This window comes from Novosphingobium sp. (assembly GCF_031417815.1).
Classification (GTDB): Bacteria; Pseudomonadota; Alphaproteobacteria; order Sphingomonadales; family Sphingomonadaceae; genus Novosphingobium.
This window is the reverse complement of record NZ_JANOWI010000035.1, coordinates 1-100,942: the sequence shown is the minus strand read 5'-3', so window position 1 is coordinate 100,942 and position 100,942 is coordinate 1. Positions and strand designations below refer to the sequence as shown.

At 63.4% G+C, this 100,942-nt stretch carries 93 protein-coding genes and 2 tRNA genes; 32 read left to right on the top strand and 63 right to left on the bottom strand.

Features of this window, described 5'->3' with window-relative positions:
* On the bottom strand, positions 1-987 hold a 987-nt coding region (gene gltA, locus RMN99_RS08750), incomplete at its 3' end, for a citrate synthase (RefSeq protein ID WP_309622921.1).
* Between the two features lie 210 nt (positions 988-1,197).
* Here gltA and RMN99_RS08745 point away from each other — a divergent pair.
* Positions 1,198-3,468, top strand: coding sequence for a ComEC/Rec2 family competence protein (locus tag RMN99_RS08745; RefSeq protein WP_309622920.1), 2,271 nt, complete (start codon positions 1,198-1,200; stop codon positions 3,466-3,468).
* Here the strand turns inward: RMN99_RS08745 and lexA are convergent.
* The 11 genes from lexA to RMN99_RS08690 all read right to left on the bottom strand — a co-directional run bounded on the left by lexA (position 3,462) and on the right by RMN99_RS08690 (position 14,684).
* Complete coding sequence (gene lexA, locus RMN99_RS08740; protein WP_309622919.1) at positions 3,462-4,145, bottom strand: transcriptional repressor LexA; 684 nt, start codon at positions 4,143-4,145, stop codon at positions 3,462-3,464. The two genes, RMN99_RS08745 and lexA, sit on opposite strands and share 7 nt — an antisense overlap.
* Positions 4,146-4,241: 96 nt before the next feature.
* Entirely contained in the window at positions 4,242-5,444 is a 1,203-nt protein-coding gene (locus RMN99_RS08735) for a molybdopterin molybdotransferase MoeA (RefSeq protein WP_309622918.1), read from the bottom strand.
* A complete protein-coding gene (moaC, locus tag RMN99_RS08730) occupies positions 5,444-5,917 on the bottom strand; it encodes a cyclic pyranopterin monophosphate synthase MoaC (RefSeq protein WP_309622917.1) in 474 nt (157 codons plus the stop codon). The genes RMN99_RS08735 and moaC overlap by 1 nt, the downstream gene beginning before the upstream one ends.
* Complete coding sequence (trpC, locus tag RMN99_RS08725; RefSeq protein ID WP_309622916.1) at positions 5,910-6,698, bottom strand: indole-3-glycerol phosphate synthase TrpC; 789 nt, start codon at positions 6,696-6,698, stop codon at positions 5,910-5,912. The genes moaC and trpC overlap by 8 nt, the downstream gene beginning before the upstream one ends.
* Complete coding sequence (trpD, locus tag RMN99_RS08720; RefSeq protein WP_405029532.1) at positions 6,695-7,654, bottom strand: anthranilate phosphoribosyltransferase; 960 nt, start codon at positions 7,652-7,654, stop codon at positions 6,695-6,697. The genes trpC and trpD overlap by 4 nt, the downstream gene beginning before the upstream one ends.
* A gap of 2 nt (positions 7,655-7,656) precedes the next feature.
* Entirely contained in the window at positions 7,657-8,253 is a 597-nt protein-coding gene (locus tag RMN99_RS08715) for an aminodeoxychorismate/anthranilate synthase component II (protein ID WP_309622914.1), read from the bottom strand.
* Between the two features lie 63 nt (positions 8,254-8,316).
* Positions 8,317-9,276 (bottom strand): prolyl aminopeptidase, encoded by a 960-nt coding sequence (gene pip, locus RMN99_RS08710; protein ID WP_309622913.1) that lies wholly within the window; start codon positions 9,274-9,276, stop codon positions 8,317-8,319.
* The gene (locus RMN99_RS08705; protein WP_309622912.1) at positions 9,273-10,343 is read right to left on the bottom strand and encodes an alpha/beta fold hydrolase; all 1,071 of its coding nucleotides are present in this window, start codon (positions 10,341-10,343) and stop codon (positions 9,273-9,275) included. The genes pip and RMN99_RS08705 overlap by 4 nt, the downstream gene beginning before the upstream one ends.
* A 5-nt stretch (positions 10,344-10,348) precedes the next feature.
* A complete protein-coding gene (locus tag RMN99_RS08700; RefSeq protein ID WP_309622911.1) occupies positions 10,349-11,197 on the bottom strand; it encodes an SDR family oxidoreductase in 849 nt (282 codons plus the stop codon).
* Positions 11,198-11,218: 21 nt separating this feature from the next.
* Positions 11,219-12,736 carry an anthranilate synthase component I gene (trpE, locus tag RMN99_RS08695; protein ID WP_309622926.1) on the bottom strand — a complete coding sequence of 506 codons (1,518 nt, stop codon included), beginning with the start codon at positions 12,734-12,736 and terminating at the stop codon, positions 11,219-11,221.
* A 10-nt stretch (positions 12,737-12,746) separates the two neighbouring features.
* The gene (locus tag RMN99_RS08690; protein ID WP_309622910.1) at positions 12,747-14,684 is read right to left on the bottom strand and encodes a peptidyl-prolyl cis-trans isomerase; all 1,938 of its coding nucleotides are present in this window, start codon (positions 14,682-14,684) and stop codon (positions 12,747-12,749) included.
* A 219-nt stretch (positions 14,685-14,903) separates the two neighbouring features.
* Here RMN99_RS08690 and tpiA point away from each other — a divergent pair, with 219 nt between their 5' ends.
* The 3 genes from tpiA (at position 14,904) to RMN99_RS08675 (ending at position 17,867) form a co-directional block, all read left to right on the top strand.
* Positions 14,904-15,662, top strand: coding sequence for a triose-phosphate isomerase (gene tpiA / locus RMN99_RS08685; protein WP_309622909.1), 759 nt, complete (start codon positions 14,904-14,906; stop codon positions 15,660-15,662).
* 75 nt (positions 15,663-15,737) lie between these two features.
* On the top strand, positions 15,738-16,121 hold the full coding sequence (secG, locus tag RMN99_RS08680) for a preprotein translocase subunit SecG (protein ID WP_309622908.1): 384 nt from the start codon (positions 15,738-15,740) through the stop codon (positions 16,119-16,121).
* 114 nt (positions 16,122-16,235) lie between these two features.
* Entirely contained in the window at positions 16,236-17,867 is a 1,632-nt protein-coding gene (locus tag RMN99_RS08675; RefSeq protein WP_309622907.1) for a CTP synthase, read from the top strand.
* 239 nt (positions 17,868-18,106) lie between these two features.
* Here the strand turns inward: RMN99_RS08675 and RMN99_RS08670 are convergent, their stop codons facing one another.
* Positions 18,107-18,580 carry an Hsp20 family protein gene (locus RMN99_RS08670; RefSeq protein ID WP_309622906.1) on the bottom strand — a complete coding sequence of 158 codons (474 nt, stop codon included), beginning with the start codon at positions 18,578-18,580 and terminating at the stop codon, positions 18,107-18,109.
* 138 nt (positions 18,581-18,718) lie between these two features.
* Between RMN99_RS08670 and grxC the strand changes: the two genes are divergently transcribed.
* The 4 genes from grxC to RMN99_RS08650 all read left to right on the top strand — a co-directional run bounded on the left by grxC (position 18,719) and on the right by RMN99_RS08650 (position 20,382).
* Positions 18,719-18,982, top strand: coding sequence for a glutaredoxin 3 (gene grxC / locus RMN99_RS08665; RefSeq protein WP_409035245.1), 264 nt, complete (start codon positions 18,719-18,721; stop codon positions 18,980-18,982).
* 5 nt (positions 18,983-18,987) lie between these two features.
* Positions 18,988-19,812: a carbon-nitrogen hydrolase family protein gene (locus RMN99_RS08660; RefSeq protein WP_309622904.1), complete on the top strand. Its 825-nt coding sequence runs from the start codon at positions 18,988-18,990 to the stop codon at positions 19,810-19,812.
* Complete coding sequence (locus RMN99_RS08655; RefSeq protein ID WP_309622903.1) at positions 19,809-20,267, top strand: DUF1178 family protein; 459 nt, start codon at positions 19,809-19,811, stop codon at positions 20,265-20,267. Before RMN99_RS08660 ends, RMN99_RS08655 begins: the two co-directional genes overlap by 4 nt.
* Positions 20,268-20,305: 38 nt before the next feature.
* A tRNA-Arg gene (locus RMN99_RS08650) sits at positions 20,306-20,382 on the top strand.
* Here the strand turns inward: RMN99_RS08650 and RMN99_RS08645 are convergent.
* Positions 20,383-21,084: a hypothetical protein gene (locus RMN99_RS08645; RefSeq protein ID WP_309622902.1), complete on the bottom strand. Its 702-nt coding sequence runs from the start codon at positions 21,082-21,084 to the stop codon at positions 20,383-20,385.
* Positions 21,081-21,572: an RNA polymerase sigma factor gene (locus RMN99_RS08640; RefSeq protein WP_309622925.1), complete on the bottom strand. Its 492-nt coding sequence runs from the start codon at positions 21,570-21,572 to the stop codon at positions 21,081-21,083. Before RMN99_RS08640 ends, RMN99_RS08645 begins: the two co-directional genes overlap by 4 nt.
* Positions 21,573-21,656: 84 nt before the next feature.
* On the opposite strand from RMN99_RS08640, the gene RMN99_RS08635 reads away from it, so the two are divergent.
* The 3 genes from RMN99_RS08635 to RMN99_RS08625 all read left to right on the top strand — a co-directional run bounded on the left by RMN99_RS08635 (position 21,657) and on the right by RMN99_RS08625 (position 24,303).
* Positions 21,657-22,880: a S8 family serine peptidase gene (locus tag RMN99_RS08635; RefSeq protein WP_309622901.1), complete on the top strand. Its 1,224-nt coding sequence runs from the start codon at positions 21,657-21,659 to the stop codon at positions 22,878-22,880.
* Positions 22,881-22,985: 105 nt separating this feature from the next.
* The gene (locus RMN99_RS08630) at positions 22,986-23,843 is read left to right on the top strand and encodes a PRC-barrel domain-containing protein (protein WP_309622900.1); all 858 of its coding nucleotides are present in this window, start codon (positions 22,986-22,988) and stop codon (positions 23,841-23,843) included.
* 151 nt (positions 23,844-23,994) lie between these two features.
* Positions 23,995-24,303: a septum formation initiator gene (locus RMN99_RS08625; RefSeq protein WP_309622899.1), complete on the top strand. Its 309-nt coding sequence runs from the start codon at positions 23,995-23,997 to the stop codon at positions 24,301-24,303.
* 16 nt (positions 24,304-24,319) lie between these two features.
* On the opposite strand, the gene RMN99_RS08620 is transcribed toward RMN99_RS08625, so the two are convergent.
* The 11 genes from RMN99_RS08620 to dnaG all read right to left on the bottom strand — a co-directional run bounded on the left by RMN99_RS08620 (position 24,320) and on the right by dnaG (position 34,895).
* Positions 24,320-24,994 (bottom strand): nitroreductase, encoded by a 675-nt coding sequence (locus RMN99_RS08620; protein WP_309622898.1) that lies wholly within the window; start codon positions 24,992-24,994, stop codon positions 24,320-24,322.
* Between the two features lie 70 nt (positions 24,995-25,064).
* Entirely contained in the window at positions 25,065-25,235 is a 171-nt protein-coding gene (locus RMN99_RS08615) for a hypothetical protein (RefSeq protein ID WP_309622897.1), read from the bottom strand.
* A 168-nt stretch (positions 25,236-25,403) separates the two neighbouring features.
* The gene (rpsD, locus tag RMN99_RS08610) at positions 25,404-26,018 is read right to left on the bottom strand and encodes a 30S ribosomal protein S4 (RefSeq protein ID WP_309622896.1); all 615 of its coding nucleotides are present in this window, start codon (positions 26,016-26,018) and stop codon (positions 25,404-25,406) included.
* A 193-nt stretch (positions 26,019-26,211) separates the two neighbouring features.
* Entirely contained in the window at positions 26,212-27,249 is a 1,038-nt protein-coding gene (locus RMN99_RS08605; protein ID WP_309622895.1) for a TrmJ/YjtD family RNA methyltransferase, read from the bottom strand.
* 7 nt (positions 27,250-27,256) lie between these two features.
* Complete coding sequence (nrdR, locus tag RMN99_RS08600) at positions 27,257-27,718, bottom strand: transcriptional regulator NrdR (RefSeq protein ID WP_309622894.1); 462 nt, start codon at positions 27,716-27,718, stop codon at positions 27,257-27,259.
* Positions 27,719-27,919 (bottom strand): hypothetical protein, encoded by a 201-nt coding sequence (locus RMN99_RS08595; protein ID WP_309622893.1) that lies wholly within the window; start codon positions 27,917-27,919, stop codon positions 27,719-27,721.
* A gap of 1 nt (position 27,920) precedes the next feature.
* Positions 27,921-29,231 carry a serine hydroxymethyltransferase gene (gene glyA, locus RMN99_RS08590; RefSeq protein ID WP_309622892.1) on the bottom strand — a complete coding sequence of 437 codons (1,311 nt, stop codon included), beginning with the start codon at positions 29,229-29,231 and terminating at the stop codon, positions 27,921-27,923.
* A gap of 13 nt (positions 29,232-29,244) precedes the next feature.
* Complete coding sequence (gene rpiB / locus RMN99_RS08585; RefSeq protein ID WP_309622891.1) at positions 29,245-29,682, bottom strand: ribose 5-phosphate isomerase B; 438 nt, start codon at positions 29,680-29,682, stop codon at positions 29,245-29,247.
* A 111-nt stretch (positions 29,683-29,793) separates the two neighbouring features.
* On the bottom strand, positions 29,794-30,453 hold the full coding sequence (locus tag RMN99_RS08580; RefSeq protein WP_309622890.1) for a transposase: 660 nt from the start codon (positions 30,451-30,453) through the stop codon (positions 29,794-29,796).
* A gap of 549 nt (positions 30,454-31,002) precedes the next feature.
* The gene (gene rpoD / locus RMN99_RS08575; protein WP_405029594.1) at positions 31,003-33,027 is read right to left on the bottom strand and encodes an RNA polymerase sigma factor RpoD; all 2,025 of its coding nucleotides are present in this window, start codon (positions 33,025-33,027) and stop codon (positions 31,003-31,005) included.
* Positions 33,027-34,895: a DNA primase gene (gene dnaG / locus RMN99_RS08570; RefSeq protein WP_309622888.1), complete on the bottom strand. Its 1,869-nt coding sequence runs from the start codon at positions 34,893-34,895 to the stop codon at positions 33,027-33,029. Before dnaG ends, rpoD begins: the two co-directional genes overlap by 1 nt.
* 236 nt (positions 34,896-35,131) lie before the next feature.
* On the opposite strand from dnaG, the gene RMN99_RS08565 reads away from it, so the two are divergent.
* Positions 35,132-35,485, top strand: coding sequence for a hypothetical protein (locus tag RMN99_RS08565; protein ID WP_309622887.1), 354 nt, complete (start codon positions 35,132-35,134; stop codon positions 35,483-35,485).
* Between the two features lie 73 nt (positions 35,486-35,558).
* On the opposite strand, the gene RMN99_RS08560 is transcribed toward RMN99_RS08565, so the two are convergent.
* Positions 35,559-36,011 (bottom strand): GatB/YqeY domain-containing protein, encoded by a 453-nt coding sequence (locus tag RMN99_RS08560; RefSeq protein WP_309622886.1) that lies wholly within the window; start codon positions 36,009-36,011, stop codon positions 35,559-35,561.
* Between the two features lie 156 nt (positions 36,012-36,167).
* Here RMN99_RS08560 and carA point away from each other — a divergent pair, with 156 nt between their 5' ends.
* The 5 genes from carA to RMN99_RS08535 all read left to right on the top strand — a co-directional run bounded on the left by carA (position 36,168) and on the right by RMN99_RS08535 (position 42,667).
* On the top strand, positions 36,168-37,334 hold the full coding sequence (gene carA / locus RMN99_RS08555) for a glutamine-hydrolyzing carbamoyl-phosphate synthase small subunit (RefSeq protein ID WP_309622885.1): 1,167 nt from the start codon (positions 36,168-36,170) through the stop codon (positions 37,332-37,334).
* Entirely contained in the window at positions 37,331-38,086 is a 756-nt protein-coding gene (locus tag RMN99_RS08550) for a hypothetical protein (protein WP_309622884.1), read from the top strand. The genes carA and RMN99_RS08550 overlap by 4 nt, the downstream gene beginning before the upstream one ends.
* 5 nt (positions 38,087-38,091) lie before the next feature.
* Positions 38,092-41,421 (top strand): carbamoyl-phosphate synthase large subunit, encoded by a 3,330-nt coding sequence (gene carB, locus RMN99_RS08545; RefSeq protein WP_309622883.1) that lies wholly within the window; start codon positions 38,092-38,094, stop codon positions 41,419-41,421.
* A gap of 107 nt (positions 41,422-41,528) precedes the next feature.
* A complete protein-coding gene (gene greA, locus RMN99_RS08540; RefSeq protein WP_309622882.1) occupies positions 41,529-42,005 on the top strand; it encodes a transcription elongation factor GreA in 477 nt (158 codons plus the stop codon).
* Positions 42,005-42,667: a lysoplasmalogenase family protein gene (locus tag RMN99_RS08535; RefSeq protein WP_309622881.1), complete on the top strand. Its 663-nt coding sequence runs from the start codon at positions 42,005-42,007 to the stop codon at positions 42,665-42,667. Before greA ends, RMN99_RS08535 begins: the two co-directional genes overlap by 1 nt.
* Here the strand turns inward: RMN99_RS08535 and RMN99_RS08530 are convergent.
* Both RMN99_RS08530 and gyrA read right to left on the bottom strand, forming a co-directional pair.
* A complete protein-coding gene (locus tag RMN99_RS08530; protein WP_309622880.1) occupies positions 42,642-43,487 on the bottom strand; it encodes a TauD/TfdA family dioxygenase in 846 nt (281 codons plus the stop codon). The two genes, RMN99_RS08535 and RMN99_RS08530, sit on opposite strands and share 26 nt — an antisense overlap.
* On the bottom strand, positions 43,487-46,189 hold the full coding sequence (gyrA, locus tag RMN99_RS08525) for a DNA gyrase subunit A (protein WP_309622924.1): 2,703 nt from the start codon (positions 46,187-46,189) through the stop codon (positions 43,487-43,489). The genes RMN99_RS08530 and gyrA overlap by 1 nt, the downstream gene beginning before the upstream one ends.
* Before the next feature lie 339 nt (positions 46,190-46,528).
* Between gyrA and RMN99_RS08520 the strand changes: the two genes are divergently transcribed.
* The gene (locus tag RMN99_RS08520) at positions 46,529-47,944 is read left to right on the top strand and encodes a hypothetical protein (RefSeq protein ID WP_309622879.1); all 1,416 of its coding nucleotides are present in this window, start codon (positions 46,529-46,531) and stop codon (positions 47,942-47,944) included.
* 60 nt (positions 47,945-48,004) lie between these two features.
* Here RMN99_RS08520 and RMN99_RS08515 read toward each other — a convergent pair whose 3' ends face one another.
* Positions 48,005-48,658 (bottom strand): carbonic anhydrase, encoded by a 654-nt coding sequence (locus RMN99_RS08515; RefSeq protein ID WP_309622878.1) that lies wholly within the window; start codon positions 48,656-48,658, stop codon positions 48,005-48,007.
* 65 nt (positions 48,659-48,723) lie between these two features.
* Between RMN99_RS08515 and lipA the strand changes: the two genes are divergently transcribed.
* Both lipA and RMN99_RS08505 read left to right on the top strand, forming a co-directional pair.
* Positions 48,724-49,656 carry a lipoyl synthase gene (gene lipA / locus RMN99_RS08510; RefSeq protein ID WP_309622877.1) on the top strand — a complete coding sequence of 311 codons (933 nt, stop codon included), beginning with the start codon at positions 48,724-48,726 and terminating at the stop codon, positions 49,654-49,656.
* The gene (locus RMN99_RS08505; protein ID WP_309622876.1) at positions 49,656-50,117 is read left to right on the top strand and encodes a type II toxin-antitoxin system RatA family toxin; all 462 of its coding nucleotides are present in this window, start codon (positions 49,656-49,658) and stop codon (positions 50,115-50,117) included. The genes lipA and RMN99_RS08505 overlap by 1 nt, the downstream gene beginning before the upstream one ends.
* Here RMN99_RS08505 and RMN99_RS08500 read toward each other — a convergent pair.
* The 3 genes from RMN99_RS08500 to RMN99_RS08490 form a co-directional block, all read right to left on the bottom strand.
* Complete coding sequence (locus tag RMN99_RS08500; RefSeq protein WP_309622875.1) at positions 50,078-50,572, bottom strand: CinA family protein; 495 nt, start codon at positions 50,570-50,572, stop codon at positions 50,078-50,080. The two genes, RMN99_RS08505 and RMN99_RS08500, sit on opposite strands and share 40 nt — an antisense overlap.
* Before the next feature lie 14 nt (positions 50,573-50,586).
* Entirely contained in the window at positions 50,587-51,108 is a 522-nt protein-coding gene (locus RMN99_RS08495) for a hypothetical protein (protein ID WP_309622874.1), read from the bottom strand.
* 77 nt (positions 51,109-51,185) lie between these two features.
* Entirely contained in the window at positions 51,186-52,337 is a 1,152-nt protein-coding gene (locus RMN99_RS08490; RefSeq protein WP_309622873.1) for a bifunctional 2-C-methyl-D-erythritol 4-phosphate cytidylyltransferase/2-C-methyl-D-erythritol 2,4-cyclodiphosphate synthase, read from the bottom strand.
* Between the two features lie 71 nt (positions 52,338-52,408).
* Here RMN99_RS08490 and dusB point away from each other — a divergent pair, with 71 nt between their 5' ends.
* The 7 genes from dusB to hflX all read left to right on the top strand — a co-directional run bounded on the left by dusB (position 52,409) and on the right by hflX (position 61,648).
* Positions 52,409-53,425, top strand: a complete 1,017-nt coding sequence (gene dusB / locus RMN99_RS08485) for a tRNA dihydrouridine synthase DusB (protein ID WP_309622872.1) — start codon at positions 52,409-52,411, stop codon at positions 53,423-53,425.
* Complete coding sequence (locus RMN99_RS08480; protein ID WP_309622871.1) at positions 53,422-54,510, top strand: ATP-binding protein; 1,089 nt, start codon at positions 53,422-53,424, stop codon at positions 54,508-54,510. Before dusB ends, RMN99_RS08480 begins: the two co-directional genes overlap by 4 nt.
* Positions 54,507-55,913, top strand: a complete 1,407-nt coding sequence (locus RMN99_RS08475; protein ID WP_309622870.1) for a sigma-54 dependent transcriptional regulator — start codon at positions 54,507-54,509, stop codon at positions 55,911-55,913. The genes RMN99_RS08480 and RMN99_RS08475 overlap by 4 nt, the downstream gene beginning before the upstream one ends.
* 122 nt (positions 55,914-56,035) lie before the next feature.
* Positions 56,036-58,192, top strand: coding sequence for an ATP-binding protein (locus tag RMN99_RS08470; protein WP_405029550.1), 2,157 nt, complete (start codon positions 56,036-56,038; stop codon positions 58,190-58,192).
* 21 nt (positions 58,193-58,213) lie between these two features.
* Positions 58,214-59,617 (top strand): sigma-54 dependent transcriptional regulator, encoded by a 1,404-nt coding sequence (locus RMN99_RS08465; RefSeq protein WP_309622868.1) that lies wholly within the window; start codon positions 58,214-58,216, stop codon positions 59,615-59,617.
* Positions 59,618-59,759: 142 nt separating this feature from the next.
* Positions 59,760-60,320 carry an RNA chaperone Hfq gene (hfq, locus tag RMN99_RS08460; RefSeq protein ID WP_309622867.1) on the top strand — a complete coding sequence of 187 codons (561 nt, stop codon included), beginning with the start codon at positions 59,760-59,762 and terminating at the stop codon, positions 60,318-60,320.
* 53 nt (positions 60,321-60,373) lie between these two features.
* Entirely contained in the window at positions 60,374-61,648 is a 1,275-nt protein-coding gene (gene hflX / locus RMN99_RS08455) for a GTPase HflX (RefSeq protein ID WP_309622866.1), read from the top strand.
* On the opposite strand, the gene mazG is transcribed toward hflX, so the two are convergent.
* From mazG to RMN99_RS08405, 10 genes are read right to left on the bottom strand one after another with little or no spacing between them, the layout of a single operon-like run.
* A complete protein-coding gene (mazG, locus tag RMN99_RS08450; RefSeq protein WP_309622865.1) occupies positions 61,625-62,419 on the bottom strand; it encodes a nucleoside triphosphate pyrophosphohydrolase in 795 nt (264 codons plus the stop codon). The two genes, hflX and mazG, sit on opposite strands and share 24 nt — an antisense overlap.
* 53 nt (positions 62,420-62,472) lie before the next feature.
* Positions 62,473-62,658 (bottom strand): hypothetical protein, encoded by a 186-nt coding sequence (locus RMN99_RS08445; protein WP_309622864.1) that lies wholly within the window; start codon positions 62,656-62,658, stop codon positions 62,473-62,475.
* Positions 62,655-63,422: an MBL fold metallo-hydrolase gene (locus tag RMN99_RS08440; RefSeq protein ID WP_309622863.1), complete on the bottom strand. Its 768-nt coding sequence runs from the start codon at positions 63,420-63,422 to the stop codon at positions 62,655-62,657. Before RMN99_RS08440 ends, RMN99_RS08445 begins: the two co-directional genes overlap by 4 nt.
* Positions 63,419-64,195 carry a TatD family hydrolase gene (locus RMN99_RS08435; protein ID WP_309622862.1) on the bottom strand — a complete coding sequence of 259 codons (777 nt, stop codon included), beginning with the start codon at positions 64,193-64,195 and terminating at the stop codon, positions 63,419-63,421. Before RMN99_RS08435 ends, RMN99_RS08440 begins: the two co-directional genes overlap by 4 nt.
* Positions 64,195-65,772: a methionine--tRNA ligase gene (gene metG / locus RMN99_RS08430; RefSeq protein WP_309622861.1), complete on the bottom strand. Its 1,578-nt coding sequence runs from the start codon at positions 65,770-65,772 to the stop codon at positions 64,195-64,197. Before metG ends, RMN99_RS08435 begins: the two co-directional genes overlap by 1 nt.
* A 28-nt stretch (positions 65,773-65,800) precedes the next feature.
* Positions 65,801-66,760, bottom strand: coding sequence for an AAA family ATPase (locus RMN99_RS08425; RefSeq protein ID WP_309622860.1), 960 nt, complete (start codon positions 66,758-66,760; stop codon positions 65,801-65,803).
* Positions 66,757-67,383, bottom strand: a complete 627-nt coding sequence (gene tmk / locus RMN99_RS08420) for a dTMP kinase (RefSeq protein WP_309622859.1) — start codon at positions 67,381-67,383, stop codon at positions 66,757-66,759. The genes RMN99_RS08425 and tmk overlap by 4 nt, the downstream gene beginning before the upstream one ends.
* Positions 67,380-68,552: a D-alanyl-D-alanine carboxypeptidase family protein gene (locus RMN99_RS08415; protein ID WP_309622858.1), complete on the bottom strand. Its 1,173-nt coding sequence runs from the start codon at positions 68,550-68,552 to the stop codon at positions 67,380-67,382. The genes tmk and RMN99_RS08415 overlap by 4 nt, the downstream gene beginning before the upstream one ends.
* Before the next feature lie 39 nt (positions 68,553-68,591).
* Positions 68,592-69,548, bottom strand: a complete 957-nt coding sequence (locus RMN99_RS08410; RefSeq protein ID WP_309622857.1) for an SPOR domain-containing protein — start codon at positions 69,546-69,548, stop codon at positions 68,592-68,594.
* Positions 69,532-70,596 (bottom strand): lytic transglycosylase domain-containing protein, encoded by a 1,065-nt coding sequence (locus RMN99_RS08405; protein WP_409035244.1) that lies wholly within the window; start codon positions 70,594-70,596, stop codon positions 69,532-69,534. The genes RMN99_RS08410 and RMN99_RS08405 overlap by 17 nt, the downstream gene beginning before the upstream one ends.
* A 74-nt stretch (positions 70,597-70,670) precedes the next feature.
* Here RMN99_RS08405 and RMN99_RS08400 point away from each other — a divergent pair.
* Positions 70,671-70,760, top strand: a tRNA-Ser gene (locus tag RMN99_RS08400).
* 12 nt (positions 70,761-70,772) lie between these two features.
* Here the strand turns inward: RMN99_RS08400 and RMN99_RS08395 are convergent.
* The 10 genes from RMN99_RS08395 to RMN99_RS08350 all read right to left on the bottom strand — a co-directional run bounded on the left by RMN99_RS08395 (position 70,773) and on the right by RMN99_RS08350 (position 85,268).
* Positions 70,773-71,165 carry a surface-adhesin E family protein gene (locus tag RMN99_RS08395; RefSeq protein ID WP_309622856.1) on the bottom strand — a complete coding sequence of 131 codons (393 nt, stop codon included), beginning with the start codon at positions 71,163-71,165 and terminating at the stop codon, positions 70,773-70,775.
* Between the two features lie 16 nt (positions 71,166-71,181).
* Entirely contained in the window at positions 71,182-71,709 is a 528-nt protein-coding gene (locus RMN99_RS08390) for a hypothetical protein (RefSeq protein ID WP_309622855.1), read from the bottom strand.
* Between the two features lie 60 nt (positions 71,710-71,769).
* On the bottom strand, positions 71,770-76,881 hold the full coding sequence (locus RMN99_RS08385) for an isopeptide-forming domain-containing fimbrial protein (RefSeq protein WP_309622854.1): 5,112 nt from the start codon (positions 76,879-76,881) through the stop codon (positions 71,770-71,772).
* A 63-nt stretch (positions 76,882-76,944) separates the two neighbouring features.
* Positions 76,945-78,000 carry a hypothetical protein gene (locus RMN99_RS08380; protein WP_309622853.1) on the bottom strand — a complete coding sequence of 352 codons (1,056 nt, stop codon included), beginning with the start codon at positions 77,998-78,000 and terminating at the stop codon, positions 76,945-76,947.
* Between the two features lie 71 nt (positions 78,001-78,071).
* The gene (locus RMN99_RS08375; protein ID WP_309622852.1) at positions 78,072-78,545 is read right to left on the bottom strand and encodes a hypothetical protein; all 474 of its coding nucleotides are present in this window, start codon (positions 78,543-78,545) and stop codon (positions 78,072-78,074) included.
* Between the two features lie 11 nt (positions 78,546-78,556).
* Positions 78,557-79,543: a hypothetical protein gene (locus tag RMN99_RS08370; protein ID WP_309622851.1), complete on the bottom strand. Its 987-nt coding sequence runs from the start codon at positions 79,541-79,543 to the stop codon at positions 78,557-78,559.
* Positions 79,544-79,722: 179 nt separating this feature from the next.
* Positions 79,723-81,705 (bottom strand): proprotein convertase P-domain-containing protein, encoded by a 1,983-nt coding sequence (locus tag RMN99_RS08365; protein ID WP_309622850.1) that lies wholly within the window; start codon positions 81,703-81,705, stop codon positions 79,723-79,725.
* 74 nt (positions 81,706-81,779) lie between these two features.
* Positions 81,780-83,189, bottom strand: a complete 1,410-nt coding sequence (lpdA, locus tag RMN99_RS08360; RefSeq protein WP_309622849.1) for a dihydrolipoyl dehydrogenase — start codon at positions 83,187-83,189, stop codon at positions 81,780-81,782.
* Between the two features lie 61 nt (positions 83,190-83,250).
* Positions 83,251-83,886 carry an autotransporter outer membrane beta-barrel domain-containing protein gene (locus RMN99_RS08355; protein ID WP_309622848.1) on the bottom strand — a complete coding sequence of 212 codons (636 nt, stop codon included), beginning with the start codon at positions 83,884-83,886 and terminating at the stop codon, positions 83,251-83,253.
* 149 nt (positions 83,887-84,035) lie between these two features.
* Complete coding sequence (locus RMN99_RS08350; protein WP_309622847.1) at positions 84,036-85,268, bottom strand: pyruvate dehydrogenase complex dihydrolipoamide acetyltransferase; 1,233 nt, start codon at positions 85,266-85,268, stop codon at positions 84,036-84,038.
* 130 nt (positions 85,269-85,398) lie between these two features.
* Between RMN99_RS08350 and RMN99_RS08345 the strand changes: the two genes are divergently transcribed.
* Positions 85,399-85,851: a universal stress protein gene (locus RMN99_RS08345; RefSeq protein WP_309622846.1), complete on the top strand. Its 453-nt coding sequence runs from the start codon at positions 85,399-85,401 to the stop codon at positions 85,849-85,851.
* Here RMN99_RS08345 and RMN99_RS08340 read toward each other — a convergent pair.
* Positions 85,848-88,106 (bottom strand): VacB/RNase II family 3'-5' exoribonuclease, encoded by a 2,259-nt coding sequence (locus tag RMN99_RS08340; protein ID WP_309622845.1) that lies wholly within the window; start codon positions 88,104-88,106, stop codon positions 85,848-85,850. The genes RMN99_RS08345 and RMN99_RS08340 overlap by 4 nt on opposite strands.
* Position 88,107: 1 nt before the next feature.
* Entirely contained in the window at positions 88,108-89,640 is a 1,533-nt protein-coding gene (locus RMN99_RS08335) for an aminoacyl--tRNA ligase-related protein (protein ID WP_309622844.1), read from the bottom strand.
* Between the two features lie 89 nt (positions 89,641-89,729).
* Between RMN99_RS08335 and RMN99_RS08330 the strand changes: the two genes are divergently transcribed.
* Together RMN99_RS08330 and RMN99_RS08325 are read left to right on the top strand one after the other, a co-directional pair.
* On the top strand, positions 89,730-90,467 hold the full coding sequence (locus tag RMN99_RS08330) for a hypothetical protein (RefSeq protein ID WP_309622843.1): 738 nt from the start codon (positions 89,730-89,732) through the stop codon (positions 90,465-90,467).
* Entirely contained in the window at positions 90,464-91,039 is a 576-nt protein-coding gene (locus RMN99_RS08325) for a hypothetical protein (RefSeq protein WP_309622842.1), read from the top strand. Before RMN99_RS08330 ends, RMN99_RS08325 begins: the two co-directional genes overlap by 4 nt.
* A gap of 16 nt (positions 91,040-91,055) precedes the next feature.
* On the opposite strand, the gene phaR is transcribed toward RMN99_RS08325, so the two are convergent.
* The 6 genes from phaR to radA form a co-directional block, all read right to left on the bottom strand.
* Entirely contained in the window at positions 91,056-91,604 is a 549-nt protein-coding gene (phaR, locus tag RMN99_RS08320; RefSeq protein WP_309622841.1) for a polyhydroxyalkanoate synthesis repressor PhaR, read from the bottom strand.
* 99 nt (positions 91,605-91,703) lie between these two features.
* On the bottom strand, positions 91,704-92,747 hold the full coding sequence (gene alr / locus RMN99_RS08315; RefSeq protein ID WP_409035243.1) for an alanine racemase: 1,044 nt from the start codon (positions 92,745-92,747) through the stop codon (positions 91,704-91,706).
* Positions 92,737-94,119: an MFS transporter gene (locus tag RMN99_RS08310; RefSeq protein ID WP_309622839.1), complete on the bottom strand. Its 1,383-nt coding sequence runs from the start codon at positions 94,117-94,119 to the stop codon at positions 92,737-92,739. Before RMN99_RS08310 ends, alr begins: the two co-directional genes overlap by 11 nt.
* Positions 94,120-94,155: 36 nt before the next feature.
* A complete protein-coding gene (locus RMN99_RS08305) occupies positions 94,156-94,578 on the bottom strand; it encodes an iron-sulfur cluster assembly scaffold protein (RefSeq protein WP_309622838.1) in 423 nt (140 codons plus the stop codon).
* Entirely contained in the window at positions 94,575-95,138 is a 564-nt protein-coding gene (locus tag RMN99_RS08300) for a CvpA family protein (RefSeq protein WP_309622837.1), read from the bottom strand. The genes RMN99_RS08305 and RMN99_RS08300 overlap by 4 nt, the downstream gene beginning before the upstream one ends.
* 14 nt (positions 95,139-95,152) lie before the next feature.
* The gene (radA, locus tag RMN99_RS08295) at positions 95,153-96,517 is read right to left on the bottom strand and encodes a DNA repair protein RadA (protein WP_309622836.1); all 1,365 of its coding nucleotides are present in this window, start codon (positions 96,515-96,517) and stop codon (positions 95,153-95,155) included.
* Positions 96,518-96,626: 109 nt separating this feature from the next.
* On the opposite strand from radA, the gene RMN99_RS08290 reads away from it, so the two are divergent.
* Complete coding sequence (locus RMN99_RS08290; protein ID WP_309622922.1) at positions 96,627-98,945, top strand: patatin-like protein; 2,319 nt, start codon at positions 96,627-96,629, stop codon at positions 98,943-98,945.
* Between the two features lie 136 nt (positions 98,946-99,081).
* Here the strand turns inward: RMN99_RS08290 and dnaJ are convergent, their stop codons facing one another.
* Positions 99,082-100,200 carry a molecular chaperone DnaJ gene (dnaJ, locus tag RMN99_RS08285; protein WP_309622835.1) on the bottom strand — a complete coding sequence of 373 codons (1,119 nt, stop codon included), beginning with the start codon at positions 100,198-100,200 and terminating at the stop codon, positions 99,082-99,084.
* Positions 100,201-100,270: 70 nt separating this feature from the next.
* Positions 100,271-100,942: Hsp70 family protein (locus RMN99_RS08280; RefSeq protein ID WP_309622834.1), on the bottom strand; the 672-nt coding region annotated here is incomplete at its 5' end.

The window sequence follows — 100,942 nt, the reverse complement described above, 5'->3', positions numbered from 1 at the left end:
CAATTCGCCAAGCACCTCGTCGCAGGTCAGGCGCATCACCTTCGCCCGTGGGTCGAAGTTCTTGTAGACCCGATGGCCGAAGCCCATCAGCCGGAACGGGTCGTCCTTGTCCTTGGCGCGGGCGATATATTCGGGGATGCGCTTGGTGCTCCCGATTTCGCGCAGCATGTTGAGCGCGGCTTCGTTGGCCCCGCCGTGCGCCGGGCCCCACAGGCAGGCGATCCCGGCGGCGATGCAGGCAAACGGATTTGCGCCCGAGGATCCAGCCAGCCGGACGGTGCTGGTCGAAGCGTTCTGCTCGTGATCGGCATGGACGATGAAGATCTGGTCGAGCGCCTTTTCGACGATCGGGTTCACTTCGTAGGGTTCAGCCGGAACACCAAACGTCATGCGCAGGAAATTGCCGGTGTAGGACAGGCTGTTGTCTGGATAGACGAACGGCTGGCCGACGGAATACTTGTAGGCCATCGCGGCGATCGTCGGCATCTTGGCGATCAGCCGGTGCGAGCTGATCTTGCGGTGCTCGGGGTCAGAGATATCGGTCGAATCGTGATAGAACGCCGAAAGCGCGCCAACCACGCCGCACATGATCGCCATCGGGTGGGCATCGCGGCGGAAACCGCGATAGAACGTGGCGAGTTGTTCGTGCAGCATGGTGTGGCGGGTGATGGTGGTTTCGAACCGCGCCAGCTCGGCCTTGCTCGGCAGTTCGCCGTTGAGCAGCAGGTAGCTGACTTCCATGAAACTGGAATTTTCGGCGAGCTGGCCGATCGGATAACCGCGGTGCAGCAATACGCCTTCATCGCCATCGATATAGGTCAGCGCGCTTTCGCAACTGGCGGTGCTGGTAAAACCGGGATCGAAGGTGAACATCCCCGTCTGCGCGTAAAGCTTGCGGATATCGATCACGTCGGGTCCGACGCTGCCGGAAACCACAGGATAGCTGAAATCGCCTCCGTCAGCGCTCAGTTTTGCTTCTTTGACCACTTTCGTCCACTCCTAGGCCTGTCCGCCGTGTGTGCTGCCGGGTTAGCTGAAGGCCCTAGCACAGTCGCGCCTCCAGCCGGTTAGAGCCCGGCTAGGGGCTTGCGCTTGGCCTGACAATACCCTTGGCGCGACATGTTGGCCCGGGTCGGAGCGGGACGGGCCTGGTGCGGCGCTTGCCAAGCGCTGTGGCATCCTGTCTGTTGCTCCCCCATGGCCAGCGACGAACCGCCTCTGGTGCCACTCGGCAACGCTTCGCCTGTTGGCGCTGCACTGCAGCAAAAGCATTGGCGCATGCCGCAGGACTTGTCCAGCGCCCATGTGCGGATGGCCGCGCGGGCTGAGCGCTTCCTTGGCACAGCCGCCTTCGACCAGGGGCCTTGGGCCGTTGTCGGACTGGCTGCGGGGATCGCCGCATGGTTTGCCGGAGACAGCACGTGGCAATGGCTTTCGGCCATTGCTCTGGGGCTTGGCCTTGCGCTTGCAGCCGTCGCCATCCTGTCTGCCGATGGCCGATTCCCTCTGCTGCGCCGGGCGGTCGTGGTGATGGCGCTGGCGCTGGTCGCCGGATGCGTGTTGGTCTGGATCAAGTCCGCGCTGTTCGGAACGCGGCCGATTGCGCGGCCGATGGTTGTCCAGCTCGATGCCCGAATCCTCGCGCGCGAGGAGCGGCCGGCCGAGCAAAAGGTCCGGCTTGTGGTTGCAACGCGCGAGCCGGAAAGCGGCCGGGCGATTGCCGTGCGGGTCGGGCTAGACAGCGCTGCCGACCGCGCCGAGCTTGCCGAAGGGGCTTTGGTGCGGCTGCGCGCGCGGCTGGTTCCGCCGGCCCCGCCGATGCTGCCGGGCGGCTATGACTTTGCCCGCAGCGCGTGGTTTTCGGGACTGGCGGCGACCGGTTCCGTGCTGGGGCCGATCAAAGTGCTCGAAAGCGGCAAGAACGACAGTCCGATCAGGCGCGCCCAGCGCGCGTTATCACAGCATGTGCGCAAGAATGTCGGCGGATCGCCGGGCGCGCTGGCGTCGGCCTTTGCCAGCGGCGATCGCGGCGCAATTGCCCCGGCTGACGAGGATGCGATGCGCGATTCCGGGCTGACGCACCTGCTTTCGATCAGCGGGCTGCATGTCAGCGCGGTGATCGCGGCGGCTTATGTAATTGCGCTCAGGCTGCTGGGCTTGCTCCCGTGGCTGGCGCTGCGCATGCGCCTGCCGATCGTGGCGGCCGGGATCGGGGCCGGGACCGGGATCGGCTATACCCTGCTGACCGGCGCGCAGGTGCCGACGATCCGTTCGTGCATTGGCGCGGTGCTGGTCATGCTTGCCCTGGTGCTGGGCCGCGAACCTCTGTCGATGCGGCTGGTTGCGGTGGCGGCAGCGGTGGTGCTGCTGGTCTGGCCAGAAGCGTTGGTCGGACCCAGCTTTCAGATGAGCTTTGCCGCGGTGATCGCGATTGTCGCCTTGCACGGCACAAGGGCGATGCGCGCCTTCTTCGCCCCGCGTGAGGAACCGATCTGGCAGCGCTGGCTGCGGCAGGTGGCCGGGCTGCTGCTGACCGGGGTGGTGATCGAGCTGGCCCTCATGCCGATCGGTCTGTTCCACTTTCACCGCGCCGGGGTCTATGGCGCGCTGGCCAATGTCGTGGCGATCCCGCTTACCACGCTGGCCTCGATGCCGCTGATCGCGCTGGCGCTGCTGTTCGATGCGGTGGGTGCGGGTGCGCCGTTCTGGTGGCTCGCGGGCAAGTCGCTCGAACTGTTGCTCGCCCTGGCACATTGGACGGCAGGGATGCCGGGCGCGGTGACGATGATGCCGGCGATGGGCAAAGGGGCATTTGCCTTGTTCGCCGCGGGCGGTCTGTGGTTGGCGCTGTGGCGCGGGCGGGTGCGACTGTGGGGGCTGGCCCCGGCTTTGCTCGGCGTGCTGCTGCTATCGCGGGTGGCCCCGCCGGACCTGCTGATTTCGGGCGACGGGCGTCATATCGGCATAACCGGCGAGAGCGCGGGTGAGCTGCTGGTGCTGCGCCAGACCCGCAGCGACTACACCCGCGACAACCTGCTCGAGCAAGCGGGGATGAAGGGCGAGACGCGGCTGCTGGATGACTGGCCGGGCGCGCGCTGCAGCGATGATTTCTGCGCGATCATACTGCGCCGGGGCGGGCGCGATTGGCAGCTGCTGCTGGCCCGCGGCACTGCATTCGCTCAGGAACGGGCGCTGGCAGCAGCCTGCGAGCGCGCTGATATCGTGGTCGCCGCGCGCTACCTTCCCCACTCGTGCCAGCCGCGCTGGCTCAAGGCCGACCGGCGCATGCTCGACCAGAGCGGCGGACTGTCAATCGATCTTGCCCGGCTTAAAATACGCAGCGTTGCCGATGAGGAGGGACGGCACGGCTGGTGGAACCCGCCGCAACCGCGGCCGCGCAGGCCGCAGGCCGAGCCCAGCGGCAGCACCGGGGCTGACGATGCATCGGCCGCCATGCTGCCTCAGTGATAGCGGCGCAAAAGCCCGGCAAGCTTGCCCTGGACCACCACTTCGCGCGGATCGTAGATCTGCGGTTCGTAAGCGGCGTTGGCGGGATCGAGCCGCACCCGGCCGTTCTCGCGGCGCAGATATTTCAGCGTCGCTTCCTCGCCCCGGACCAGCGCGACGACGATTTCCCCGTCGCGCGCCGAATCGGTGCGGCGGATCAGGGCGTAGTCGCCATCGAGAATGCCGGCTTCGATCATCGAATCGCCCGATACTTCGAGCGCGTAATGCTCACCTGCACCCAGCAATGCAGCGGGAACCGGCAGCATCGACGCGGTTTCCATCGCTTCGATCGGAACGCCCGCGGCAATCCGGCCGTGGAGCGGAATTTCGATCACGTCGTTGGCGGGCGCGGCACGTGCCGGTTCGGGCCGCTTCAGTTCGACTACCGTACCGGTAGCGCGCAACGGCGCCTTGCTTGATACGTCCTCAGGCTGTTTGAGCACTTCGAGCGCGCGGGCGCGGTTGGGCAGGCGGCGGATGAAGCCGCGTTCTTCCAGCGCAGAGATCAGGCGGTGGACGCCCGATTTGCTTTTCAGGTCGAGCGCTTCCTTCATTTCCTCAAACGAGGGGGAAACGCCGGTCTCTTCCAGCTTGGCCTGGATATAGCGGATCAGTTCGTGCTGCTTGCGGGTCAGCATGCGCGCCTCACTCCTGGTGGAACGGGCGAGGAGCGGAATGTTCCTGCGCCGTTCAGTGAACGAATGCGGAACAAGTAAGCAACAAATTCGCCGCCGTCAAGCAATACCGCCATTTTCGAGCAGATAGATCGGCACTGGCGTTCCAGCAGGCGCAGCCGGGGCCTCGGCCGGGCGGTCAATCAATACGGTGCTGGCCGCCAGCGTTCCCAGCGCGCCGCTGTCCTGATTGCGCCGTGCGGTGACCTGGCGGCCATCCCACACGGCCCGCACAAATTCGCGCCGCGGTCCGCCCGGGGGCAGATCTTCACCGGCAATCGCTTCGACCGAACGCGGCAACGGAGCAACTGCGCCTGACAGTGCCCGCAGCAGGGGCAGCACAAACAGGAAGGCGGTGACGTGGCTCGACACTGGATTGCCCGGCAGTCCGACCACAATCTGCTCGCCGCGCGTCGCCACGATGATCGGTTTGCCGGGTTTGACCGCGACTTTCCAGAAGTCGATTTCGGCGCCCCATGCTGCCAGGGCAGGGCGAATCAGGTCATGATCGCCAACCGAGGCCCCGCCGCTGGTTACCACCACATCGGCATGTTCGCATTGTGACAGGACTGCGGCCAGCGCCTCCATCCGGTCGGCTACCGGGCCAATGCGCAGCACCGAGCAGGGCAGGGCCTGGCGCACCAGCGCCTCCAGCATGACGCCGTTGCTGGCCGGGATCTGGTGCACGGCGCAGTTACCCGGATCGCTGGAAAGCTCGTCACCGCTGTCGATGATTACCACCCGCGGCGCTCGCCGCACGGCAACATGGCTGTGCCCTGCGCCCAGCACCAGCGCCATCTGCGCCGGACCAAGCCGGGTTCCGTGGCCAAGCAACTGCGCGCCTTCGGCAAAGTCCATGCCCTTGCAGCGGATATGCTTGCCCAGCGGATCGGGCGGGGTGCCGGTGAGCGAGAGCGTTGCGCCCTCGCGCGCCGCATCTTCCTGCATCAGGACCATGTCCGCGCCGGCCGGCAACAATGCTCCGGTGGCGATCCGCACCGCTTCGCCGGCGTTGCAGGTTCCCGCGAAAGGATGGCCGCAAGCGCTTTCGCCGATCACCCGCCATGGGCCGGGCAGGTCCGCCGCGCGCATGGCATAACCATCCATGGCTGAAAGATCGGCCGGGGGCTGGGTGCGCCGCGCCCGCAGCGGCTCGGCCAGATAGCGCCCCAGCGCATCGGCGATGGCCACCCGTTCGATCGGGAGCGGCCTGGCAAGTGCGAGCAGGCGGGCCTGGGCTTCGTCGAGGGACAAAAGCGCCATCAGCTCGCTGCCTTCCAATCGCCCGATTTGCCCCCGCGCTTTTCGATCAGGCGCAGGCCTTCGATCACCATGCCCTTGTCGACCGCCTTGGCCATGTCGTAAATTGTCAGGAGCGCAACCGAAGCGGCTGTCATCGCTTCCATTTCTACCCCGGTGCGCCCGGTAAGTGCGGCGCTGGCGGTGACCCGCACCACCTGGTCCTCGATTGCAAAATCGACGGTCACCGACGTCAGTGCCAGCGGATGGCACAGCGGGATCAGATCGGCGGTTTTCTTGGCGGCCATGATCCCGGCGATCCGGGCGGCAGCGAGCACATCGCCTTTGGGCACCGAGCCATCGCGGATCGCGGCGAGCGCCGCCGGGTTCATCCGGATGAGCCCTTCGGCCACGGCCACGCGGCTTGTCTCGGCCTTGCCGCCCACATCGACCATCCGCGCCTTGCCGTGCTCATCAAGGTGGCTGAGTTCAGCCATCCAGCAGTTCCCGCGTAGCACCAGCAACATCGCTGTGCCGCATCAGGCTTTCGCCGACCAGGAATGTGCGGATCCCGCTGGCTTCGAGCCGGACCAGGTCGGCATGGCTGCTCAACCCGCTTTCGCTGACCAGCAGCGTGCCTTCAGGGGCGAGCGCGGCGAGACGTTCGCTGGTCGCGAGATCGGTGACGAAGCGCTTGAGATCGCGGTTGTTGATTCCGATCAAGCGCGATTTCAATGTACTTGCGCGCGCTATCTCAGATTCGTTGTGAACTTCAACCAGCACATCCATGCCGCGCTCCAGTGCCACAGCTTCGATCTCGGCCATTTGCGCGTCTTCCAGCGCGGCGACGATGATCAGGATCGCGTCAGCGCCGATCGCCCGGGCCTCGGCGACTTGCCACGGATCGACCATGAAGTCCTTGCGCAGCACCGGCAGATCGCAGGCGGCGCGGGCGGCGATCAGATAGTCCTCATGGCCTTGGAAATAGGGCGCGTCGGTAAGTACTGAAAGACAGGTCGCGCCGCCTGCCTGATAAGCGCGGGCGTGGGCGGCGGGATCGAAATCGGCGCGGATCAGGCCTTTGGACGGGCTGGCCTTCTTGACCTCGGCAATCAGCGCATAGCCGGTGGCCGCGCTGGCCCGCAAAGCCGCTTCGAACCCGCGCGGGGCGCTTTGCGCAGCGGCGCGCGAATCGAGATCGGCAAGCGAAGCCATGGCCTTGCGCGCGGTCACTTCTTCGCGCTTGGTGGCACAGATTTCGGCGAGTTTGTCGGTCATTTCACGGTTTCGATCCAGCAGTCCAGCAGCGCCTTGGCAAGTCCCTTGTCGATCGCTTCGGCCGCTTCTTCGGCGCCTTCGTACCAATCGTTGACGTGGCCGGCTACGACCAATGCAGCGGCGGCATTGAGCAAGACGGCATCACGGTAGGCACCCTTTTCGCCCTGCAGCAGGCGGCGCAGCGCGGCTGCATTGTAGGCCGCATCGCCGCCGCGCAAGTCTTCAAGGCAGTGCGGAAGCAGGCCGGCATCGCCTGGGATAATTTCGGCGGGGCAGTTCGGCAGGCCGATCGCGGCCATGTAACTTGGCCCGGCGATCGACAGTTCATCAAGCCCTTCGGCGCCCGAAACGATCAGCGCGCATTCGGTGCCGAGCAGCTGCATCGCATCGCGGTAAAGCGCGATCAGCACCGGGTGCGCAACGCCGACCAGCTGCCGCGTGACCCCGGCAGGATTGGCCAGCGGACCGCAAAAATTGAAAATGGTGCGCCGGCCGATGGCCTTGCGGATCGGCGCAACGCGGGCCAGCGCCGGATGATGCGCCTGGGCAAACAGGAAGGCGATGCCAAGATCGGGCAGGGTCGCTTCGGCCATTTCGCTGGCCCGGGCAAGATTGAGGCCCAGCGCTTCGAGCGTATCGGCGCCGCCCGCCAGGCTTGATGCCGCGCGGTTGCCGTGTTTGGCCACGGGCACTTCGCAGGCCGCGACAACCAGCGCGACGGCGGTCGATACGTTGAGCGAGTGCTGGCCATCGCCGCCGGTGCCGCACACGTCGATAGCGCCACCGGGTGCGGCAACGCGCTTCATCCGGGCGCGCATCGCCAGAACTGCGCCAGCCACTTCGGCGGCTGTTTCGCCGCGATCGGCGAGATCGATCAGGACGTCGCGGATTTCGGCATCGGCCATCGCGCCGTCGAGCATCTGCGCGAACAGGGCTTCGGCTTCGGGCAACGTCAGGCTCACGCCAGTTCCTTGACCGCAATTCCGCAAATACGCAGATAATTGGCCAGCATTGCGTGGCCATGTTCGGTGGCGATGCTTTCGGGGTGGAACTGCACACCGTGGATCGGCAGCGCGGTGTGGCGAAAGCCCATCACGTGGCCATCGTCGCTGGTGCAGTTGATCACCAGCCCATCGGGCACATCATCGACAATCAGCGAGTGATAGCGGGTCGCCTTGAACGGCGATGGCAGCCCGGCGAACAGACCGCTGCCATCGTGGGTGACTACGCTGGTCTTGCCGTGCATCAGCCCGCCGCGCACCACTTGCCCGCCAAAATGCTGGCCGATCGACTGGTGACCCAGGCACACGCCCAAAAGCGGCTTGCCGGCTTCGGCGCAGGCGGCGACCAGATCGAGGCTGATCCCGGCCTCGTTGGGGGTGCACGGGCCGGGCGAGATCAGGAAGCCCTTGGCCCCGCTCGATACTGCCTGTCCGGCCGAAATCGCATCGTTGCGCACCACATCGACCTTGGCGCCCAGTTCCATCAGGTAATGGACCAGATTCCACGTGAAACTGTCGTAATTGTCGATGACCAGGATTTCGGCGGCGCTCATGGCAGCGCACATAGTCGCGCTGGCCGGGATTTGCCAGATAAGGTTGCGTGATGGCGCCGATGCCTAGGCCGATTTCCCCGCAAACCGGTCGCTCGCCCGCACCAGCCCGTCGGTGATGCCGGGTTCGGTGAACAGATGCCCGCCATCGGGGATGATCTGCAGCGCGACCTCGGGCCAGGCCTGCTTCAGCGCCCAGGCTGCTGCCGGGGGTGTGCAGCAATCGTGGCGGCCCTGAACGATGACGCCGGGAATATGCCGGATCTTGCGGACATCGCGTAGCAGCTGGCCCGGCTCAAGCCAGCAATCGTGCATGAAATAGTGGTTCTCGATTCTGGCCACCGCCACCGCGTGATCGTCGGCGGTGAAATCGGCCATCATTTCGGGATCGGGCAGCAGGGTGACGGTCACGCCTTCCCACATCGACCAGATTTTGGCCGCCGCCAGCCGCACCGATTGATCGTCGCTGGTCAGCCGCTTCTGGTAAGCGGTGGGCAGATCATGGCGCTCAGCCTCGGGGATGTGCCCTGCAAATTCGGCCCAGGCTTCGGGATAGAGTTCGCTGGCGCCGTATTTGTAGAGCCAGTCAGCCTCGTTTTGCCCGGCCAGGAAAATCCCGCGCAGCACCAGTTCGCTGGCACGGTCGGGGTGGGTCTGGGCATAGGCGAGGCTGAGGGTAGAGCCCCACGAGCCGCCGAACACCAGCCACTTGTCGCAACCGACCATTGCGCGCAATCGCTCAATATCGGCGACGAGGTGCCAGGTGGTGTTATTCTCAAGGCTGGCGAACGGGGTGGAGCGCCCGCAGCCGCGCTGGTCGAACAGCAGCACGTCATACAGCGCCGGATCGAACTGCTGGCGCTGCTTGGGACTGATCCCGCTGCCCGGCCCGCCGTGGAGGAACACCGCCGGCTTGCCTCCCGGCGTGCCGCAGCGCTCCCAATAGATGCTGTGACCATCACCGACATCGAGCATGCCCGAAGCGTAGGGTTCAATCGGCGGATAGAGGGTGCGGCGGTCTGTCATGGCTTGGTACCCATCAATTTCGCCAGATCCTTTTTCCAGAACCGCGCCCAGGTGTGGGTGCCGTGGCCCTTGGTTTCAGGGCTGTAGGGCAGCAGGATAAACCGCGCGCGCGGCATCTGCCTGGCCTGCTTCTGGGCCAAGCCCAGCTCGGGCGGGTTGATAAAATCGTCAGAGCTGTTGATCCACAGCACCGGCACGCGGATCATGCCCAGTTTGGCCGCCGGGTTGTAATTGCGCGATGAATCGAGCTGATAGATCTCATCGTTGGCGTCGGTAGGGTCCTTTGCATCCATCCGGTCGCGTTCGGCCAGATAGTTCTCGGCTTTCTCGCGGGTGGGATAATTGACCTGCAGGCCCCAGGCATTGGCCCCGGCGATCAGGCCCAGGTCATTCGCGGTGCGCAGGCCGCTCTCGGGCTGCTGGGTGTAATTGCCGCCGTTCCAGAGCGGATCGGCCTTGATCGCGTCGATTGACATCTTGCGCCAGATCCGGTTGCGCCCGGCGATTTCCACCGCATTGCAGGCGAACGGGGCGAGGCGGCGGGCAAACCCGGGATAGCGTTCACCCCAGACAAACCCGTGCATGCAGCCCATCGAGGTGCCGAGGATCAGCTGCAGGCTGGTCACGCCCAGGCCTTCGGTCAGCATCCGCTGTTGCGCGTCGACCATGTCGTCATAATCATAGCGCGGGAAGGCCATCCGCATCCCGTCGCTGGGTTTGCTGCTTTTGCCGTGGCCGATATTGTCGGGCAGGATCACGTACCATTTGCTGATGTCGAGCACCTGGCCCGGGCCATAAAGCTCATCGGCAAATTGCGGGCGAAAGAACTGCCAGCCAGAGCCGCCAGTGCCGTGCAGGATCATCACCGCATTGTCGATTTCGCCATTCGCGCCGCGGTGCGGGGTGCCCAGCGTGGTGACATGCATCCGCACATCCATCACCGCGCCGGTCCCGAACCGGAATTGCTTGAGCGTGATGTCCTGTTCGGTGCCGCGTTTGGACCAGTCTTCAGCGGCGTGGAGCGGGGTGGCGAACAGCATCAGGAAAAACAGCAGGAGAATGCGCATCAGATTTACCCTTTCAGCCGCTCGGCAAAGATCTTGATCACGCTGTTTCCGGTCGGATCGACCACCTTGCTGGCGACCATCTGTTTGGCGAAATCAGAGGTGATCGTACGAAAATCAGGACTGTCTGCGGCAGCCAGCGCGGCAATGATGTCCGCTATGTCGGCACCGGTCTGGCCGTAGGTGGCAAAGACATCGCCGGTCGAGCCCATGTAGCGCTGGGCCAGCGTGCCATAGGGTTCGCTCATTGCCGCAAGGGACGCCTGCGAAGTCGCGCGGACCGAGGCGACGAATTCGGTGTTGATCGGTCCCGGTTCAACCAGGCAAATGTCGACGCCGAACTGCCGGGTCAGCGGGGCGAGGCCCTCCATCATCCCTTCAACCGCGAATTTGGCGGCGCAATAGGCTTCGTTGAACGGCTGACCCAGCAGGCCGCCGACACTGGTAACCGAAATGATCCGGCCACTGCCGGCCGCGCGCATATGCGGCAGCACCGCTTTGGTCAGGTTCCAGACCCCGAAGAAGTTGGTTTCCATCGTCCGGCGCAGATCGTCATCGCTGGTCTGTTCGACCGAGCCGAGGAAGCCTGCACCGGCGTTGTTGACCAGCAGATCGATCCGCCCGTGCCGCGCCATCACACCGGCCACGGCCGCATCAATCGAGGCCTGCGAACAGACATCGAGCGGGGTGACTTCGAGCGAGACGCCCGCGTTGACTGCTTCATCGCGCAAGGCCTGCTGCTTGCCCGGATCGCGCATCGTGGCAATCACGGTGTAGCCCGATTGCCCAAGGCGGATTGCAGCATGAAGGCCAACGCCGGTTGAACAGCCCGTTACCAGTGCAACCTTGTTCGACATGCGATGATCCTTCCGGTTTGGCTATTGGCCGAACCCGGCCTCGCTCGCCACTCTAACGGCTTCGCGCGCGGCGGCAATAAGCGCGCTGGCCTTGGCTTCGCATTCGCGTTGTTCGTATTCGGGTTGGCTGTCCGCCACAATCCCGGCACCTGCCTGGACATGCAGCATTCCGTCCTTGAGCACGCCGGTGCGCAGCACGATGCAGCTGTCGAGATTGCCGTCTGGCGCGAAGTAGCCGACCCCGCCGGCATAGGCACCGCGCGTTTCGGGCTCGAGTTCGGCGATAATTTCGGCGGCGCGGACCTTGGGTGCGCCGCTGACGGTGCCCGCAGGGAAGCCCGCAAAGACCGCGTCGATCGCATCGTGCTTTGCGCTATCAAGCTGGCCGACCACGTTGGAGACGATATGCATCACGTGGCTGTAGCGTTCGACCGTGTAGCTCTCGGTCACTTTGACGGTGCCGGCCTGCGCCACCCGCCCCACGTCGTTGCGGCCCAGATCGAGCAGCATCAGGTGTTCGGCGCGTTCCTTGGGATCGGCCAGCAAACTGACTTCGTTTGCGCGGTCTTCATCAGGTGTAGCGCCCCGAGGCCGCGTTCCGGCGATTGGGCGGATCGTCACTTCGCCATCGCGCACGCGGACCAGGATTTCGGGGCTCGAACCAGTCAGCGCGAAGCCCGGCAGATCAAGGAAATAGAGGAACGGCGAGGGGTTGACCCGGCGCAGCGCCCGGTAAAGCGCCAGCGAGGGCAGGGTGAACGGGCAGGTAAAGCGCTGCGCCAGTACCACCTGAAAGATGTCTCCGGCAGCAATGTATTCCTTGGCCCGCAGCACCATTTCGCCATAGCGGCCCGGTGCCATGGTGGGCGTAAGCACCGGCTCAGACAGGGTAGCATCAAGCGGTGCGGCGGCGGCGGGCTGGGCCAGTTTTCGCAACGCCATGTCGATCCGCTCCTGCGCCGCATCAAGCGCGTGTTCGGCGGCCAGGTTTGAAGGCCACACCGGCGCGATCGCGAACAGTTCGTCGCGCAGCCGGTCGAACACCAGGATCAGCGCGGGCCGCACGAACAGCATGTCCGGCAGGTTCAGCGGATTGGGGGCAGGGCGGGGCAGCTTTTCAATCAGGCCATAGGTCTCGTACCCGAAATAGCCGACCAGGCACGACAGCGCCGGGGGCAGGGCTTCGGGCACATCGAACCGGCAGCTTTCGACCAGCGCGCGCAGCTGTGCCAGACTACCGCCGGGGAGCGGCATGAAGGCCGTGCGATCGGCGCGCCAGTTGCGGTTGATTTCTGCGGTATCACCGCTGGCCCGGAAGACCAGATCGGGATCAAGCCCGAGCAGCGAATAGCGCCCACGCACTTCGCCGCCCTGAACCGATTCGAGCAGATAATCGCCGCGGCCCTCCTTCATCAGCTTGGCCGCAGCGCCCACCGGGGTCTCGCTGTCGGCAATCAGCCGCCGCCAGATGACCCCGGGTTGGCCCGCGGCCAGCGCCGCTGCCGCCTGGTCACGATTTTCAGCCTGGCCCGAACCCATCGCGCGCTGGTCAGTTGCCGCCGGAAAGCTGGCCCTGCAGCTTGGCGACATTGGCATCGTCGCGGCTGGAGCCCACTTCCTTGCGGAACGCACCGCGCAGTTCTTCGGTATATTCCTCGGTCTTGGCTTTCTTGAGGCTTTCGCCCAGACCGCCCATCCGTTCGTCGTTCTCGGTCACCTTGCCGGGGGTTACCTGGGTTACGGTGACGACGTACCAGCCGCGATTGCGCGGCGCACGCAGCAGTTTCACCTTGCCCTTGGGCATGGCAAAGATCAGCCGCAGCGGCATCGGCGAATTGGCACCTTGCGCCTCAACTTTCTGGCGATCCGTGTCGACCCGGTCGACCGGGGGCAGCACAACGCCAAGCGATGCAACCGCGACTTCGACCGGAACGCCCTTTTCAACCTGCGCCTTGACCTTTTCGGCCGCCGCCTTGGCCGCCGCTTCGCCCTTGGCGATGCGCGCATCTTCGCTCACCTGGGCGCGGATCTGATCGAGCGGCGGGGGCGCGGCGGGCAAGTCCTGACCGACATCGAAGATCACGAAGGTCTTGCCGGGGTCGACTTCGGCCAATTGCGGATTGCCGGGACCATCAAGCAGGAAAGCGGTTGGCACCACTTTGGCCAGCTGCGGCGCAACCTTGAGGCCGCCTTCGCCAAACACGCTGCCGTCCGCGAGCAACAGCGGGGTTTCGACCACGGTCAGGTTCAGTTCCTTGGCAATATCGCCCAGCGAGCTTCCGCCCTGGAATTCCTCGTCGATCCGCTGCGAATATTCGATGATCGCGTTGCGGCGCTTTTCTTCAGTGATCTGTTTGACCAGATCGGGCTTGGCCTGTTCGAGCGTCTTGCCCGGTGTGGTCTCGCGCCCGTCGATCCGCACGATCGCCCAGCCGATGGTGACCTTGAACGGGCCGGCCAGCTTGCCCGCTTCGGCGGTGAAGACGGCATCGGCGGCAGCCTGATTGGCCTGCGCGGCGTAAGCTTCCTTGGTCAGGCTGCCCAATGCGGCAGTGGCCAGACCTTTGGCAGCGACAACTTGTTCCAGCTTCTTGCCGCCAGCGGCTTCGGCCAGGACGGCGCGTGCGGCGGCCTCGGTCGGCAGGATCACCTGGGTCAGCTTGCGCTTGTCGGTGGGGGCGTATTGCGCCTTGGTGGCGTTGTAACGCGCGGCCACTTCGGCGTCGGTCGGCGCTGGCACGTTCTGGATCACGCTGGCGTCATAGCTGGCCCAGCGGATCGTGCGGCGCTGGGGCAGGGCGTACTGACCTTTGTGGGCGTTGTAATAGGCCTGCACTTCGGCATTGCTCGGCGCTTCCTTGGGCGCAAAGGCCGCCAGCGGCAGCGTGACGATCGCGCCCAGGCGGGTCTCGGTCAGCACCCCGGCATAGCGCGTTGCGATCTTCTTCGGTACGGCAATGCCAATGGTCGACGGGCCCAGCAGTTGGCGCGCCATCAGCAGTTCGGTCGCTTCGCCGCGGAACTGTGTATCGGTCATCCCCTGCTCGCGCAGGAACTGGTTGTAGAGATCTGGATCGATCTTGCCGTCAGGCCCCAGGATCCGGCTCTGCTTGCCGATTTCATGATCGATCAGGCGGTTACCGATATAAATCCCGTGCTGTTCGCCCCAGATGCGGGTTGCGCGGGCATCGATCAGGAACGACAGCAACTTGCCCAGACCGTCTTCAGCCAGGAACTGCTTGATCGTGAAGCCGGGGTTGTTGCCCCGCAGCCGTTCCAGCCAGATGCCGGTCTGCTGCTGCAGATCGTTCGATGAAATCTTTTCCTTGCCGACCGTGGCAACCCGGTTGCCTTTGCCGAAAGCGCCGAACCCGCCGCCCGAGGCGATATCGCCCAGCGCAAATGCGGCTGCGATCATGCCGACCAGCATCAGTGTGGCGATCACGCCGACCTTGGAATTGAAGAAGCCTCGGAAAAACTGGAGCATTGAACCCGTGCCGCTGTCTGATTATCCGACACGCCGACCGTCGGCGCGCCATTCATCGCGCGCTTTAGGCATCAATGGACTTGCAGGCAATGGGGCAGGCAATCGCGCCGCGCTTGCGGTGAGCCGCAGCCGATGGTCTTTGACAAGCGCTTGCCGCCTCGCCTAACCGCGAGGGGATTCACGGCTATCAAGCCGGATATGCGTTCAGGGAAATGTTTCATGGCAATTCGCCCCTACATCGTAGGCAACTGGAAAATGAACGGGCTGCGCGCCCAATTGTCCGAAGCCCGCGCGATCGATCGCGGTGCTGCACGGCATGCAGGCGTCGATGTCGCCATTGCCCCGCCGTTCACGCTGGTGGCGGCGCTGGCCGAGGCTGCCGAAGCGATCGCGGTGGGCGGGCAGGATTGCCACTCCGAGGCGTCCGGCGCTTTTACCGGTGATGTTGCCGCTGCAATGCTGGCCGATGCTGGTGCCGGTTTCGTCATCCTGGGCCACAGCGAGCGCCGTGCAGGGCATGGCGAACAGGACAAGCTGGTCCGCGCCAAGGCCGACACCGCATTGGCCGCCGGGCTTGGCGTGATCGTCTGCGTGGGCGAGACCGAGGCTGAGCGCGATGCTGGCAAGGCCGAAGCGGTGGTGACCGGGCAGATGGAAGGCTCGCTTCCGCGGGGCGAAGGCGCAGTTGCCAGTCTGACCGTGGCTTACGAGCCGGTCTGGGCGATCGGCACCGGGCGCGTCGCATCGGTCGAGGATGTCAGCGCCATGCACCGCGCGGTCCGGGCCAAGCTGGTTGGGCTTTATGGCGAAGAGGGGGCCGGGGTGCGGATCCTCTACGGCGGCTCGGTCAACGCAGCCAACGCGGCCGAACTGCTGAGTGCGGACGAAGTGGGCGGGGCGCTGGTTGGCGGGGCGAGCCTGACTGCCGACAGCTTCCTGGCAATTGTGCTGGCTGCAGCGCCGCCTTCGGACGACTGAACCCGCCTCTCCCTTGCACAATGCCCGCGCTGCGACTAGATGCGCAGCCGCACACCCTATCGATACGGACTTCCCATGACGCTCATGCACTTCCTCACCGCGATCCAGGCGATCGTTGCCGCGCTTCTGGTGTCGGTGATCCTGATGCAGAAGTCTGAAGGCGGCGGGCTTGGCACCGGCGGCAGCCCCGCCGGACTGATGAGCGCACGCGGCGCGGCCGATTTCATGACCAGGCTGACCACGATCCTGGCCATCATGTTTGTATCGCTGTCGATTGTGCTTGCCGCCATGGCCACGCGCAGCAGCGGCCGCACCTTTGACAGTTCGCTTGGTACCAGTCCGGCCCCGGTTCAGGCGCCTGGCGGCATTGCCCCGGCGCCGATCGGGGTGACCCCGGCTGCCGCACCCGCAACCGGCGCCCCGGCTGGCAGCAGCGCGCCGGTCGGCTTGCCAACCTGAGGCAGGGCTAGGCAGCCCAGCCACCCAAATCGCTGGCCAGGCACTTATGCGGCTGTGGATTGCCGCAGTTCGCGCTTGCGCCGAATCCATGCCTAGGCTTAAGGCTCAAGTCCCATGGCGCGGTTCATTTTTATCACCGGCGGCGTGGTCTCCTCGCTTGGCAAAGGTTTGATGGCGGCCAGCCTTGCGGCGTTGCTGCAGGCGCGCGGATTCAAGGTCCGCATTCGCAAGTTCGATCCCTATCTCAACGTCGATCCCGGCACGATGAGCCCCTATCAGCACGGTGAGGTTTACGTCACCGATGATGGCGCCGAAACCGATCTTGATCTGGGCCATTACGAACGCTTCACCGGCGTTTCGGCCCGCCAGGCAGACAACATCACCTCGGGCCGGATCTACCGCGATATCATTACCCGGGAGCGCCGCGGCGATTATCTGGGTGCGACGGTCCAGGTCATCCCGCACGTCACCGATGCGATCAAGGAATTCGCGCTGGCCGATGTCGATGGCCTCGATTTTGTGCTGTGCGAAATCGGCGGCACGGTGGGTGATATCGAGGGTCTGCCGTTTATCGAGGCGATCCGGCAGATGCGCAACGAACTGGGCCGTGAACGGTTTTGTTCGGTCCACGTCACGCTGGTGCCTTATGTTTCTGCGGCCGGCGAACTCAAGACCAAGCCGACCCAGCATTCGGTGCGCGAACTGACCAGTCTGGGCGTCCAGCCCGACCTGCTGCTGTGCCGCTGCGAACATCCGCTGCCCGAAACCGAGCGCGCCAAGATCGCGCTGTTCTGCAACGTGCGCAAAGAGGCGGTGATCCCGGCGCTCGATGCCAAAAGCATCTATTCGGTGCCGCTGCAGTATCACGCCGAAGGGCTTGATGCCGAAGTGCTGCACCATTTCGCCCTGAGCAGCCCCGCGCCCGACCTGTCGGTCTGGGAAGACATCGTCGATCGCTTTCAGCACCCCGAAGGCGAAGTGACAATCGGCGTGGTCGGCAAATATGTCGGCCTGCCCGATGCCTACAAAAGCCTCAACGAAGCGCTGGTCCACGGCGGTATGGCCAACAAGGTCAAGGTCAACATAAAGTGGATCGATGCCGAACTGTTCGAAGCGGGCGACGATGAGATCGCCGGCCGGCTTGAATCGATGCACGGAATTCTGGTCCCCGGCGGCTTCGGGGTGCGCGGCACCGAAGGCAAGATCGCCTCGGTCCGTTTTGCCCGTGAACGCAAGGTGCCGTTCTTCGGGATTTGCCTGGGTATGCAGATGGCCTGCATCGAAGGCGCGCGTGACGCCGGGATCACCAAGGCCAGTTCGACCGAATTTGGCCCGACGCAAGAACCGGTGGTCGGCATCATCACCGAATGGATGAGCCCCGAAGGGCTGCAACAGCGCGGCGCCGATACCGATCTGGGTGGCACCATGCGGCTAGGGGCTTACGAAGCCAGACTCGGCGCCAATAGCCATGTCTCGGCGATCTATGGCGGGGCAACGTCAATCAGCGAGCGTCACCGCCACCGCTATGAAGTCAACGGCGCATACAAGGATGTGCTCGAAAAAGGCGGGCTGGTGTTCTCTGGCATGTCACCCGATGGACTGCTGCCTGAAATCGTCGAACGTCCTGATCATCCGTGGTTTGTTGGCGTACAGTTCCACCCCGAACTGAAAAGCCGGCCGTTTGATCCGCACCCGCTGTTCGCTGGTTTCATCGCGGCTGCCTTGCAACAGGCGCGGCTGGTTTGATTGAAATCGCTCGATTTTTACGGGTTTGGTTGACGCTGCGGTAAAAATTGCCGTGAAAGGCCTTGCACTGTGCACTAGTGTGCAGAATACGGCGCGGACAGGGGCGGATTTCTTGAGTCGCCAATAGGGCTTGAAGCAGCCGATCGTCTTCTGCGACCCGGACGATTGTGCAGCAACAGGACGGTGCGAAAGCGCCGTGGGGGTGAGGCCTTGCCTCACCCCCGAACTGTATGGGCCGCTCAGGCGGCTTCTGTCTTGTCCGCGCTGTCGTCCTTGACCACGCTCAGCACTTTCTGGGTACCGACCGCGATCTTTTTGGGCTTCATCGCATCGGGCACTTCGCGCACCAGATCGATGGTCAGCATGCCATCTTCCAGATTGGCATCTTCCACCCGGACATAGTCGGCCAGTTCGAAGCGCCGCTCGAACCCGCGGCTTGCGATGCCGACATGCAGGAACTGCCCGGCCGAAGCTTCCTCGCTCTTCTTGCCCTGGATCACCAGCAGGTTCTGCTGCGCCGTGATGTCGATTTCGGCAGGCTTGAACCCGGCGACGGCCAGCGTGATGCGATAGGCATCATCGCCGCGGCGTTCGATGTTGAAGGGGGGGTAATTGTCGCCGCCGCTCATCCGGTTCTGGTTTTCAAGCAGGTCGAACAGCCGGTCGAACCCGACCATGGTGCGGCGATAGGGGGTAAAATCAAAACGGTTCATGGCAAAATCCTCTGTTTGAGCAATCGTGCAAATCCGGAACCCAACTGGCGTCCCGGCCCTGGCGTCATCCCCTTGCGGACCATGACACCGCACCCGATGTATGTTAGCCCAGCCGCGTTTCAAGAGGAGCAGGCCGCAGTGACGAAGCCCAAAGTTGAAATCTACACCAAGTGGGGCTGCCCCTATTGCGTGCGCGTCAAGGCGCTGCTCGATGGCAAGGGCGTATCCTATGACGAATACGACATAACCCTGGGCGGGCCGAAAAAGGCCGAGATGCTGCAACGCATACCCGGTGCCAGCACCGTGCCACAGGTTCTGGTTGCAGGTCAGGCGCTGGGCGGCAGCGACGATCTCCAGGCGCTCAACCGGGCGGGCAAACTCGACCCGCTGCTGGGGCTCTGAACGCCGTGCAGCGTATCGCCCTTTTGCAGATGACTTCGGGGATCGACCCTGCGGCCAATGCTGAGGCGATCGTTTCGGCAATATTTGCTGCGGGAATGGGCGGGGCAACCATGCTGTTCACCCCCGAAATGTCGGCGCTGCTCGACTCCAATCGCAAACGCGGCGCGGCGCATATTGTGCCCGAAGACCAGAATCCGGTGCTGGAGGCGGTGCGCGCCGCCGCGGCCAAGGCCGGGCTGTGGACGGCAATCGGATCGATGGCAGTGCTGCGCGACGATGGCCGCTGGGCCAACCGCGCCTTCGTGATCGACGGGGCCGGCGCGATCGCTGCGCGCTATGACAAGATCCACATGTTCGATGTCGATCTGGCTTCTGGCGAAAGCTGGCGCGAATCGAAAGCCTATGCCCCCGGCGAAGCCCCGGTGGTGGTTCAGACACCGCTTGGAAAGCTGGGCCTTACCATCTGTTATGACTTGCGTTTCCCGGCATTGTTCGAATACTATGGTCGCGCTGGGGTGGACCTGATCGCAATCCCCTCGGCTTTCACCGTGCCCACTGGGCAGGCTCACTGGCATGTGATGCAGCGCGCCCGCGCGATCGAGGCGACGGCCTATGTCGTTGCCGCAGCGCAGGTTGGCAAACACGCTGACGGGCGCGAAACCTACGGCCACTCGCTGGTGATCGATTCATGGGGCGAAGTGCTGCTCGACATGGGCGGCGAAGCGGCCGGCCTGGCCTTTGCCGAACTTGATCCGGCACGCACCGCTGCGGTGCGCGCGCAGGTCCCCTGCCTTGCCAACAAGCAAGCCATTCCGACTTTTGCGGCATGATCGTTTTCGACCTGGTATGCGCCGCCGCAGGCCACCGCTTCGAAGGCTGGTTTGCCAACTCCGCCGCATTTGCCGAGCAGCAGGAAAAAGGCCTTGTCAGCTGCCCGCACTGCGGATCGAGCGATGTCGCCAAGGCGGTGATGGCTCCTAATGTAGGCCGCAAGGGCAATCAGCTTTCTGTGCCCGCTGCGCAGCCGGTTGCGGGCGGAAAGCTCCCGTCGGAAGCCCAGGCCGTGCTGGCCCAAATGGCCGCGCTGCAGGCCGAGGCGCTCAAGCAGTCACGCTGGGTCGGCAAGCACTTCGCCGATGAATCGCGCAAGATTCACTACGGTGAGACTCCCGACACGGTCATTCATGGCGAGGCGACTGCGGAGCAGGCCAAAGACCTGCTTGACGAGGGAATCGCGGTGATGCCGTTGCCGTTCCCGGTGGCACCGCCCGACAAACTCAACTGATTGCCACGCCCGCCTTGCCTGCCTATGGGGGACGCGGCGCGCCCGTAGCTCAGCAGGATAGAGCATCAGATTCCTAATCTGGGGGCCATGGGTTCGAATCCCGTCGGGCGCACCATTATTTCTGCGGCGCCCAGCCACCCTTGCGCGCGGCCGCTTCTTCGCCCGGTTCCATCGCGCCGTTCGCTGCCATGTCCTGCGCAGCGGTCATGATGTCGGCCGCGCTGCTGCCGGCCTGCTGGAACTCGCTGCCCGAGCGGGTACCGGCTGTGCCGGTCTTGACCAGCTTCCAGCCCTTGTCGCCATGACAGGCGATGCCCGCGCCGGTCTTGCCCGCATAGGCCCGGCAGGCGCTACCAGCAGAATCGCGGAAGCTCAGCAGCAGCTTGGTGCCATCGCGCCCGGTTTCGCCCGACAGCGCGCCGTCGAGCGCGGCGGCGAGCTGCGGTGCGGCATAGCCTGCCGTATCGCTCTCGCCGCCGCGTCCGACGAAGACCACGATCAGCAGGCTGGCGGCCAGCGCTGGCAGCGCGGCATAGCGCACCACCGGCTTGCTGAACCAGCGCTGGCGGGCTTCGCGGGCGGCCGACAGATTGGTCACCTTGGCGGCCTGCTCGATCGGGTCGCTTAGCGCCGCAGGCACGGGCTGGGCCAGGATCGGATCGTAATGCGCTGCTAGGGCCGCCTTAAGCCCCTCTAACGCAGCCAGCTGATCGGCCAGCGCGGGATCGGCCCCGATCGCGCGGCGCACCTGCGCGGCTTCGAATTCGTTCAGCTCGCCATCGGCATAGGCGGCCAGCCGTTCGTCCGAAACAGTCATGCCGCTTCTCCCAATTTGACCATCAGCGCTTCGCGGCCACGCAAAAGCCGCGATGTGAGTGTGCCGATCGGGCAGCCGACAATCGCGGCGGCCTCGGCATATTTATAGCCTTCGACCAGCACCAGCAGAACCGCCTCGCGCTGTTCGTCGGGCAGGGTCTGCATCGCGCGGTCAACGTTCGACAGCTCGACATGGGCTTCCTGCGCGCCCATCGCGCCCACGTGCAGGCCCGCCTCTTCGTCGGCAAAGGTCTTGCTGCGCCGGGTGCGGGAACGGGCTTCGTCAATCCACATGTTACGCATGATCCGGTACATCCAACTGTCGAGCCGCGTGCCTTCCTGCCATTGCCCGCGCGAGTTGAGCGCGCGTTCGATAGCCGCCTGGCACAGGTCGTCCGCATCCGCAGGATCGCGCGCCAGCCCGGATGCGAAGCGTCGCATCCGCGGCAAGAGGGCAGTTAATCCGGCAAGGAACGGGTCTTCCTGCATGTGCTCCATTTCTGATGGATGAAACGAACCGGCTGGTGCGTTTCCTTCACAGCTAATGAAAAAATTTGTAAAGGAGTAACCACCATGCGCCGCTTTTCCGCATTTTTAATGGCCTTGGCCATGATCCTGGGGCCGCCGCTGGCCGCGCAAGGACTGCTTGGCGGCGGCTTGCCGTCGCTGCCGGTGGCCGGACCCTTGCTTGATGGTCCCTTGTCCACCGCCGACAGCGTGCTGACCGGCACCACCGGGCAGATCAGCGGTGCCCTGCGGCAGGCCCGGCTTGACCGGCTCCAGGCGTTGGTAGCTGGAAACCGCGAATTCATCGAACGCGATCTGGATGGTGAGCCGGCGCGCCGCGGGGTGCTGCTGCTGATCGATCCCGATCCCGCGACCAGCGCAGCGGTGACCGCGCTGGGCTTTGGTCTTGGCGAGGGTCAGGCGATTGACGGGCTCGGCCTCCAGGTTGCCGTATTGACCGTGCCTAAGGGAATGTCTCTCGCCAAAGCGCAGAAGCTGCTCAAAATGAAGGTCCCGGCGGCCACGATCAGCAGTGACCAGCTGCATTTCCAAAGCGGGCAGGGTGGAGGCAGCGGCGGCGCGATGCCCGCTTCGGGCGGACCAGTCGGCACCGCGATCGGGATCATCGATGGCGGCGCCATGCAAGGCGTCACTACCCGCGGCTTTGCCTCAGGGGCGCCCATTCCCAGCAACCATGGCAGCGCCGTGGTTTCGCTGGCAATGCGCGCCGGGGCAAGGCGGCTGTTGGTGGCCGATGTCTATGGCAGCGACCGCGCTGGCGGATCGGCGCTGGCAATTTCCAACGCGCTAGGCTGGCTTGTCGTCAGGGGGGCGCGGGTGATTTCGATCAGCCTGGTCGGCCCGCGTAACCCGCTGGTGGAACGCGCGGTGCGCGCGGCACAGCTGCGCGGGGTGATCGTGGTGGCAGCGGTGGGCAATGATGGTCCGGCCGCGCCGCCGAGCTATCCAGCGTCCTATCCCGGCGTCTTCGCGGTAACCGGGGTCGATGCCCGCAACCGCGTGCTGATCGAGGCGGGCCGGGCGGCCCATGTCGATTATGCAGCGCCCGGCGCAGGGATTTCGGCGCAAGATCGCAATGGCCGGATGGTGGCGGTGCGCGGTACGTCATTCGCGGCACCGCTGGTCGCGGTGCGCGCCGCTGCGGCGATGGGCCGGGGCGTGCCTGCAGCGGGTGTCACCGCCGCCCTCGATGCCGAAGCGGTGCTGCTCGGCAAGCGCCGTCCCGATCCCAAGACCGGCCGCGGTTTGCTGTGCGCAACCTGCCGCTGAAAACTTTTTTGCAGATTTTTTGAAGTAAAAAATCCGCTCGGTCCGTTTCCACCATGAGCGACAGGCAAAAGGTCCTGCCGCTACGGATTAGGAAAGGACGAAACCATGAAAACTTTCACTCTCTTTACCGCGGTTGCACTGACCGCGATTGCCAATCCCGCCCAGGCCCAGATCCTCGGCGGCGGTGTCGGTGGCGTTTTGGGCGGCGCCGGGTCGGTCGCCCGCACGCTTCCCACGATGCCGACGCTGCCGCCGGTCACCACCAGCACGGTCGGAACCGTTACCGGCGGCGCAGCTGCCGCCACCAACGCCAGCGCTGATCGCCGTTCGGGCCAGGTCAAGACGTCGGGTTCGGCCAGTGGCCAGGCCTCAGGCTCGGCGGGTCAATCGCTCACCAGCCCGCTTGGCGCGGCTACCGGCAGCGGTGCAGGCTCGGCTTCGGCTTCGGGTACCGGTTCGGCTGATGCGCAGCTGATCGGCACCGAGGCGGTGCGCGGCACTGTGCAGAGCACTCGCGATACCGCCGGGCAGACCGTCGGCACGGTGCGTGACAGCGCTGGCAACACCATCAACGGCGTTCGCGGTGAAGCGGGCAATGCGGTGAACGGGCTTGGCACCGCTACCGCTTCGGTCACCGGTTCGGCCGATGGCATGCTGAATGCCTCGGCGAACAACCTGGCCCTGGCCGGCAGCGCAGCCGGTGATGCGGCCGGTGCCTTCGAGGTCAAGAAGGGCACGAACCTGTTCGACGCCGATGGCGACAAGATCGGCAAGGTTCGTGAAGTGATTGCCGATGCCCAGGGCAACGTGCAGGCGTTGGTGGTCAGGGTCGATGGCGCGACCGCCATGCTTCCCGCCAACGCCTTCGAAGTTGACGGCAAGGCGCTGGTCAGCGTGATGGGCGAAGGCCAGATCAAGTCGGTCGCCGCCGATCAGGCCGAACCGGCTCCGCTCAGCAACTAGGACGTTTCGGGCCGCATCACACTCCCCTCCCTCCCGCTGCGGCCCATTTGCGCCCGGACAGTCACTGTCCGGGCGCTTTTTTGGGGACATTCACACCAAAAGGCAAAATTAGCCCTTGAACTGCTGAATCATATATGATTCTAAGTGCATCATGCATTCGCTAGCTCAACCCAGACTTGCCAAGGAACGCGTTACGCAGGCCCTGGCACTGGTTTGCCTGCTGGCGATGGGCGGATGGATCACAATCGGACCCAGCGGGATCCTGGCGTGGAGCGAAAACAGCAGGTTGCTGACGCTGCGTCAGACCGAACTCAAACAGATCGAAGCACAACGCGATGTCCTCAAGAACCGTGTCGCGCTGCTTAACCCGAACCACGTCGATCCTGACATGGCCGGGCAGCTGCTGCGCTCGGACATGAACATGGTTCACCCGGACGAAAAGGTCCTGCTACTCGACTGAGCGGCTGTTTGTCTTTTCAATCAAATCCCGTGAATACAGCCGCTTCGGACACGTTTTTGCGTTCTGATACAACCGCGTTGGCGGGGAAGCTTTCATCGGGCCAGCCCAGCGCCACGGCCTTCATGATCACCTGATCGTCAGGAATGCCGGCGTGTTCGCGCACCACCGGGCTTTGCATGATGCCCTGGCTGTTGATCACGCAGCCCAGCCCGCGCGACCAGGCGGCATTGACCAGCGCCGTGGTTACCGCGCCGCAATCGAACGCGGTATCGTCGCTGTCGGCCAGGTCCTTGTCATAGGTGATGATGACGCAGACCGGCGCATCGAACTGGCGGAAGCCCCGCAATACCCAATCGAGCCGCGCATCCTTGTCATCGCGGGCTATACCCATTGCGATGAAAAGCTGCTTGGCCACCCCGATCTGGCGTTCGCGGTGCACGCCATCAAACGCATGGCCGGTGCGAAATTCGCGGCTGTGCGGCACACCGGCCAGGTTGCGTTCGGTGTTCCCGGCGCGAATCCGGTCTAGCGGTTCGCCGGTGATGACATGGAAATACCACGGCTGGGTGTTCATCGAGGACGGCGCGCGCATCGCCAGACTCAGCACTTCCTTGATCAGCTCGCGCGGTACCGGCTTGTCCAGATATCCGCGGATCGAGCGCCGCCCCATGATCACTTCGTCGAATTTCATGCTGTGTCTCTCCCGTTGTGCCGGCAGGACTAGCAAATTAATCGGACGATTAAAGCCCTGATTTATGCGCTCAGCGCGTTTCCAGCCGGGTGTGGCAATAGGGCTGGAACATGCCGGTGCGGGCTTCGAGGTATCCTGCGCCGATCGCCCCGGCTTGCTGCTGCGCCGCGCCAAGGCTGGCATACCATTTGCCCGAGCGGTGCGGGGTGCAGAAGCGGAATTGGCAGGTTGGATCAGGCATGGTTCACCTCCAGTACGGGAGAGCCTAAAGCCGATTGATGGATCGTTGATGCACGATCAAGGTCAATGCGGGCTTGCTAAGGCCTCCGTAAGCGTACGGGGAGCGGTGCCGACAAACAAAAAGGGCGGCCCGCGAAGGCCGCCCTCTTGTGATGCGATCGAACCGCGATCAGCGCGAATAGAATTCGACGACCAGGTTCGGTTCCATCTTCACCGGATAGGGCACTTCATCCAGCGTCGGGACGCGCACGAAGGTGACCTTGTCGGTGCCGTCGGGCGCAACATATTCGGGAATGTCGCGTTCGGGCAGGCTCTGCGCTTCGGCGATCAGGGCCATGTCCTTTGCCTTCTTGCCGAGCGAGATTACGTCACCTGGGCGCACGCGGCGGCTGGCGATGTTGCACTTCACGCCGTTGACATAGATGTGGCCGTGCGAAACGATCTGGCGGGCCGAGAACACCGTCGGCGCGAACTTGGCACGGTAGATCACCATGTCGAGGCGCTGCTCGAGCAGGCCGATCAGGTTCTGACCGGTATCGCCCTTGATCTTGGCGGCTTCCTGGTAGGTGCGCTTGAACTGCTTTTCGGTAACGTCGCCATAGTAGCCCTTGAGCTTCTGCTTGGCGCGCAGCTGGATGCCGAAATCCGAAACCTTGCTCTTGCGGCGCTGGCCGTGCTGGCCGGGGCCATACGAACGGCGGTTGACCGAGCTTTTCGGACGACCCCAGATGTTTTCACCCATCCGGCGATCAAGTTTGTACTTGGATGCTTTACGCTTCGACATGTCGAGCGAGTCCTTCAATTTGCATGGCGTGGCCTTGTGCCCAGCCTTCTAGTCCGGAACCGCACCATTCCGCCAATTTACGGAATGCGAGACAGGCTTCACCGGAGTGCCCGCTCAATTGCGAAGGCGCGCCCTTAACGCCGCGCCCGCGCGAAAGCAAGTCTAGTTGTTGCTCTGGGGCTGCCGCGTGAGATCAACGGCGTTTCAGCGCCGACAAAACGCCGCGCAGGGTGCGCACTTCGAGGTGGTTCCAGCCCGGCTTGGTCAGGATGCTGCGCAATGTCCGCATGGTTGCATCAGAGCGGCTGTCCGGCCTGAAATAGTCGCGCGGCTCGAGCATGGCGACCAATTGGCCAATCATCCCTTCCAGGTCCTCCTGCGGGGCAGGGGGAAGGATTTCCTCGACAGTGGGCTGGACCAATGCCGCGCCTTTTGACCATTCATAGGCGCACAGGATCACCGCCTGCGCGAGATTGAGCGAGGCAAATTCAGGATTGATCGGCACCGTCAGGATCGCGCGGGCCAAAGCAACATCGTCGCTGTCCAGACCGCTGCGTTCAGGACCGAAGACCAATGCCGACCGGCCAGGCTCGCGATGGATCGCCAGCGCCGCCTGCTGCGGGGTAACGACCGGCTTGGTCACCCCGCGTTTGCGCACCGTGGTGGCATAGACATGCGCGCAATCCGCCACCGCTTCTGCCAGAGTGTCAAACACCTGCGCCTTTTCCAGCACCACATTGGCTCCCGCGGCGGACGGGCCGGCGCTGGGGTTGGGCCAGCCATCGCGCGGTGCGACCAGCCGGATTTCGCTTAGCCCGAAATTGAGCATGGCGCGCGCCGCCTTGCCGATATTCTCGCCCAGTTGCGGGCGGACGAGCACGATCACCGGCGGATTGACCAGTTCGATGGCGGGTGCCTGATCTGCGGCCACCCGCGAGATTGGCGCCATGGTTTCAAGCTGGGCCGCGAGGGTTTGATCACCGGCGATCAGCGCTTCACGCTTGGCGCGGGTCCAGCCTTTCAGGCGCCGCTCTGCCGCGAAGGCCGCGTCGCGGTCCACAAACGGCGTTGACCAGACCAGCACCACCGGCAACCGTGTGGCGGTATATTCGTCGAGCGTCCCGGCCTGGTGCTGCACGAGCTTGCGCTCAAGCTCGCGTTCCTCAGTATGCCCTACGTAATAGGACCCGTCGCCGCAGTGGAGCATGTAGGTTACGAAGGCGTAAGCCATATTCCGGCTACTCTTGCCCGATATCGCGCACGTTTCCGGCAAATTCCTCAAAGTCCCTGGCTTCGGTAAATTCGCGGTAGACGCTGGCAAAGCGGATGTAGGCGACGGAATCGAGCCCGCGCAGCCCTTCCATCACCATCTGGCCGATCGCCTTGGCGGCGACTTCGTTTTCGCCAAATGTTTCGATCTGGCGCTGGACGCCCGAGACCAGCTGATCGAGCCGTTCCTGTGCAATCCCGCGTTTACGGCAGGCCAACGCGACCGACTGTTCAATCTTGGTGCGATCAAAGCTTTCGCGTGAGCCATCCGATTTCACCACGGTAATCTCGCGCAGCTGCACCCGTTCAAACGTGGTGAAGCGCGCGCCGCAGCTGTCACACTGACGGCGGCGGCGGATCGCGGTGTTGTCTTCGGTAGGGCGCGAATCCTTTACCTGGCTGTCATCATGCGCACAAAATGGACAACGCACTTACGGGCGCAACCTCTTGTAAAACATGACACCGCCGCCGATCACTGCGCCGGCCAGCAGGCTGAGGCCCGGGAGCAGAGCCCCGGCCAAGGCGCCGGCGGCGAGACCGCCCAGCACCGGCTTGGTCGAGGGGTGACGCACCCCTTGCTTGGCCATGCCGCTGAGTTCGGCCTTGGCGTCCTGGACGATATCTTCGCTCATCTTACAACTCCGGATAGATCGGGAAGCGCTCGCACAGCGCTGCCACGCGGTCGCGCACCTTCTGCTCGACCTGACCGTCGCCTTCATCGCCGTTGCGGGCCATGCCGTCAACGACTTCGGCGATTAGCTGGCCAACCTGGGTGAACTCGGCCTCGCCAAACCCGCGGGTGGTGCCGGCCGGAGTACCGAGGCGAATCCCCGATGTAACGAAGGGCGAGCGGGTGTCGAACGGCACGCCGTTTTTGTTGCAGGTCAGCCAGGCCCGGTCGAGACCCTTTTCGGCAGCCTTGCCGGTGACGTTCTTGGCTGACAGGTCAACCAGCATCAGGTGGTTGTCGGTGCCGCCCGAAACGATCCGCAGGCCATTGTCCGTCAGCGACGCGGCGAGCGCACGGGCGTTCCTGACGATCTGCGCGGCATAGGCCTTGAATTCCGGCTTCAACGCGTCGCCGAACGCCACCGCCTTGGCCGCGATCACATGGACCAGCGGGCCGCCCTGAAGGCCAGGGAACACAGCCGAGTTGAGCTTCTTGGCCAGATCCTCGTCGTTGGTCAGGATCACGCCCGAACGAGGCCCGCGCAGGCTCTTGTGGGTGGTGGAGGTCACCACGTGGCAATGCGGGAAGGGTGAGGGGTGCGCGCCGCCCGCGACCAGCCCCGAGAAATGCGAAATATCGCCGAGCAGGTAAGCGCCTACTTCGTCGGCGATTTCACGGAAGCGCTGGAAATCCCAGATCCGCGAATAGGCGGTGCCGCCACAGATGATCAGCTTGGGCTTGTGTTCACGGGCCAGGGCGGCGACCGCGTCCATATCGATCTGTTCGTCGTCCTGCCGCACCCCATAAGGCACCGGGTTGAACCACTTGCCGCTCATGTTCACCGGGCTGCCGTGGGTGAGGTGCCCGCCCGAATTGAGGTCGAGCCCCATGAAGGTATCGCCCGGATTGAGCAGCGCTAGGAACACCGCCTGGTTCATCTGGCTGCCCGAATTGGGCTGGACGTTGGCAAACTGGCAGCCGAACAGCGCCTTGGCCCGCTCGATCGCCAGGTTTTCGACGACGTCGGCATATTCGCAGCCGCCGTAATAGCGCTTGCCCGGGTAGCCCTCGGCGTACTTGTTGGTGAAGACCGAGCCGGTTGCTTCGAGCACGGCAAGGCTGGTGATGTTCTCGCTTGCGATCAGCTCGATATTGTGGCGCTGGCGGTTAAGCTCGTTCTGAATCGCGGCGTACACATCGGGATCGGCTTCGGCCAGGTGGGTAGTGAAGAACCCGGCAGAACGGACCGGAGCAGCGTCAAGAGTGGTAGTCACAGGAGTGGGCTCCTCAGCAGGAAGGGTTTGAGAGCTTGTCGACCCGGGGGCCGTGGCGGCCGCCGCCGAAGGGTGTGGAAAGGAAGGCGTCTAGGCAGGCCTTGGCCATATCGACCCCGGTCAGCCGCGCGCCCATCGCAATGCAGTTGGCATCGTTGTGCTCGCGGGCGAGGGCGGCGGAATAGGGATCGTCAACCCGCGCACAGCGGCAAGCCGGATTGCGGTTGACTGCAATCGAAATCCCGATCCCGCTGCCGCATAGCGCCACGCCGAATTGAGCGGTGCCATCGGCAATCACCGCGGCCAGTTTGTAGCCAAAATCGGGGTAATCGACGCGGTCGGCGGTCTCTGGGCCCAAATCGGCCACCTCATGGCCCAGGCCGATCAGATAATCGCGCAGTTCGGCCTTCAAGTCGAAAGCGGCGTGATCGGAAGCAATGGCGATGCGCATGGGTTGGCAGATCCGGCGAGTGGTGAGAATCGTCGCCGCAGCCTTAATCCCCGCCCCGCCGCATTGCCAGCATGACGAGCGTTAAATTTGGTGATCTTGGCGAGATGCCTGTTAAATAGGGACTGTCCCTATTTTAATTGGACGCCCTCTCGGCCTGGACGGTGGGACAAGCTGCGCCGTCCATTCTTTTGAACCGAGCGGCCGCCCGGATCGCATTGCCGCCTCAACCGCCTCGTCGCGGTCTGCGGCTTCGACGCCATCGGCCAGATAGGCGCGCCAGTTAGAGACATGATCTCCAATCGACGCTACGTTTGTCAGACCATCATCCTCACCAAAGATATGCGCCCGCGCGCTCGACCAGCGCCAGTCTTCAGCTTTAGCAACCGAGCCTGCCTTTACCGGGTTGTTTTCAACATAACGCACCGCCATCATCAAATGCGCGTCATCCATCGCGTAACTCGCATAGCGCCCCTGAAACAGATGCCCGCTCAATCCCTGCCGCAAGTTGACATGTTGCGCATATTTGGTGTGAGCGCTGGCCAGTGCAGCCCGCAGAGAATCGGCGGTTGGCGGCTTCAGGATCAGATGGATGTGGTTGTCCATCAGGCACCAGGCGAGGCATATAACGCTCTGTGCGGCGCAGGCTTTGGTGAGCACGTCGAGATAATAAACCCGGTCATGGTCCGAAAAAAAGATCAGCATCCGGCGATTGCCTCGCTGTGTGATGTGGTGCGGAACGCCCGGAACGACGATGCGGGAAGTGCGTGGCAAGGGCAGGCCTCATAAATAGGGACAGTCCCTATTTAACGGGCGAAGTGGTGCGAGGCAATGCGCAGGGTGAGAGTTAAATAGGGACTGTCCCTGTTTATGACGCGAGGACCTACTCGACGGGCTTTCCGTCGCGCTGACACGCATCCCAGAACCGATCAAATCCCTCGGTTCCATGCTTCCATTCAGAGCTGGCCGGGCTTCCCTCAAGCGCAGCGTCTCTTTCGACAAATTCGCTTCTCAGATGCACGAAGTCACTGGTCGCCGAAAATCGCTCTGCTCCTGCGTACGCGCCAAAGGAGTTTGTGCTGTTTACTTCGCCGCACAAGGTGAAGTGACCGAACTTTAGTCGCGTGAATCGAGCGCTCTCAGGGTCCTTCATCTTAGATGCCACCGCAAGCTTAAGTTTGTCAGCGGTAGTTTGTTCACTCGAAGAGCACGCAGCCAATGCGAAGAGAATAGCAAACAACGCGATTGCCCCGATCGAGCTCTTACAATATTCCGAACTACGCGGTTTGAACGAAGAATCCTGGATTTGCATCGTTCACAACCTCACTGATCCAGAAAACTCCGCATCTTGCGTGACCGGCTCGGGTGCTTGAGCTTGCGCAGCGCCTTGGCTTCGATCTGGCGGATACGTTCGCGCGTTACCGAGAACTGCTGGCCGACTTCCTCGAGCGTGTGATCGGTGTTCATGCCGATGCCAAAGCGCATCCGCAGCACGCGTTCCTCGCGCGGGGTCAGGCTGGCAAGGACGCGGGTGACGGTTTCCTTGAGGTTGGCCTGGATCGCAGCGTCCACCGGGATCACCGCGTTCTTGTCCTCGATGAAATCGCCGAGGTGCGAATCCTCTTCGTCGCCGATCGGGGTTTCAAGGCTGATCGGTTCCTTGGCGATCTTCATCACCTTGCGGACCTTTTCGAGCGGCATCGACAGGCGCTCGGCCATTTCCTCGGGCGTCGGCTCACGGCCCTGCTCGTGCAGGAACTGGCGGCTGGTGCGGACCAGCTTGTTGATCGTCTCGATCATGTGGACCGGGATACGGATCGTGCGCGCCTGATCCGCGATCGAGCGGGTGATCGCCTGGCGGATCCACCAGGTGGCATAGGTGCTGAACTTGTAGCCGCGGCGGTATTCGAACTTGTCGACCGCCTTCATCAGCCCGATATTGCCTTCCTGGATCAGATCGAGGAATTGCAGGCCGCGGTTGGTGTACTTCTTGGCGATCGAGATCACCAGCCGCAGGTTCGCCTCAACCATTTCCTTCTTGGCAATACGCGCTTCGCGTTCGCCCTTCTGGACCATGTTGACGATCCGGCGGAATTCACCCAGCGACATGCCGGTGGCCGAAGCGATGTCCGAAATTTCAGCGCGTATCCGTTCGACCGGATCGGCTTCCTGATCGGCAAAGGCCGCCCACTTCTTGTCCTTGCCAGCCTGCGCGGCCAGCCAGCCATCGTCGAGCTCGCGCCCGACGTAGCTGTCGAGGAAGTCCTTGCGATTGACCTTGTGGCGTTCGGCCAGGCGCAGCATCTGCCCGCCCAGCGCGGTCAGGCGGCGATTGAAGGCATAGAGATTGTCGACCAGATATTCGATCTTGGTGGCGTGGAACTGCACGCTCTCGACCTGCGCGGTCAGGTCTTCGCGCAGCTGCTGATAGTTCTTTTCCTTGGTCGGCGAAAATGCCCCGCCTTCGCCCATCACATTGAGGCGATCAGTCTGGATCTTTTCGAACTTCTTGAACAGTGCGGTGATCGAGGCAAACTTTTCCAGCGCTTCGGGCTTCAGCTGGGCTTCCATCTGGGCGAGAGAGAGGGTGTTGTCTTCCTCCTCTTCATCGCTCTGGCGCGGCATCCGGCGTTCGATCTGGTCGTCATCGTCCTCGTCAGAGGCCGGCTTTTCCTCCTCGACGTCTTCTTCTTCCTTGAAGCTGGGGCCGGCGGTGGCTTCGCTGATTTCCGCTTCGCCCTCTTCCTCGCCGTCCTCGGTCATGTTTTCGGGCGCGGGTTCCTTGGACAGCATGGCATCGAGATCGAGGATCTCGCGCAGCTGCATTTCCCCGTTGTTGAGCGCTTCGGACCACTGGATGATCGCGTGAAAGGTGATCGGGCTTTCGCACAGCCCCAGGATCATCGTGTCGCGCCCGGCTTCGATCCGCTTGGCGATGGCGATTTCGCCCTCGCGGCTGAGCAGTTCGACCGCGCCCATTTCGCGCAGGTACATTCGCACCGGATCATCGGTGCGCTCGATGATTTCCTTCTTTTTGATCAGGTCCGGCCGTTCGGCCATGCCGTCGGGCTGCTCGTCGACCTCGTCGACTTCCTTCTCGTCCGGATCGACCGCGTCCTCGTCGCTTTCGACGATGTTGACGCCCATCTCGCTGATCGCGGACATGATGTCCTCGATCTGCTCAGAGCTCATCTGGTCCTGCGGCAGGGCCTCGTTGAGCTCGTCCATGGTGATCACCCCGCGGCGCTTGGCCCGGGCAATCAGCTTCTTGATCGAGGCTTCGTTAAGGTCGATCAGCGGTGCATCACCGCCGTCCTTTTCGTTGCCCTGGATGTCTTCGTCTTCCATCATTCCGCCATTGGTTTGGCAGGAGCCGCTTGTTCAGCCCCCGCACGCGCGCTGGCCATGTGCCGCAAGCGCGATTCGAATTCCAGCTTTCTCTTCAAGAGCCGCTGCTGTTCTGCATAGGCTCCATCCGACATGTCCCGTTCGAGCCGCCGGGTCGCCTCGGCCAGTGCTGCTTCCAGCGCGGGCCGCTCGACCAGCAAACTGACCGCAGCGGCAAGATCTGCCTGGGCCTGTTCGGGCGGTGCATCATCAGCCAGAAAGCCGAAGCGCAGCGCCGCATAGTCATCCGGAGCCGGAGATGCCAGTCCCCGGGCGGCCAATATGGTGCGCAAGTGCCCGGATTCAAGGCTTTCGCCGCTATCAACCGCATCAACCAGCGCGCCATAACGCGGATCGGCCAGTTCGGCATGGGCCAGAACATCGGCATGGCGCGCCAGTTCTGCCGGATAGCGGATCAAACCGGCCAGCACCGCGGCTCCCAGCGCATCGCGCGAACCGGCGCTTTTGCGCAGCCGCGCGGTCTGCGCAGGATCGCTGCGGCGTGGGGCGGGCACGCCGCGCTGACCGGGCCGGGCGGGCTTCCATTCACGCTGTTCACGCGGCGGAAAAGCGAAAGCGGAAAAGCGCTCGGACAGCTCGCGCCGGTAAAGCGCCTGAATATCGCGATCGGCAATCGTATCGACTTGCGCCATCAGCCGGGCCTTAAGCCCGGCCTTGTCCTCGGGCGAGGCGAGGGGGACGGCATCGCGCTCGTGCTGCCACAGCAAGCCCAAAAGGTCTTGCGGCTGGGCCAGCGCTGCTTCCATCGCCGCCGTGCCATCGCGCCTGATCAGATCATCGGGATCGAGCCCCGGCGGCAAATGCACGATCTTGAGGCTGTGCGCCGGGCGCAGCAGCGGCAGCGCGCGAGTAACGGCGCGCATCGCGGCGCGCTGCCCGGCGACATCACCATCGAAGCACAGCACCGGATTTTCGGTCAGCCGCCACAGCATTTCCAGCTGCCGCTCGGTCAGCGCGGTGCCCAGCGGGGCGACCGCATCCTCGATCCCCGCAGCGGCCAGCGCGATCACGTCCATATAACCTTCGACCACCACAATCCGCCCGCTCTGGCGGCAGGCCGGGCCGGCGCGGTGCAGGTTGTAAAGCGTGCGGCCCTTGTCGAACAGCGGCGTATCGGGCGAATTCAGATACTTGGGTGCATCAGTTTTGGCGGCATCAATGATCCGCCCGCCAAATGCGATCACCCGCCCGCGCGCATCCTCGATCGGCAGCATCAGGCGGCCGCGGAACCGGTCATAGGGCTCCTTGTCCTCCACCGCGATGCGCAGGCCGGCCTCGATCAGCATCGCTTCGGGAAACTGGCTGAGTGCGGCTTTCAGCGATTGCCGCCCTTCCGGCGCATAGCCGAACCCGAAGCGTTCCACTGTCCGCTGGTTGAACCCCCGCGTGGCCAGATAGGCGCGGGCCTTGTCGCCCTCGCTGGAGGTCAACCGCTCGGCAAACCACGCTTGCGCGGCGGCCATCACATCGTGCAGGCTGTCGCGCTTTTCCGCCTCTTGCGCCGCGCGCGGGTCCATCGCGGGCAATTCCATTCCGGCCTCGCTGGCCAGTTCCTTGACCGCATCCATGAACGAAAGGCCCCGCTGGTCAGTCATCCAGCGGATCACATCGCCATGCGCGCCGCAGCCAAAGCAGTGGTAGAACCCCTTCAGATCGTTGACCGTGAAGCTGGGGCTCTTCTCGTTGTGGAACGGACAGCAGGCCTTGAACTCATGCCCCGCCTTGGTCAGCCGCGTGGTGCGCGAAATGACCCCCGAAAGCGTAACCCGCGCGCGCAGTTCATCAAGCCATTGGGGAGAGAGGGACATGGTGCCTGTCTAGCCGTTGAGGCCGCACGCCTCAACCTCGCGTGAAATCGTCCCACAGGCTTGTCCCCGGTTCTTGACTGCGCGTAAGCCATGGATTCCGTAGGGTAATTAAACCTTCCCTTTTGTGTGAATACAACTAGTCTCCATCTCGGGTCGCGGGGGTGGCTCGGCGAAAATCAAACACTTAGACAAAAGCATTTCCGGGATCGCCCCTGATAATAACAGGAGGGAAGAAGATGCTTACCAAAGTAACCGGGCTGGCAGCTGCGCTGGCCACGCTCTTGGCTATCGTGACCGCGTTCATGCCAATGGAAGGGCTCAACGTGGCGCTTGTGCTGTTGGTGCTCGGGATGATTGCCGGGATTTCAACCACCGATGATATGGTAATTCGGATTGGTGTCGCCGCACTTGCATTGCCGGTTGCGGGCGCTGCGATGGCTGCGTTGCCGATGCTGGGCACCCAGCTTGGGGCGATGCTTGGCGGTTTCGCTCTCGTGGCCGCCGGTGCTTTCGGTGTTGCCGTGACGATCCGGATGGTCATGCGGGCCATCGGTGCGGTCAAAGGCCTGGCTGGCGGCGCTTCGAGCTAAGCGGTTTCAAGCCATTACAACGGGGCCTTGCCGGGATTTCCGGCAGGGCCCCATTTGATTTCAGGAACGAACTTCAGCTCAAAGCCGCTTTCACCAGCCCGCTGGCCTTGCCCATATCGAGCTGGCTCCCGTGCCGCGCCTTCAGTTCGGCCACAACCTTGCCCATGTCCTTCATGCCCTGCGCGCCGAGCTCCGCGATGATCGCCGCAATCGCGGCCTTCGTCTCGTCCTCGCCCATTTGCGCCGGCATGAATTCCTCGATCACCGCCAGTTCGGCCTTCTCGACATCGGCCAGTTCCTGGCGTCCGCCTTGTTCGAACATGGTGATCGATTCGCGGCGCTGTTTGGCCATTTTCTGCAGCACATCGGTGACCAGCACATCGTCATCGGGTACAGACTTGGCGGTGCGCAGTTCGATATCCTTGTCCTTCAGCTTGGCCATGATCAGCCGGACGGCGGACAGCCGCGGCTTGTCGCCCGCCTTCATCGCAGTAATCTGGGCGGCCTTGATCGTGTCGCGAAGCATTTTTGGGTGTTTCCTCGTGAAAAGCGATGCGCTTGGGGATAGTCGCCTCCCTAGCCGGGTATTTCGGCTTTTCAAAGGTTGACGCTGGGGGGGAAGGGGTTTAGCCGCCGAGCCTTAGCAACATCGCTGGAATCCCGTTACCGGAGCGCCCCCAAAATGGCTGACGCCGCCCCTTCGTATGCACCCCAACCGCAGGGTGCGACGGGAGTCCTCGTGCTCGCCACCGGCCAGGTCACCTGGGGCAAGGGATTTGGCGCAGAAAGCGCCGCGGTGGGCGAAGTCTGCTTCAACACCGCGATGACCGGGTATGAGGAGATCATGACCGATCCCAGCTATGCCGGGCAGATCGTCACCTTCACCTTCCCGCACATCGGCAATGTCGGGGTGAACGAGGACGACGTCGAAAGCCATGTCGATGGCGCGGTCGGCTGCGTGGTGCGCGAAGACTTCACCGTGCCCAGCAATTTCCGCAGCGCTGGCACCTTTGGCGATTGGCTGGCCTCCAAAGGCAAGATCGGGCTGTCGGGCATCGACACCCGCGCGCTGACCCGCCGCATCCGCCTGTCAGGCGCGCCTAACGCGGTGATCGCCCACGCGGCCGACGGCAAGTTCGACATTCCCGCGCTGATCAAGCGCGCGCAGGATTGGCCGGGGCTGGAAGGCATGGACCTTGCGCGTGTAGTTTCACGCGGGGCCAATGAAGAATGGCAGGGCGGCGTGTGGACGCTGGGCAAGGGCTATGCCCGCAGCCCGCACAGCCCGCGCCCGCACGTGGTGGCGATGGATTTTGGGGCCAAGGACAACATCTTCCGCAATCTGGTGAAGGCCGGAGCGCAAGTCACGGTGGTGCCGGGCAATACGCCGCTGGACGAGGTGCTGGCGCTGAAGCCGGCGGGCGTGTTCCTGTCTAACGGCCCGGGCGATCCCGCGGCGACCGGGGTCTATGCAGTGCCGGTGATCCAGGGCCTGCTTGAGCGCGATGTGCCGGTGTTCGGGATCTGCCTCGGCCACCAGATGCTCGGCCTCGCCGCCGGTGCCAAGACCACCAAGATGCACCAGGGCCACCGCGGCGCGAACCATCCGGTCAAGCGGCTCGAAGACGGCGTGGTCGAGATCACCAGCATGAACCACGGCTTCGCGGTGGACAACGCCGCGCTGCCCGATGGGGTGCTGGAAACGCACGTGTCGCTGTTCGATGGCTCAAACTGCGGGATCTCGATCAAAGGCAAGCGCGCGTTCGGGGTGCAGTATCACCCTGAGGCATCGCCGGGACCGATGGATAGCTTCTATCTGTTTGAGCGGTTTGTGGGGATGTTGGGGTGAGCGCTCACAATAATCTTCGGGCTATTCTCGTTCTGAGAATGGGTTGGGATATTTTTTCCAACAACATCGGATATGACTGGAAAAGTCTTGAGAAAGCTCGAATTGATCTAATCAACGATTTCTCGCATGTTTTGCTCGAAAGTGGCTTTGAGAAGGGCTTTGAAAGCGATGTCGAACAGGTTGTCGATTGGCTTTTGTCTACTCAAGCATTTGAAACCAAGGGAAATAATTATACAGGCACTTGGTGTCGGTTGGTTAATTCCGGTCAACAAGGATTGGTCGCGCATTTTCGTAATGTAGACGAAGAAGGCTCACTGCTTTTCCAACTCGGAGGAAATGCCGATTTAGTTGCTCTCCAAAATGTTGGTAGAGAACTAGGCTGGGTCTTTGATGCAGACAGCGACGCGAACAACGAACCCTTAAACGCGGCGGTTGGCGTGCCGGCTTCTGATCGCATCGTAAGCCTTTTGCATAATCAGCAGCAAGAAATTGAGTCACCAATTGAAGAGGTTTTGGAACTTCTTGAACCAGAGAACTCAATATCAGGCGAAGACGGGCTTCGCGAGCTAGTTATTGGTCGACTGAAAGCTGGTCGTGAGCTCATAAGGGCTGGAATATTTTCAATCCGAAGTCTGGAGTTAACGCTTGTCGTTGGTTTGAAAATGTTGGTTGAACGTTACGGTGGCGCTGCAATCGCGTTGGCTGCATCAAAGCTTCTCGACCTGCTGCTAAAACAATATGGAATCGGTTAGTCTAAATGCCCAAACGCACTGACATCTCCTCGATCCTCGTCATTGGCGCTGGTCCGATCATTATCGGGCAGGCCTGCGAGTTTGACTATTCCGGCACCCAGGCGATCAAGGCGCTGAAGGAGGAGGGGTACCGGGTGGTCCTCGTCAACTCCAACCCCGCCACGATCATGACCGATCCGGACATGGCCGATGCGACCTATATCGAGCCGATCACGCCTGAAGTGGTCGCCGCGATCATCGCCAAAGAGCGTCCCGATGCGGTGCTGCCGACGATGGGCGGGCAGACGGCGCTCAATACCGCGCTGGCGCTGTTCAATGATGGCACGTTGGCAAAGTACGGCGTGCAGATGATCGGCGCCGATGCCGATGCGATCGACAAGGCCGAAGACCGCCAGCGGTTCCGCGAGGCGATGGACAAGATCGGGCTTGAGTCCGCCCGCAGCGGCGTGGCGCACAATGTTGACGAGGCTTTCGCAGTGCTCGAACGCACCGGGCTGCCCTCGATCATCCGGCCGAGTTTCACGCTGGGCGGTACCGGTGGCGGGGTCGCGTTCAACAAGACCGAGTTCGAGCAGATTGTGAAGTCTGGCCTCGATGCCTCTCCAACCACGGAAGTTCTGATCGAAGAGAGCCTGCTGGGGTGGAAAGAGTTCGAGATGGAAGTGGTGCGTGACCGCAAGGACAATTGCATCATCATCTGCTCGATCGAGAATGTCGATCCGATGGGGGTCCACACCGGCGATTCGATCACGGTCGCGCCTGCGCTGACGCTGACCGACAAGGAATACCAGATCATGCGCAACGCCAGCATCGCGGTGTTGCGCGAGATCGGGGTGGAGACCGGCGGATCGAACGTGCAGTTCGCGGTCAATCCGGCGGACGGCCGCCTGATCGTGATCGAGATGAACCCGCGGGTTTCGCGTTCGTCCGCGCTCGCCTCCAAGGCCACCGGCTTCCCGATCGCGCGCGTCGCGGCCAAGCTGGCGGTGGGTTATACGCTCGACGAGCTGACCAACGAGATCACCGGGGCGACCCCGGCTTCGTTCGAACCCAGCATCGATTACGTGGTCACCAAGATCCCGCGCTTCGCCTTTGAAAAGTTCAAGGGCGCCGAACCGCTGCTGTCCACCGCGATGAAATCGGTCGGCGAAGTGATGGCGATCGGCCGCAACTTCAAGGAATCGCTGCAGAAGGCGCTGCGCGGGCTGGAAACCGGGCTCGACGGCTTCAATCGCATGCTCAGCCTTGAAGGGCGCGGGCGCGAGGCGGTGATCGAGGCGCTGTCAAAGCAGACCCCCGACCGCATCCTGATTATCGCCCAAGCGTTCCGTGAGGGCTTTTCGATCGAGGATGTTCAGGCGATCACCAGTTTCGATCCCTGGTTCCTGCGTCACATTGCCGAAATCGTCGCCGAAGAAGCCGCGATCATGGAGGATGGCCTGCCCAACGACGCAGCGGGGCTGCGGCGACTGAAGGCAATGGGCTTTTCCGACAAGCGCCTTGCCGTGCTGGCGGTGCGCGGCGTGGGCGTGGCTGGCGGGCTGGGCGAAACGCTTGCCGCGCGGCGCTCAGGCCTGCTTCACGATGCGCTGAAAGCGATGGCCGGGGCGACCACCGAGGCTGAGGTCCGCGCGCTGCGGACCAGGCTGGGTGTGCATCCGGTGTTCAAGCGGATCGACAGCTGCGCCGCCGAATTCGAGGCGGTGACGCCGTATATGTACTCCACTTACGAAGGCCCGTTGTTTGGCGAGCCTGAGTGCGAGGCGATGCCCTCTGACCGCAAGAAGATCGTGATCCTGGGCGGCGGGCCCAACCGGATCGGGCAGGGGATCGAGTTCGATTACTGTTGCTGCCACGCCTGCTACGCGCTGGAAGAGGCGGGCTATGAAACGATCATGATCAACTGCAACCCGGAAACGGTTTCGACCGATTATGACACCTCCGACCGGCTCTATTTTGAGCCGCTGACCGGCGAGGACGTGCTCGAAATTCTGCGGGTGGAACAGCAGAATGGCGAACTGGTCGGCGTGATCGTGCAGTTTGGCGGGCAGACTCCGCTCAAGCTGGCGCAGGCGCTGGAAGATGCTGGGATCCCGATCCTGGGCACTTCGCCCGATGCGATTGATCTGGCCGAAGACCGCGAACGCTTTGCCAAGCTGGTCAATGATCTGGGGCTCAAGCAGCCCGAAAACGGCATCGCCCGCAGCCGCGATGAAGCGGTCGCGGTGGCGGGCCGGATCGGCTTCCCGGTGCTGATGCGGCCCAGCTACGTGCTGGGCGGCCGGGCGATGGAAATCGTCGATTCGGTGGCGCAGCTCGATGATTATATCACTACCGCAGTGTCGGTTTCAGGCGATAGCCCGGTGCTGATCGACCAGTATCTGCGCGATGCGGTGGAATGCGATGTCGATGCGCTGTGCGACGGGACGCAGGTCGTGGTCGCGGGCGTGATGCAGCATATCGAGGAAGCCGGGATCCATTCGGGCGACAGCGCCTGCACCCTGCCGCCCTACAGCCTGCCCGCCGAAATCATCGCCGAGATGGAGCGCCAGGCCGAACTGCTGGCGATGGCGCTGGGCGTCAAAGGCCTGATGAACATCCAGTTCGCGGTGAAGGGCACAGATGTCTATCTGATCGAGGTCAACCCGCGCGCCAGCCGCACCGTGCCGTTCGTCGCCAAGGCGATCGGCCAGCCGGTGGCCAAGATCGCGGCGCGGGTGATGGCGGGCGAAAAGCTCGATACCTTCCCGCCGTTCAAGCGCGATCTGCCCTATATGGCGGTCAAGGAAGCGGTGTTCCCGTTCGCGCGCTTCCCCGGGGTCGATCCGGTGCTTTCGCCCGAAATGAAGAGCACTGGCGAAGTAATGGGGATCGACGCGACTTTCCCGATTGCCTTTGCCAAATCGCAATTGGGAGCCGGAACGCGGCTACCCGACGGCGGCGTGGTCTTCGTTTCGGTCAAGGACAGCGACAAGACCGTGATCCTGCCGGCGGTGCGGCAATTGATCGATCTGGGCTTCACCGTGATCGCCACCGGCGGTACGCAGCGCTATCTGGCCGAAGCTGGCCTGCCGGTCGAACTGGTCAACAAGGTGGCCGAAGGGCGCCCGCACATTGTCGACCGGATCATCGACGGCGATGTGGCGCTGATCTTCAACACCACCGAAGGCTGGCAGAGCCTGAAAGATTCGCAATCGATCCGCGGATCGGCGCTGACCGGCAAGGTGCCGTACTATACCACCGCAGCGGCATCGGTGGCAGCCGCACAGGCCATTGCTGCACTGCGAAATGCAAAGCTTGAAGTGCGGTCGCTGCAGGATTATTATAGTACCTGATCAATCGCGCTTTCCCTCCATTCGCGACTGGACTGGCCCGTAGCTGCATTGGCACGGGGGCAGGATTCCAGTCGCTGAATCCGGGGCGCGGCAGGAGGATGAGTACGATGGCAAGTGTCGAAAAGCTGCCGATGCTGGCGGAAGGCTATGAACGCCTGATTGCCGAATTGAAGGCGCTGCGCGTGGAACGCCCGTTGATCGTCGACGCGATCGAGGAAGCGCGCGCGCACGGCGACCTGTCGGAAAACGCCGAATATCACGCCGCCAAGGAACGCCAGGGCCATGTCGAAATGGCCATTTCTGATCTGGAGGACAAGGTCAGCCGGGCGCAGATCGTCGATCCGACTTCACTTTCGGGCGACAAGGTAATCTTCGGCGCGACCGTGACCTTGCTCGACGATGCCGAAAAGCCGGTCACCTACCAGATTGTCGGCCCCTATGAAGCCGACGCCAAGATCGGCCGGATCAGCTACAATTCGCCGCTGGGCCGGGCGCTGATCGGACGCCGGGTGGAAGACGAAATCGAAGTAACCGTGCCATCGGGTGACCGGTTCTACGTGGTTGAAAAGATCGCGTTCGTTTGATGCCGCGCCGGGCGCTGATCGAAAAGCGCCCGTGGCTGCTGGCCAGCCTGGTGGCGGGGATCGGCTATTTCTTTATCGCCGGAAGCGCGCTGCCTGATCTTTATGAATGGGCGATCAAGGGCGCCGGGGCGGCGTTTCTGGCCGCTTATGCCCTCTCTCGGCATGCAGGCCGCGATGCCACTCAGATTGCCGCAGTCATGGCGTTTGGCGCGCTGGGCGATGTGCTGATCGAGCTTGATATCGTCTGGGGCGCGCTCGCATTTCTGGCCGGTCATCTGATCGCGGTCCAGCTCTACTGGCGGCACCGCCGGGCAAGCTTGAGTGGCAGCCAGCAAGCGCTGGCGCTGGCCCTGGTGTTGCTGGTTCCGCTGATCGCGTTCCAGCTTCCAGCGGATCGTGCCGGGGCACCCGGCGTGGCATTTTACGCGCTGGGCCTTGCGGCCATGGCGGCAAGCGCCTGGACCAGCACGTTCCCGCGTTACCGGGTGGGCTTGGGGGCGGTCATGTTCGTAATCAGCGACCTGCTGATTTTTGCGCGGTTGGGGGCCTTGGCCGAAAGCGTGGTGCCCGGGCTGCTGATCTGGCCGCTCTACTATTTCGGGCAATTCCTGATCTGCACCGGGGTGGTGGGTGAGCTCAGGACTCGCTCCACGCCGCAATAGTGGTGCGGTGCAACTCGCGCCGATGGCCTTCATAACCGCCGGTGGCCTTGTGGAGGACCGAACGGTTGTCCCACATCACCAGCATCCCGGGTTCCCAGCGGTGGCGATAGACAAAGCGTGCATCGCTTTGCCACTGGGCCAATTCCATCAGGAGCGGCATTGCCGTGCTGTCGGCCATGCCCTCGATCCCGACGATGTAACCCAGCGACGAATAGAATCCGCGCCGTCCGGTTTCGGGATGGGCCGGAACAAGTGGGTGGGCTTGCGTGGCCAGCGCCGCTTCGCTGGGGCGAATGTCCATGCTGCGGCCCTTGTCTTTGGTGCCATAGCTGCCGTCAGGCGCATAGGCGAGGCGGGCGGAATGGACCGCGATCAGATCGGTCAATTCGGCCTGCCGCGCGGGCGCGAGTGCTTCCCACGCCATGTGCTGGTTGGCGTAAAGCGTATCGCCGCCAAGTGGCGGGATATCGACCGCGTTGAGGCAAGTGCCCGATGGCGGCCGCGCCTGAAACGACCAATCGGTGTGCCAATTCTCGGCAAACAATGGTGATTGCTCGTCCGCCTCGCGCCGGATCGCGGCGATGTGCCGGCGTCCGGCAATCGGGGCGAAGAACGGGTCTTCACCAAACCCGCCCATGGCGAGCGTGAAACGTTCGAGGGCATCGTCCGACAGGAACTGGCCAGGAAAGGCCAGTACGTGGTGTTCTAGCCAGGCCGAACGGATTGCCGCAATGGCGGCTGGATCGAGCGGCGCCGAAAGATCGACCCCGGTCACGCGCGCACCGCATGCCTGACCCGAAGGGACGATCTCAAGCGCCATCACTGCGCCGTGGGGTCCGGTTCGGCCGGGCCGCCTTCCGCAGCGCCTTCCGCTTCATCGTCATCATCGCCGCCTTCGGTTTCGGCCAGCCGTACTGCCGATACGACATGTTCCTCGTCCGCCACGTTGAACAGCCTGACCCCGGCGCTGTTGCGGCCAATTACCCGCATCGAGCCAAGCGGCAGGCGGATCAGCTTGGCCTGATCGGTCACCAGCATCAGCTGGTCGCTTTTGGTAGCCGCAAAGCTGGCCACGACCAGGCCGTTGCGGGCGATATTGTCGATATTGGTGATGCCCTGGCCACCGCGTCCGGTGCGGCGGTATTCATAGGCTGAACTCATCTTGCCGTAACCATTGGCACAGACGGTGAGGATGAACTGTTCGCGTTCGGCAAGATCGGCCATGCGTTCGGGTGCAATCGAAGGATCGCCTTCCTTTTCACCCTTCCACGGCGCGTATTTGACGTATTCCTCGCGCTCTTCGCTGCTGGTGCCGACGCGGTGGAGGATCGAGAGGCTGATTACCTCGTCATCGCCCTTCAGCGTCATGCCGCGCACCCCGGTGGAGGTGCGGCTCTGGAATTCGCGCACGTCATCGCCGGCAAAGCGGATCGCCTTGCCCGCGCGGGTGGCGAGCAGCACATCGTCGCTGGCTTCGAGCAAGGCCACGCCGATCAGCCGGTCAGCGCTGTCTTCATCAAAGCGCATGGCGAATTTGCCGTTGCTGGGGACGTTGGTGAACAGTTCCATCGAATTGCGCCGGACGCTTCCCTTGGCGGTGGCGAACACCACCGAAAGCTTGGCCCATTCGGCCTCGTCCTCGGGCAGGGGCAGCACGGTCTGGATCGTCTCGTCCTTGTCGAGCGCCGGGAGCAGATTGACGATCGGACGGCCGCGTGTGGTCGGTCCGCCTTCGGGCAGCTTCCACACCTTGAGGCGGTAGACCTTACCGGCGGTGGAGAAGAACAGCACCGGATTATGGGTGGAGGTGACGAACATGCTCGTCACCACGTCCTCGTCTTTGGTCGCCATCCCGGCGCGGCCCTTGCCGCCCCGGTTCTGCGCCCGGAAGGTGGAGAGCGAGGTGCGCTTGATATAGCCGTCCATGGTGACGGTGACGACCATCTCGTCGCGCTCGATCAGGTCCTCATCGTCGATTCCGTCGGCGGCGGCGGTGATTTCGGACAGGCGCGGGGTGGCATAGGCCTCGCGGATCAACACCAGCTCTTCGCGCATCACGGCATAAAGCTTGGCCCGGTCGCCCAGGATCGCCAGATGGCCTTCAATCGCGGTGGACAGCACCTTGAGCTCGCCGCCGATCTCGTCGCGGCCCAGCGCGGTCAGGCGGTGGAGGCGCAGCTCGAGGATTGCCTTCACTTGCGCTTCGGACAGCCGGTAGGTGCCGCCGTCCTGATCGGCGGTCGGTTCGATCGCTTCGACCAGGCGGATGTACTGCGCAATTTCGCCAATCGGCCATTCGCGCTGCACCAGGGCTTCGCGCGCCGCCGCCGGATTGGGCGCACCGCGGATGATCCGCACCACTTCATCGAGGTTGGTGACGGCAACCACCAGACCCAGCAAAATATGCGCCCGGTCTCGCGCCTTGTTCAGTTCGAACTTGGTGCGCCGGGTGATGACTTCTTCGCGGAAGGCAATGAAGGCCGCGATGAAATCTCGCAGCATCAGCGTTTCGGGGCGGCCGCCGCGGATCGCCAGCATGTTGGCCGGGAAGTTCGACTGCGCCGGGGTGTTGCGCCACAACTGGTTGAGCACCACTTCGGGCGTGGCATCGCGTTTCAGTTCGATCACCACGCGCACGCCCAGCCGGCTCGATTCGTCGCGAATATCCGAAATGCCTTCGATCCGCTTGTCCTTGGCGGCCTCGGCGATCTTTTCGACCAGGCCCGATTTGCCGACCTGGTAGGGGATCGAGGTCAGTATGATCGACTCGCGATCGCCGCGGCCTTGTTCGATCTCGTGGCGGCAGCGCATGATCACGCTACCGCGCCCGGTGGTATAGGCGCTGCGCGCGCCGGCCGTGCCCAGGATCAGCGGTGCCGTGGGGAAATCGGGGGCGGGGATAATCTCGATCAGTTCGTCCGAGGTGATCGCCGGGTTGTCCATATAGGCAAGGCAGCCGTCGATCACTTCGCCCAGGTTGTGCGGCGGAATGTTGGTCGCCATGCCCACCGCGATCCCGCCCGCGCCGTTGACCAGCAGGTTGGGAAAACGCGCTGGCAGAACTGTCGGTTCCTGACGCGAACCATCGTAGTTGTCAGTGAAATCGACGGTGTCCTTGTCGAGATCGTCGAGCAGTGAATTGGCGACCCGCGCCAGCCGTGCTTCGGTGTAGCGCATCGAGGCCGGCGGATCGGGATCCATCGAGCCGAAGTTACCCTGACCGTCGATCAGCGGCAGCCGCATCGACCAGTCCTGCGTCATCCGCGCCAACGCATCGTAGATCGCGCTATCGCCGTGCGGGTGATAGTTGCCCATCACGTCGCCCACGATCTTGGCGCTTTTGCGATAGGGGCGACCGGCAACCATGCCGCCTTCCTGCGCGGCGAACAAGATCCGGCGGTGGACCGGCTTCAGGCCATCGCGCACATCGGGCAGGGCGCGCGCCACGATCACGCTCATCGCGTAATCGAGGTAGCTGGTCTTCATCTCGTCGACGATGTCGACGCGCAAGAAATCGCCCATCGGACCAGTGGGTTCAGGGATCGATTCTGGAATTTCGGTATCGTCGCTCACGCGGGTGGGTTCGCTTCGTCAAGAGTGGAAATCGGCGTTTGCCCGCTCTAGGCCAAGCGTTGCGGCAAGGCCACCAAAAGGCCCCGTCAGGCGTGTTTTTTCCACACCTCGCCGCAGCATTCTGAACGCGCAGCACTGAACACATTCAATCACCGTTCACGGCCCCGGCCCTAGTGCGCCAACCTGTTGCCAAATGGGCGCTCCAGCGCCTATGGCAAAGCCGAGGTATCCGCCTGGATCGTGCGGCAATGGTGCCACGCCTTTTGGGTCGCAGAGGAGATGATTTCGATGGTTCGAGCCAAGTTTTTTGCGCGCAGTGCGATGGCCGTGGCGTTGTCGCTTGGCGTGGCGGTTGGCGGCTTCAGCGCGGCTGATGCCAAGGACAAGAAGCAGGAAGCCCCCAAGGGTCCGCAGCTCAAGCCAACCGAGAAGTTCGTCAAGCTTTACATCCCGGCTGCCAAGGCACTCGAAGCCGCAGTCAAGCGGCCCGACGTTGCCGCACAGCGCCAGAAGGTCGTCGATGCCCAGGCCCGTGCCAATGCCGCCAAGACCAAGGCAGAACGCCAGGCCGCCGTTGCTGACATGACAACGCAGATAGCTGCGCTGCAGGTGCTGCTCCAGCCCGAAAAGGCGCTGATCGATGCGGCGATCGCCGCAGGCAGCAATGGCGACGACAAGCTCGTTTCAGGCCAGCTGCTGGTCAACTATGGCAATGTCGCAATCGACAAAAATGCCCAGAAGGCCGGCTTGCAGCTGCAGTTGGATAGCGGCGCGCTGCCTGCCGAAAACGTTGCTCTGGTGCGCTACACGCTGGGCCGCATGGCCATGGACATGGGCGATATGGCAACCGCGCAGCGCGAAATCAAACTCGCGGTCGATGGCGGCTACACCAAGGACGAATCGGAATTCTATCTTGCCAATGCTTACCTGCTCGACAAGCAGATCCCGCTTGGCCTCAAGCTGCTGCACGATGCGACCGTCCGCAACGCTGCGGCGACGCCCGAATACTGGATCGACAATGGCCTGGTGCAGGCGTTCAACAACAAGCTGACCGGTGAAACCAACCTGATTGCGGGTGATCTGGTCACCTATTATCCGACCAAGCAGAACTGGGATCGGGCAATCTACGTGGTCACCCTGATCAACAAGTACACCACCTCGGACAAGATCGACCTGCTGCGCCTGCGTGACCGCACGGGCAGCTTTACCGAAGCCGACAACTACCTTGACTATATGGTCTATGCCAGCCCGAACCGCCTGCCGGCCGAAGTGCTGCGGGTAGTCGATCTGGGCATCAAGTCGGGCATGATCACTCCGGCAACCGAGATCGCGACCGATGCCGGCATGTCGACTGTGGCCAAGGTGCAGGCCCTGGCGCAGGGCCGTCTGGCTGAAGACAAGAATCTGCTGGTCGTGCAGGAACGCGATGCGAGGGGTCCGAAGGGCAATGCCAAGACCGCGCTGAGCGCGGGTGACGCATTCCTCAGCCACGGCATGGCTGACAAGGCTGAGGCGATGTACCGCCTTGCGCTGACCATGCCGGGTGTTGATGCGGGCCGCGCCTATCTGCGGCTCGGGATCGTGCTGTATGATCAGGCGAAATATGCCGAAGCGCTCGATGCCTTTGCCAAGGTCACCGATGCGCGCGCGCCGATCGCCCAGCTGTGGACGGTCCAGACGAGGCACAAGGTGGCCGGCAAGTAAGCCAGACAGTCATTATGACACGGGGAAGGGCGGCATCGCGGTGCCGCCCTTTCTGTTTGCCTAGACGGTGGGCGAAAACGCGCCGGTGGTTTCGTCCAGCACGTGCAGCAATCCGTCCGATATGGCGAAAAACGCGCCGGTCAGACGCAGTTCGCCGCTGCGTTCCTTGCTCCGCACGCACGGGAAGGTGCGCAGATTGGCCAGGCTGACCTTGACCCCTTCAAGCTCCATCGCCTGTTCCGCCGCGCGCCCCTGGGTACCGTGCTGCGCCACCACGCGTTCGCGGGCTTCGTCCAGCATGGCGATCCAATCGGCGATGAAACCGCCCTGGCCAGGCTCGGTGCCAAGCATTTCCTGGCTGAGCGCGGCCTTGCAACCGCCGCACATGCCGTGGCCCATCACCACCACCTCCTTGACCTTGAGGAATTGGACCGCGAATTCGAGTGCGGCCGAAACCCCGTGGTGTCCGGGCGTTGTCTCGAACGGCGGCACCATGGCCGCGACATTGCGCACCACGAACACTTCACCTGGATCGACATCAAAGATCTGCGCCGGATCAACCCGGCTATCGCTGCAGGCGATCACCATCACATCGGGTGACTGGCCTTCGCGCAAGGTAGCCCAGCGTTCGTGATTGGGCACCCAGCCATTGGCGCGGAAGCGGCGGTAGCCTTCAATCAGGCGTTCGAATCCGACAGAATCTTGTTCGCTCATACCCGCGCTTTTGGCGCTGCAAATTCCGGCTGGCAACCCTTGTCCCTTACGACTATCTGGACGGCATGAACGACCTGTCCTCAGCCCCGCAGCCCGAACGCCTGCGCAAACCCGACTGGATCCGGGTCAAGGCCCCGACCAGCCAGGGCTATGGCGAAACGCGCAAGCTGATGCGCGATCTGGGGCTCAACACGGTGTGCGAGGAAGCGGCTTGCCCCAACATCGGCGAATGCTGGACCAAAAAGCACGCCACGGTGATGATCTTGGGCGATGTCTGCACACGGGCCTGCGCCTTTTGCAACGTCAAGACCGGGATGCCGCGCGCGGTCGATCCGCTGGAGCCCGAACACGTGGCGATTGCCGCGGCCAAGCTGGGACTCGAGCATATTGTTATCACCTCGGTTGATCGCGATGATCTGCCCGATGGCGGGGCAGGGCAATTCGTCAAGGTGATCAATGCGCTGCGGGCCAACACGCCTGGCACCACGATTGAAATCCTGACTCCCGATTTTCGCGGCAAGATGCGCGCGGCGGTCGAGGCGATCATGGCGGCGGGGCCCGACGTTTACAACCACAACCTGGAAACCGTGCCGCGGCTTTATCCCACGATCCGTCCGGGTGCGCGCTACTACGCCTCGTTGCGGCTGCTCGAGGAAGTGAAGGCCCATGATCCGCTGGTTTTCACCAAGAGCGGGATCATGCTGGGGCTGGGTGAGCAGCGCCTTGAAGTGCACCAGGTGATGGACGACATGCGCACGGTCGGAATCGATTTCCTGACTATGGGGCAGTATCTCCAGCCCACGCCCAAGCACACCAAGGTGATCGAATTCGTCAACCCCAAAGCGTTCGACGCCTATGGCGCGATTGCCCGCGCCAAAGGCTTTCTGCAAGTCGCCGCCAGTCCGCTGACCCGCTCGAGCTATCACGCCGGCGACGATTTCAAGGCGATGCGCGCGGCGCGTGCAGCGCAGGCTGATCGGGCTGCCGGGCGGAGCTGATGCCGGGGATCCACGAAGTTCGGCGGCTGCCCTACAGCGCGCAGCAGATGTTCGATCTGGTGGCCGATGTCGCGCACTATTCCGAATTCCTGCCGTGGGTGGTCGGCGCGCGGGTCCGTTCGGACAGCGACACCGAAATGATCGCTGATCTGCTGGTGGGGTTCAACGCGCTGCGCGAAAAATTCACCTCGCGCGTGATCAAGGATCGTCCAAACCGGATCGAAGTGATCTACATCGATGGTCCGATGCGCGATCTCGACAATGTATGGCATTTCCGTCCGCTTGAAGGCGGCGGCTGCGAGATCGAGTTCCGGGTCGATTTCACGTTCCGCAATGCGGTGTTTGAAGCGCTGGCCGGGCAGTATTTTGATCGCGCCTTCCGCAAGATGGTGGAAGCCTTCGAAAAGCGCGCCGACAGGCTTTACGGCAGCAGCAGTTCGAGCGCCATCAGCGCCGCCTGAAGCCGCACCCCGGCGCGGCCATTGTCTTCGAACACCACCTGGTCGGTCAGGATCTCGTCCGATCCGCGCAGCGCCCGGGCAAAGACCACCGTACCAACCGGTTTGCCCGGTGTAGCGCCGCCTGGCCCGGCAATCCCCGTGATCGCCACGGCAACATCGGCTCCGCTGCGTAGCAGCGCGCCTTGCGCCATGGCCCATGCCGTGGCGATCGAGACTGCACCAAAAGTCTCGATAATGTCCGCCGAAACCCCCAGCATCTGCTGCTTGGCTTCGTTCGAATAAGTCACATAGCCGCGATCGAGCACGGCCGAAGATCCGTCAATCTCGGTCAAGGCGGCGGCGACCAGCCCGCCGGTGCAGCTTTCTGCCAAGGCGACCATCCGCCCCGCCGCGCGATTGGTTTCAATCACGCGGGCGGCAGCGGCGATCAGGTCTGAGGGAAGGAGGGTGTCCATGGGTTGGATGGCGATCAGACTGCGCAGGTCTGCAGTTTCTTGTCGTCGCGCCCGGCGATCATCACGACTGCGGTAAACATATCGACGATGTTTGCCGCGGGCATCGGTGCCATTGTGCTCAGCACGCGGTCGATATCCTTGCAGTTTTCGAGTTTGATATCGTTGGCGAACTTATCTGCGATCATCTGTTCCATCATCGGCCCGACCATCGCTTCGGGCATCGCGCGGAACATTTCCGCCTTGTCGTCATCACCCGAAATCTTGATGATCGCTTCGCGCGCGGCGGGCCAGGCGGCGCTCTGGCCGCCGCGCAGTTCGGTCACCAGCTTGGGGCCACGCGTGTTGAGATAGGCATTGGCAGGCAAGCGGCCGGCGCAGCGTTCAACCACCGTTTCGGCCACCGAAGGCAGGGCATAGGCCACCAGCCCGCGCACGTCGCCTTCGCTCAAACATTGCTTGGTCTGCGCTGCGGTCAACTGGGCCGAGGCGATCAATGCCAGCACGCCGGCAGAGCGGAACAGGGTCTTGGCGATCATTGCAGGAAGCCTTTGTAAAGTTTGAAACCGGGCATGCCTTGGAACGGCCGACATTTCCAGAGCTTTAACCGCGCTGGTCAGCTGGCCAGCAAGGTTACGGCCGCCTGTGCGGCAATGCCTTCGCCGCGCCCGGCAAAGCCGAGCCGCTCGGTCGTGGTCGCCTTCACGCTCACCGCATTGATGGAAAGCCCCATCACCTCTGCCAGCCGCGTGCGCATGGCATCGCGGTGGGGGCCAATCCGGGGTGCCTCGCAAATGATCGTCAGATCGACATTGCCGATTGCGTAACCCAATAACGCGGCACGCTTGACCGCATAGGCGAGGAACCGGTCCGAACGCGCGCCGCGCCACTGCGGATCACTGGGCGGGAAATGCTGGCCGATATCGCCATCCGCCAGACCGCCAAGGATCGCATCGACCAGCGCGTGAATTGCCACATCGGCATCGCTGTGGCCGGCCAAGCCATGGCTATGTTCGATCTTGACGCCGCAAAGCCACAGTTCCTCACCTTCAGCAAGACGGTGAACGTCATAGCCGGTGCCGATCCGCAGCGGCACCAGGCCGCCGGTGAAATCGGCTGCAGTGGTAACCTTGTGCAAGCTCTCGTCTCCTTCGATCAGCGCTACCTCGATCCCCGCGGCCCGCGCAACTTGCGCATCATCGCCGGCATCCGGTTCGCCATCCCAGGCCCGGTGCGCGGCAAGGATCGCGTCATAGCGGAAGGCCTGGGGGGTTTGCACCCGGCGCAATTGATCGCGGCAGGCAGGGGCGCCCATCACCGTGCCATCGGCATGGGCCAGCGAATCGACCACCGGCAAGACCGGGATAGCGCCGTCGTGAGCGATCAGCGCATCGGTAAGCCGGGCGACGACAGGCAGCGGGACTTTTGGCCGTGCGGCATCGTGGATGAAGACAGTGTGGATTGCCTCGCCCGCGAGGGCTTCAAGGGCAGCGCGAACCGAAGCTTGCCGCGTCGCGCCGCCGGTCACAAACCGGATGCCGGGCAGGCCCCTTAGCGCTTGGGCTGCGATTTCATCCGTGCCTTCGGGAATTGCCACCACAATTGGCGCGAAACCCTCGGCTGCAAAGCGTTCCGCGCAGTGGCGCAGCAACGGTTTACCCTGCCACGGCACAAACTGTTTGGGCAGCGGCTGCCCGGCGCGCGATCCGGCCCCGGCCGCTACGATAATGGCGGCTGCTCCAATCGGCGGGGAAAGGGGGTGAGCCATCACCCTGCCGGTATAGACTTGCCCTGCGCCGCGCAATTCCCTATGCGCTGCCCAAATTTTAGGCAGATGTCATGACCGTCCTTCCTGTTCCTCCGGCACTGGCCCCGATCAAGGTCGGCCCCGTCCAGATTGATTGCCCGGTGATCCTTGCGCCGATGACCGGCGTATCCGACTTGCCGTTCCGCCGCCTCGTGCGCCGCTTCGGCTCAGGCCTCAACGTTACCGAGATGATCGCCAGCCCGGCTGCAATTCGCGAAACGCGGCAATCGCTGCAGAAGGCGATGTGGGATCCGGCCGAAGACCCGGTCTCGATGCAACTGGTCGGCTGCGATCCGGTGCAGATGGCCGAAGCGGCACGGTTGGTTGAAGATCGCGGCGCGGCGATCATCGATATCAACATGGGCTGCCCGGTGAAGAAGGTGGTTAACGGTGATGCCGGTTCGGCGCTGATGCGCGATATTCCGCTTGCCACGGCGTTGATCGCGGCGACGGTCAAGGCGGTCAAGGTGCCGGTTACAGTCAAGATGCGGATGGGCTGGTGCCACGATAGCCTCAATGCCCCCGAACTGGCGCGGATCGCTCAGGATCTGGGCGCGCAGATGATCACCGTCCACGGCCGCACCCGCAACCAGATGTACCGGGGCGAGGCGGACTGGGCGTTCGTGCGCGCGGTCAAAGATGCGGTCTCGATTCCGGTGATCGTCAACGGCGATATCTGCACCATCGAGGACAGTGCCAAGGCGCTCGCGCAATCGGGCGCGGACGGGCTGATGATCGGGCGCGGTGCCTATGGTCGGCCGTGGTTGCTGGCGCAGGTAATGCACTGGCTGGATACCGGGCAGCAGCTGGGAGATCCTGATATCGATGTGCAGTTCGCGCTGGTGCTCGAACACTATCAGATGATGCTTGAACACTATGGCCGCGAAACCGGCAGCAAGATGGCACGCAAGCACCTCGCCTGGTACACCCGCGGGTTGCCCGGATCGGCGGCGTTCCGCAACCAGGTCAACTTCATCGACGATCCCGAAGAAGTGGTGCGCCGTCTGCACATCTTTTACACCCCGTTCCTGAGCAGGGCCGCGGCGTGAACGGCGATACGCAGCGCCAGCTTGCCAGCCTGACGCTGGGGGTAGTGCTGCTGGCTCCGGGGCAAGTGATCGCAGCCGCGAATCCCGCAGCCGAGCATCTACTGGGCCAATCGTTTCGGCGGCTAAGCGGGCGTCCGCTGGCCGAAGTGCTGCAATTTGACGAAACCCGCCTGTCCGAACGGTTGGGGGAGGACGATGCCCAGCTTTCGGCGCGTGCAACCAGCATCTCCGTCGTCGGGCAGGGCCGGCGCAAGGTGGACGTTACGCTCGCGCCGCTGATCGATCGCGCGGGCTGGCAAGTGCTGAGCCTACACGACATTGGCGGGGCCGAAGCGATGCGCGAAACGCAGGGCTCGGGCGAGGACCGCCCGATCCGCGCGCCCGAAGTGCTGGCGCATGAAATCAAGAACCCGCTGGCCGGGATTCGCGGCGCGGCGCAATTGCTGGGGCGCAAGCTGCAAGGCAGCGATCTGGCGCTGACCGGCCTGATCGCCGATGAGGTCGATCGGATCGCCAAGCTGATCGACCAGATGCAGTCGCTCACCCGCCGCTCGGTCCCGGCGCTGTCGCCCTGCAACCTCCACGAAGCCGTGCGCCGCGCGCGCAGTGTGATCGAGGCCAGCGGCAAGGCTCCGGTGATCATCGAGGAATTCGACCCCTCGCTGCCTTCGGTGCTGGGCAACGGCGATGCGCTGGTCCAGGTGATGATCAACCTGCTGTCCAACGCGGTTGAAGCGGCCGCTGCGTCAGACAAGCCTTGGATAGCCGTGCGCACCCGCTTTGCCAGCGGGCTGCAATTGCACCGGGCCAGCGATGGCACGCCGGTGCGCTTGCCGATCGAACTGCGCGTCAGCGACAATGGGCCCGGGATCGCGGCGGGCATGCGCGACCATGTGTTTGAGCCGTTCGTTACCTCGAAGAAGAGCGGTCAGGGGCTGGGCCTGGCGCTGGTCCGCCGCCTGGTCTTCGACATGAACGGGCGGATTACGCATGACCGCGACGAGGGCGAAGGGTTGACCCATTTCCGCGTCCACCTGCCGATCGCTGATCCCCGCCGGGCCGCGATCAAGGAGCAGGCGGCATGAGCGTGCTGCTGGTTGAGGACGATCGCTCGATCGCGCTGGTGATCACCGCCGCGCTTGAGGCAGAAGGCTTTGAAGTTGCTCACTGCGATAGCGTGGCTGAACGCGACCGGCTGTTGCATGCGCGCACGTTTGCGGCGCTGGTTACCGATGTGATGCTGACAGATGGTGACGGGATCGAGACGCTGGGCGCGGTGCGCGCTGCTGCGCCAGACATGCCGATCATCATCCTTTCGGCGCAGAACACGCTCGATACGGCGGTGCGCGCCAGCGATACCGGCGCGTTCGAATATTTCCCCAAGCCGTTCGACATAGACGAACTGGCCCGCACCGTGCGCCAGGCCGTGGGCAACGCCGAAGGACGCGGGACAGGGGCCGATGACGTGCCGGTTGCCGGCCTGCCTTTGGTCGGACGCAGCGCGCCGATGCAGGCGGTCTACCGGATGATTACCAGGGTGCTGCGCAACGATCTGACCGTGCTGGTGCTGGGCGAAAGCGGTACCGGCAAGGAACTGGTCGCCGAAGCGATCCACCAGTTGGGCCAACGCAAGGCCGGGCCGTTCGTGGCAGTCAACACGGCCGCGATCCCGGCGGACCTGATCGAAAGCGAGTTGTTCGGGCACGAGAAGGGCGCCTTTACCGGCGCCGTGGCACGCCACACTGGCAAGTTCGAGCAGGCCGATGGTGGTACGCTGTTTCTCGACGAGATCGGCGATATGCCGCTCGAGGCGCAAACCCGGTTGCTGCGGGCGCTGCAATCGGGCCGGATCCGCCGGGTCGGCGGGCGCGAAGAGATTGCGGTCAATGTGCGGATCATCGCCGCCACCAACCGCGATCTGGCCCCGATGATTGCTTCGGGCACGTTCCGCGAGGATTTGTTCTACCGGCTCAACGTCGTGCCGATCACGCTCCCGGCCCTGCGCGAGCGGGCCGACGATGTGCCCGCGCTGGCGCGCCATTTTCTGTATCAGGCGGCGGATGAGGGCCTGCCCAGGCGGCGGCTTGACGATGGTGCGGCGCAAATGCTGGCGCGCCAGCCGTGGCGCGGCAACGTGCGCGAACTGCGCAATTTCATCTACCGCCTCGCGCTGCTGATGCGCGAAGAGCAAATCGATGCGGCTGCGCTCGAACCGTTTCTGGCCGAACGCGCGGAGCAGGCGGCAGGCCCAGCCACAGGTGCCACGCTCGACAGCGCGGTGGCCAGCTGGTGGCATGGCGCGCGGCCACCTGCGGGCGAGCTCTATGATGCGGCGCTGGCTGCCTTCGAGCGGCCGCTATTCATCCATGCGCTGCGCGAAACCGCCGGCAACCAGCTTCAGGCAGCGCGGTTGCTGGGCATAAATCGCAATACCTTGCGCAAGCGGTTGACCGATCTGGCGATCGATCCGGTCGAAATTCAGCGCTGAGGCGAGCGTGGCGCAAGGCGAATTGCCTTGCATATCCGCAACACAAGTGTTGTATTTGCGCAACGATGTCTCAATCGAATGTCCTCGACCGCCGGCGTACATGGCCCCGCCTTTGGCGACAATTGCAGGTGGCTGCGCGGCGCTCGAACCTGTTTGCCGTTCTCGAACTGGTATCAGTTCTGGCGTTTCTGGGCATGACCGCGCTGACCTGGACCCAGATCACCGAGCGTTCCACCGATGGCCGCCTGCTGCCGAGCGAAGTGGCTGCTTCATTGCTGCTTGGCACGCTGGTCCCGGCCATGGCGATCCTCGTCCTGTTGGGCCGTCGGCTGGCGCTGCAGCGTGCGGCCGAACAGGTTGGACGCAGCGGCCAGTTGCATGTCAGGCTGGTGTTCCTGTTCTCACTGATTGCCGCGGTGCCGACGCTGCTGGTGGTGATTTTCGCTTCGTTCCTGTTCCAGTCGGGCTACGAATTCTGGTTCTCGGACAAGTCGCGTGGGTTGCTTGAAAACGCCAATCAGCTGGCGCGCGGTTATTACGATCAGACCAAGCGCGACATGGAATACGAATCGCTCGCCATGGCGGCGGACCTTGGCGAAGAACTGCGCACGGTTCCGTTCGGCAGCCCCGAATTCCAGGACTATTACCTGTACCAGGTGCTCCACCGGAAGATTGACGAATCCACCATCCTGCAAAAGCGCGCCGATGGCGGGATCGACAAGGCCGCGTTCACCCGCGGTGATGCCCCGCTCTCCGAGATCTCGAGCGACGTGCTGCGCCAGCTCGACAAGGGTGAGAACATTTCGGTTTCATCGAGCGACAACATGATCCGCGCGGTGACCCCGATCGACCGGCGCGCCGGGATCTACCTTTACACAGTTCGCAAAAGCGACCTGCTTTCCGGCGGCTATGCCCAGAACATCGTGCGCGCCTATGACGAGGTGAAGCAGAAAACCCGGATCCAGCAGCTCCGCTTCAACGTCTATCTGTTCGTCGCCAGTCTGGCGCTGGTCGGGTTGGCGGTGTGGTTTGCGCTGCGCTTTGCCGATCGGCAGGTGAAGCCGCTCTACGATCTGGTCGACGCCGCGCGCGAAGTGGGGGCGGGCAATTTTTCAATGCGGGTGGAAGGCCGGTTCGGGGCAGACGAGGTGGGCCTGCTCAACCGTGCGTTCAACCGCATGACGCAGCAACTGGAACGCCAGAACCAGGCCTTGCTGGGCGCCAACCAGCAGCTTGATGAGCGCCGCGCCTTCATGGAAGCGGTGCTGGAATCGGTGACCGCCGGGGTGGTCAGCACCAATGCCAAGGGGGCAATCCAGCTGATGAACGGCTCGGCGCAAAAGCTGTTGCTTGAACGCGGCGCCGATGCGCCGATCGGACGCTCGCTGGGCTCGCTGGCCCCGCAAATTGCCGCGCTGGCTGAAACCGGCGAGCAGGGCGGGATCGTGCAATATGCCAAGGGCAACGATCTTTTGACGCTGGCCGTACGATCGAGCACCTCGGCCACCGGCAGCGTGATCACGTTTGAGGATATCACCCGGCAGCTGCTCGATCAGCGCCAGGCCGCCTGGTCCGATGTGGCGCGCCGTATCGCGCACGAAATCAAGAACCCGCTGACCCCGATCCAGCTCGCCACCGAACGGCTCAAGCGGCGCTATGCCAAGCAGCTTACCACCGATTCGGGGCTGTTTGAGGAACTGACCGGCACGATCATCCGCCAGGTTGGCGAACTGCGCCGGATGGTCGATGAATTCTCCTCGTTCGCGCGGCTCCCCAAACCGTTGTTCCGCGGCGAGGACCCAGTCGATCTGGCCCGCCAGGCGCTGTTCCTTCAGGAAGTGGCGCATCCTGATATCAATTATGATTTTGCCGCCGATGCCGACATCGGGATCATTGCCTGCGATCGGCATCAATTCGGTCAGGCGATGACCAACGTGCTCAAGAACGCCGCCGAAGCAGTCGAAGCCAGGGCCAAAGCCGAGCACGATGGTTTCCGCGGGCGGATCGCGGTCCGGCTTAAAGGTGCTGCCGAGGATGTCGTGGTCACCATAGCCGACAACGGCACCGGCCTGCCGCAAGACCGCGAGCGGATTGTCGAACCTTATGTGACGACGCGCGAGAAGGGCACCGGTCTGGGCCTCGCGATCGTCAACAAGATTGTCGAGGAACACGGCGGGGAAATGATCTTTACCCCGGGCGATCCCGATGGAACGGTCGTGACGTTGCGCTTCGCCCGCGATCCGCTGGACGGGCAGCGCGGTAGCGAGGCCGCCGAATGAACATGATCGAGGTACGATACAATGGCGCTTGATATCCTGATCGTCGACGATGAACGCGATATTCGCGATCTGGTGGCGGGCGTGCTGAGCGACGAGGGCTATGAATGCCGCACGGCCGGCGACAGCACCACCGCGCTTGCGATGATAGACGAGCGCCGGCCAAGCCTGGTGTTGCTCGACGTGTGGCTTCACGGCAGCCCGATGGACGGGCTCGAAGTGCTCGACGCGGTCAAGAGCCGTGAACCCGAACTGCCGGTGATCATCTTTTCCGGTCACGGCAACATCGATACCGCGGTTTCGGCAATCGGGCGCGGCGCGCTCGATTTCATCGAAAAGCCGTTCGAGGCGGAACGTCTGCTGCTGCTGGTCGCCCGCGCCACCGAGACCGAGCGGTTGCGGCGCGAAAATGCTCGGCTGCGCGAAGGTTTCGTCACCTCGGACGAATTCACCGGCAATTCGAGCGCGATCAACCAGGTCCGCGCCACGCTGAAGCGGGTTGCCAATACCGGCAGCCGCCTGCTGATCGCTGGCCCGGCCGGTTCGGGCAAGGAAGTGGCCGCGCGGCTGCTGCACAGCTGGAGCCCGCGCGCGCATGCCGCTTTCGTAACGGTCAATTCGGCGCGGATCACGCCCGAACGATTTGAACAGGAGCTGTTTGGCGAGGAAGCCGGCGGCAAGCTGGTCCGCGCGGGGCTGCTGGAAATGGCCGATGGCGGCACGTTGTTCTTCGATGAAGTGGCCGACATGCCGCTTTCCACCCAGGCGCGAATCTTGCGGGTGCTGACCGAACAGTCGATCGTGCGGGTGGGCGGCACGCGCCAGATCCGGGTCGATGTGCGGGTGGTTTCGTCCACCTCGCGCGATCTGGAACGCGAAATTGCCGAGCGGCGCTTTCGCGAAGACCTGTTTTACCGGCTTAACGTGGTCCCCGTGACGATCCCCTCGTTGGCCGAACGGCGCGACGATATCCCGATGCTGGTCGATCACTTTTTCGCTCGCTTTGCTGCTGATCAGGGCATTCCGCCGCCTGAAGTCAGCGCCGAGGCGCTGGCCGCACTGCAAAGTTATGAATGGCCGGGCAATGTGCGGCAGCTGCGCAACATGGTCGAACGCACGATCATCCTGACCCCGCGTGAGCGGGTCGGGCGGATCGAGGCCGATATGCTGCCGGCCGAAATTCTGTCGGGCCGGGTTGGCAACGGCAATGGCCTGCCAAGCCTGATGGGGGTGCCACTGCGCGAGGCGCGCGAGAACTTCGAGCGGGAATACCTGCGCGTCCAGATCCGGCGCTTTTCGGGCAATATCTCACGCACGGCCAGCTTTATCGGGATGGAACGATCGGCCTTGCACCGCAAACTCAAGCTGCTGGGCATGGCCGACCGCCGCGAGGACGAACTGGACGACGAGTTCGATACGCACGGCTGATGCAAATTTGGCGCATTATGCCGTTTACACGGGACCGGATGCTCGGGTAGTTTCGCCGAATTGAAACCCGGCAAGCGCAGAATGCGTTCTTGCCAGCATGCGGGACGGCCCAAGCCGTCCCGCCAACAAGAAGGAGCCAATGATGTCCCCAGGCACGCTCAGCGCCCGTCCGCGTCCAGAAAAAGCAGAACCTGTTCCCATTCAGCCGCTTAGCGTTGGCGCAAAAGGGCAGAACCTGCAGGACCAGTTCCTCAACCTGTTGCGCAAGAACAAGGTCCCGGTGACCATGTTCCTGGTAAAGGGCGTAAAGCTGCAAGGCATCATCACCTGGTTTGACAATTTTTCGATCCTGCTGCGCCGCGATGGCCAGTCACAGCTGGTCTACAAGCATGCTATTTCTACAATCATGCCCAGTCAGCCGATCGATGCCGACATGTTCGGCGTCGCCGCGGAAGGGGGCAAGAAGGTCCGCCTGCTGCAGGACGTTTTTCTCTCCAGCGTGCGCCAGGCCGCGGTGCAGGTCACCATGTTCCTGGTCAACGGCGTGATGCTGCAAGGCCGCGTTGCCGCCTATGACCTGTTCTGCATGCTGCTCGAACGCGAAGGCTATGTGCAGCTGGCCTACAAACACGCGGTCTCTACGATCCAGCCCGTCACGCCGGTCGATCTGACCGGAGAGGCCGACCAAGGCGACGAAGACTGATCTTTGGTGAACAAACCGATGGCGAGGTGACCCGCGGGGCGCGGGCGGTAATCGTGTATCCGGAATTCAGGGTACGCGGCGGATCGGGCATTGATACCGCCGCGCGCCTTGAAGAGGCCCGGGGGCTGGCACTGGCGATCGGCCTCGTCGTGGTCGATGCCATGGCGATCCCGATCCGCGAGGCGCGGGCTGGCACACTGTTTGGCGAAGGCCAGATCCAGAACATCGATGTCGCCTGCAATATGGAAGACGCGGGGCTAGTAATCATCGATGGCGCGCTGACCGCGATCCAGCAGCGCAACCTGGAAGATAAGCTCAAACGCAAGGTTATCGACCGGACCGGGCTGATCCTCGAGATTTTTGGCGAACGTGCGGCAACCGCCGAAGGGCGCTTGCAGGTGGAACTGGCGCACCTAGATTACCAGGCCGGGCGCCTGGTGCGCAGCTGGACCCACCTTGAGCGCCAGCGCGGCGGATTTGGCTTCCTGGGCGGCCCGGGTGAAACCCAAATCGAGGCCGACCGCCGCCTGATCCGTGACCGGATGGCCAAATTGCGGCGCGAGCTCGATCAGGTCCGCCGCACCCGCGGCCTCCACCGCAGCCGACGTGAAAAGGCGCCGTGGCCGGTAATCGCGCTGGTCGGCTATACCAACGCCGGAAAATCCACATTGTTCAACCGGCTGACCGGGGCTTCGGTGATGGCCGAAGACCTGCTGTTTGCCACGCTCGATCCCACCATGCGGCGGATCCGTCTGCCGGGGGTGGACAAGGCGATCCTGTCGGACACTGTGGGGTTCATTTCCGACCTGCCGACGCAGTTGGTGGCGGCATTTCGCGCGACGCTGGAAGAAGTGACCGCTGCCGACGTGATCGTCCACGTCCGCGATATCGCCAATCCCGATACCGCCGCGCAGAAACGCATGGTGCTCGAAGTGCTGGGCGAGCTTGGCCTGACCGAGGAAGAGGGCGCAGTGCCCATGGTGCCGATCATCGAGGCCTGGAACAAATGGGACCTGCTTGGGGATGAGCGCGCGGCCGAGTTGACCGAGCAGATCGCAGCGCGGCCCGAGGCACCGGTCGTGGCGGTTTCGGCGCTGACCGGGGTAGGGTGCGATGCTCTGCTTGAAGCGGTCAGCAAGCTGCTGACGCAGGGCGCGCTGATACACAGCTTCCTTGTACCGGTGAGCGACGGTCAAAGACTTGCCTGGCTTCACGCCCACGGTGAGGTGGTGGCCGAGAATGATGCCGGGGAGGATGAACGCGGGCCGCTTCGTGCCCTCGATGTGCGGCTCGAACCACGTGAACTAGGGCGTTTTTCCCGGCTCTGACGCCTTGACCGCTTGCCACAGCGCTTCCTGCTGATCGAGCGTCAGTGCAGCGAAATCCTGTCCGCTGGTCGCGGCCAATGCTTCCATCGCCCGAAAGCGCCGCTCGAATTTGGTATTGGCAGCGCGCAGCGCGTCTTCCGGAGCAACACCATAGGCGCGAGCAACGTTGACGGCTGCGAACAGCATATCGCCGGCCTCTTCGGTGCGTTCTGCTTGCGTTCCTGCTTGAACCAGTTCGCCGATTTCCTCGGCCAGCTTGTCCGCGGGACCGGCCGTATCGGGCCAATCAAAACCCTGCCGCGCCGCGCGTTTCTGAAGTTTTTCGGCGCGCATCAAGGCGGGAAGGGCGAGGGCAACGCCATCAAGCGCGCCGATGGCGCCCTCGGCCTCGCGCTCGTCGGCCTTGAGACGTTCCCAGCGCTCTTCGCGGCTTTGGCCAAGATCTGGCGCATCGCCAAAAATGTGCGGATGGCGGGCTTCCATCTTGGCGCTGATGGCGGCGGCCACATCGGCAAATGTGAACAGGCCAGCTTCCTCAGCCATGCGGGCATGGAACACGACCTGCAGCAACAGATCGCCCAGTTCGCCTTTGAGTGCGGCCATGTCGCCGCGAGCGATCGCATCGGCAACCTCGTAGGCTTCCTCGATCGTGTAAGGCGCGATCGTGGCAAAACTTTGGGCGCAGTCCCATTCGCAGCCGCGCTGCGGATCGCGCAGCCGGGCCATGATCGCCAGCAATCGAGCAAGAGGGGGAACTGGGGTTTTGGACATATCAGATTGATAATATATATTATGTTAAATACTGAGGGGGCCCGAAAGGCCCCTCATGCGCCAAAACGCTGGATCAGGACGGTCAGCGCGCCGATGATGATCAGCCAGATGAACGCCATCTGCACTTGCTTCTGTCCGCTCCATCCGGTGCGCCCGACGCTGGCGCGCATGCCGCGCCAGCTGAGCGCCAACGAACCGAGCGCGCCAATCAGCATCACGACTGCTGCGGTGGTCATCATGCCGCGATCTCCAGCCCATCATAGCCGACGTGGACATGCGCCGGCACTTCGGTTTGCAGCGTGGCATAGTCCAGCGATTTGTCGAGGTGCGTCAAAATGCCCTGGCGCGCGCGAGTGGCTTCGATCAATTCCAGCGACATCGCCAGATGCGCGTGCGTTGGATGCGGATCGCGGCGCAGGCAATCGGTGACGAGCACGTCCACGCCGCTGAAAAGATCGATCATCTGCGGGGTAATCTGGCTGAAGTCTGTCGCATAACCAATTGATGTACCGTCACAATCGAATCGATAGGCCGTTGTTTCGCTCGGTCCATGCGGCATCTGGCAATGGCGCACGCCAAAGCCTGCGAACATCCGCAGCCGGTCCAGCGTATCCAGCTCGATCAAGGTCGGATAACCGTGCTGACCGGCAAAAGCATAGCCAAACCGGCCGCGCAGGATCCGGGCGATTTCGCTGTGGGCAAAGCCCGGGATCGGTCCGGCGCGGCCATAGCGCAGCACCCGCAGATCATCGATTCCATGGCAGTGGTCGGCGTGCTCGTGAGTCCAGAACACCGCGTCGATCCGGTCGATTTCGTTGGCCAGCAATTGCATGCGCAAATCGGTGGAAGTATCGACCAGCAGGCGCGCACCGGCGGCATTTTCAACCATGATCGAGACGCGTGTCCTGCGGTTCCTTGGCTCCTCAGGATCGCACAGACCCCAATCGTTGCCGACGCGCGGCACCCCGGTAGACGTGCCACTGCCCAGCAGCAGAACCTTCACAGGGCTGCCTTTGAGAACAACCGCGCGAAATTGCGCGTGGTCGTCTCGGCCAGCGCTTCGGGCGAAACTCCCCGCAGTCCCGCCACAAAGCGCGCGGTATCGGCGGTAAAGGCCGGTTCGCAAACCCGCCCACGGTGCGGCACCGGTGCCAGAAACGGCGCATCAGTTTCGACCAGAATTCGGTCTTCGGGAAGATGCGCAGCAATCGCCTGCAAGTCCTTGGCATTCTTGAAGGTCACGATGCCCGAAAGCGAGATCGTAAGGCCCAATTCAAGCACTTTGGCGGCAAAGTCTGCAGAGGCCGTAAAGCAGTGGATCAGGGCGGGGTACGCGCCCTTCCCCATCTCTTCGGCCAGGATCGCGGCAGTATCCTGCTCGGCATCACGGGTGTGGATTATCAGCGGCAATCCGGTTTCGCGCGCGACCGATATATGCCGCCGGAACAGGGCCTTCTGGGTCTCGCGATCGGAATGATCGTAATAATAGTCGAGCCCGGTTTCGCCGATCGCGATGACCCTTGGGTGATCTGTCGCCGCCAGCAGCGCGGCTTCGCCCAGATCGGCGTGGCCATCGGCTTCGTGCGGATGGATGCCGACCGAGGCCCAGACATCGGCTTCGCGCTCGGCCGTGTTGATCACCTGGTCCCATTCGCTCTGGCGGGTCGAAATCGAGAGGAAGCCCCCCACCCCGGCGGCGCGCGCGCGGGCCAGCACGCCTTGCTGATCCTCGACCAGGCCTTTGTATTCAAGGTGGCAGTGGGAATCGATCAGCATCAGCCCGCGTCCTCCACCGAAAGTTCAAGCCGAGGAAATATACCAACAGGTTGCGTTACCGTAAATCCGCTGGCGACCAAGCGGACGAACCAGTTAGGATCATTCAACGCAGCAAAATCGCGCTGATCGGCAGCTATCCCAAGTTGATCGAGCAACTTGTCAGCAGCGTCCGGAACTACAGCGCGAATTGCAATTGCCAGGTCACGAACGCAGCGAAACAGTGTCATCAGCACCGCTGTCATGCGCTCAGGATCGTTCGTGCGTAGTGCCCAAGGCGCTTGGTCATCAACATATTGATTGCAGGCAAAAACTGCGCGCATCCACGCTTCGATCCCGTCACTGAACGAAAGAGAATCGAAGTTCCAAACCAGCGTGCCGATGTTTGCACGAACGGTACTCTCCAGTTCAGTGTCTGCCGCGCTTGCATCCAGATCGCTTCGCAAAACACCACCAAGGTTCTTGAAGATCATCGAGAGGGACCGCTGCGCCAGATTTCCAAAGCTGTTTGCGAGCTCTGCATTCGCCCGCAAAACAATTGCTTCCGGTGAATAGCTGCCGTCCTGCCCGAAGGCGACTTCGCGCATCAGGAAATAGCGCAGCACATCGACGCCAAACCGCTCCGCAAGGTCGATCGGATCGGTGACATTGCCAAGCGACTTGGATTCCTTCTGGCCGCGATTGAGCAGGAACCCGTGGCTGAACACATGGCGCGGAATGTCGATTCCGGCGCTCCACAGGAAAGCTGGCCAGTAGATCGTGTGGAAGCGGGTGATATCCTTGCCGATCAGGTGCAGGTCAGCCGGCCAATACCGCGCAAAATCGCTGTTTTCGTCTGGGAATCCAAGGCCGGTGAGGTAATTGGTCAGTGCATCGACCCACACGTACATTACGTGCTCGGAGCCTCCAGATGCGCCGCTGCCCGGCACCTTGACACCCCAGTCGAAACTGGTCCGCGACACTGAAAGATCACGCAGACCGCCTTCGACGAACCGCATGATTTCATTGCGGCGGCTATCCGGGCGGATGAAATCGGGCTGCTCGGCGTAGAGCTTCAACAGGCGTTCGGCATAGTTCGACAGGCGGAAGAACCACGATTCCTCGACTGTCCATTCGACCGGCGTGCCTTGCGGCGAGAGCTTCTCGCTCCCCGCGTCTTCGATCAGTTCACTTTCGTCGTAATAGGCTTCGTCGCGAACCGAATACCAACCTTCGTAGCGATCGAGATAGAGATCGCCATTGGCTTCCATCCGTCGCCATAATTCTTGGCTGGCGGCATGATGGCGCGCTTCGGTGGTGCGCTGAAAAACATCGTACGACACATTGAGATTGTCGCACATATCAATGAAATATTGCGACATTTCATCAGCAAGTTGCTTCGGCGTCTGGCCCAGTTCGCGCGCCTTTTGTGCCATCTTGAGGCCGTGTTCGTCGGTTCCGGTCTGGAACCGCACATCGCGCCCCTGCATCCGCTGGTGGCGTGCGATCACATCGGCGGCAATTGCTTCATAGGCGTGGCCGATATGCGGTTTGCCATTGGGATAGGAAATGGCGGTGGTGATGTAAAAAGGCTCGGCCATGGCCGTTTCTGGTCTTTCCAAAGCGGGATCAAGCCGTCTCTCTAGGCATGGCGAGCGATGCCAGCAAGGCTCCTATTTCCATCGCCACGAGCCCCGGATCGAAGTTATAGGTGGGCAATTGCCCCGAAAGTTTGATCAGTTCGCCATGTGCGGCGATCGCGCGGGCATCGCGGCGGCGGTCCTGCCCCAGCCCTGCGGAGACCACCGCACAGGCCAGGTCAATCGTGGCCTGCTGCCGCTCGCGATCGGGCCGGGTGCCAAGTTCTTCGGCCAAGGCACCGCGCAGCGCAAAGTGATCGTCGCCTTCGGCCGCCAGTTGCAGCATCAATGCGTGCAGCGCACCAAGATCCTGCATGACGAATTCGAGCGCCGCGCCGGGCGAACCCTTGGCAGCGGCAACCGCAGCCGCGCGTGCAGCAGCATCGGCCTGCGGCGCGGTTTCGCGCAGCACGCGGTCAACCTCGGCATCGGTCAGCGGGGCAAAGCGCAGCATGCGGCAGCGCGACCGGATTGTCGGCAAGAGCCGCCCGGGGCGGTGCGTGACGAGCAGGAAGAAGGTGCCGACCGGCGGTTCCTCGAGGCTTTTGAGCAGCGCATTGGCGGCGTTCTTCTCAAGATCGTCAGCCGGATCGAGGATCACGACGCGGCGGCTGCCGAGCGTCGGCCGGGTCGTCAGACGATGCTGGACGGTGCGGATTTCGTCGATCGGAATAGAGCGCTTACGGCGGTAATCCTGCCCATCTTCGCGCTTTTTTGCCTCATCCTTGTTTTCGGGCGGATGCTCGGGGATGAGGATATCGGGATGCATTTCGACCGATGGCTGTCTTGCGCCGGGTTCGGCCACCAGCTGGGCGGCGGCCAGACGGGCAAAAGCCCCCTTGCCGATCCCCCGGGGGCCGACAAGCATCCAGGCATGGTGCATGCGCGCCGATCCTATCGCCGCGTGCCATTCACGCCAGGCGTCGTCGTGGCCGGGCAGCGCGGTCACAGCAGCGGCTCGATGACGGCAAGCACCGCGGCGGCGACCTGTTCGGCAGCTCCATCGCCATTGATCCGTGCAAAGCGCGATGGATCCGCATCGGCAAGCCGGGCAAAGGCGGCGGCGACTTTGGCATGATAGCCGGCACCGCGTCCGCCGATCCGGTCGGGCGCATCGCCATCACGCACGCGGGCGCGCAGCGCGGCAACCTGGGGCGAGACTTCGACCAGCACGGTCAGATCGGGCAACAGGCCGTGGCTGCCGATGCGGTGCAGGTCCATCACTTCGGCATCGGACAGACCCCCTGCCCCGCCCTGATAAGCACGGCTTGAATCGACGAAGCGATCGCAGATCACCCAGCGCCCGGCCTGCAGCGCGGGGACAATCCGCCGTTCGACATGGTCCGAGCGCGCCGCCGCAAACAGCAGCGCTTCGGCGCGCGGGTGCCAACCTTCACCCTCGGTGCCAAGCAGCAAGACACGGATCGCCTCTGCGCCCGGCGTGCCGCCAGGTTCGCGGGTGATTTCGCAAGGCACCCCGCGCGCCGCCAGCGCATCGGCCAGCAGCCGCGCCTGCGTGCTCTTGCCCGCCCCTTCCCCGCCTTCAAAGGCAATGAATTTTCCTTGGCTCATGCGAACAGCCCTAGCAGGGCATTGACGATCCTGTCGATTGGCCCCGCCGGACTGACCGCGTTGCCCGCGACGAGCGGCAGGCTATGGACTGGCTGCCCGGGCACGCTAATCTCTAACCGGCCGACCTGTCTGCCGCCTTCGAACGGCGCCGATAACGGGCCGGTGTAAATGACCCGCCCGGTTACGCTGGGCTGTTGCCCGCGCGGCAGAGCCAGCGCGTAGGCGTGCGGAACGACCAGCGGCACCGTCCGCTGGTTGCCGCCCTGCACCCGGGCCGCACCGACCACAGTCCCAGCGGGGAGGAAAGCCGCTGAACGCCATGCGGAATAGCCCCATTCGGCCAGCGCCATGGCAGCGGCGGCGCGGGCCGGTTCGGACGGTGCGCCGCCGATCACCACGACCAACCGGCGGCCATCACGCGCAACCGCGCCGAGGAAATTGAACCCTGCTTCCCGGGTGTGGCCGGACTTGATCCCGTCAGCCCCCGGAAGCACCCCGGCGAAGGGATCGTGGCTTATCATCCGCGCACCGTGCCACACCATCGTCTTCTTGCCGAAGTATCGGGCGTAGAGCGCCGGGTGATCCTTGATCAGCGCGGTGGCCAGCCGCACCAAGTCGTTGGCGGTAACATAGGTCGCGCCGCCATCTGGCATGCCGTTGGGATTGGCGAAATGGCTGCCCTTCATGCCCAGCACCAGCGCCCGCGCATTCATCTGCGCCACAAAGCCATCGACCGAGCCGCTGGCGGCCTCAGCCAGCGCGACCGCTGCGTCGTTGGCCGAAACGGTGGTGGTGCCCATCAAGAGGTCGCCGATGCGGACTTGTTCGCCAGGCCGCAGGTTGAGCGTGGCGCCCTTGCCCGCCCAGCGGTTCGCGGTTTCGGGGCGAATAGTAACCACCGCCGCTTCGTCAAGCTTGCCGTTCTCGATCAAATCGAATGCCACCAGCGCGGTCATCGCCTTGGTCATTGAGGCGGGAAGCAGGCGCTTGTCGGCATCGCGCGCAAACAGGATCTGTCCGGCGCCAAGGTCGGCCAGAAGCGCGATTGGTGCCTGCGTCTGAAGCGGCAGGTTCGTCCACCGCGGAGGATCGGGTATCTGCACCGTCATGGCCGGTGCCAGCCCGGGCAGGGCCAGCAGGCACAACGTCGCCAATAATCTGGTATTCACGCCTGCCCCCGCGCCGCTGGCACGAGCGAGGCGAGCCGCCTAGTTCGCGCTTTGGATTCGGGCGTCGCTATAGCCTGCCGCGCGGGCTTTCGCCAAGGCGGCCTTGGCCAGGGCATCGTTGGCATAAGGCCCCATCCGCACGCGCCAGAACTTGCCCGATTGCACCACCGTGCCGCCGGTCTTCGCCGCCGCGGCTTTGGCATTGACCTGGTTTGAGAACGTCCCGACCTGGATATAGTAGCGGCCGCGCGGCGCAATGGCAGGCGCGGGCGTTGGCGCAGGCTTCGGCGCGGCAACCGGGGTTGGCGTCGGGGCCGGCTTCGGCGAAGGCTTGGGTGAAGGTTTGGGTGCCGGGCTTTGAGCCGGTTTCGGTTTCGGCGCAACGGTTGCAGCCGGAGTCGGCGCAGGCGGAGGTGCCGGTTCAACCACCGGACGCACAACGCCTTCCTGGCTATCGAGCTTGCGCTGCAGCACAGTCAGCAGCGATTTGGGCGTATCCATCCGGGCGGGTGCAGCCTCGCCCATGCGCAGCACGGCACGTTCCGGTTCAATCGGATTGACGCGGCGCACACGCACCGGCGCGCGCGGCTGACCCGCAATGCCAAGCTGGGCTGCCGCACCTGGCGAAAGTTCGATCACATTGTTGGCGTTCATCGGCCCGCGCCGTTCGACGCGCACCAGAATGGTCTTTCCGGTATCAAGCGCGGTCAGTTCAACATAGCTTGGCAGCGGCAGGGTGTGGTGCGCTGCGGTTACCCCGGCGCCGACGCTGCCGACAATGGCGCGGCCGACCACATCATAATTCATCGTATCACTGGGGCTGTAGGTAACGCCGCCGACCGAATAGGCCGGGCCGACCACCACTGGATAATCCCCCGCCGGTCCATAGGGCGACTGGCCCGCAAGCGACGTGTCCTGAAACGGCGCGCCGCCCCCGCAGCCGGCAAGCAGGAACAGTGCCGCAAGCGGCAGGCGGCTGTTAACGGGCAATCTCATCTGCAAGCAACCCCACGGACAGTGCGTAGTAGTTCGAGCAGTTATATTGCAGGATCACCCGATAATTCCCGGTTAACAGGAAGGAACCATTTTCCGGGCCGTCGGGTTCAAACAGCACCGCCATGGTGCTGTCGGCGATCGGCGCACGCGGGGTGACGCCAAGCGTTTTCCATTCGCCAACCGTCTTCCACACCGAATGGCGGGCGTGGACGCGCGGACAGCTTGGTGATTCCAGTCGTTCGGTAAACTGGCTGCGATCGAGCCCGGCCGGGGCACTGACGCGCACCCCCCACGGTTCGCCCGCCCGCCATCCGGCATCTTGAAAGTAGTAGGCGATCGATGCCAAGGTATCGCTGCTGCTGCTCCAGATATCGGCGAAGCCATCGCCATCACCGTCGCGGGCAATGCGCAGATAGATGCTGGGGAGGAATTGCGGGTTGCCAAACGCCCCGGCCCAGCTGCCCACCATCTTGGCGCGCGGAACGCCGCGCTGTGCCATCTGCATCAGCGCGATGAGCTCGCCCTCGAACAGTTCGCGCCTGCGCCCTTCATAAGCGAGCGTGGCCAATGAGCGGGCCAGATCGAAATCGCCTTTGACGCGGCCATAGAACGATTCCTTCCCCCAGATCGCGAACAGCATCTTGGCGGGTACGCCGTATTGCGCCTCGATCCGCGGCAGGACCGCGCGATTGGCCGCCATGGCACTGCGTCCGCCATTGATCCGCGCGGCATCGACGTGGCTGCGGTAATAGGCCCAGAAGGCCGGCGGCGACCCGGGATTGCTGCCAGGCTGCGCGCGATCAAGCTGCACCACGCGGGGATTATAGGTCAGCCCCGCCGTCATCAGCTCGATCGTCGGCTGGCTGACCCCTTGCGCCCGGGCCTTGGCCTCGACCAGTTGGAGATAGCCCGAAAAATCCAGCCCCTGCCCCGCCGGCAGCGTCTGAACGACGGGCGCGGCCACCTGTGCCCCGCCCTGCGGCGCAGAAAACAGCGCGGCGGCGATGCCCAGGGGCGTGGCAAGTCGGATGGTCCGCAGCAGGCTCATGACGTCGCTTGTCGCACAGGCTGTGCGATTCGGGAATTGCCGCATGCAATCAAACCGGCTAGCGGCGCTGGCAAGGACAGGTGGCCGAGTGGTTTAAGGCAGCGGTCTTGAAAACCGCCGTGGGTGAAAGCTCACCGTGGGTTCGAATCCCACCCTGTCCGCCAATTGCCGGCGGTTCAGCTCTTGCAGACGTAGTCGCGGATGTCCGATCCGACCGAATCCGGCTCGATTGCGTTCCAGTCTTCGGGATCGGGATTGTCGACCGTCTCAGACTTGCCGTTGGTGTAGGTGATGTTCAGTTGTACCGGGTGGACCATGCTAGTTTTGCAGTTGATCTGCGAAAAGGCGATCACGCTTGCCCAGTCGGTATCACTATCGTTGATTTCGGCGCGTTCGCGGTAGCTGACCAGATCGCCCTTACGCTTGAGCGAGGTGCTGTCGATCCAGTGTTCGCTCTCGCCATTGTCGCTGTTGGTGACGCGGACCCAGTTGGGTTCATCGGCCAGTGCGGGCTGGGCCAGACAAAGCTGCAAGACCGCCGCAGCGGCCAGAATTTTGATAATGCGCATTGCAGTTCCTCCCCGTTCAGGCCGCCGCCCCGCCAGCCTTTGCTGCCAGCCGCTTGATGCCTTCGATCAGCACCGCGAAGAAAATGCCACCGATCACGATGCTCAAGGCTAGCTCGGTCCAGTTCACCTTGAGCTGGATCAGCGGTGCTGCGGCGAGCGTGAGGAACAGCATGGTCGAGGTATTCACCGCCAGCGGCACCGCCTTGATCACATCGACATAGAGCGCGATGACCATCAGCAACACGCCGGCAATCGTGCCGTTCGTGCCCCAGGTCATTGTGGCGTAGACGACGAACCAGGCCAGAAACACACCGACCAGCGCACCGATAATCGCAGCGGGCAGGCGCTTGATTTCCATCGCTTCGTTGTTGGCCCAGTACCACAGCAGCATGAACCCGCCGACCAGCGTGGTATCGGTGAACTTCAGCGCGCCGATCCACAGCGCAATCCAGGCGACGATTACGACCAGGACGATTGCGGTAATAGCGAGCCCGGCGACTTTACCGGGCACTTCGGCCGCTGGTGCGGCGGTATTGTCTGACATTGTGCTCCACTCCCTCTGTTTTGCGGGAGTAAAGCCCAGACTTCGCGTCCGCGCCAGTCCTTATTGGCCCAGCCCGAGGAAGCCGAAGCTCTCGGCATCAAACTTGATCTTGATCGTGGCATAGACGCCTTCGTCGGTCTGGCGCGCGCCCGAGAAATCGGGATCGCGGAACCCGGTAACGTTGTAGCCGACCAGCAGCAGCACGTCTTTGGTTGGCGAAAGGCCGATCTGCGGACCATAGGAGAAGATCGCGGTCTTGTCGGTCAGGCTGTAACGGACCGTGCCGGTACCGCCCAGTTCGAGGTGATCGCCCAGCCCCAAACGCGCGTCGAGCCCGCCCAGCACAGTGGTGCCGGCGATATCGTATTGCTGGAAAGCATCGAAATTGTGCCGCGCAGCGATGAAGAAGCCCAGATTGTCGCGCTGCACCCATTCGCCATCAACCCGGCGGCGCGGCGTCCAATCGCCCGAAAGGCTGAACACGATCCGGTCGGAACGGGCATCGCCATCAACCAGCAGCGCGCCGCGCCCGGCCGGGCCAGCCTCACCGGCGACAGCGCCGTGGACGATGTCCGAGCGGAACTGCAACTTGCCCAGGAACGCGAAATCGCTCTCGGCTGGGCGGCTGGCCAAGGCAAGCGAGCCTTCCATGACCTGGCTCATAAGTCCGGCCGCGGCATCGGCGCGGGTCCAGGTGAAGCCGCCGCCGACCATCTGGCCATCGCCCAGCTGGCGGATCACACCAAAGGTCGCGCCCTTGCGGGTGGCCAGATCGCCTTCGCGCCATTCGCCGCGCACAGTGGCGTTCCACAGTTCCTGACGCCACGAACCGCCCAGCGTGATCGCGGTGTAGTCTTCGGCGATAGTTCCGTTTTCACCGATCGTTCCGCCGCTTGATGCGGGGTGATCGGGATTGATCAGGCGCGCCGGATCGAACCCGCCGATGGTCTTGCTCGAATCGAGCGTGGCATCGAGCGTGAGGTTCTTGGTCACCGCGATCGACTGGGTCAGCCCGAAATTGGCGAAGCTGCGTTTGCCTAGCTCGCCGATCTGCTGCTGGCCCACTGCGGTGGTCAACCGGCCGCCGGTCCACGGTGTGGCTTCGATGCCGATCCGGCCGGTGCGCGCATCGATATTGTCGCCGAACGCGATCTCATAGGTGCCGACGACCTTGATGTCGGACGTCACGGCATAGCGCGCCGAAAAACGATGGCGTTCGGGCAAGTCAATTGAACCAGAGCCGCCGATGGCAAAACTGGTGGCTACACTTAGCTCAAGCTTGTTGTCGAAAAAGCGGCGAGCAACCGAGGCATCGAGCGCCGTTGCGTTGGTCTTGGTGCCGTCGGCCAGCGTATCGTCGAAGTGTGTGACGCCGACCCGCGCGTCGGCGTCCTGGGTGTGCCAGGTGAGCCCGGTCTGCACCGCTATGCGGCGCGAACCGTCGGTCAGGCTGTCATCAACCCAGCCGCTGGTTGCGACCGACAGGTCCGGGGTAATGCGATAGCGGGCGTCGACGCCGACCTTGCGGCGGCCAAGTTCGGCTCCGCTGCTTTGCCCAAGCCCAAAATCGTCTGCAGCCTGGCGGACATAGGCGAGTACATCGACCTTGCCTGAATGGTGCTCCAGTTCGACCAGCCAGGCATCGGCGTGGCGGCCATCGTTGTAGCTGCGTGCGGCTTCGGCGCGCAGTTCGGTGTTCCGGTCAAGTTTGGCGCGCAGATCGACCGCGACCAGATCGGTGCGGGCACCGCCATTGGCGCTGGTGTCGGTGATCGCGGTGGCGCCCAGACGTACCGCGCCATCGGCGAAAGTAGCATCGGCGCGCAGCCCGCCATTCCATTCACCGCCGCCCGCGCCTCCATCAACTTCGTAGTCCATCACGATGAACTGCGGGTTGAGCTGGTCGTCGCGGCTGAGGATCGGTTCCTTGAAGGTGATCGTGCCAGAAAGCAGATCCACATCGTAATCGACATAGCGCACCAGCGTGCGGCGCGAGACGATCACTTCACTGCGGAACCGGTCGCGCACTTCGATCGCCACCACTTCGCTGCCCGGCACGATCGCGCGGCTCGACAGGCGGTAGGGGCCCGAGATCCCGCCGCCCTGGTATTCGTCACGGCGATGCGTGCTGGAAACCTTGGCGGCAAAGCCCTGCAGGTGCACGCCGCCCGCTTCGAACTCGGTCTTGAAGCCGGTCGCGGTGCGTTGATAGCGGCCAAGCTGCGTCTGGTCGAACCCGCTGGTGGCATCGCCATACAGTGCATAGAAGCCGCGGTTCTCAACCCGGACGTAGAACTTGTCGCGGCTGGCAGCATCGAAGCGGCGGTCCGAACCGTCGGCGAAGACGGTGTAGTAGGACCGCGGATCAATCGTGCCGAGCAGCACCGCATCGTCGCGCTGCTTGGCGCTGTCATAGCTGCCAGTGACCAGGAAGCCTTCGCCCACTGGTCCCTTGACGTAAAAGGCGGTGCGGGCGCGGTCGCCCAGATCGCTGTCAAACTGGCCGGTACGCTCCATCTGGCTGGCCACAGTCTGCTTGCCGACGGTGCCTTCGATCAGGCCGACCACGGTCCACGGCTGGTCGCCCGGCGCAATCCAGGTCTCCAGTTCCTGGCGGCGGCGCTGCTGGCCATCGGAAAAGTTGAATTCCATCTTGAGCTTGCCGCTGACCATGGTCGGGGCAAGCTCGACATAGGCCATGCCGTCATCGCCCTTGACCAGCCAGCGCGGCGCCTGACGCCCCGCCCCGACCAGCTGACGCTGCTGCATCGCATCGAGCGCATCTGCGCTTTCGTAAGGATCGGAGAGCGAAAACTCACCAGACAGGCCGGCATGGACCGGGCGGCCGTTGTGATCGAGAATACGCAGCGCCAGCACCGGCCGGGTCTTGCCATCGGCCACCAGGCTGCTTTGAGCGGGCACGAATTCGATCCGCGCCGGGCTGGCCGAATAATAGACTGTGCGGGTCAGCCGCGAAACTTCGACGCCGTTTGCATCGCGTACCACAGCCGTCAGGCGGGTCTGCTCGCCCGGCAGCGGAATGCCGCGCCAGATCGAAACAGCATAGCCCCCGCCCGGTGCCGGGCGCGCGCCTTCGTAAGACAGCTTTTCGACCGGTTTGCCATCGATCGTCAGATCAACGGTCTGGCCGACGCGGTGGCGGATCACCACGCGGATCGCCGGCGCACGCGGGTTGTGATCGGGCGCAGGGAACAGGAAGGCATTGGGGCCATCACCCTTGGCGAACCAATCGGTTTCCGCACCAGCGGAAAGGCGCTGCTCGCGCTCAAGCGAGGCGGGATCCTGAATGGTACGCGGTGCAAGTGCCGGAGCTGCACCAACTGGATTGGCAATCGGCAAACCATCAATCGGGTCGTATGCGATTTTAACTGCAGCTTTTGATGCAGTTACGCTGCCTTCATGAGAAAGGTTCGCACTGAAATCCGCGGCCACCAGCATGCCGCCGCGGGCCATCACGAAGCGCGAGCTGGCGCTGCCTGCGCTGCGGGTGGAGCGGCTGCAATCGGCAAAGCGTCCGCCCTGCGGCAGCGTGCTTTGCTGCGCCTGGACAACGTGCGTGCCCGGCACAACGCCTTCGAAGTGATAACGGCCATCGGCATCGGTGATGGCGAAGCTACCGTCTTCCAGCACGACGCGCACACCCTGCACCGGGTTGTGCCGGCCATCGGCCGCGCATCCGCCGTCGGTAATCCGGCCGATGATCGTTACCCGTGCGGCAATATCCTGCCGTTCGATCCGCACCGTGGCACCGGCGGTGGCGCTGCGACCGGCGGCATCGGTAGCGGTTGCCTTGTTAAGCGCGGTGCCGGCTGGGGCATCGGGGCGGATGGTCATGGCATAGTTGACGGTGCGCGAATCGCCGGCAGCGATATCGCCAAGTTGCAAGGTCAGCGTGCGGCCATCTGGCGAGGCTTGTACCGCACCGGGGTTGGCAACGCCGTCAACCCGCACCGAATCCGGCCGTAACCGCAGCGTGGGCGATGGGTTGTCGGCCAGGGTAACGGTACGCTTGGCGCTGATCGTATCGGGATTGCGGATCGTGACGGTGTAAAACACCACATCGCCCGGCAAGGCCACAGCGCGCGATGCCGTCTTGGTAACGGTGACGCCCAACGGCGGATGATCGAGCGGAATGTCAACCCGCACCGCGGTGGCACCTGCCAATTGCAGTGTTCCCCCGAACGATGCGTCGACAATCTCGAAAGTATTGCCATCGGGACGAAGCAGCGCCGCCAGCTGGGCCGGGGTCTTGGCCGATGGCGCGGTATAAGGCGCGGCCGGTTCGACCACCAGGCGATAACGGCCCAGGCCAACCAGCGGAAAGCGGTATTCGCCCGGTGCCATCGGATAGACATTGCCGGCCCCATCGGTAATCGGTTGGCCTGAAATGACGGTAGAGGGCCACGGCGTCACACCGTCATCGGCAAAAACGCGGGCCGGCGCGCCGGTCAGCGCGTCGACCAAAGTCACGCGGGCGCCGCTCACCGGCTGTCCGTCTTCGCTGTCGAAGACCATGCCATAAGGATCGGCCAGTACGTCGACTTGCGCTGTGGCGATGGCCGAGCCGCTGGCCGTTGCGGCAACAGCGACGGTGATGTCTTCGCCCTGACGCAGGCTGAGGCGGCAATCACCCTGCACCGGCTGCGGCGGGATCGCGCGGGTCGGGATCGCACCCATGAACATGCCGCTGTTGATCGCGGTTTCGCGGATCGTCAGCACTTCGCGGTCGCCGCTTTGGGTGGTGATGGTCGCGACCAGGGTGTCGACCGCCGCCGGGTCAAGATTGGCCGAAGGCGCTGAAAGGCTGAAGAACAGCGCTTCGCCAACGCGGATCGTGCTGGTCTGGGTCAGCGACGCGATCGAGGTGCCAGTGGCAGTTGCGCCCGGTACGATGACGGTGCTGCCGCCGCAGCTCGCCGCAGTGTAACCATAGTTCTGCCCGCCAGTTAGCGGCTTGTAAGTGGTCAGCAGCGTCTGCGACTGGGCCAGCGTGATCGAGACCATGTTCGAACGCGTGGTGAAATTCTGGCCGCCTTCGCTCCACTGCGCGGCGGCGGTATTGGTGATGGTTTGCGCCTGGGCAAACGGCACGCACAAAAGCAGCGCTGCCAGCGCTGCTATGAGTACACCGATTTGCCGGAAAACGCCCATCGACCCTTGGGTGTTGCGGTAGGGGGCGGCAGACCGTTCAGGTCATGCCGCCCCGCACCTCGTTCAGTTGATCGTCGCGCGGAAGCGCAGCGTTTTGGTTTCGCTCGCCGCGACGCTCGAAAGCGTTCCGCTGACCGTGCCCGCAGCATGCGAACCGCCATTGGTGCCATCGGTGTTGCAGAGGCCCGAAGTGACCGTGCCGTTGATGAACACACCGCCGCCATCGTAGGTGACCGTGCTGGGCAGCGGGTCAGAGATGGCCACGGTGTTCGCCGTCGCACTGCCGGCCGCGTTGCTCACGACGATGCAGTATTCGATCGTCGCGCCCGGGATCGCCTTCGGATTGGTGGTGCCGTTAAACGGATCCGAGATCACCCGGCTGAGCTTGCTGATCGTCAGCGCCGCTGCAAGGACGGTATAGTCATCCTTGGCCGAGTAGGCCGCATCGCGCGAACCGTCGGTTGCGCCAGCGCCATCAGCATAGACAGTATCCATGCCGGAGGTATTGGCTCCGGTGGTTTCGGACAGTGCCGCGCCCTGCGCAGCCGCGCCGCCGCCTTCGCGCCCGGTTGCGGTCAGCGTAACTGCGGCAACATCGCCGGAGAGGCGGCCAAGCGGAACATCGGCAACCACGAAGACAGTCTTGCTGGCGTCTGCTGCCAGTTCGTCAAGATAGCTGACTTCAAGGTCAGTGCCAGCATCGTAGCTGCCGTTAAGGTTGCTATCGACATAGACCTTGACGTTCGAAACGTCGAAGTTGTCGGTGTTCGAATGCGCACCCGGTCCGGCGCTCTGCTGCGCAGCGGCCAGCGCGAAATCGAGCACGGCGTTCGAAGTGTTGGTCACCGTGAAGGTGGTCACCGCGGCCAGTTGTCCCGGTGACACCTGCGTGGTGGTGGTGCCCACTTCGGCAACCGTCAGGTTGATCTTGCGGTCGACCGTAAAGGTATTCGAAGCGCCCGTTGCGGTCTGTGCAACGCCGCCCACCTGGTAATTCACGGACACCGTGTTGGTGATCGTGCTTCCCGCAGTGGTCCCGCCTGCCAGAGCAGGACTGGCACTTGTGACAATGAGCGCCGCGGCGCCCGCCGTTCCAAGCAATCTGTTGACCCTGTTCATTATTGTTATCCTCGTAATCGATTGCGACCCGCGTTATTATCCGCCCGCGTGTCGTGGCGGTTCAGTCCGTGTCAGCGGACGATGGCGTGATAGGAAAGTGCGCCCGACGCGCCTGGCGCCAGCACCGGCAGGACCCAGCGAATGTGCGTTACATCGGCTTCCACCGCGGCGCGCGGCGCCCCATCGCTGCCGGTAACGCGCCGTGTCGTCAGCTTGCCAAAAGTCTTGCCGCCATCGACCGAAACGACCAGCTGATCAGCGCCCTGCGGCGCAAGCTGGACGGCATCGGGCAGCGGGTTGGTGACCACGAAGTCTTTGATCGGGGTGGCCCCGGCATTGCGGTACGTCGTCGTAAACAGCAGTGCATCGCCCGGGACAACCACGCCCGGTTCGACCAGAACGTGCTTTTCTTTCCCGTTTTCAACAACTACCTTGTCGACTTTCACATCGCCAATCAGCTCGACAGGATTGGTCTGGGCGGCGGCCACGGCGGGTGCCGTGGCAATCAGCACGGAGCCAAGGGTGGCGATAAGGATGCGCTTCATGGCGTGTTACCTCAGTTGATCTTGACGTTGAATTTGACGGTTTTGGTGCTGCCCCCGGCTACGGTGCCAAGGTTAACGTCGATCCCGCTCGGCGATGCTTCACCGGCATCGGTATCGGCCGCATCGCTCAGCGCTGCGCTGTCGAGCGTCAGGGTGCCGGCCTGATAGGCGGTCCCTGCCGGGATCACGTCGGTGATGTGCAGGCTATCGGCCTGACCGGTGCCGCTGACCGTGGCGGTAAGCGTGTAGGTAACCACCGCGCCGGGAACCGGCTGGCTGCCGCCGAAAGGATCGACGATGCTGGCCGCCTTGGTCAGCGCAACGCTGGCCAGACTGGCGATCAGCGCGTCGTTGTCCGATTGCGTCGCCGTTGAGGATCCGACCACGGCATCGCCGCCGCCATCGCCCTGGCCGGCAAAGACTGTGCCGGGTGTGCCCGATCCGGTGGTTGAGGTCGCGGTCAGCTGGACCTGGCTGGTGTCGCCATCGGCCGCCGTGCCGGGCAGGCTGACAATCACGAACACCGCCAGCGCGGCATCGGGAGCGATCGCCGGCGTGGGTGATCCGGTAGCCAGCACCGTATCGATGCCGGGGTCGTAAGTTCCGTTGCCGTTGCTGTCGATCACGACCTGCTGGACCACGGCGTCGAAATCGTTCCCCGCCACTGCCGCATTCACGGCGATGTCGAAGGCCTCGGGGCCGTTGCCGGTATTGGTCACCGAATAGATCAGCACCACGTTGCTCGATCCGGCGACGGCAGGCGTGCTCGTCAGCCCGGCCACAGCCACGTCGAGCAGCTCGTCGACCTTGACGGTGACGGTGTTCGAACTGACCGTGCCGCTGGCACTGCCAGAGGTGTAGGTGGCCGAAGCCGTGTTCTGGATCAACGTCCCGGCGGCAACGCCGCTGGCATGGGCGGTGCCCGGCAAGACGACCATGCAGGCCGAGACGAAGGCGACGGTGCCGGATGCGGCACGCAGGGCGATTTGGTTTTTCATGCCTGCGTGGTTAACGCAATCGAGTTAACAAACCGCAAAACCGCTGCGCAGAAAAGACTTATATTTCAGAAACAAGCCAATAGGGGTTTGCCCTTGCAACCGATTGCATTGGGAGATTTTTCTAACGCGTGAAGTTAGCCGTATAAAGTTATAATTTTACACGATTGAATAACTTGATCCTAGTTTATCGTGCCGCGAAATTTCAGCGCGAAACCGCTTGAGGCACTGAGCGAGGCGGCGCTTGCGGTCAAACTCGTGCCGCTGATTGCCGCGCCAAAAGGATCGGACTCGTCGGTTCCGGTATTGTTATCATCCTCGGCCGTGGTCGCGGCCGCGCAGCTAATGCCCGATGTCATCGTCCCCGCGGTAAAGGTGAAGTTTGCTGGCAGGGCATCTGTCGCAGCGATATTGCTCAGGGTATTGGTGCCGGTATTGGATACCAGAATGCAATATTCGACCACCGCGCCGGGGATCGCCTTGGGATTGGTGGTGCCGTTGACAGGATCGTTCAGCACCGAACTGACCTTGGTCACGCTGATGCTGGTCACCGGCTTGCAGAAGGTAATATCGTGCAGCGCCACACCCTGCTGGCCAGGGTTGGTTGGTGCATAACTGTGGTTACCATAGTTGATCACAATCTTGTCGATCGCGCTGCTGAAGGTGACCACAACGTTGCCATTGGCCTGGATGTCACTCGATAAGGCATCGCCGTAGGCGCTGTTGCCTGAGACCCAATTGGCGGTGCCGTTGGTGAGCGTTGGTGTGACTGCATTTCCATTGAGGTAGCCAGTCACAGTGACCTTGTCGGCAAACTGGTTGGTGTTGAAATCGACGTCGAAGATCGTGAACTGCGCGCCTGGAACTGCGGTTCCCAGCGTGATCGTGGTATCAACCGTGGCGCTTTGGTTGTTCAAGTCGACCAGTTGCTCGAGCGAGTTCTGCGCTGTGCCGAGCCCGCCTGTAACCGCGGTCTGCTTGGCCGGTGATTGCCCGCCGTACGTCGCGTTGTTCAGGAATATGCCGTTTGGATTGGTAATCGCAAAGCCGACCGTTCCGACCCCGGTGACGGTGTAGCTTCCTGATGTTGCGCCTGCGGTCCAGGCCTGGCTGTCCCAATCGAACTGCCCGGTGCCGGCCGAGCAGGTCAATGTGGGCGCGGTTCCGGCGCTGCGGCTGACCACTACGGTGAACGTCGTGCTGGCGTAGTCGTCTTCACCGGTCACGCCGTTGTTAGGGGTTGAATCGGGATCGGTGTGCGATGAAGCCGTGATTTCGGCGGCGTTGGCTACGCTTTCCGTGTCGCCCGCGGCCACGGTCGCCGTGATCGTCAGGGCTGCATTGGCGCCAGGAGCCAATGTGCCGACCGCCCAGTCACCGGTTGCCGAATTGTAAGTTCCCGCGCCGCTGGCGCTGATGAAGATCACCCCGCTGGGCAGCAGATCGCGCACCACCACGCCCGTGGCGGTTTGCGGCGATGTTGCGGCATTGGCTACGGTTAGCGTGTAAGTGATGGTGGTGCGGTCGTTGGGCGTGGTTGAACTCACGCTCTGCGCCAGCGAGAGATCAGCATAATTGGTCGCGGCCGCGGTCAGATAGAGATCGGCCTGGTCGAAGGTGCCGCTGTCCGCCGAAACCGAATCGCACAGTTCCAGCGTCCAGGTGCCAGCTGCCTGTTCGCCGTTGAAAACGCTCAGCGCGTTGCTGGGGCGCAGGGTCTGGTTGTAGGGCGGCACTGCGGTGATGGTGTCGTTGAAGGTATAGGCGGTGATCGCCGTACCGGCAGAGTCATCAAGCAAGGCGTTGAAATTGTTTTTCGTCCCGCCGACCTGGTTTGAAACCACCACGCGCGTTCCGCTTGGTGAAACCAGCGTGATCGTAAGATCGCCGCGCGCCGTGTGCGTTAGCAGCACACCGATGTTCACATCGCTTACGATGTAGCTCGTGCCGACGGCAAAGGTGCGCTTCAGTGTGTTGGAGCACGGCGTTGCAGTGTTGTTGATCCCGTTCGTCGCGCTGGCGGTATTGTTGGTATAGCGGGTGACGGTCTGCGCAGACGCCGGCTGGCTAGCGCTCAAGGCAAGCCCCATCAGCGCAAACAGCGCAAACGCCATCCGCTTCAGGCCCAGCAGCCGACCGGGTTTATGTTCGCCTAGCGATCCCATCCGCAGTTCTACTGACAGCGAATGGTAAATGGCCAATTAAGTGTGCGAATTAATTCCGAAAATCCCTTGCGGGCCTAGATATGCAAGGCCCGGCCATAGGCGGCCAGCACGCTTTCGTGCATCATTTCGGATAGCGTCGGGTGCGGGAACACCGTGGCCATCAGCTCGGCCTCGGTGGTTTCAAGCGTCTTGCCCACGACATAGCCCTGGATCAGCTCGGTCACTTCTGCGCCGACCATGTGCGCGCCCAGCAGTTCGCCGGTCTTGGCATCGAATACCGTTTTGATGAAGCCCTCGGGCTCACCGAGCGCGATTGCCTTGCCATTACCGATGAACGGGAAAGTGCCGGACTTGACCGTGTAGCCAGCTTCCTTGGCCTTGGCTTCGGTCAGGCCGACCGAGGCGACTTGCGGATGGCAATAGGTGCAGCCCGGGATGTTAAGCTTGTCCATCGCGTGCGGATGGACATCCTTGTTCCCCAGCGCCTGGGCAATGGCTTCGGCAGCGATCACGCCTTCGTGGCTGGCCTTGTGCGCCAGCCACGGGCCCGGCGTGACATCGCCGATCGCCCAGATCCCGGCAACATTGGTCCGGCCCATCCCATCGATTGCAATAATGCCGCGTTCAGATTTGATTCCAACGGCTTCAAGGCCAATATTCTCAGTGTTTGGCACGATGCCAACCGCCACGATCACATGGCTGAAGTCTTGCTCCGTGGTCGCCCCGTCCTTGCCCTTGAGCTTGGCCTTCACGCCCTTGCTTGTGACTGCAAGTGCCTCCACCCCTGCCCCGGTCAAGATGGTCATGCCCTGCTTGGCCAACGCTCTTTCGAGGAACGCGGATACATCCGCATCTTCCACCGGAACGATCCGGTCCATCATCTCGACAACGGTAACTTCGCTGCCCATATCATTGTAGAAACTGGCGAATTCGATGCCGATCGCGCCTGATCCGATGACCAGCAATTTGCCCGGGAGCTCGCCCGGAACCATAGCGTGCCGGTAGGTCCAGACCCGCTTGCCGTCGGCCGGCGCAAACGGCAGATCGCGGGCGCGGGCGCCGGTGGCGACGATGATGTGCTTGGCGCTGAGCGTTGCGCTGCTCTTTTCGCCCTTCACTTCAAGCTTTCCGCCGCCCAGCAGCGTGCCGTCACCCATGTGCACGGCGATCTTGTTCTTTTTCATCAGGTGCGTGACGCCCTGGTTAAGCTGCATGGCCACGCCGCGGCTGCGCTTGACCACCGCGTCCAGATCGGCCCGGATGTTGTCCGCCGCCAGGCCATAGGCCGCAGCATGTTTCATATTGTGAAACACTTCAGCCGAACGCAGCAGCGCCTTGGTCGGAATGCAGCCCCAGTTGAGACAGATACCGCCTAGGTTTTCGCGTTCGACGATTGCCGTCTTCAAACCAAGCTGCGCACAGCGGATCGCCGCTACATAGCCGCCAGGGCCGGATCCCAGAATAATGACGTCGTAATCGCTCATGGTGCTCCCTGGCAGTCAAAGGCTCCTGCGGCGGATCACGCCGCCGCAGGAGCGCGGGGTATCAGAAGCGCAGGCCGAGGGCGAGATGGCCCTGGAAGCGCTGCAGGCTGAAGCCGGTGTTCTCGAATTCGCCGAGTTCGCCAACCTTCATGCCGACGCCGATGTAGGCGTTCCTGGCAACGGTGAAGTTCGCGCCAAGTGACACATCGAGGCCGCCGCGTGCGCCATTGTTATCATAGCTGAACACGGTTGCCCCGCCGACCACAGCGGTCTCGCGGATCGAGAAATCAAGGTCATAGCTGTCATAGCCAAGACCGAGATAAAGCTCGGTCTTCGGCGTGGCATAGGCGACGCGGACGCCGGCGGTAAGGTTGGTGTTGGCCTTGAAGCAGGCCGTGCCGTTGATCCCCACGTCGGTATAGGTCTCGCACTTGTCGGCACCGCCGGCATCGATCCCGACATAGGGGCCGACCGTCAGGTTCCGGCCGACCGGGATGTCATAGCCCAGCTCACCGCCATAGGTTACGCCCGAGCCCAGCGTATCGACATAGGTCGTGCCGCTTTGGGTATCGCTCAGGTTCGGGCGTTCGATCCCGGCGCGCACTTCGATGCGGGCACCGCCGATCTTGGCATCGCCATCCTGTGCATAGGCCGGAGCCGCCCCAAGAACGAGTGCGACGAAAAGAACTTTACGCATTTTCCCTCCTCAAAACGCCCAAAAATGTGGCGTGGGGGCAGTATATCCGATAAACCGGTCTCGCCAATGGGGGTAACGCGCAAGACAATGGTCAATAACGAAAATTCACTTCCCACTGTGGTTTTCAAGACACGCCGACGAGGCTTCGATCAGGCCAGTAAACCCAGCGGATTTTCGATCAGGCTCTTGAACGCTTGCATCAATTGTGCGCCATCAGCACCGTCGATTGCGCGGTGATCGAAGCTGCCAGTGGCAGACATCACGCTGGCGACCGAAAGCGCACCATCGACGACGTAAGGCCGTTGCTCGCCCGCGCCCACCGCCATGATCATCGCCTGGGGCGGATTGATCACCGCATCAAACTGCTTGATCCCGAACATGCCGAGGTTTGAAAGGCTGGCCGTGCCGCCCTGGTATTCGTGCGGCATCAGCTTGCCTTCGCGGGCCTTGTCGGCCAGCGCCTTCATTTCGGTGCTGATCTGGGCCACGCCCTTGCCCGCTGCATCAACGATGATCGGTGTGATCAGACCCGAAGGCGCTGCCACCGCCACCGACACGTCGGCGCGCGCGTATTTGCGCAATTCGTCACCAGCAAAACTGACATTGCACTTGGGGACGCGGATCAGTGCCTTGGCCAAAGCCTTGATCAAAAGATCATTGACAGACAGCTTTATCCCATCTGCTTCAAGCGCCTTGTTAAGTTCACCGCGCAGCTTGAGCAGCGCATCGAGCCGCACATCGACGGTCAGATAGATATGCGGGATGGTCTGCTTGGCTTCGGTAAGCCGCCGCGCGATCGTCTTGCGCACGTTGTTGAGCTTTTCGGCTTCGTAAGGAATGCCGAAATCAGGCACTGCGGGCGCTGGTGCGCTGGTCGCTGCAGCCAGAGGCGTGGGGGAAGCCTTGCCCGCCTGGCTTTCGACATCAGCCTTGACGATCCGTCCGCCCGGCCCGCTGCCCTTCAGCGCTTTCAGGTCGACGCCGTTCTGCTCAGCAATCCGTTTGGCAAGCGGCGAGGCGACGACGCGGTCCCCGATGGGGGAAGGAGCAGCCGGAACTGGCTTCATCGTGATCGGTGCTGCGGCAACGGGTTCGGGCTTTGCAGCGGACGCCTTGGGCGCAGGCACAGCGGTATCCTCATCCTCTCCGGCCAAAGTGGCGATAACGGTACCGACTTTGACGCTTTCGGTGCCTTCAGCCACTGCGATTGCGATGATTGTGCCCTCGTCAACAGCCTCGAATTCCATCGTTGCCTTGTCGGTCTCGATCTCGGCCATGATATCGCCGGAACGGACCGTGTCGCCCACTTTGACCAGCCATTTGGCCAGTGTCCCTTCCTCCATGGTTGGCGAAAGTGCGGGCATCTTGATGGCAATCGGCATGTTGGCGACTGATCCTTGTTGATCGGCAATCTGACGCTACGTCTCTGGCCAAAATGTCGGCATTGGGCAAGATGCTTGCGCTGAATAGGTTTGTAGCAGATATTTCGTCGCTGGCGGGGAAAGGGCGAGGATGCGCGTATATCTGGTGATCATGGACGAGACCGAGGAGGCTGCAACTGCGCTGCGTTTTGCGGCAAGCCGTGCCCAGCGTACCGGCGGTATGGTCCATCTGCTGGCCTTGGTGCCGCGCCAGCAATTCGTGGCCTTCGGCGGAATTCAGGCGACGATCGAAGAAGAAGCCCGCGCGCGCGCTGAAGCCCTGGTTACTTCGGCAGCCGGAAGCCTGATGGGCGGAACTGGAAAACCGCCGGTCATTGCGGTCAAGCAAGGCGAGGGTGTGGCGGTAATTCGCGATTACCTCACCGAACATCCCGAGGTGTCGGCGCTGGTCCTGGGGGCGGCGAGCAATGGCGGACCGGGCCCGTTGGTATCGCATTTCGCGGCCGCCGCGGGGCAACTGCCCTGCCCGCTCTATGTCATTCCCGCAGGGCTCAGCGAAGCAGCGATCGAGCGACTGAGCTAACGCTTCCGGCCCTGGTGGCGGATATTGCCCGGGCGTCCGCGCTGGCCGGCAATGTGCTTCCCCTTCTGCTTCGATAGCAGAGGTTTGCCGCGCGGTTCTATCATCAATCCTGAACCGAACTCGGGTTCGAATTTGAGTGCACCCGTCAGCGGATTGGCCTCGGCCAGGCGCAGCTTCATCCGGTGGCCCAAACCAAAGCGTGTGCCGCTCCGCTCGCCTTCCAGCACCTTACTTTTCTCATCATGGAAAAAGCGTTCGTCGCCCAGCACCGAAACCGGCACCAGCCCATCACCGCCCAGCCCGATGATCGTTGCAAACAGCCCGAAGCGCTGGACGCCAGTGATCCGGCATTCGAATACTTCGCCCACCCGCGATGACAGCCAGGCGGCAACGTAGCGGTCGATCGTTTCGCGTTCGGCCGACATGGCGCGGCGCTCGGCATCGCTGATCGCTTCGGAAACGCGGGTCAGATCCGCCCGGTCGCGGTCAGCCAGCCCCGATGTGGCAGGCAGATCGGCTTTGGGCCGGGGCTGTTCCAGCCCATAGGCATCGACCAGCGCGCGGTGAACCAGCAGATCCGAATAGCGGCGGATCGGCGAGGTGAAATGGGCATAGCTGGCCAGCGCCAGACCGAAATGGCCCATGTTCCGCGGGCCGTAATAGGCCTGCGTCTGGCTGCGCAGCACCGCTTCCATAATCAAAGCCTTTTCAGACTCATCTGCCACATCCTTGAGCATTCGATTGAACAATGTGGGGGTGACCACCTGGCCCAGTGACAGCTTCTTGTCGAAGGTTGCGAGGTAATCCTTGAGCGCGGTCAGCTTTTCCCGGCTGGGCGGTTCGTGCAGGCGGTAGACCACCGGTGCGACCTTAGCTTCAAGCGCCTTGGCCGCGGCAACATTGGCCGAAATCATGAACTCTTCCACCACCCGGTGCGCGTCAAGCCGTTCGCGCAGCGCTATTTCCTTGATCTTGCCATCATCGCCCAGCAGCACCCGCCGCTCGGGCAGCTCGAGCGCCAGCGGATCGCGTGCCTTGCGGGCCGTTTCCAGCGCGCGCCAGGCGGCCCACAGGTTGTACAGGTGGCCTTCGCCCTCACCTGCATCGATCCGGCGCTGCGCTTCTTCATAGGCGATAACCTCGTGAATTCGCACAATTGCCCTGGTGAAACGCCATGACGTCACCTTGCCCTCGGCAGTGAATTCGAGGTGGCACGCCATCGCCGCGCGGTCAGCCCCGGCTTTCAGCGAACAGACATCGGCCGACAGCACTTCGGGCAGCATCGGCACCACCCGGTCGGGGAAGTAGACCGAATTGGCGCGCTTGCGGGCATCACCATCGAGCGCGCTGCCGTGGCGGACATAATAGCTGACATCGGCAATCGCGATCAGCGCACGGAAACCGCCCTGCCCGTCAGGCTCGGCCCAGATCGCATCGTCATGATCGCGCGCATCGGCGGGATCGATCGCCACGATCGGCAGCGCGCGCAAATCCTCGCGGGTTTCGGCACTGACCGGCAGTTTCGCGGCAATTCCAGCTTCGGTTACCGCTTCGGGATTGAACGCGAACGGTATGCCGTGCTTGTGAATTGCGATCAGGCTGAACGCCTTGGGAGCGAGCGGATCGCCAAGCACCGTGGTGACCTTGACGCCCGAACGCGGGCTGCGGCCGACCGGCTCGGCCAACACCAACTGCCCTTCCTCAGCCCCGCCCAGATCGACGATCATGCTCGAATGCCGCTCGCGCTTGTCAACCGGTGCGAGCCAGCCCTTGCCGGCCTTGTCGATCTCGACCACGCCCATGATCTGGTCGGCGTGCGCGGGCAGCACTTTCATCGGGTGGGCGATCCAGCCGGTGGCGGTTTCTTCGGTGCGGGCCAGCACCCGGTCGCCCTTTCGCAGCGCCGAGCCGCGGCCCTTTTTTTCACGGAGGCGAATGCGCGGCGGCGCGGTGGCATCACCGGGCGACCAGGCATCGGGCACGGCCACAGCTTCGCCTTCGTCGATATCGGTGACGCGCAGCACGGTCACCTTGGGCACCCCGCCCATGGCGTGGAACGCACTGCGGTTGCCATCGATCAGGCCTTCATCGGCCATGTCCTTGAGCAAGGCCTTGAGCGCGATCTTTTCCTGCCCCTTCAGCCCGAAGGCGCGCGAAAGCTCGCGCTTACCGGCAGGTTCGGCGCTGCTGGCGATGAACTCAAGGATCTGTTTGCGGGTCGGCAGCCCGGGCTGGGGTTTGGCATCGCGCGCCAAATCAGTAAGCCCGCGCTACGTAAATCCGCTCTACGGCAGGCGCGCCGGTGAGCAGGCAAGTGCCTGAAACCGCTGCGCCGTCCATCGGGGTGTTGCGGATTGTCAGTTTGAGCGTCTTGAGTTTTTGCACCACGGCATCAAGCGCCGCCCCGGTGGGCCGCGACCAGCCAAGTTCGACCCAGCCGGGGTAACGGTTGCTTTCGGCGAAGTAGGCTTCAAGCCCGGCCATATCGGATACATCACGGCTGATCTGGGCATCGCGGCGCTGGGTGGCTTCGCCCAGCAGGCTGCTTTGAATGTCCGTCAGTTCAGCCGCCGCCTGGGCGAGGAACTGGTCACGATCCTGACCGACAAAGTTGACCTTGCCGTCGTCGCGGTAGAGCCGGTCACGGCGGACCACCGAAACCTGTCCGCCAGCGGCATCCCGCCCGCCAATTTCGAGGATCAGCGGCACCCCTTTTTTCACCCAGCCCCAGCGCTTTTGCGTGGCCTTGCCAGCGCGCTTGTCGAGCAGCACGCGGATCGGCTCGCCCAGCGCGTTCTGCCCGGCCAGCGCCGCCCGCAGCGCTTCGCAGTACGCCAGCAGCACTTCATCGCCGAGATCATCGCGCAGCATCGGCAGGATCACCACCTGGTGCGGGGCAATTGCGGGCGGCACGCGCAGGCCATCGTCATCGCCGTGGACCATGATCACCCCGCCGATGAGGCGCGTCGATACGCCCCAGCTGGTGGTGTGACACAGAGCCTGCTGGCCCTCGCGGTCCTGATAGCGGATGCCCGCAGCCTCGGCGAAGCCAGTGCCGAGGTAATGGCTGGTCCCGGCCTGCAGCGCCTTGCCGTCCTGCATCATTGCTTCGATCGAATAGGTGGCGACTGCGCCGGGGAAGCGCTCGTTCTCAGGCTTTTCGCCAGCGAAGACCGGCATCGCCAGTTCCTGCTCGGCGTGCGCGCGGTACATTTCAAGCGCGCGCAGCGTTTCGGCCATCGCATCGGGCTTGTCGGCGTGGGCGGTATGGCCTTCCTGCCAGAGAAATTCGCTGGTCCGCAGGAACATCCGTGTGCGCATCTCCCAGCGCACGACATTGGCCCACTGGTTGGTCAGCATCGGCAGATCGCGCCACGACTGGATCCAGCGCGCCATCGCCTGGCCAATCACGGTTTCGGAGGTTGGCCGCACGATCAGCGGTTCTTCCAGTTTTGCTTCGGGATCGGGCACCAGCCCACCCTTGCCATCCTGAATCAGGCGATGATGGGTGACAACAGCCATTTCCTTGGCAAAGCCCTCAACGTGCTCGGCCTCCTTGGCGAAATAGCTCAGCGGAATGAACAGCGGAAAATAGCAATTGTCGACGCCGGCCGCCTTGATCCGCGCGTCCATCAGTTTCTGGATCCGTTCCCAGATGCCATAGCCCCACGGGCGGATCACCATGCAGCCGCGCACGCCGCTTTCTTCGGCCATTTCAGCCTCGGCGATAACTTCCTGATACCAGGCGGCGAAGTCTTGTTGGCGAGTGACAGACAGTGCGTGTTTCATCGCCGGCGCGATAGCGGCTGCAGCCGCAGCGCACAAGGTTTGTGCCAGTTGCAGATCGTGTTAGGCTGCACGCCAGAGGGGGCTTTGCGATGTATTATCGATGTGCCGGTGTCGGCCTGGCTGCCGCAGCGCTGGTGGTGGCCGCACCGCTGGCCGCACAAACCACCGATACTGGGACAACCGCTCCGCCGCGCGATCCGCAGACCAAGCCCACGGTGTCGCCGGAGCAGGTGATCGGGGTGATCAAGGGGATGATCAAGCCCAAGCCCAGCCCGACGGCGTTCCCGACCCCGACCCCGACCTTTCAGGCAACTGCGACACCCACCGCGGTACCGACGCTCTATCCTGCACCAACGCCGCGGCCGGTGCCGACCACAAAGCCTGCCGGTGTTGTCAGTCCCTCACCCACCCTCGCCCCGCAGCCAGGCAAGGTGGAACCTGCAGCAAGCGCGGCGACGGGTACGACGCCAACCCCGCTTGCCACCGTTGCCGAGCCGCTGCCGCAACCATCGGTCCCGGTTGCCGAGCCATTACCGGCTGACTTGAGCGGCCCGGCACATGGCCCCACTTTGCCTTGGGGGCTGTTGCCGTGGTGGGTGTGGCTGATCGTCGCGGGTGCTGCAGGCGGATTGGCCGAACTGGCACGGCGCTGGTTTTGGCCCAGGCCCACAATTGGTTGCGAAATCGCGGTGGGTCCGGGCGCACTGACGCATGCTTCGCACCCCGTATTTACCGCTCCCGAGATTAACCTCGCCATCCGGATCGAAACCGGCGAAGCCAGCGCGCCGGTCGGCACCCCGGTCCTGGCCCAGGGAGACGCAACATGATTGAACCCGGCCAGATCGAACTCGCTGCGCTGATTCCGCCCGAAGCGTTCGATGCTGCCGCCCAGCAGGCGCAGGCGGATATGGCGGACAGTGAAGACTCAGGCCGCTTGAAACGCGCGATGACCAGTCTGGTCGGGCCGCGCATTGCCGCGGCGATGTCGGCCAAGCTTGGCCAGATGGATTTGCTGCCACTGTTCATCCAAGGCTGGGGCAAATCGCCCGCGATCGAAGCTGAGGCCAAGGCCAGCGAAACTAGCACAGAACCGCGCTTCATCCGCCTGGGCAAGCTGGAACAGGATCTCGATCTCTACCCGATCCTTGGCATTTCCGGGTTCGGTCTTACCGCCAATCCGATCCAGTTCACCCTGACCCTAAAGGCCGAGTTCGAGGCGATCGAGGTGGGCGTGAATAATGGCTATGTGGTCCAGATCGGCGGCGGTCTGTGCCGGCTTGCCGCGGTGCTCAAGCTTGGCCAGCTGACCTTTCCCAGCGGATTTGATCCGGTGGAATGGCAGGTCGGCAAGGGCCGCAAGTTCGAAAAGCCCGGCGTGGCGCTGCTCAGCCGGAGCTAGCCGGGCAGGATCCGCCTCACTTGCCCAGCTTATCGAGCCGGGCCTGCATCTCGGCCATCTGCGTGCGCAGCGCTGCCAGTTCGTCGGCATCGTCCTTGGCTTTCGACGTCTTTTCATCAGCCAGCCCGGGGACGAAGGCCGTAGCCGCGGCCTTGAACATTGCCAGGTTCTGCTGGGCCAGCTTGGCCAGCGGATTGGCGCCAAGGCTGGCTTCAAACGCTTCGCGCAGTTTTGACTGGTTGGCGCGGAACTGGTCCATGCTGGCTTCAAGATAATGCGGGACAAGGCCCTGCATCGAATTGCCGTACATCCCGATCAGCTGGCGCAGGAAGTTGACCGGCAGCATCTGTTCGCCGCTCACCGATTCTTCCTCCATGATGATCTGCGTGAGGATCTGGTGGGTGATGTCAGTCCCGGTCTTGGCGTCGAGCACTTTGAAATCAATGCCCTCGCGCGTCATCTTCGCCAGATGCTCGAGCGTAATGTAGCTTGAGCTTTTGGTGTTGTAGAGCCGCCGGTTGGCGTACTTCTTGATGACGACAGTTTCGCCCTTGGCCTCGCTCATTTCACCAATCCAGTGCCGTGTTACAGGTGCAGGACGTAACGTTAGCACTTGCAATAGGTGCAACGCAACAAAACGATGCTGCGCAGCATAAGCCGGTGTTCAGCGCGCAAATCTGCGGCCAAGCGCGGTGAGCAGTTCATATTGGGACAGGCCGCTGGCAGCCGCCGCGGCCGGAAGCGCATAGTCCAGCGCGATCCAGTCGCCCTCGCCAAGCTCCGGCACAGCGGCAAGATCGATCACCGTCATGTCCATCGAAATGCGGCCCAGCACTGGCAGACGTGCGCCATCGGCAAGCATGGCACCCTTGCCCGACCAGCAGCGCAGGAAACCATCGGCGTAACCGAGACTGACAATGCCGACCCGCATCGGTGCGCTGGCGGTGAAAGTAGCGTTGTATCCAACACTGTCGCCGGCCTGCAGTTCGCGGATCTGGATCAACTGCGCCTCGGGCCGGGCCACCTGGCGGATATGCGGGACAAGCGCGGCGCAGGGAACACCGCCGTAAAGCGCGATGCCCGGGCGGGTCAGATCGCCGTGATAATCGGGCCCGAGGGTAATCCCGGCGCTGTTGGCAAGGCTGGCACGGGCATGCGTCACGGTGCCGCGCGCCGCGTTCCACCGCGCGCATTGCCGGGCGTTTTGTGCACTGGCTTCATCGGCTGATGCAAGGTGTGAGAGCAACAGATCGACTTGCAGCCCGGCAATGGCGGGATCATTCAGGTCGTCCAGCGGCAGGCCAAGCCGGTTGATCCCGGTATCGACCATAAGGTGGCACAGGCCCCCGCCCGCTTCCTGCCACAGCCGCGCCTGATGCAGCGAATTGATCACCGGGCGCAGTGCCGTATCGCGCGCATAGGCGGCATCGCTAGCGTTCAGCGGACCGTGCAGCACGGCGATACGCTGCGGCGCAATGGTGCCGAGCAGGTCTGCCGCCTCGCTCCAATGGGCGACAAAGAAATCTTCGCAGCCGGCCTCCAGCAAGATCCTGGCCACACGCCGCGCGCCAAGCCCATAGGCATCTGCTTTGACTGCGGCACCTGCACGCGCCGCGCCCGAAAGACGATCGAGCGCGCGCCAGTTGGCCGTGAGCGCTGCGGGATCAATGCTCAGCCGCAAAGGCGGCGCTGGCAAATCAGCTGGCATCATCGGAAAAATCGCGCGGCAAGCCGCCTTTCAGCCCCCAGGCCGCCACGATCAGCGATACCACGACCATGATCCACGGATACCACAGCCCGGCATAGATGTTGCCGGTGCGCGCCACCGCGAAGGTGGAGATCAGCGGCACCACCCCGCCAAACCAGCCGGTTCCGAAGTGATAGGGAATCGACATCGACGAATAGCGGATGCGGGCCGGAAACATTTCGGACAGCAGCGCCGCGACCGGACCATAGGTAAAGCCCGACAGCGCGTTAAGCACTGTCAAAGCCGCGAAAATCTTCGCTATGGCCAGCGCATCGGGCACGACCTTGGCGCCCGCCGGGGCTGCGGCATGGGCTGATTGCAAGGCCCATTCAAGCGCCCAGAAGGCCGGGAACAGCAGCACCAGCGTTGCGATATAGCCCCAGACGATCGGGGCCTTGCGCCCGACCCGGTCCGACAGCCAACCCGATCCGATGAAGAATGTCAGACCAACCAGCGCCGATGCCGCCACGATGACTTGCGCCACGCCTTCTTCCACCCGCATCGGGCCGACCAGGAAGGCCAGGCTTGAGAAGGTGGCGGTGTACCAGATCACGGTCAGGCCGACCGCTACCCCAAACAACGCCACGAATATGCGGCGGCGATTACCAGGATAGGTGAAGCTTTCGACGAAGGGATTGCCCGAAAGCTCACCTTCCTCCTTCATCGCGCGGTAGACCGGGCTTTCCGAAAGTTTGATCCGCATCCACAGCGAGATCGCCAGCAAAGCGAGGCTGAGCAGGAACGGCACGCGCCAACCCCACGCATTCCACGTTTCGGTATCGAACATCGTCTTGCAACCCAGCACCACGGCCAGGCTGAGGATGAAGCCGCCGACCACGCTGGCCTGGATGAAGCCAGTGAAAAAGCCGCGCCGGTTGGGCGGGCTGTGTTCCGAAACATAGATCGCCGCGCCGCCGTATTCACCGCCCAGCGCCAGACCTTGCAGCACGCGCAGGAAGATGATGATCGCCGGCGCCCACATGCCGATCGCGTCCACCGATGGCACCAGACCGACCCCGGCGGTGGCGATCCCCATCAGGGTTACGGTGACCAGAAACGTGTATTTGCGTCCCAGCTTGTCGCCCAGATAGCCGAACAGGATCGCGCCCAGTGGCCTGAACCCAAATCCCACGGCAAACCCCGCCCAGGTCAACAGTTCGCGCACCAGCGCATTGTCGGACGGGACGAAAGCCTTGCCGATGATTGCAGCCAGCGTGCCGTAGATGAAGAAATCGTACCATTCGAACACAGTGCCGGCCGACGATGCGGCGATAACCAGCCGGATGTCCGACGCGCTGGGTTCAACCGCTGGATGGCGGGCCGGTTCGGTCATTTAGGTGGTACTCCCCTGAAGCGCTTTTGCCGGTTCCTAGCCGCGCTGTTCAAGCGCGACAAGCGCGGCGCGCCACGCCAGCAGGATAGCGCCGTGGCGGGCGGGATAGTCGCGCGCTGCGGCGATGGCATCAAACCCCGGCCAATTTGGCGCGGGGCCGCCCTGGAGCCAGTGCTCGATTTCCCCCACTGCGGCGGTAATATCAGCCGATGTCCGCCCGGTTGCTGCATTGGCGAAGATCGCCGCGGCGGCCTGGCCGATGGCGCAGGCGCGCGCGCGCAAACCAATCCGATCGATCGCGCCGGCAGCATCAAGCGCCAGACCAAGATCGAGCGTGCTGCCGCAGGTTGGTGCTCGGGCATGGCTGGTGATCGGCAGCGCAGCGTCCAGCGGCCACGCCGCCAGCGACGTGGCCAGCGCCAGAACCTCGCGCGTGTAAAGCGCGGCAGACGCGCTCACTTCGCTTTGCGCTTGAGCTTTTCGGTGGCAGCTTTGCCAGCCTCTTCCCGCGCGGCGGCTTCAACCGCTTCGCGGCGGCGTTCGCCGATCAGCTTGACCAATTCTTCACTGCCGGCATTGATGAAGGGATAAGTGCGCGCCTGGGTAATCCATTGCGGACGGCCGCCTGCGCCCCAGACCGTATCATAACCCAGCACAAGCACTGAAAAGCCCATAACGACGATCACCGCACCCTTGATAGCGCCAAAACCGAAGCCTATCACCCGGTCAATCGGGCCAATCACCGAATTGCGGCTGGCTGAACCGAGCCGGTCCGACAGCAGTTTGACGATGGCATAGGGCACCAGCAGCAGCAGCGCGAAAGCCAGCACCGATGCCCCGCTGGTATTGCCGATGTAGGGGATCAAGCCCTCGCTAAGCGGGGTGTGCAGCATGCGGATCGCCACCAGAGCCAGCACCCAGGCAGCGAGCGCGAAAACTTCCTGCACGAAACCGCGCATGAAACCAGTGATCGCGCCAAGCGCAATCAGGATAAGGACGGCGATATCGAACCCGGTCATGATGCCTGAGTCTATTAGCCGCCCACCACCCGGTCAACAAGGTTCGGCAATAGCGAAAGTCCGGTGAATTTTCCGCCTTTGGGCGCGCCGGTGCTGTCGGCCGGGCCAAAGGCGCGGGCAAAGCCCAGCTTGGCCGCTTCGCGCAGCCGCACCCCGGCATGTGCCACCGGCCGTATCTCGCCCGCCAGCGACACCTCACCAAACCAGACGGAATCGCCCCCCAGCGGCTTGTCGGCCAGTGCCGAGACCAGCGCCGCGGCCACCGCAAGATCGGCGGCCGGATCGGTCAGCCGGTATCCGCCTGCGACGTTGAGATAGACTTCGGCCGAAGAGAAATTCAGCCCGCAGCGGGCCTCAAGCACCGCCAGCAGCATCGCCAGCCGGCCGCTGTCCCACCCCACCACGGCGCGGCGCGGGGTGGCCCCGCTGGCCAGCCGCACGATCAGCGCCTGGACCTCGACCAGCACCGGCCGGGTCCCTTCGATCGCCGGAAACACCGCACTGCCCGCCACCGGCTGCTCGCGGCCCGAAAGGAACAGCAGCGAGGGATTACCGACCTCGGTCAGCCCGGCACCTTCCATTGCGAACACGCCAATTTCATCGACCGGGCCGAACCGGTTCTTGATCGAACGCAGGATCCGGTACTGGTGGCTGCGCTCACCCTCAAAGCTCATCACCACATCGACCATGTGTTCCAGCACGCGCGGCCCGGCGATGCTGCCGTCCTTGGTTACGTGGCCCACCAGCACCAGCGCCGCACCGGATTCCTTGGCATAGCGGATCAACTCAAAGGCCGAAGCGCGGACCTGGCTGACAGTGCCGGGCGCGCCTTCGATCTGATCGGAATGCATGGTCTGGATCGAATCGATCACCAGCAGCGCTGGCGGCGGCATGCCGGCCAGCGTGCTCAGGATATCGCGCACTGATGTCGCCGCGGCGAGCAGGATCGGCGCATCGCCAAGCCCCAGCCGCGCCGCGCGCAGCCGCACCTGTCCGGCGGCTTCCTCGCCGCTGATATACACCGCATTGGCACCGCTGCGGGCGATTGCGGCGGCGGCCTGGAGCAGCAGCGTGCTTTTGCCGATGCCCGGATCGCCGCCCATCAGAACCGCGCTGCCCGGCACCAGTCCGCCGCCCAGCGCTCGGTCGAACTCGGCCAGGCCGGTGCTGCGCCGGACCAGCGCTTCGCCCGGGGCATCGAGCGCCTCGAACATGATCTTGCGGCCACCCGACGAAAGATCATGTTTGGCCGAAAACACGGTTTCAGGCGCTTCCTCGGCCAGTGTGTTCCATTCGCTGCAATCGGCGCACTGGCCCTGCCAGCGGTGCGAGACGCTTCCGCAGGCTTGGCAAATGTATCGGCGTTTGGGCTTGGCCATGTCATCCTGTTACTGAGAACGAAAACGGAACGCAAGCGCCGCAATAGGCAATTATCCGCAAGCAAGCGGTTGGCACGGTTCAGCATAATCTGCCATGCTGCGCAGCACTATGCGCCAGAAGGAACTCCGGATCGCCCTTGTCTGCTACGGCGGCGTCAGCCTGGCCGTCTATATGCACGGGGTCACCAAGGAACTGTGGAAGGTTTCCCGCGCCAGCCGCGCGCACCACGGCGGCGGCGGGGCTGAGACTGGCAGCGACGCGGTTTATCGCCGTCTGATCGACCATATCGAACGCCGCTTCGCGCTACGTCTCAAGGTCATGACCGACATCATTGCCGGGGCCAGTGCGGGCGGGATCAACGGGGTGTTCCTGGCCCAGGCGATTCATTCTGGGCAAAGCCTTGAGCCGTTGACCGAGCTGTGGCTTGAACGCGCCGATGTGGATGTGCTGCTCGATCCCGACGCGCGGCCATGGTCGCGCGTGGCGAAATTCTGGGCGATGCCGATCGTCTGGTGGCTGCTGCGCCGCCCCGGCAATGCCATATCAGACAGCGTCGCGCCCGAGACCCGGCACGAGGTCCGCACCAAGTTATCCCGCCTGATCCGATCGCGCTGGTTCGAGCCGCCGTTTGGCGGGCTTGGCTTCTCGCGCCTGTTGGCCGAGGCGTTCGATGCGATGCGCATGAGCCCCGCCGAAGCGCCGCTGTTGCCGCCGCGCCACCCGCTCGATCTGTTTGTGACCGTGACCGATTTTCGCGGACACCCCGAACGCCTGAGACTGAATACGCCTGAGGAAATCGAGGAGAGCGAGCATCGCCTGTCGATCGGGTTCCGCGCCGCTGCCCCGGCCGAAGGCGGCAGCGCGCTGGCTGCGCCGCTTGAACTGGTGCTGGCAGCACGCTCTACCGCGAGCTTTCCGGGTGCCTTCCCGGCCCTGCAACTGCGCGAGATTGACGTTCTGGCGGGTGAACGCGGCGAACGCTGGCCCAGCCGCGCTGCCTTTATCGAGCGGATCATGCCCGAACACTCGCATTCGGGCGATGCCGAGAACGTGGCGCTGATCGATGGATCGGTGCTGGTCAACGCGCCGTTTTCGGAGGCGATGGCGGTGCTGCGCGACCGGCCCGCACAGCGCGAGGTCGATCGCCGTTTCGTGTACATCGATCCGCATCCCGATGAAGTGGGCGGCACCCGCCACAAGGATTCAACATCGCCGGGGTTCTTCTCGGTGATCTTCGGTTCGCTGTCCTCGATCCCGCGCGAACAGCCGATCCGCGACAACCTGGAAGCGATTGCGGCCGCCTCGCGCCAGTCGGTCGAGTTGAAAGGGATCGTCGATGCCTTGCGGCCCGAGGTCGAGGCGCAGGTCGAAAAGCTCTTTGGGCTAACGTTGTTCCTCGATCGCCCCAGCGCGAAACGCCTTGTTGCCTGGCGGGCCAAGGCGCAGCAGGCAGCGGCGGTCCAGGCAGGCTATGCGTTCCAATCCTATGGCCACGTCAAATTCGCGCAGGTCATCGCCGAACTGGCGGCAATGATCGAATGCGCTGCACCCGATCTCGCCGTCGGGCGCGGCGACAGTGTTGCCGACCGGCTATCGGCCTGGCTCGCCCGCAATGGCCTCGATCACCTGTCGGCAATGCGCGGCGGGGCGAGCAACGAGGCAATCACGTTCTTCCGCGAACACGATCTGGGCTTCCGCATCCGCCGTTTGCGCCTGCTGGCACGGCGTCTATCGGATGACTGGGACGATATCGACGCCGATAATCCCGAAGCGCGCGAACGGGCGCGTTCGGCAGTGTTCAAAGCCCTGGCGCTCTATTTCGATCGCGAAGCGCACGGCGCACTGGGTCAGGATTTCGGCGTGGTGGCGCGACTGTTGGATAGCGATCCGGGCGCGGTCCTGGCTGAAATCGCGCGGCGGCGGCAATTGCCGGCGACCGATCTGGTGGTCGATGCTTTGCTGGTCGAAGCGCTGCAGGGCATGCCCAAGGAATTGAAGCGGCGGGTATTGCTGACCTATCTGGGCTTTCCGTTCTACGACACGGTCACCCTGCCGTTGCTGCGCGGCGAGGGATCGACCGAGTTCGAACCCGCTAAGGTGGATCGGATCAGTCCGGTCGATTGTAACGCGATCCGCTGCGGCGAGGCCGAAGCTGTGTTGCGCGGCACCGAATTCTACAACTTCGGAGCCTTTTTCAGCCGGGCTTACCGCGAGAACGATTACCTGTGGGGGCGACTCCACGGGGCGGAGCGGATGATCGACCTGATCGCTTCGGCCCTGCCGCGCGGCATGGTGCTGGATCCTGAAGATATGACCCGTTTCAAGCGCGAGGCATTTCTGGCGGTGCTGGATGAAGAAGAGGGGCGGCTCAAGGCCGATCCCGGACTGGTGGCGAAGGTTCGGGCGGAGGTTGAGGTCGCAAAGTGACCCCTCCGTCATTTGCTGCGCGAATGTAACCTCCCCATCACCAGTCGATGGGGAGAATCTCAGGCGATTTCTACGTCCTCATCGCCTTGCGATGGGGAGGTGGCAGCCACGAAGGGGCTGACGGAGAGGTGGCTACCTACCCCCCAAACGCTTCCTTGATCCGGTCAAAAAAGCCCTTCGATTGCGGCGTCTCATCGCCGGTCTCGGTGTCCTGCAACTCGCGCAGCAGTTCCTTCTGGCGGGCCGAAAGCCTGGTTGGCGTCTCGACCATGATCTCGATGACCAGATCGCCGCGCCCGCGCCCTTGCAGCACCGGCATCCCAACGCCGCGTTTGCGCAATTGCTTGCCCGACTGGATGCCGGCGGGAATTTCCACTCCGATGCGTGTCCCGTCGAGCCCCGGAATCTCGATTTCCCCGCCCAAAGCCGCACGGGTGAAAGTGATCGGCACGCGGGTGATCAGGTTGGTCCCCTCACGCTCGAACACGGCGTGGCGGCGGGTGTGGATGAAGATGTAGAGGTCGCCCGGGGGTGAGCCGAACGGCCCTGCCTCGCCTTTGCCGGCCAAGCGAATGCGGGTGCCGGTATCGACGCCCGGCGGGACATTTACTTCCAGCTTTTGCGGCGTATCGACCCGCCCTTCGCCGCGGCAATTGCGGCACGGCTTTTCGATCACCTCGCCGCGCCCGTGGCAGGTCGGACACGTGCGCTCAACCATGAAGAAGCCCTGCTGTGCGCGGACCTGGCCGTGCCCGCCGCACAGGTTGCAGCGGCGCGTGCCGGTGCCGGGTTCGGCGCCCTTGCCATCGCAAGGTTCGCACTTGGCCGAAATCTCGATCTCGATTTCGGCCTGCTTGCCGTGGAATGCCTCATCGAGGCTGATTTCCATATCGTAACGCAGATCGGCCCCGCGCCGTGCCTGGCTGCGCCCGCCGCCGCCAAAGGCGCTGCCGAATATCGTTTCGAAAATGTCGCCCAGATCGGAAAAGCCCGCACCCGGCCCCGCGCCGCCGCCCGACATGCCCTGCTTGAACGCTTCGTGGCCGAACCGATCATAAGCCGCACGCTTTTGCGGGTCTTTCAGGCATTCATAGGCTTCGCTGATCGCCTTGAACCGGTGTTCGGCGTCAGAATCGCCGGGGTTCTTGTCCGGGTGCCAGCGCATCGCCAGACGGCGGTACGAAGACTTGATCGTCCCGTCGTCCGCAGTCCGCTCGATCTCGAGCAATGAATAGTAATCGGCTTCTACGGCCATCGCCCCACCTCAAAAACAGGGCCGCCACCGCACTTTAGCGCGCGGTGGCGGACCCGTTTCACAGCCTGTTTCAGCCCTTGTCTTCGTCGACTTCGGAGAATTCGGCGTCGACAACTTCTTCTGCGCCTTCAGCCGGAGCCCCATCGGCTCCTGCGCCGCCCGGCGAAGCGGCCGCGGCCTGTTCCTTCTCGTAGATAACCTGGCCCATCTTCATCGCCTTGTCGGTCAGGGCCTGGGTCTTGGCAGTCATTTCATCGGCATCGCCGCTTTCGATCGCGGTCTTGGCTTCGGCAATGGCAGCCTCGATTTCCGATTTGAGATCGGCGTCGAGCTTGTCACTATGCTCGGCCAGCTGCTGTTCGGTGGCATGGACCAGACTGTCGGCGTTGTTCTTGGCTTCCGCCGCGCCGCGCCGCTTCTTGTCTTCATCCGCGAACTTTTCCGCGTCCTTGACCATCGCGTCGATATCCGAATCCGTAAGACCGCCCGAGGCCTGGATCTTGATCTGCTGTTCCTTGCCGGTGCCTTTGTCCTTGGCGCTGACGTTGACGATGCCGTTGGCGTCAATATCGAACGTCACCTCGATCTGCGGCACGCCGCGGCGCGCAGCCGGGATGCCGACCAGATCGAACTGACCGAGCATCTTGTTGTCGGCCGCCATTTCGCGCTCGCCCTGGAACACGCGGATCGTCACCGCCTGCTGGTTGTCCTCGGCGGTCGAATAAACCTGGCTCTTCTTGGT

Coding starts and splice junctions, on each gene's coding strand:
- hfq (WP_309622867.1), top strand. CDS start 59,760: ATGTCCCCAGGCACGCTCAGCGCCCGTCCGCGTCCAGAAAAAGCAGAA.
- RMN99_RS08390 (WP_309622855.1), bottom strand. CDS start 71,709: ATGTCAGACAATACCGCCGCACCAGCGGCCGAAGTGCCCGGTAAAGTC.
- alr (WP_409035243.1), bottom strand. CDS start 92,747: ATGCCAGCTGATTTGCCAGCGCCGCCTTTGCGGCTGAGCATTGATCCC.
- rpsD (WP_309622896.1), bottom strand. CDS start 26,018: ATGTCGAAGCGTAAAGCATCCAAGTACAAACTTGATCGCCGGATGGGT.
- gyrA (WP_309622924.1), bottom strand. CDS start 46,189: ATGGGCGATTTCTTGCGCGTCGACATCGTCGACGAGATGAAGACCAGC.
- RMN99_RS08410 (WP_309622857.1), bottom strand. CDS start 69,548: ATGAGATTGCCCGTTAACAGCCGCCTGCCGCTTGCGGCACTGTTCCTG.
- RMN99_RS08300 (WP_309622837.1), bottom strand. CDS start 95,138: ATGACCGGGTTCGATATCGCCGTCCTTATCCTGATTGCGCTTGGCGCG.
- RMN99_RS08520 (WP_309622879.1), top strand. CDS start 46,529: ATGGTTCGAGCCAAGTTTTTTGCGCGCAGTGCGATGGCCGTGGCGTTG.
- secG (WP_309622908.1), top strand. CDS start 15,738: ATGACGCTCATGCACTTCCTCACCGCGATCCAGGCGATCGTTGCCGCG.
- RMN99_RS08620 (WP_309622898.1), bottom strand. CDS start 24,994: ATGAAATTCGACGAAGTGATCATGGGGCGGCGCTCGATCCGCGGATAT.
- RMN99_RS08365 (WP_309622850.1), bottom strand. CDS start 81,705: ATGGGATCGCTAGGCGAACATAAACCCGGTCGGCTGCTGGGCCTGAAG.
- moaC (WP_309622917.1), bottom strand. CDS start 5,917: ATGGCTGAACTCAGCCACCTTGATGAGCACGGCAAGGCGCGGATGGTC.
- RMN99_RS08715 (WP_309622914.1), bottom strand. CDS start 8,253: ATGAGCGCCGCCGAAATCCTGGTCATCGACAATTACGACAGTTTCACG.
- RMN99_RS08345 (WP_309622846.1), top strand. CDS start 85,399: ATGCGCGTATATCTGGTGATCATGGACGAGACCGAGGAGGCTGCAACT.
- pip (WP_309622913.1), bottom strand. CDS start 9,276: ATGACAGACCGCCGCACCCTCTATCCGCCGATTGAACCCTACGCTTCG.
- rpoD (WP_405029594.1), bottom strand. CDS start 33,027: ATGGAAGACGAAGACATCCAGGGCAACGAAAAGGACGGCGGTGATGCA.
- RMN99_RS08375 (WP_309622852.1), bottom strand. CDS start 78,545: ATGAAGCGCATCCTTATCGCCACCCTTGGCTCCGTGCTGATTGCCACG.
- RMN99_RS08670 (WP_309622906.1), bottom strand. CDS start 18,580: ATGAACCGTTTTGATTTTACCCCCTATCGCCGCACCATGGTCGGGTTC.
- RMN99_RS08595 (WP_309622893.1), bottom strand. CDS start 27,919: ATGAGCGAAGATATCGTCCAGGACGCCAAGGCCGAACTCAGCGGCATG.
- RMN99_RS08350 (WP_309622847.1), bottom strand. CDS start 85,268: ATGCCGATTGCCATCAAGATGCCCGCACTTTCGCCAACCATGGAGGAA.
- RMN99_RS08505 (WP_309622876.1), top strand. CDS start 49,656: ATGCCGGGGATCCACGAAGTTCGGCGGCTGCCCTACAGCGCGCAGCAG.
- RMN99_RS08495 (WP_309622874.1), bottom strand. CDS start 51,108: ATGATCGCCAAGACCCTGTTCCGCTCTGCCGGCGTGCTGGCATTGATC.
- RMN99_RS08745 (WP_309622920.1), top strand. CDS start 1,198: ATGGCCAGCGACGAACCGCCTCTGGTGCCACTCGGCAACGCTTCGCCT.
- RMN99_RS08515 (WP_309622878.1), bottom strand. CDS start 48,658: ATGAGCGAACAAGATTCTGTCGGATTCGAACGCCTGATTGAAGGCTAC.
- trpC (WP_309622916.1), bottom strand. CDS start 6,698: ATGACCGACAAACTCGCCGAAATCTGTGCCACCAAGCGCGAAGAAGTG.
- RMN99_RS08380 (WP_309622853.1), bottom strand. CDS start 78,000: ATGAACAGGGTCAACAGATTGCTTGGAACGGCGGGCGCCGCGGCGCTC.
- RMN99_RS08655 (WP_309622903.1), top strand. CDS start 19,809: ATGATCGTTTTCGACCTGGTATGCGCCGCCGCAGGCCACCGCTTCGAA.
- RMN99_RS08465 (WP_309622868.1), top strand. CDS start 58,214: ATGGCGCTTGATATCCTGATCGTCGACGATGAACGCGATATTCGCGAT.
- RMN99_RS08290 (WP_309622922.1), top strand. CDS start 96,627: ATGCGCCAGAAGGAACTCCGGATCGCCCTTGTCTGCTACGGCGGCGTC.
- RMN99_RS08325 (WP_309622842.1), top strand. CDS start 90,464: ATGATTGAACCCGGCCAGATCGAACTCGCTGCGCTGATTCCGCCCGAA.
- RMN99_RS08405 (WP_409035244.1), bottom strand. CDS start 70,596: ATGAGCCTGCTGCGGACCATCCGACTTGCCACGCCCCTGGGCATCGCC.
- RMN99_RS08490 (WP_309622873.1), bottom strand. CDS start 52,337: ATGGCTCACCCCCTTTCCCCGCCGATTGGAGCAGCCGCCATTATCGTA.
- RMN99_RS08615 (WP_309622897.1), bottom strand. CDS start 25,235: ATGCCTGATCCAACCTGCCAATTCCGCTTCTGCACCCCGCACCGCTCG.
- trpE (WP_309622926.1), bottom strand. CDS start 12,736: ATGGGTTCGGGCCAGGCTGAAAATCGTGACCAGGCGGCAGCGGCGCTG.
- lipA (WP_309622877.1), top strand. CDS start 48,724: ATGAACGACCTGTCCTCAGCCCCGCAGCCCGAACGCCTGCGCAAACCC.
- RMN99_RS08625 (WP_309622899.1), top strand. CDS start 23,995: ATGCATTCGCTAGCTCAACCCAGACTTGCCAAGGAACGCGTTACGCAG.
- RMN99_RS08445 (WP_309622864.1), bottom strand. CDS start 62,658: ATGATGACCACCGCAGCAGTCGTGATGCTGATTGGCGCGCTCGGTTCG.
- RMN99_RS08700 (WP_309622911.1), bottom strand. CDS start 11,197: ATGTCGAACAAGGTTGCACTGGTAACGGGCTGTTCAACCGGCGTTGGC.
- RMN99_RS08355 (WP_309622848.1), bottom strand. CDS start 83,886: ATGCGTAAAGTTCTTTTCGTCGCACTCGTTCTTGGGGCGGCTCCGGCC.
- RMN99_RS08395 (WP_309622856.1), bottom strand. CDS start 71,165: ATGCGCATTATCAAAATTCTGGCCGCTGCGGCGGTCTTGCAGCTTTGT.
- RMN99_RS08385 (WP_309622854.1), bottom strand. CDS start 76,881: ATGGGCGTTTTCCGGCAAATCGGTGTACTCATAGCAGCGCTGGCAGCG.
- RMN99_RS08640 (WP_309622925.1), bottom strand. CDS start 21,572: ATGCAGGAAGACCCGTTCCTTGCCGGATTAACTGCCCTCTTGCCGCGG.
- RMN99_RS08500 (WP_309622875.1), bottom strand. CDS start 50,572: ATGGACACCCTCCTTCCCTCAGACCTGATCGCCGCTGCCGCCCGCGTG.
- RMN99_RS08635 (WP_309622901.1), top strand. CDS start 21,657: ATGCGCCGCTTTTCCGCATTTTTAATGGCCTTGGCCATGATCCTGGGG.
- radA (WP_309622836.1), bottom strand. CDS start 96,517: ATGGCCAAGCCCAAACGCCGATACATTTGCCAAGCCTGCGGAAGCGTC.
- dusB (WP_309622872.1), top strand. CDS start 52,409: ATGACCGTCCTTCCTGTTCCTCCGGCACTGGCCCCGATCAAGGTCGGC.
- metG (WP_309622861.1), bottom strand. CDS start 65,772: ATGGCCGAGCCTTTTTACATCACCACCGCCATTTCCTATCCCAATGGC.
- RMN99_RS08435 (WP_309622862.1), bottom strand. CDS start 64,195: ATGCTGATCGATTCCCACTGCCACCTTGAATACAAAGGCCTGGTCGAG.
- RMN99_RS08675 (WP_309622907.1), top strand. CDS start 16,236: ATGGCGCGGTTCATTTTTATCACCGGCGGCGTGGTCTCCTCGCTTGGC.
- RMN99_RS08330 (WP_309622843.1), top strand. CDS start 89,730: ATGTATTATCGATGTGCCGGTGTCGGCCTGGCTGCCGCAGCGCTGGTG.
- lexA (WP_309622919.1), bottom strand. CDS start 4,145: ATGCTGACCCGCAAGCAGCACGAACTGATCCGCTATATCCAGGCCAAG.
- RMN99_RS08690 (WP_309622910.1), bottom strand. CDS start 14,684: ATGCTCCAGTTTTTCCGAGGCTTCTTCAATTCCAAGGTCGGCGTGATC.
- RMN99_RS08705 (WP_309622912.1), bottom strand. CDS start 10,343: ATGCGCATTCTCCTGCTGTTTTTCCTGATGCTGTTCGCCACCCCGCTC.
- RMN99_RS08335 (WP_309622844.1), bottom strand. CDS start 89,640: ATGAAACACGCACTGTCTGTCACTCGCCAACAAGACTTCGCCGCCTGG.
- RMN99_RS08605 (WP_309622895.1), bottom strand. CDS start 27,249: ATGGCTTACGCCTTCGTAACCTACATGCTCCACTGCGGCGACGGGTCC.
- RMN99_RS08630 (WP_309622900.1), top strand. CDS start 22,986: ATGAAAACTTTCACTCTCTTTACCGCGGTTGCACTGACCGCGATTGCC.
- phaR (WP_309622841.1), bottom strand. CDS start 91,604: ATGAGCGAGGCCAAGGGCGAAACTGTCGTCATCAAGAAGTACGCCAAC.
- dnaG (WP_309622888.1), bottom strand. CDS start 34,895: ATGTCCCTCTCTCCCCAATGGCTTGATGAACTGCGCGCGCGGGTTACG.
- RMN99_RS08645 (WP_309622902.1), bottom strand. CDS start 21,084: ATGACTGTTTCGGACGAACGGCTGGCCGCCTATGCCGATGGCGAGCTG.
- tpiA (WP_309622909.1), top strand. CDS start 14,904: ATGGCAATTCGCCCCTACATCGTAGGCAACTGGAAAATGAACGGGCTG.
- RMN99_RS08530 (WP_309622880.1), bottom strand. CDS start 43,487: ATGGCGCTTGAGATCGTCCCTTCGGGTCAGGCATGCGGTGCGCGCGTG.
- RMN99_RS08475 (WP_309622870.1), top strand. CDS start 54,507: ATGAGCGTGCTGCTGGTTGAGGACGATCGCTCGATCGCGCTGGTGATC.
- RMN99_RS08310 (WP_309622839.1), bottom strand. CDS start 94,119: ATGACCGAACCGGCCCGCCATCCAGCGGTTGAACCCAGCGCGTCGGAC.
- RMN99_RS08560 (WP_309622886.1), bottom strand. CDS start 36,011: ATGCTTCGCGACACGATCAAGGCCGCCCAGATTACTGCGATGAAGGCG.
- mazG (WP_309622865.1), bottom strand. CDS start 62,419: ATGTCCAAAACCCCAGTTCCCCCTCTTGCTCGATTGCTGGCGATCATG.
- RMN99_RS08370 (WP_309622851.1), bottom strand. CDS start 79,543: ATGAAAAACCAAATCGCCCTGCGTGCCGCATCCGGCACCGTCGCCTTC.
- RMN99_RS08565 (WP_309622887.1), top strand. CDS start 35,132: ATGCTTACCAAAGTAACCGGGCTGGCAGCTGCGCTGGCCACGCTCTTG.
- tmk (WP_309622859.1), bottom strand. CDS start 67,383: ATGAGCCAAGGAAAATTCATTGCCTTTGAAGGCGGGGAAGGGGCGGGC.
- carA (WP_309622885.1), top strand. CDS start 36,168: ATGGCTGACGCCGCCCCTTCGTATGCACCCCAACCGCAGGGTGCGACG.
- dnaJ (WP_309622835.1), bottom strand. CDS start 100,200: ATGGCCGTAGAAGCCGATTACTATTCATTGCTCGAGATCGAGCGGACT.
- lpdA (WP_309622849.1), bottom strand. CDS start 83,189: ATGAGCGATTACGACGTCATTATTCTGGGATCCGGCCCTGGCGGCTAT.
- carB (WP_309622883.1), top strand. CDS start 38,092: ATGCCCAAACGCACTGACATCTCCTCGATCCTCGTCATTGGCGCTGGT.
- greA (WP_309622882.1), top strand. CDS start 41,529: ATGGCAAGTGTCGAAAAGCTGCCGATGCTGGCGGAAGGCTATGAACGC.
- RMN99_RS08735 (WP_309622918.1), bottom strand. CDS start 5,444: ATGGCGCTTTTGTCCCTCGACGAAGCCCAGGCCCGCCTGCTCGCACTT.
- RMN99_RS08535 (WP_309622881.1), top strand. CDS start 42,005: ATGCCGCGCCGGGCGCTGATCGAAAAGCGCCCGTGGCTGCTGGCCAGC.
- rpiB (WP_309622891.1), bottom strand. CDS start 29,682: ATGCGCATCGCCATTGCTTCCGATCACGCCGCTTTCGACTTGAAGGCC.